Annotated in this window: 96 protein-coding genes, 6 tRNA genes, 1 other RNA gene and 1 riboswitch (1 of these 104 running past the window's edge); of the genes, 36 read left to right on the top strand and 67 right to left on the bottom strand. The window is 66.5% G+C overall.

Annotated features, from left to right (window positions below):
- Positions 1-332: 332 nt before the first annotated feature.
- Positions 333-887: a hypothetical protein gene (locus AC1DF4_RS14005; RefSeq protein ID WP_476913446.1), complete on the top strand. Its 555-nt coding sequence runs from the start codon at positions 333-335 to the stop codon at positions 885-887.
- Between the two features lie 434 nt (positions 888-1,321).
- On the opposite strand, the gene nrdF is transcribed toward AC1DF4_RS14005, so the two are convergent.
- The 7 genes from nrdF to AC1DF4_RS13970 all read right to left on the bottom strand — a co-directional run bounded on the left by nrdF (position 1,322) and on the right by AC1DF4_RS13970 (position 9,407).
- Complete coding sequence (gene nrdF, locus AC1DF4_RS14000; RefSeq protein ID WP_224046702.1) at positions 1,322-2,296, bottom strand: class 1b ribonucleoside-diphosphate reductase subunit beta; 975 nt, start codon at positions 2,294-2,296, stop codon at positions 1,322-1,324.
- Between the two features lie 91 nt (positions 2,297-2,387).
- The gene (nrdE, locus tag AC1DF4_RS13995; protein WP_476913454.1) at positions 2,388-4,508 is read right to left on the bottom strand and encodes a class 1b ribonucleoside-diphosphate reductase subunit alpha; all 2,121 of its coding nucleotides are present in this window, start codon (positions 4,506-4,508) and stop codon (positions 2,388-2,390) included.
- 68 nt (positions 4,509-4,576) lie between these two features.
- On the bottom strand, positions 4,577-5,083 hold the full coding sequence (nrdI, locus tag AC1DF4_RS13990; RefSeq protein WP_476913445.1) for a class Ib ribonucleoside-diphosphate reductase assembly flavoprotein NrdI: 507 nt from the start codon (positions 5,081-5,083) through the stop codon (positions 4,577-4,579).
- Positions 5,084-5,126: 43 nt separating this feature from the next.
- Positions 5,127-5,372: a glutaredoxin-like protein NrdH gene (gene nrdH, locus AC1DF4_RS13985; RefSeq protein WP_056429759.1), complete on the bottom strand. Its 246-nt coding sequence runs from the start codon at positions 5,370-5,372 to the stop codon at positions 5,127-5,129.
- A gap of 536 nt (positions 5,373-5,908) precedes the next feature.
- Positions 5,909-7,264, bottom strand: a complete 1,356-nt coding sequence (locus tag AC1DF4_RS13980; protein ID WP_476913453.1) for a class I SAM-dependent methyltransferase — start codon at positions 7,262-7,264, stop codon at positions 5,909-5,911.
- Between the two features lie 2 nt (positions 7,265-7,266).
- The gene (locus AC1DF4_RS13975; protein ID WP_476913444.1) at positions 7,267-7,998 is read right to left on the bottom strand and encodes a DUF1365 domain-containing protein; all 732 of its coding nucleotides are present in this window, start codon (positions 7,996-7,998) and stop codon (positions 7,267-7,269) included.
- Positions 7,995-9,407: an NAD(P)/FAD-dependent oxidoreductase gene (locus AC1DF4_RS13970; protein ID WP_476913443.1), complete on the bottom strand. Its 1,413-nt coding sequence runs from the start codon at positions 9,405-9,407 to the stop codon at positions 7,995-7,997. Before AC1DF4_RS13970 ends, AC1DF4_RS13975 begins: the two co-directional genes overlap by 4 nt.
- Positions 9,408-9,579: 172 nt before the next feature.
- On the opposite strand from AC1DF4_RS13970, the gene AC1DF4_RS13965 reads away from it, so the two are divergent.
- A complete protein-coding gene (locus tag AC1DF4_RS13965) occupies positions 9,580-10,512 on the top strand; it encodes a LysR family transcriptional regulator (RefSeq protein WP_476913442.1) in 933 nt (310 codons plus the stop codon).
- 23 nt (positions 10,513-10,535) lie between these two features.
- Here AC1DF4_RS13965 and AC1DF4_RS13960 read toward each other — a convergent pair whose 3' ends face one another.
- Positions 10,536-11,942 (bottom strand): aldehyde dehydrogenase family protein, encoded by a 1,407-nt coding sequence (locus AC1DF4_RS13960; protein ID WP_476913441.1) that lies wholly within the window; start codon positions 11,940-11,942, stop codon positions 10,536-10,538.
- Positions 11,943-12,041: 99 nt separating this feature from the next.
- Between AC1DF4_RS13960 and AC1DF4_RS13955 the strand changes: the two genes are divergently transcribed.
- Both AC1DF4_RS13955 and AC1DF4_RS13950 read left to right on the top strand, forming a co-directional pair.
- Positions 12,042-12,548, top strand: coding sequence for a DUF2004 domain-containing protein (locus tag AC1DF4_RS13955; RefSeq protein ID WP_476913440.1), 507 nt, complete (start codon positions 12,042-12,044; stop codon positions 12,546-12,548).
- 141 nt (positions 12,549-12,689) lie between these two features.
- Entirely contained in the window at positions 12,690-13,355 is a 666-nt protein-coding gene (locus AC1DF4_RS13950) for a DUF4386 family protein (protein ID WP_476913439.1), read from the top strand.
- A 104-nt stretch (positions 13,356-13,459) separates the two neighbouring features.
- On the opposite strand, the gene metE is transcribed toward AC1DF4_RS13950, so the two are convergent.
- The gene (gene metE, locus AC1DF4_RS13945) at positions 13,460-15,790 is read right to left on the bottom strand and encodes a 5-methyltetrahydropteroyltriglutamate--homocysteine S-methyltransferase (RefSeq protein WP_476913438.1); all 2,331 of its coding nucleotides are present in this window, start codon (positions 15,788-15,790) and stop codon (positions 13,460-13,462) included.
- A 27-nt stretch (positions 15,791-15,817) separates the two neighbouring features.
- Entirely contained in the window at positions 15,818-16,813 is a 996-nt protein-coding gene (locus AC1DF4_RS13940; protein ID WP_476913437.1) for a methylenetetrahydrofolate reductase, read from the bottom strand.
- A 423-nt stretch (positions 16,814-17,236) separates the two neighbouring features.
- On the opposite strand from AC1DF4_RS13940, the gene AC1DF4_RS13935 reads away from it, so the two are divergent.
- The gene (locus tag AC1DF4_RS13935; protein ID WP_476913436.1) at positions 17,237-17,434 is read left to right on the top strand and encodes a hypothetical protein; all 198 of its coding nucleotides are present in this window, start codon (positions 17,237-17,239) and stop codon (positions 17,432-17,434) included.
- A gap of 49 nt (positions 17,435-17,483) precedes the next feature.
- Here the strand turns inward: AC1DF4_RS13935 and AC1DF4_RS13930 are convergent, their stop codons facing one another.
- The 4 genes from AC1DF4_RS13930 to AC1DF4_RS13915 all read right to left on the bottom strand — a co-directional run bounded on the left by AC1DF4_RS13930 (position 17,484) and on the right by AC1DF4_RS13915 (position 21,570).
- Complete coding sequence (locus AC1DF4_RS13930; protein ID WP_476913435.1) at positions 17,484-18,737, bottom strand: ROK family transcriptional regulator; 1,254 nt, start codon at positions 18,735-18,737, stop codon at positions 17,484-17,486.
- A gap of 83 nt (positions 18,738-18,820) precedes the next feature.
- On the bottom strand, positions 18,821-19,993 hold the full coding sequence (locus tag AC1DF4_RS13925) for a class I SAM-dependent methyltransferase (protein WP_476913434.1): 1,173 nt from the start codon (positions 19,991-19,993) through the stop codon (positions 18,821-18,823).
- Between the two features lie 56 nt (positions 19,994-20,049).
- Complete coding sequence (locus AC1DF4_RS13920; protein ID WP_476913433.1) at positions 20,050-21,210, bottom strand: NAD(P)-binding domain-containing protein; 1,161 nt, start codon at positions 21,208-21,210, stop codon at positions 20,050-20,052.
- A gap of 6 nt (positions 21,211-21,216) precedes the next feature.
- Positions 21,217-21,570, bottom strand: coding sequence for a zinc ribbon domain-containing protein YjdM (locus AC1DF4_RS13915; RefSeq protein ID WP_476913432.1), 354 nt, complete (start codon positions 21,568-21,570; stop codon positions 21,217-21,219).
- 87 nt (positions 21,571-21,657) lie between these two features.
- Between AC1DF4_RS13915 and AC1DF4_RS13910 the strand changes: the two genes are divergently transcribed.
- Positions 21,658-22,167, top strand: coding sequence for a DoxX family protein (locus AC1DF4_RS13910; protein WP_476913431.1), 510 nt, complete (start codon positions 21,658-21,660; stop codon positions 22,165-22,167).
- 60 nt (positions 22,168-22,227) lie between these two features.
- Here AC1DF4_RS13910 and AC1DF4_RS13905 read toward each other — a convergent pair.
- The 13 genes from AC1DF4_RS13905 to AC1DF4_RS13845 all read right to left on the bottom strand — a co-directional run bounded on the left by AC1DF4_RS13905 (position 22,228) and on the right by AC1DF4_RS13845 (position 35,926).
- Positions 22,228-22,300: transfer RNA gene (locus AC1DF4_RS13905), tRNA-Ala, on the bottom strand.
- 257 nt (positions 22,301-22,557) lie between these two features.
- Positions 22,558-22,630: transfer RNA gene (locus tag AC1DF4_RS13900), tRNA-Ala, on the bottom strand.
- A 140-nt stretch (positions 22,631-22,770) separates the two neighbouring features.
- On the bottom strand, positions 22,771-23,172 hold the full coding sequence (gene rsfS / locus AC1DF4_RS13895; protein WP_476913430.1) for a ribosome silencing factor: 402 nt from the start codon (positions 23,170-23,172) through the stop codon (positions 22,771-22,773).
- Positions 23,173-23,258: 86 nt separating this feature from the next.
- The gene (locus tag AC1DF4_RS13890) at positions 23,259-24,578 is read right to left on the bottom strand and encodes a hypothetical protein (RefSeq protein ID WP_476913429.1); all 1,320 of its coding nucleotides are present in this window, start codon (positions 24,576-24,578) and stop codon (positions 23,259-23,261) included.
- Positions 24,579-24,585: 7 nt separating this feature from the next.
- A complete protein-coding gene (nadD, locus tag AC1DF4_RS13885) occupies positions 24,586-25,230 on the bottom strand; it encodes a nicotinate-nucleotide adenylyltransferase (RefSeq protein WP_476913452.1) in 645 nt (214 codons plus the stop codon).
- Between the two features lie 55 nt (positions 25,231-25,285).
- Positions 25,286-25,525: a hypothetical protein gene (locus AC1DF4_RS13880; protein ID WP_476913428.1), complete on the bottom strand. Its 240-nt coding sequence runs from the start codon at positions 25,523-25,525 to the stop codon at positions 25,286-25,288.
- Between the two features lie 80 nt (positions 25,526-25,605).
- Positions 25,606-27,009, bottom strand: a complete 1,404-nt coding sequence (locus AC1DF4_RS13875; RefSeq protein ID WP_476913427.1) for a glutamate-5-semialdehyde dehydrogenase — start codon at positions 27,007-27,009, stop codon at positions 25,606-25,608.
- A gap of 26 nt (positions 27,010-27,035) precedes the next feature.
- On the bottom strand, positions 27,036-28,220 hold the full coding sequence (gene proB, locus AC1DF4_RS13870) for a glutamate 5-kinase (protein ID WP_476913426.1): 1,185 nt from the start codon (positions 28,218-28,220) through the stop codon (positions 27,036-27,038).
- Positions 28,210-29,799 (bottom strand): GTPase ObgE, encoded by a 1,590-nt coding sequence (gene obgE, locus AC1DF4_RS13865; RefSeq protein WP_476913425.1) that lies wholly within the window; start codon positions 29,797-29,799, stop codon positions 28,210-28,212. Before obgE ends, proB begins: the two co-directional genes overlap by 11 nt.
- Before the next feature lie 117 nt (positions 29,800-29,916).
- Complete coding sequence (gene rpmA, locus AC1DF4_RS13860) at positions 29,917-30,180, bottom strand: 50S ribosomal protein L27 (RefSeq protein ID WP_009372867.1); 264 nt, start codon at positions 30,178-30,180, stop codon at positions 29,917-29,919.
- A gap of 61 nt (positions 30,181-30,241) precedes the next feature.
- On the bottom strand, positions 30,242-30,550 hold the full coding sequence (gene rplU, locus AC1DF4_RS13855; RefSeq protein WP_024368343.1) for a 50S ribosomal protein L21: 309 nt from the start codon (positions 30,548-30,550) through the stop codon (positions 30,242-30,244).
- Between the two features lie 353 nt (positions 30,551-30,903).
- Positions 30,904-32,502, bottom strand: a complete 1,599-nt coding sequence (locus AC1DF4_RS13850) for a bifunctional hydroxymethylpyrimidine kinase/phosphomethylpyrimidine kinase (protein ID WP_476913424.1) — start codon at positions 32,500-32,502, stop codon at positions 30,904-30,906.
- Positions 32,485-32,582, bottom strand: a riboswitch (TPP riboswitch). (Overlaps the previous gene by 18 nt.)
- 104 nt (positions 32,583-32,686) lie before the next feature.
- Entirely contained in the window at positions 32,687-35,926 is a 3,240-nt protein-coding gene (locus AC1DF4_RS13845) for an Rne/Rng family ribonuclease (RefSeq protein ID WP_476913423.1), read from the bottom strand.
- A gap of 472 nt (positions 35,927-36,398) precedes the next feature.
- Here AC1DF4_RS13845 and AC1DF4_RS13840 point away from each other — a divergent pair, with 472 nt between their 5' ends.
- Entirely contained in the window at positions 36,399-37,070 is a 672-nt protein-coding gene (locus AC1DF4_RS13840) for a vitamin K epoxide reductase family protein (protein WP_476913422.1), read from the top strand.
- 108 nt (positions 37,071-37,178) lie between these two features.
- Here AC1DF4_RS13840 and ndk read toward each other — a convergent pair whose 3' ends face one another.
- The 4 genes from ndk to ileS are packed head-to-tail and all read right to left on the bottom strand — an operon-like array spanning position 37,179 to position 42,840.
- Positions 37,179-37,598: a nucleoside-diphosphate kinase gene (gene ndk / locus AC1DF4_RS13835; RefSeq protein ID WP_476913421.1), complete on the bottom strand. Its 420-nt coding sequence runs from the start codon at positions 37,596-37,598 to the stop codon at positions 37,179-37,181.
- 40 nt (positions 37,599-37,638) lie between these two features.
- Entirely contained in the window at positions 37,639-38,082 is a 444-nt protein-coding gene (locus AC1DF4_RS13830; RefSeq protein ID WP_476913420.1) for a DUF4233 domain-containing protein, read from the bottom strand.
- A gap of 3 nt (positions 38,083-38,085) precedes the next feature.
- Entirely contained in the window at positions 38,086-39,444 is a 1,359-nt protein-coding gene (locus tag AC1DF4_RS13825; protein WP_476913419.1) for a bifunctional folylpolyglutamate synthase/dihydrofolate synthase, read from the bottom strand.
- Positions 39,445-39,447: 3 nt separating this feature from the next.
- Positions 39,448-42,840, bottom strand: a complete 3,393-nt coding sequence (gene ileS, locus AC1DF4_RS13820; protein WP_476913418.1) for an isoleucine--tRNA ligase — start codon at positions 42,838-42,840, stop codon at positions 39,448-39,450.
- Positions 42,841-43,146: 306 nt separating this feature from the next.
- On the opposite strand from ileS, the gene AC1DF4_RS13815 reads away from it, so the two are divergent.
- The gene (locus AC1DF4_RS13815; RefSeq protein ID WP_476913417.1) at positions 43,147-44,199 is read left to right on the top strand and encodes an endonuclease/exonuclease/phosphatase family protein; all 1,053 of its coding nucleotides are present in this window, start codon (positions 43,147-43,149) and stop codon (positions 44,197-44,199) included.
- 7 nt (positions 44,200-44,206) lie between these two features.
- Here AC1DF4_RS13815 and AC1DF4_RS13810 read toward each other — a convergent pair whose 3' ends face one another.
- Positions 44,207-44,983: an SDR family oxidoreductase gene (locus AC1DF4_RS13810; protein ID WP_476913416.1), complete on the bottom strand. Its 777-nt coding sequence runs from the start codon at positions 44,981-44,983 to the stop codon at positions 44,207-44,209.
- Positions 44,984-45,000: 17 nt separating this feature from the next.
- Entirely contained in the window at positions 45,001-45,360 is a 360-nt protein-coding gene (locus AC1DF4_RS13805; protein ID WP_476913415.1) for a DUF488 domain-containing protein, read from the bottom strand.
- A gap of 71 nt (positions 45,361-45,431) precedes the next feature.
- On the opposite strand from AC1DF4_RS13805, the gene valS reads away from it, so the two are divergent.
- Positions 45,432-48,038: a valine--tRNA ligase gene (gene valS, locus AC1DF4_RS13800; protein ID WP_476913414.1), complete on the top strand. Its 2,607-nt coding sequence runs from the start codon at positions 45,432-45,434 to the stop codon at positions 48,036-48,038.
- 342 nt (positions 48,039-48,380) lie between these two features.
- Here the strand turns inward: valS and AC1DF4_RS13795 are convergent, their stop codons facing one another.
- The 6 genes from AC1DF4_RS13795 to AC1DF4_RS13770 form a co-directional block, all read right to left on the bottom strand.
- Complete coding sequence (locus AC1DF4_RS13795) at positions 48,381-49,013, bottom strand: mycothiol-dependent nitroreductase Rv2466c family protein (protein WP_476913413.1); 633 nt, start codon at positions 49,011-49,013, stop codon at positions 48,381-48,383.
- Positions 49,014-49,116: 103 nt separating this feature from the next.
- On the bottom strand, positions 49,117-50,397 hold the full coding sequence (clpX, locus tag AC1DF4_RS13790; RefSeq protein WP_346927403.1) for an ATP-dependent Clp protease ATP-binding subunit ClpX: 1,281 nt from the start codon (positions 50,395-50,397) through the stop codon (positions 49,117-49,119).
- A 149-nt stretch (positions 50,398-50,546) separates the two neighbouring features.
- The gene (locus tag AC1DF4_RS13785; protein WP_056430069.1) at positions 50,547-51,206 is read right to left on the bottom strand and encodes an ATP-dependent Clp protease proteolytic subunit; all 660 of its coding nucleotides are present in this window, start codon (positions 51,204-51,206) and stop codon (positions 50,547-50,549) included.
- A 38-nt stretch (positions 51,207-51,244) separates the two neighbouring features.
- The gene (locus tag AC1DF4_RS13780) at positions 51,245-51,874 is read right to left on the bottom strand and encodes an ATP-dependent Clp protease proteolytic subunit (RefSeq protein ID WP_476913412.1); all 630 of its coding nucleotides are present in this window, start codon (positions 51,872-51,874) and stop codon (positions 51,245-51,247) included.
- Between the two features lie 246 nt (positions 51,875-52,120).
- Positions 52,121-53,515 (bottom strand): trigger factor, encoded by a 1,395-nt coding sequence (gene tig / locus AC1DF4_RS13775; protein WP_476913411.1) that lies wholly within the window; start codon positions 53,513-53,515, stop codon positions 52,121-52,123.
- Between the two features lie 67 nt (positions 53,516-53,582).
- Positions 53,583-53,657 (bottom strand) — tRNA-Pro (locus AC1DF4_RS13770).
- Positions 53,658-53,790: 133 nt separating this feature from the next.
- On the opposite strand from AC1DF4_RS13770, the gene AC1DF4_RS13765 reads away from it, so the two are divergent.
- Positions 53,791-53,861: transfer RNA gene (locus AC1DF4_RS13765), tRNA-Gly, on the top strand.
- Positions 53,862-53,911: 50 nt separating this feature from the next.
- Here the strand turns inward: AC1DF4_RS13765 and AC1DF4_RS13760 are convergent.
- From AC1DF4_RS13760 to AC1DF4_RS13750, 3 genes are all read right to left on the bottom strand, one after another.
- Positions 53,912-54,838: an Fpg/Nei family DNA glycosylase gene (locus tag AC1DF4_RS13760; protein WP_476913410.1), complete on the bottom strand. Its 927-nt coding sequence runs from the start codon at positions 54,836-54,838 to the stop codon at positions 53,912-53,914.
- On the bottom strand, positions 54,838-55,329 hold the full coding sequence (locus AC1DF4_RS13755; RefSeq protein WP_476913409.1) for a ribose-5-phosphate isomerase: 492 nt from the start codon (positions 55,327-55,329) through the stop codon (positions 54,838-54,840). Before AC1DF4_RS13755 ends, AC1DF4_RS13760 begins: the two co-directional genes overlap by 1 nt.
- 120 nt (positions 55,330-55,449) lie before the next feature.
- On the bottom strand, positions 55,450-56,451 hold the full coding sequence (locus AC1DF4_RS13750) for a hypothetical protein (protein WP_476913408.1): 1,002 nt from the start codon (positions 56,449-56,451) through the stop codon (positions 55,450-55,452).
- Positions 56,452-56,596: 145 nt separating this feature from the next.
- Here AC1DF4_RS13750 and pepN point away from each other — a divergent pair, with 145 nt between their 5' ends.
- Positions 56,597-59,152, top strand: a complete 2,556-nt coding sequence (gene pepN / locus AC1DF4_RS13745) for an aminopeptidase N (protein ID WP_476913451.1) — start codon at positions 56,597-56,599, stop codon at positions 59,150-59,152.
- A gap of 74 nt (positions 59,153-59,226) precedes the next feature.
- Complete coding sequence (locus tag AC1DF4_RS13740) at positions 59,227-59,712, top strand: OsmC family protein (RefSeq protein ID WP_476913407.1); 486 nt, start codon at positions 59,227-59,229, stop codon at positions 59,710-59,712.
- 19 nt (positions 59,713-59,731) lie between these two features.
- Here AC1DF4_RS13740 and AC1DF4_RS13735 read toward each other — a convergent pair whose 3' ends face one another.
- The gene (locus AC1DF4_RS13735; RefSeq protein ID WP_476913406.1) at positions 59,732-60,757 is read right to left on the bottom strand and encodes an NAD-dependent epimerase/dehydratase family protein; all 1,026 of its coding nucleotides are present in this window, start codon (positions 60,755-60,757) and stop codon (positions 59,732-59,734) included.
- A gap of 136 nt (positions 60,758-60,893) precedes the next feature.
- On the opposite strand from AC1DF4_RS13735, the gene AC1DF4_RS13730 reads away from it, so the two are divergent.
- Together AC1DF4_RS13730 and AC1DF4_RS13725 are read left to right on the top strand one after the other, a co-directional pair.
- A complete protein-coding gene (locus tag AC1DF4_RS13730; protein ID WP_476913405.1) occupies positions 60,894-61,559 on the top strand; it encodes a mechanosensitive ion channel family protein in 666 nt (221 codons plus the stop codon).
- A 4-nt stretch (positions 61,560-61,563) separates the two neighbouring features.
- Positions 61,564-62,022, top strand: coding sequence for a globin (locus AC1DF4_RS13725; protein ID WP_476913404.1), 459 nt, complete (start codon positions 61,564-61,566; stop codon positions 62,020-62,022).
- Positions 62,023-62,140: 118 nt separating this feature from the next.
- On the opposite strand, the gene AC1DF4_RS13720 is transcribed toward AC1DF4_RS13725, so the two are convergent.
- Entirely contained in the window at positions 62,141-62,812 is a 672-nt protein-coding gene (locus tag AC1DF4_RS13720; protein WP_476913403.1) for a DUF8185 domain-containing protein, read from the bottom strand.
- 63 nt (positions 62,813-62,875) lie between these two features.
- On the opposite strand from AC1DF4_RS13720, the gene AC1DF4_RS13715 reads away from it, so the two are divergent.
- Positions 62,876-63,856 (top strand): acyl-CoA thioesterase, encoded by a 981-nt coding sequence (locus tag AC1DF4_RS13715; RefSeq protein WP_476913402.1) that lies wholly within the window; start codon positions 62,876-62,878, stop codon positions 63,854-63,856.
- A gap of 95 nt (positions 63,857-63,951) precedes the next feature.
- On the opposite strand, the gene ettA is transcribed toward AC1DF4_RS13715, so the two are convergent.
- On the bottom strand, positions 63,952-65,634 hold the full coding sequence (gene ettA, locus AC1DF4_RS13710) for an energy-dependent translational throttle protein EttA (RefSeq protein WP_476913401.1): 1,683 nt from the start codon (positions 65,632-65,634) through the stop codon (positions 63,952-63,954).
- A gap of 114 nt (positions 65,635-65,748) precedes the next feature.
- The gene (ssb, locus tag AC1DF4_RS13705) at positions 65,749-66,321 is read right to left on the bottom strand and encodes a single-stranded DNA-binding protein (protein ID WP_476913400.1); all 573 of its coding nucleotides are present in this window, start codon (positions 66,319-66,321) and stop codon (positions 65,749-65,751) included.
- Positions 66,322-66,498: 177 nt separating this feature from the next.
- On the opposite strand from ssb, the gene AC1DF4_RS13700 reads away from it, so the two are divergent.
- Positions 66,499-66,574, top strand: a tRNA-Arg gene (locus AC1DF4_RS13700).
- 82 nt (positions 66,575-66,656) lie between these two features.
- Here the strand turns inward: AC1DF4_RS13700 and AC1DF4_RS13695 are convergent.
- Positions 66,657-67,673, bottom strand: coding sequence for a magnesium and cobalt transport protein CorA (locus tag AC1DF4_RS13695; RefSeq protein WP_476913399.1), 1,017 nt, complete (start codon positions 67,671-67,673; stop codon positions 66,657-66,659).
- A 247-nt stretch (positions 67,674-67,920) separates the two neighbouring features.
- Here AC1DF4_RS13695 and AC1DF4_RS13690 point away from each other — a divergent pair, with 247 nt between their 5' ends.
- On the top strand, positions 67,921-68,415 hold the full coding sequence (locus tag AC1DF4_RS13690) for a LapA family protein (protein WP_476913398.1): 495 nt from the start codon (positions 67,921-67,923) through the stop codon (positions 68,413-68,415).
- Between the two features lie 25 nt (positions 68,416-68,440).
- Complete coding sequence (locus AC1DF4_RS13685; protein WP_476913397.1) at positions 68,441-69,070, top strand: GNAT family N-acetyltransferase; 630 nt, start codon at positions 68,441-68,443, stop codon at positions 69,068-69,070.
- Here AC1DF4_RS13685 and map read toward each other — a convergent pair.
- On the bottom strand, positions 69,067-69,834 hold the full coding sequence (gene map / locus AC1DF4_RS13680; RefSeq protein ID WP_476913396.1) for a type I methionyl aminopeptidase: 768 nt from the start codon (positions 69,832-69,834) through the stop codon (positions 69,067-69,069). The genes AC1DF4_RS13685 and map overlap by 4 nt on opposite strands.
- A gap of 44 nt (positions 69,835-69,878) precedes the next feature.
- On the opposite strand from map, the gene AC1DF4_RS13675 reads away from it, so the two are divergent.
- Positions 69,879-70,559 (top strand): DNA alkylation repair protein, encoded by a 681-nt coding sequence (locus tag AC1DF4_RS13675; RefSeq protein WP_476913395.1) that lies wholly within the window; start codon positions 69,879-69,881, stop codon positions 70,557-70,559.
- A gap of 11 nt (positions 70,560-70,570) precedes the next feature.
- Here the strand turns inward: AC1DF4_RS13675 and mptB are convergent, their stop codons facing one another.
- Positions 70,571-72,127: a polyprenol phosphomannose-dependent alpha 1,6 mannosyltransferase MptB gene (gene mptB / locus AC1DF4_RS13670; RefSeq protein WP_476913394.1), complete on the bottom strand. Its 1,557-nt coding sequence runs from the start codon at positions 72,125-72,127 to the stop codon at positions 70,571-70,573.
- 158 nt (positions 72,128-72,285) lie between these two features.
- Between mptB and orn the strand changes: the two genes are divergently transcribed.
- The 4 genes from orn (at position 72,286) to def (ending at position 75,059) form a co-directional block, all read left to right on the top strand.
- Positions 72,286-72,939: an oligoribonuclease gene (orn, locus tag AC1DF4_RS13665; RefSeq protein ID WP_476913393.1), complete on the top strand. Its 654-nt coding sequence runs from the start codon at positions 72,286-72,288 to the stop codon at positions 72,937-72,939.
- A gap of 158 nt (positions 72,940-73,097) precedes the next feature.
- Positions 73,098-73,170: transfer RNA gene (locus AC1DF4_RS13660), tRNA-His, on the top strand.
- A 117-nt stretch (positions 73,171-73,287) separates the two neighbouring features.
- The gene (locus AC1DF4_RS13655) at positions 73,288-74,442 is read left to right on the top strand and encodes an acyl-CoA dehydrogenase family protein (protein ID WP_476913392.1); all 1,155 of its coding nucleotides are present in this window, start codon (positions 73,288-73,290) and stop codon (positions 74,440-74,442) included.
- Positions 74,443-74,486: 44 nt separating this feature from the next.
- Complete coding sequence (gene def, locus AC1DF4_RS13650; RefSeq protein ID WP_441406640.1) at positions 74,487-75,059, top strand: peptide deformylase; 573 nt, start codon at positions 74,487-74,489, stop codon at positions 75,057-75,059.
- Between the two features lie 163 nt (positions 75,060-75,222).
- Here def and AC1DF4_RS13645 read toward each other — a convergent pair whose 3' ends face one another.
- Positions 75,223-75,933 carry an alpha/beta fold hydrolase gene (locus AC1DF4_RS13645; RefSeq protein ID WP_476913391.1) on the bottom strand — a complete coding sequence of 237 codons (711 nt, stop codon included), beginning with the start codon at positions 75,931-75,933 and terminating at the stop codon, positions 75,223-75,225.
- Between the two features lie 58 nt (positions 75,934-75,991).
- Positions 75,992-76,888 carry a polyphosphate kinase 2 gene (gene ppk2, locus AC1DF4_RS13640; RefSeq protein WP_476913390.1) on the bottom strand — a complete coding sequence of 299 codons (897 nt, stop codon included), beginning with the start codon at positions 76,886-76,888 and terminating at the stop codon, positions 75,992-75,994.
- 154 nt (positions 76,889-77,042) lie between these two features.
- On the opposite strand from ppk2, the gene AC1DF4_RS13635 reads away from it, so the two are divergent.
- Positions 77,043-78,023, top strand: coding sequence for a 1-phosphofructokinase family hexose kinase (locus tag AC1DF4_RS13635; RefSeq protein ID WP_476913389.1), 981 nt, complete (start codon positions 77,043-77,045; stop codon positions 78,021-78,023).
- A 47-nt stretch (positions 78,024-78,070) separates the two neighbouring features.
- Here AC1DF4_RS13635 and AC1DF4_RS13630 read toward each other — a convergent pair whose 3' ends face one another.
- From AC1DF4_RS13630 to AC1DF4_RS13590, 9 genes are all read right to left on the bottom strand, one after another.
- Positions 78,071-78,529 (bottom strand): DUF1579 family protein, encoded by a 459-nt coding sequence (locus tag AC1DF4_RS13630; RefSeq protein ID WP_476913388.1) that lies wholly within the window; start codon positions 78,527-78,529, stop codon positions 78,071-78,073.
- Complete coding sequence (locus AC1DF4_RS13625) at positions 78,526-79,344, bottom strand: HNH endonuclease family protein (protein ID WP_476913387.1); 819 nt, start codon at positions 79,342-79,344, stop codon at positions 78,526-78,528. Before AC1DF4_RS13625 ends, AC1DF4_RS13630 begins: the two co-directional genes overlap by 4 nt.
- Before the next feature lie 99 nt (positions 79,345-79,443).
- A complete protein-coding gene (locus tag AC1DF4_RS13620) occupies positions 79,444-79,653 on the bottom strand; it encodes a hypothetical protein (protein ID WP_476913386.1) in 210 nt (69 codons plus the stop codon).
- A 79-nt stretch (positions 79,654-79,732) separates the two neighbouring features.
- Positions 79,733-81,229 carry a glyceraldehyde-3-phosphate dehydrogenase gene (locus AC1DF4_RS13615; protein WP_441406646.1) on the bottom strand — a complete coding sequence of 499 codons (1,497 nt, stop codon included), beginning with the start codon at positions 81,227-81,229 and terminating at the stop codon, positions 79,733-79,735.
- 317 nt (positions 81,230-81,546) lie between these two features.
- On the bottom strand, positions 81,547-83,157 hold the full coding sequence (locus AC1DF4_RS13610; protein WP_476913385.1) for a GMC family oxidoreductase: 1,611 nt from the start codon (positions 83,155-83,157) through the stop codon (positions 81,547-81,549).
- 211 nt (positions 83,158-83,368) lie between these two features.
- Positions 83,369-84,490 carry a tyrosine-type recombinase/integrase gene (locus AC1DF4_RS13605; protein ID WP_476913384.1) on the bottom strand — a complete coding sequence of 374 codons (1,122 nt, stop codon included), beginning with the start codon at positions 84,488-84,490 and terminating at the stop codon, positions 83,369-83,371.
- Positions 84,490-84,726 carry a DUF3263 domain-containing protein gene (locus tag AC1DF4_RS13600; RefSeq protein WP_476913383.1) on the bottom strand — a complete coding sequence of 79 codons (237 nt, stop codon included), beginning with the start codon at positions 84,724-84,726 and terminating at the stop codon, positions 84,490-84,492. Before AC1DF4_RS13600 ends, AC1DF4_RS13605 begins: the two co-directional genes overlap by 1 nt.
- Positions 84,719-85,123: an ImmA/IrrE family metallo-endopeptidase gene (locus AC1DF4_RS13595; protein WP_476913382.1), complete on the bottom strand. Its 405-nt coding sequence runs from the start codon at positions 85,121-85,123 to the stop codon at positions 84,719-84,721. The genes AC1DF4_RS13600 and AC1DF4_RS13595 overlap by 8 nt, the downstream gene beginning before the upstream one ends.
- A gap of 33 nt (positions 85,124-85,156) precedes the next feature.
- The gene (locus tag AC1DF4_RS13590; RefSeq protein WP_476913381.1) at positions 85,157-85,522 is read right to left on the bottom strand and encodes a hypothetical protein; all 366 of its coding nucleotides are present in this window, start codon (positions 85,520-85,522) and stop codon (positions 85,157-85,159) included.
- Between the two features lie 39 nt (positions 85,523-85,561).
- Between AC1DF4_RS13590 and AC1DF4_RS13585 the strand changes: the two genes are divergently transcribed.
- On the top strand, positions 85,562-85,885 hold the full coding sequence (locus AC1DF4_RS13585; protein WP_476913380.1) for a hypothetical protein: 324 nt from the start codon (positions 85,562-85,564) through the stop codon (positions 85,883-85,885).
- Positions 85,886-85,893: 8 nt separating this feature from the next.
- Here the strand turns inward: AC1DF4_RS13585 and AC1DF4_RS13580 are convergent, their stop codons facing one another.
- Positions 85,894-86,520, bottom strand: coding sequence for a hypothetical protein (locus AC1DF4_RS13580; protein WP_476913379.1), 627 nt, complete (start codon positions 86,518-86,520; stop codon positions 85,894-85,896).
- A gap of 466 nt (positions 86,521-86,986) precedes the next feature.
- Here AC1DF4_RS13580 and AC1DF4_RS13575 point away from each other — a divergent pair, with 466 nt between their 5' ends.
- Complete coding sequence (locus AC1DF4_RS13575; protein WP_476913378.1) at positions 86,987-87,664, top strand: hypothetical protein; 678 nt, start codon at positions 86,987-86,989, stop codon at positions 87,662-87,664.
- 749 nt (positions 87,665-88,413) lie between these two features.
- Complete coding sequence (locus AC1DF4_RS13570; protein WP_476913377.1) at positions 88,414-88,935, top strand: hypothetical protein; 522 nt, start codon at positions 88,414-88,416, stop codon at positions 88,933-88,935.
- Here AC1DF4_RS13570 and AC1DF4_RS13565 read toward each other — a convergent pair.
- Positions 88,932-89,768 (bottom strand): hypothetical protein, encoded by an 837-nt coding sequence (locus AC1DF4_RS13565; protein WP_476913376.1) that lies wholly within the window; start codon positions 89,766-89,768, stop codon positions 88,932-88,934. The genes AC1DF4_RS13570 and AC1DF4_RS13565 overlap by 4 nt on opposite strands.
- A gap of 154 nt (positions 89,769-89,922) precedes the next feature.
- Between AC1DF4_RS13565 and AC1DF4_RS13560 the strand changes: the two genes are divergently transcribed.
- From AC1DF4_RS13560 to AC1DF4_RS13545, 4 genes are all read left to right on the top strand, one after another.
- Positions 89,923-90,675: a hypothetical protein gene (locus AC1DF4_RS13560; protein WP_476913375.1), complete on the top strand. Its 753-nt coding sequence runs from the start codon at positions 89,923-89,925 to the stop codon at positions 90,673-90,675.
- 555 nt (positions 90,676-91,230) lie between these two features.
- Complete coding sequence (locus AC1DF4_RS13555; RefSeq protein ID WP_476913374.1) at positions 91,231-92,235, top strand: AbiTii domain-containing protein; 1,005 nt, start codon at positions 91,231-91,233, stop codon at positions 92,233-92,235.
- Positions 92,236-92,249: 14 nt separating this feature from the next.
- A complete protein-coding gene (gene terL / locus AC1DF4_RS13550; protein ID WP_476913373.1) occupies positions 92,250-93,746 on the top strand; it encodes a phage terminase large subunit in 1,497 nt (498 codons plus the stop codon).
- Between the two features lie 9 nt (positions 93,747-93,755).
- The gene (locus AC1DF4_RS13545; RefSeq protein ID WP_476913372.1) at positions 93,756-94,361 is read left to right on the top strand and encodes a hypothetical protein; all 606 of its coding nucleotides are present in this window, start codon (positions 93,756-93,758) and stop codon (positions 94,359-94,361) included.
- Between the two features lie 144 nt (positions 94,362-94,505).
- Here AC1DF4_RS13545 and rnpB read toward each other — a convergent pair.
- Positions 94,506-94,899, bottom strand: an RNA gene (gene rnpB / locus AC1DF4_RS13540) — RNase P RNA component class A.
- Between the two features lie 72 nt (positions 94,900-94,971).
- On the opposite strand from rnpB, the gene AC1DF4_RS13535 reads away from it, so the two are divergent.
- Together AC1DF4_RS13535 and AC1DF4_RS13530 are read left to right on the top strand one after the other, a co-directional pair.
- The gene (locus AC1DF4_RS13535) at positions 94,972-95,865 is read left to right on the top strand and encodes an alpha/beta hydrolase (RefSeq protein WP_476913371.1); all 894 of its coding nucleotides are present in this window, start codon (positions 94,972-94,974) and stop codon (positions 95,863-95,865) included.
- Positions 95,866-95,899: 34 nt separating this feature from the next.
- Positions 95,900-96,664 (top strand): YaaA family protein, encoded by a 765-nt coding sequence (locus AC1DF4_RS13530; RefSeq protein WP_476913370.1) that lies wholly within the window; start codon positions 95,900-95,902, stop codon positions 96,662-96,664.
- 45 nt (positions 96,665-96,709) lie between these two features.
- Here the strand turns inward: AC1DF4_RS13530 and AC1DF4_RS13525 are convergent, their stop codons facing one another.
- Together AC1DF4_RS13525 and AC1DF4_RS13520 are read right to left on the bottom strand one after the other, a co-directional pair.
- Positions 96,710-97,468 (bottom strand): zinc ribbon domain-containing protein, encoded by a 759-nt coding sequence (locus AC1DF4_RS13525; protein ID WP_476913369.1) that lies wholly within the window; start codon positions 97,466-97,468, stop codon positions 96,710-96,712.
- A 123-nt stretch (positions 97,469-97,591) separates the two neighbouring features.
- Positions 97,592-98,509 (bottom strand): Nif3-like dinuclear metal center hexameric protein, encoded by a 918-nt coding sequence (locus AC1DF4_RS13520; RefSeq protein WP_476913368.1) that lies wholly within the window; start codon positions 98,507-98,509, stop codon positions 97,592-97,594.
- A gap of 79 nt (positions 98,510-98,588) precedes the next feature.
- On the opposite strand from AC1DF4_RS13520, the gene msrA reads away from it, so the two are divergent.
- The 3 genes from msrA (at position 98,589) to epsC (ending at position 100,738) form a co-directional block, all read left to right on the top strand.
- Positions 98,589-99,113: a peptide-methionine (S)-S-oxide reductase MsrA gene (gene msrA, locus AC1DF4_RS13515; protein ID WP_476913367.1), complete on the top strand. Its 525-nt coding sequence runs from the start codon at positions 98,589-98,591 to the stop codon at positions 99,111-99,113.
- Between the two features lie 67 nt (positions 99,114-99,180).
- On the top strand, positions 99,181-100,116 hold the full coding sequence (cysK, locus tag AC1DF4_RS13510) for a cysteine synthase A (RefSeq protein WP_476913366.1): 936 nt from the start codon (positions 99,181-99,183) through the stop codon (positions 100,114-100,116).
- 37 nt (positions 100,117-100,153) lie between these two features.
- Positions 100,154-100,738, top strand: a complete 585-nt coding sequence (gene epsC / locus AC1DF4_RS13505) for a serine O-acetyltransferase EpsC (RefSeq protein WP_441406654.1) — start codon at positions 100,154-100,156, stop codon at positions 100,736-100,738.
- 30 nt (positions 100,739-100,768) lie between these two features.
- On the opposite strand, the gene AC1DF4_RS13500 is transcribed toward epsC, so the two are convergent.
- Together AC1DF4_RS13500 and gndA are read right to left on the bottom strand one after the other, a co-directional pair.
- Positions 100,769-101,602 (bottom strand): oxidoreductase, encoded by an 834-nt coding sequence (locus AC1DF4_RS13500; protein WP_476913365.1) that lies wholly within the window; start codon positions 101,600-101,602, stop codon positions 100,769-100,771.
- Between the two features lie 118 nt (positions 101,603-101,720).
- A protein-coding gene (gndA, locus tag AC1DF4_RS13495; RefSeq protein ID WP_476913364.1) for an NADP-dependent phosphogluconate dehydrogenase crosses the window boundary here: on the bottom strand, positions 101,721-102,959 show its 3' portion. The gene runs 198 nt beyond the window's last position; the window shows 1,239 of its 1,437 coding nt (coding positions 199-1,437); the start codon falls outside the window, past its right edge; the stop codon is at positions 101,721-101,723.

Below are 102,959 nucleotides of genomic sequence, written 5' to 3'. Positions count from 1 at the left end.
CCGCTATTGACCTCATCGACTCACCCTCGGCAAGATGCAACCGCCGAATAAGCGCCCAATCCTCCACTGTGATCACCCACCCAATCGTTTGGAACAGGTGGCTCAGTTTTCAACCGTCACAATGGCTCAGTTTTCGACCGTCACCGACAGAAATTGCTCAGTCAGTAGATCGGATCTCCGGCAGGATAGTGCCGTAATCGTGCTCCGCGCTCCTGCTTGTGCGAAGGGTGCTGCAAATCAGCACCATTTTCCGATTAGGTCGCAGCCGGATCTCACGCCGAGCGGTTAGAATTCTGAACGACACTGCGCAACAGCGATGAGGGGAACGACCTTTGCCCAGCACCACGACCGACCTCGACGAGGAGACCCCTTTTCAAAAGGACATTGAAAGGTGGGCCCAGGCGTCCGTGCCGGTGTTGCAGGAAGTGGCCAACACGTACGGGAACTACATCACGTATTCGGAGCTCGCCACGCGGGCGTTTGAAGCAACGGGGACCAGCACACGGATGCTGGTCCAGAACCTGAGTTCAAGGTTGCTGAACCGAGTCATCCACATCTGCCTGGAGCAGAATTTGCCCGCGCTGTCGTCCCTGGTGGTTAGCGCAACAGACGGGACGGTCGGCAGCGGATTCGACGCAGTCCTCCGCGCCGCGGGTAAAGACATGCCTCAGACCGAACTCGAACGTGAGCGCGCCGCGGCGGCCGAGCGTCTCGAGTGCTACAAGCGGTTCGGCGCTGACGTGCCGGCTGATGCCGAGCCTCAGCTGACACGTAAATACGAGGCCCGGGTGAACCCGCCGAAGAAGCAAGCGGCGGAGCCGAAGCCGGTATGCCCCGTGCACGGGATTCAGTTGCCCGCCACAGGTATCTGTGACGACTGCGCCTAAGACGCCTCCCCGAGGCCTATAGCCCAGTAGCGGGATCAGCAGGGCGCTGTCGATCCGTACGTGGTGCTCAGGGGCAGCTGGGGACTTTATGGAAGGGTCCCTGAGGGAGGCCTCGAGCAACCTGTGAGGTCGGGGTTCCAGGGGACTTCTGGATCCAAGTTCGCGACGATCACATCCCAGCCTTCCGGACGACATCGCCCGTCGTCGGCATTGAACCACTCGTCTAGCATGCCCGCTGCGTGCACTCCGCAAAGCGCAACTCCCTGCGGTCGTCATCAAGTCATGGGCTGCTGAGTGCTCACAAAGCGGGCCCTGCACGGTTTGCCGTGCAGGGCCCGCTTTAGTGGTAGCTATTCGGAAGACTTCTAACTAGGCGATGCGTTTCTTCCAAATAGGGTTCCATTCTTCCAATTAGGTCGACATCTCACAAGAGACTAGAAGTCCCAGTCGTCATCCTCAGTGTTGACAGCCTTGCCAATCACATACGACGAACCCGACCCGGAGAAGAAGTCGTGGTTCTCGTCCGCGTTCGGCGACAGGGCCGACAGGATGGCCGGGTTCACGTCGGTGACGGAGGCCGGGAACATGGCCTCGTAGCCCAGGTTCATCAGCGCCTTGTTGGCGTTGTAGTGCAGGAACTTCTTGACGTCCTCGGCCAGGCCGACGGAGTCGTAGAGGTCGTGCGTGTACTGGACTTCGTTCTCGTACAGCTCGAAGAGCAGTTCGAAGGTGTAGTCCTTGATCTCCTGCTTGCGCTCCTCGGACAGGCCCTCCAGGCCCTTCTGGAACTTGTAACCGATGTAGTAGCCGTGCACGGCCTCATCGCGGATGATCAGGCGGATCAGGTCGGCCGTGTTCGTCAGCTTGGCCCGTGAGGACCAGTACATCGGCAGGTAGAAGCCGGAGTAGAACAGGAAGCTCTCCAGCAGAGTGGAGGCCACCTTGCGCTTCAGGGGATCGTCGCCCTGGTAGTAGTCCATGACGATCTGGGCCTTCTTCTGCAGGTTCACGTTCTCGGTGGACCAGCGGAATGCCTCGTCGATCTCCTTGGTGGAGGCCAGCGTGGAGAAGATGGAGGAGTAGCTCTTCGCGTGCACGGACTCCATGAAGGCGATGTTCGTGTAGACAGCCTCTTCATGCGGCGTCAGCGCGTCCGGGATCAGCGAGACGGCGCCGACGGTGCCCTGAATGGTGTCCAGCAGGGTCAGCCCGGTGAACACGCGCATGGTGAGCTGCTGCTCGTCCGGGGTCAGCGTCGCCCACGACTGCACGTCGTTGGACAGCGGGATCTTCTCCGGCAGCCAGAAGTTGTTGACCAGGCGGTTCCAGACGTCCACGTCCTTGTCGTCCTGGATGCGGTTCCAGTTAATGGCTTCAACGTGGCTAAGCAGCTTGACCTTCTCGGTCATGTCATCCCCTAAAAAGTTGGGTCGGTTCTCTAGTTAAAGCGTACGACGGCGGGCGGGCGCCCGCCGTCGTACTGTCACGATTTGGTTGAAGCTACAGCATGCAGCTGACGCAGCCGTCCACCTCTGTGCCCTCCAGCGCGAGCTGGCGGAGACGGATGTAGTAGATGGTCTTGATGCCCTTCTTCCATGCGTAGATCTGCGCCTTGTTGATGTCGCGAGTGGTGGCGGTGTCCTTGAAGAACAGCGTCAGGGACAGGCCCTGGTCCACGTGCTGCGTGGCGGCTGCGTAGGTGTCGATGACCTTCTCGTAGCCGATCTCGTACGCGTCCTGGTAGTACTCCAGGTTGTCGTTCGTCAGGTACGGCGCCGGGTAGTACACGCGGCCCAGCTTGCCTTCCTTGCGGATCTCGATCTTGGACGCCACCGGGTGGATCGAGGAGGTGGAGTTGTTGATGTAGCTGATCGAGCCCGTCGGCGGGACGGCCTGCAGGTTCTGGTTGTAGATGCCGTGCTCCATGACGGAGGCCTTCAGCTCGCGCCAGTCATCCTGCGTCGGGATGTGGATGTTCTTGAACAGCTCAGCGACCTTGGCGGTCTGCGGGACCCATTCCTGGTTCGTGTACTTGTCGAAGAACTCGCCCGAGGCGTACTTGGACTTCTCGAAGCCGCCGAACGTCTGGCCGGTCTGGATGGCCAGCCGGTTGGAGGCGCGGACCGCGTGGAACACCACCGAGTAGAAGTAGATGTTGGTGAAGTCCAGGCCCTCTTCGGAACCGTAGTGGACCCGTTCCCGGGCGAGGTAGCCGTGCAGGTTCATCTGGCCGAGGCCAATCGCGTGGCTCTGGTCGTTGCCGCGGGCGATCGAGGGCACCGAGGTGATGTTGGACATGTCCGAGACCGCCGAGAGCGACCGGATGGCCGTCTCGATGGTCAGGCCGAAGTCCGGCGAGTCCATGGTCTTGGCAATGTTCAGCGAGCCCAGGTTGCAGGAGATGTCCTTGCCGGTCTGGTCGTAGGACAGGTCATCGTGGTACGTCGTGGGCTGGGAGACCTGGAGGATCTCGGAGCACAGGTTGGACATGATGATCTTGCCGTCGATCGGGTTTTCCCGGTTCACGGTGTCCTCGAACATGATGTACGGGTAGCCGGATTCGAACTGGATCTCGGCGAGGGTCTGGAAGAACTCGCGCGCCTTGATCTTGGTCTTCTTGATCCGGGAATCGTCCACCATCTCGTAGTACTTCTCGGTGACCGAGACGTCGGAGAACGGCATGCCGTAGACCTTTTCGACGTCGTACGGCGAGAACAGGTACATGTCCTCGTCCTTCTTGGCCAGCTCGAACGTGATGTCCGGGATGACGACGCCGAGCGAGAGGGTCTTGATGCGGATCTTCTCGTCCGCGTTCTCGCGCTTGGTGTCCAGGAAGCGGTAGATGTCCGGGTGGTGCGCGTGCAGGTACACCGCGCCGGCACCCTGGCGGGCACCGAGCTGGTTGGCGTAGGAGAAGCTGTCCTCGAGGAGTTTCATCACGGGGATGACGCCGGAGGACTGGTTCTCGATCTGCTTGATCGGCGCGCCGACCTCGCGGATGTTGGTGAGGGCGAAGGCCACGCCGCCGCCGCGCTTGGACAGCTGGAGGGCGGAGTTGATGGAGCGGCCGATCGACTCCATGTTGTCTTCGATGCGCAGCAGGAAGCAGGAGACCAGCTCGCCGCGCTGGCGCTTGCCGGCGTTCAGGAACGTGGGGGTGGCCGGCTGGAAACGGCCTTCGATGATCTCGTCCACCATCTGCAGGGCGAGCTGCTCGTCGCCGCGGGCCAGGTGCAGGGCCACCATGCAGACGCGGTCCTCGTAGCGCTCCAGGAAGCGCTTTCCGTCGAACGTCTTCAGCGTGTAGGACGTGTAGAACTTGAACGCGCCCAGGAAGGTCTCGAAGCGGAACTTCTTCTTGTACGCGCGGTTGTAGAGCTCGCGGATGAAGTTCATCGTGTACTGGTCGAGGGTTTCGCGCTCGTAGTACTCGTTCTTGACGAGGTAGTCGAGCTTTTCCTCGAGGTCGTGGAAGAACACGGTGTTGTTGTTCACGTGCTGCAGGAAGTACTGGTGCGCCGCCTCGCGGTCCGCCTCGAACTGGATCTCCCCGTTCGGGCCGTAGAGGTTCAGCATGGCGTTGAGCTCGTGGTAGCCCAGGCCCTGGTAGGCGGCCGGCATGGCCGGCTTCTCACCGGGGACGGTGTGCTTCTCGACGGCGGTGCTGCTGGCCGCGTGGGAAACCCCGGTCACTTCAGTGTCTTCGACAGTCGTGTCCAAAATTCTTCCAATCCTTGTTGTACTCGGCTGACGTCTTCCGGCGTCCCCATGAGTTCGAATCGATATAGGTGGGGTACCCGGCATTTGGCGGCGATGATGTCGCCGGCCATGCAGTAGTTGTCCCCGAAGTTCGTGTTGCCCGCCCCGATCACTCCCCGGAGCTGTTGCCGGTTGCGTGGATCATTCAGGAAGCGGATGACCTGCTTTGGAACGGATCCCTCTCCCCCGGTGCCTCCGTAGGTGGGAAGCACCAGCACGTAGGGCTCGGTGGCCACGAGCGCGGGTTCCCTCGAATGGAGGGGAATCCGGGCGGCGTCGATGCCCAGCTTCCTGATGAAGCGTGCGGTGTTCTCCGAGGTGGAGGAGAAGTAGATGAGGTGGCTGCCGGTGGTCCGGGCTGCGTCCGCGTTCCGAGCTTCTTCCGCCGCTGGCGCTAAGTCTGCTGCCGGCGTCGTACCGGCGGTTGCCAGTGCCATGGGAGTCACTCACCTCATCTGACGTGTCTTCGTTCGAAGCGTTTCAGGCCACCGCGACGGCGGAAGCCTGGGCCAGTTCTTCGATCTTGTCGGGGCGGAAACCGGACCAGTGGTCCTGGTCCGTGACAACGACCGGGGCCTGCATGTAGCCGAGGGCCTTCAGGCGCTCGAGGGCATCCGCATCCTGCGAGATGTCGACGCTCTGGTAGGTGATGCCCTTCTTGTCCAGCGCGCGGTATGTCGCGTTGCACTGAACACAGGCCGGCTTCGTGTAAACCGTAACGGTCATGGTCCCTGTCCCCTTTGTGTTGAAGTCTTTGGTACTGCGAAATGTGTGCTGCGTAGGAGCTGATGCTGTTGAGCTGAGTCTCTGCTGCGTCTTTGGTCCCAGTAGTCCGGGCGGGCCGGTCCGGGACAGGAATCCTTATCCGTTACTGGCCGCACCTGGCGGGCCCTGCTGCTCCTGAACTGCTGCTCTTACTACTGCTCTGGAACTGTATGTCGATACTACATGTAGTGCAAGAGCCCGATGTGGACCCCAAGATGATGTATTACAAGTATGTCATTTAATGCACCACCAGTCCACAGGCAGGGTGCCTCAAAATGTCCGTGTTTCCGCCATTTTGCCGGACGAAATCCACAGGCTGTGGAGTACCTTTGCACAATTAACTGCCCAGCGTGTCGCGCCGGAGACGGCGTGTCGCGGTGCGGCGCACAGTGGCCCGCGGTGCTGTTAAACACCACAGGTAGTGTCCGGCAACACGAAGAAGGCGGGCACCCCCGGGGGTGCCCGCCTTTTCGGCGTGAGGAGTCTTACAGCGAAGCTCAGCCGGCCGCCTCGCCCGCCGTCCGGCGGTCCAGTACGATCTGCTGCACGTCGAGGTAGCCGGTCTCGAAGCCCGCGCGGGAGTAGCAGAGGTAGAACAGCCACATGCGCTGGAAGATCTCGTCGAAGCCCAGTCCCTGGACGTCGGCGGAGCGGGCCATGAAGCGTTCCTCCCAGAGCCGCAGCGTCTGGGCGTAGTGCTCGCCCATGGCGAGGCGTTCGCGGACACGGAGACCGGTCTGCTTCTCTGTGATGTCCTCGATGGCCCGCACGGAGGGGATGACGCCGCCCGGGAAGATGTACTTGTGCACCCAGGTGTAGCTGGAGCGGGTGGCCAGCAGCCGGTCGTGCGCGATGGTGATGGCCTGGATGGCGACCTTACCGCCGGGGGCCAGAACCCGTTCGATCGTCTGGAAGTAGGTGGCCCAGTACTCGAAGCCCACGGCCTCGATCATCTCGACGGACACGACGGCGTCGTACTCGCCTTCCACCGCGCGGTAGTCCTTGAGCTCGATGGTGACGGCGTCGGTGTAGCCGGCGTCGGCGACGCGTTTGCGGGCCAGTTCCTGCTGCTCGCTGGAGAGGGTGACGGAGTAGACGGTGGCGCCGCGCTGGGCGGCCCGAAGAGCTAGTTCGCCCCAGCCGGTGCCGATTTCCAGCACCCGGGTCCCCTGTCCGACGCCGGCCTTGTCCAGCAGCCGGTCGATCTTGGCCTGCTGCGCGGCGGCGAAGCCGTCCCACCTCACGCTCTTCAGCGCCTCCCCCGATTCCGGGAACAGCGCACTGGAGTACGTCATGGTCTGGTCCAGGAACGTGGCGAAGAGCTCATTGGACAGGTCGTAGTGCCGGGAGATGTTGGAGCGGGTGTTCTGTTCGGTGTTGCGTTCCTTCCGCGGCTGGCGGGGCAGGTAGAGCGCGCGCAGCTTCTGCAGCGGTTCGGGCACCAGGGTCCCGACGCGGGCGGCGAAGACCTCCATCACGGCGGTCAGGTTGTCGGCGTCCCAGTCGCCGGCCATGTAGGACTCACCCAGGCCGATCAGCCCGCCGTCGCCGAGCCGGGCCGCGAACGCCTCGGGGCGGTTCATGGTCATGACCGGGTATGTGTGCCCGGGCGCGGCGGCCTTGCCGAGGACGGTGCCGTCGGGGTACCGGACTTCGAGCGGAAGCCGGCGGACGGCAGCCTTAAAGATGGCTTCGGCGACGCGGCCGGCCACTGCGGTTTTCAGGCCGGCCGGGACCGTGGCGATGCTGGGCCAGATGGCGGCGTCGACGACGGCGGGCGGCTGCGGGACGGTGTAGGGGGCTGCGGCCTCGTTCGTCCGGCGCGCCGCGCCCGATCCGGTCGCTTCGGTCATTGTCACTGAACTGCCTCCTGTGAGGGGTGGTGTGGTCGTTTGATGATGGGCAGCCGACGTGCCCAAAGCTTAATTCCCTGCCAGCGGATCTGAGCTGAGACGCGCAGGGGTGCCAGCGGGACCGCGAGCGCCGCGGCGAGGATGTTCCGCACAGTGGCGTCGTGCCGTTCGCCGTCCATGCTGGCGACGAAGGGCCGCTGCCCCTCCCGCTCGAGGACGATCGAGACGGCGAGCCGTTCGCCGGGTTCCGGGAGTTTCATCCGGTACTCGCCCTCGACATCGTTGAACGGCGAGACGTAAAACGCCTTGGGCACGCTGGCGCGGCCGGCGTCGTCCGTTTCGAGGAGGTAGCAGTGACGTTCGCCGTACGTGTTGTGGACCTCGGCGAGGACGCAGCGGAGCTCCCCGGCGGCGTCGTGGCACCAGAACAGGCTCAGCGGGTTGAAAACGTGGCCGAACACCCGGGCGCTGGCCAGCATGGTGATCCTGCCGCCGTCGAGGGTTATCCCCCGGGTGGCCAGGAACGCCTCGACGTTGCCGCGCAGGGTTCCGTCCGGGTCGCCCAGGTGGTCCGCGACGCTGAAGCCGGCGAGCGGCCGGAGCAGGCGGGGCACCGCGGGCAGCCGGTCGACGTCGACGTACCAGCTGTAGCTGCGGTACGTGAACGCGTTCTTCAGCGGGGTGCGCCGCACGTGCGCGATGGACGTGCGGTAGATGGCGGCCGTGGCGCTCATGAGCCCTCCGCGGGGACGGTCTGCAGGTCGGGGTCGACGGCGACGGCGCGGTACTCCTCGTTAAGGTCGACGGCGGGGCCGTTCCAGGAACGTCCGAGCCGCTCCGCGGCCTTGACGCCGGAGAGCGCGCCGTCCTCGTGGAAACCCCAGCCGTGGTAGGCGCCGGCGAAGGCCAGCCGGCCGTCGCCGAGTGCGAGGATCTGCTGCTGGGCCTTCAGGGATTCCGGGGTGTACTGCGGGTGTTCGTAGACCATGCGCTCGATCACCGTGTTGTCCGCGATCAGCTCGGACTCGCCCAGGCTGACGATGTAGCGCCCCATGTCCGCGGGGGCCAGCCGCTGCAGCCGGGTCATGTCGTAGCTGACCAGGACCTTGTCCGGCCGGGCGTCGCAGGCGGGCAGGCGGTAGTTCCAGGACGCCTTGGCGTTGTCGCTGGACGGCAGGACGGCGGCGTCGCGGTGGAAGACGGTGTGATTGACCGAGTACGGCATCCCCCCGAGCGCGTCCCGCTCGGCGGCCGAGGCGTCGGTGAGCATGCCCAGTGCCTGGGCCGGGTGGGTGGCGATCACGACGGCGTCGAAGTCTTCCGTGCTGGGGCCGCCGTTCCCTTCCCTGACCGTCAGCTCGACGCCGTGCGCGTGGCGGCGCACTCCGGTGACCGGGCTGGAGAGGCGGACGTCCGGCAGCGTGGCGGCGAGCTTGTCCACATACGTGCGCGAGCCGCCGGTGACGGTGCGCCACTGCGGCGAGCCCGAGACGCCGAGCAGGCCGTGGTGGCCCAGGAAGGTGAAGAGGTAGCGCGCCGGGTAGGCCAGCGCCGTGGTGGGGTCGCAGGACCAGACCGCGCTCACCACCGGGGTCATGAAGTGCGAGATGAAGTAGCTGCTGAACTTCTCCCGGGCCAGGAACTCCCCCAGGGTCAGCTCCGGTTCCCCGGACTGGTTGTTCCCGGCGGGCGCCGCTTCGGCGAGCAGCGCGCGGGCTCTTTTGTAGAAGCGCATCACCTCGAGCAGCATCAGCAGGTAGCGGCCGCGCAGCACGGTGGAAGGGCGGGGCAGGATGCCGCGGCCCTTGGCCCGGGCGCCGGCGTACTCCAGGCCGCAGCCGTCGCAGCGGACGGACATGCTCATCTCCGAGTCCTGGGTTTCGATACCCAGCTCGGCGAAGAGCTTCAGCAGCGTGGGGTAGGTCCGCTCGTTGTGGACGATGAAGCCGGTGTCGATCCCCAGCACCGGGCCGCCGTCCTGCGGCACGTCGTGGGTGTGGGCGTGGCCGCCCAGCCGGGAATCGGCTTCGAAGAGGGTGACGGTGTCCTGCCGGTTCAGGACGTACGCGGCGGTCAGTCCCGCCACGCCGCTGCCAATCACGGCTACTCGCCGGCCCTGGGGAATCCCTGCTGCATCTGACACTTCTGCTCCTGTTGGCTTCGCCTGAATCGTCCTGATGAATCGTCTTATGGGCAATTCGTCGCCGCGGGGCCGACGGATGAGTGCGACTTTCCAACATTCTGTTTTCCACCAATGTGCCAGAATGAAGCGGGATTGCGGTCCCGCCTCACCGGAACCTGCGAAGGGCAGCACTTTGATCAATCCCGTCCACCTGCGGACCCTTGTCGAAGTGACCCGCCTGGGATCCTTCGCGGCGGCCGCCACCCGGCTCGGCTACACGGCGTCGGCGGTATCCCAGCAGATGTCGGCGCTGGAACGCGACACCGGCGTCGAGCTGTTCCAGCGCTCGGCGCGCAGCATCCATCCCACCGAAGCAGCCCTCGTCATGACCCGGCACGCGGCCAAGGTGCTCACGGACATCGAGGCGCTCATGGCGGCGGCCTCCCGCACCGGGGATCCCGCCCGGCAGGAACTCCGGCTGGGCATCTTCCCCAGCCTGGCCACATATGTACTGCCGCGGCTCCTGGAAAACCCGGCCTGGAAGAAACTGGGAATCGACCTGCGGGTGTCCGTGGCGGAGCCCGCCCAGACCATCCAGGGCCTGCGCGCCGGCGGCGAGCTCGACGTCGCCCTGGTGTACCAGGTGGGGCAGTCCGGCCTCGCGTGGCCGCACACCGTGAATCGGCAGTGGATCGGCGACGACGACTTCCGGGTGGTGCTGCCCGCGGCCTGGGGCATCGGCACGGAGTCCAAGGTCGCGGCGGACCACCTGTCCGACATGCCGTGGATTGTGCACCATCCCGGCACGTCCGACGCCACCGTGATTGAGCGGCTCTTCGCCAGCTGCAACCTGCACCCGCGGGTGGTCGCGTACAGCGATGACTTCCATGCGAGCCTCGAGATGGCCGCGGCCGGGCTGGGCGCGGCCCTGGTTCCGGAGCTGGCCCTGCTGCACCGCCCGGCCGGGGTGGTGGTGCTGGACGTTCCGGAGATCCGGCTGGCCCGCAACGTCTTTGCCCTGCTGATCAACGAAAAGCAGACCGCGCAGGTCCAGCTGTTCGTCGAACTGCTGGCCGACACGTTCAACTCCTCCACCCTGAAGCAGGCCATCCCCCGCAAAGGCTGAGCCAGCGGTGGATCAGCCCCGGCTCAGCGCCGGCGGAGCAGCTGGCGGAGTCCCGTTCCCATCCCGGCGAGGGCGCTGATGATCCGGTGTTTGGCCGGGCTGTAGGGCGGGTAGATCAGCGCGAGGGTGTCCGGGCGCTGCGGCTTGGCCAGGGTGGACCGCTCATGCGAGAACGTCCGCAGCGAGTGTTCCCCGTGGTATGCGCCCATGCCGCTGCCGCCGACCCCGCCGAACGGCAGGCCCGGGACCATCAGGTGCGCGGCCGGGACGTCGAAGCACAGCGCCCCCGAGGAGGTGCGTTCGGCGAAGGCCCGGCGCGTGCCGGCGTCGTTGCTGAACACGTACAGCGCCAGGGGCTTGGCGCCGTCGTTGATCATCCGGATGGCCTCGTCCCGTCCGGCGACCGGGACCAGCGGAAGCAGCGGCCCGAAGATCTCCTCCCCCATGACCGTGTCTCCGGGGGCGGGCCGGAGCAGGGTCGGGGCGAAGTGGCGGCTGGCGGGGTCCCGTTCGCCGCCGTGGACCACGGTGCTGCCGTCGGCGAGGGCCGCGATCCGCGCGAAGTGGCGGTCGTCGACGATCCGGCCGTAGGAAGTGCTGCGGGAGGAGTCCGGGCCAAAGAGCTCACCGATCGCCTTGACCAGCTCGCGCTCCAACGGCACCAGCACGTCCTCGGTGGCCAGGATGTAGTCGGGCGCCACGCAGGTCTGCCCGGCGTTCATGAACCGGCCCCACGCGAGCCGTTTGGCCGCCCTGGCCAGGTCCGTCGTGGAGTCCACGTACGCCGGGGACTTTCCGCCGAGTTCCAGGGTGACCGGCGTCAGGTGCTCCGCCGCCGCGCGCAGCACCACCTTGGCCGCGGTTTCGCCTCCGGTGAAGAAGATGTGGTCGAAGCGCTGAGCCAGCAGGGCCGTGGTTTCCGGGATGCCGCCCTGGACCACCTCCGCCGCGCCGCCGAGGTACTCCGGAATCCAGCGAGCCAGGGCCGCCGAGGTGGCCGGAGCATGTTCGCTCGGTTTCAGCACCACGGTGTTGCCGGCGGCCAGGGCACCGGCCAGCGGGGCGAGCAGCAGCTGCAGCGGGTAGTTCCAGGGGCCGATCACCAGCACCACGCCCAGCGGGGTCAGTTCCGTCCAGGCCTTGGCCGGCTGGACGGCGAGCGGCACCGCGACCGGGCGTGGCCGCAGCCAGGCCTCGAGGTTCTTTTCCAGGTGCGCGGCTTCGGCGCTGACGAAGCCGAATTCCGTCAGCAGGGACTCGGTGGCGTGCTTGCCCAGGTCGGTGCCCAATGCTTCGGCGAACTCCGCGCTGCGCTCGGCCAGCATCCGGCGCAAGCTGCGAAGTTGCTCCAGCCGCCAGGCCAGCGGGCGGGTCCTTCCGGAGTCGTAGAGCTCACGGGCGCGGACGACAGCGGGGGCAACGGTTTGCATCCGCCCAATGTACCGGCACCGGGTGCCCGGCCGGGTGCAGTGCCGGATAAAACCTTGGGAATGCTGGAACGGGCCGGATTTGAGGACTATGTTGAAGATATGAACAAGGTAGCGAGCAAGCACTTCGGAGAGGTCGAGCTCAACCACGGACGGGACCACAACCTCACCGCCAAGCATGAACTGGCGGGCCAGATCGTGGAGCTCGACCTGAATGTCAATGCGCATGACCATTTCGACGAAGCGGCCATGCACAAAGTTGACTACCGGTTGCGTTTCCTGCCCGAGCTCGTGGACCAGGTCCGCGAAATGATCGCCGAGGAGCTGGAGCAGGACGGCACCAGCCCGCAGGAGTACCGGCACTTCCACTGCAACGCGATCAAGGACGAGCACCTGAGGAAGGTGTTCGGCGTCGAGGACAAGAACCAGCTCACCGACGCGGTCTTCCTCAAGGCGCTGAAGCTGGGCCATGTGGGCATCTTCCCCGGCCAGCCGGAACGCTATTTCGTCATGGACTTCACGCTCGGCCAGCACTTCACCGACGAGGTCCTGGTGGCCTCCGCGGACGAGGACGGCGTCGTCGACGACGAAATCCTCTGGGAATCCTGACTCCGGCTTATTTCTCGGCGCCGAACAAGGGCGGCCACCATGGACGAAATCCAAACAGGAGACAGCGGTACCACGCGTTCGGTGCCCCTTGAGGGATCCGGATCGCGGACGGTGGACCGAGGGGCTTTGCGTAGTGCGGCGATGCTGATCTTTGGCGGCGTCGTGATTTCACTGGTGGCCGGCTTGTTTCATGCCGATGCGGCCAGTGCAAACGACCATGTTGCCTCCTTCACCGAGTATGCCCAAAGCGACATCTGGATCGGGGTGCACCTCTGCCAGTTCGTAGGCATGGCCCTGTTCGCCGGCGGAATGATTGCCCTGCTGGGCGCCCTGAATTTGCCGCAGGGTGCACTGGCCCTGACAGCCCGTTTCGGCGCCCTCGCGGCGGCTGTTTCCATTGCCCTCTACGGCGTGCTCCAGGCCGTGGACGGCGTCGCCCTGAAGCACGCGGTGAATGCCTGGGCGTCCGCTGCAGAGCCGGAGAAGGCAATGCGCTTTGTCAGCGCGGAAGGAATCCGCTGGCTGGAGTGGGGAATGCGCAGCTACCACAGCTTCCTGTTCGGAAGCGCCCTGATTATTTCCGGCGTGGTCATCCTGGCCACACGCCGGGTCTCCCGCACAATCGGCATCCTTATGGGGCTATCCGGCGTGTCCTATTTGGCGCAGGGATGGATCATCGGAGCCGAAGGATTCGCAGCCGCGAACGCGGTGCCTACGCTGTCCGGGATAATCCTCACCGTCGTCTGGACCGTTTGGCTGCTTATCAGCGCCTGGCGGTTGAAAGATCGGGCAGGCGCGAAGGTCTGAGGTTATGTCCTCCGCCGCCTCAGTGGTTGAGCCTGTCGAAACCGGGTTTCGACAGGCTCAACCACTGAGGGGATTTCCGCTCCCCCACCTGCCGGTTGTTGCTACTACTTGGCGGCTTCCAGGAGTTCCGCGCGGACCGTCTTGGTGGCGTGGACCAGGTTGCGCAGGGACTCTTCGGTCTCCACGTAGCCGCGGGTCTTCAGGCCGCAGTCCGGGTTGACCCAGAGCTGGCGGGACGGGACGTGCTTGACGGCGGTGCTGAGCAGTTCGGTGACTTCCTGCTCGCCCGGGACGCGCGGCGAGTGGATGTCGTAAACGCCCGGGCCCACGCCGCGGCCGAAGCCGTGGGACTCGAGGTCGTGCACCACCTCCATGCGGGAGCGGGCGGCCTCGATCGAGGTGACGTCGGCGTCGAGGCCGTCGATCGCGTCGATGATGGCGCCGAACTCGGAGTAGCACAGGTGCGTGTGGACCTGGGTGGCGTCCCCGGCGCCGGCGGTGGCGAGGCGGAAGGACTTCACGGACCAGTCCAGGTACGCGGCCTGGTCGGCCTTGCGCAGCGGCAGGAGTTCACGCAGGGCGGGCTCGTCCACCTGGATGACCTGGATGCCGGCGGCCTCGAGGTCCGCGATTTCGTCCCGGAGGGCCAGAGCCACCTGGTTGGCGGTCTCGCCGAGGGGCTGGTCGTCGCGGACGAAGGACCACGCGAGGATGGTGACCGGGCCGGTGAGCATGCCCTTCATCGGCTTGTTGGTCAGGGACTGCGCGTAGCGGGCCCATTCCACCGTGATCGGGGCGCTGCGGGTGACGTCGCCCCACAGGATGGACGGGCGGGTGCAGCGGGAGCCATAGGACTGGACCCAGCCGTGCACGGTGACGTCGAAGCCTTCGAGGTTCTCGGCGAAGTACTGGACCATGTCGTTGCGCTCGGGCTCGCCGTGGACCAGGACGTCGAAGCCGAGTTCTTCCTGCAGCTCCACGACGCGCTTGATCTCATCCTTCATGAGCTGCTCGTACTGCTCCGTGCTCAGTTCGCCCTTGTTGGCGCGGGCCCGGGCGGTGCGGATTTCACCGGTCTGCGGGAAGGAACCGATGGTGGTGGTGGGCAGCGGCGGCAGGCGCAGGGCCTCGGTCTGCGCGGCCTCGCGGACGCCGTAGGCCGAGCGGCTGAAGTCGGCGTCGGTCAGGGCCGCGGTGCGGTTCCGGACCTCGGCGCGGCGGACGCCTTCGGCTGCGGCGCGGTCGGCGATGATTCGGGTGGCCTCATCAATAGCCGGCTGGACTGCGGTCGGGTCGGTCAGCAGGCCGGCGAGGGTGACAACCTCGGTGGCCTTCTGGTCGGCGAAGGCCAGCCAGCTGCGAAGCTGCGCGGAGAGCTGGACTTCCTCGTCGACGTCGTGCGGGACGTGCTGGGTGGAGGTGGAGGTACTGACGGCCAGCTTGGCGACGGACTTCTTCAGCTCGGCGATCTTCTTCGCGGAGGCGGCGAGGTCGTTGCGCCAGATGTTGTGGCCGTCCACGACGCCGGCGACCAGGGTCTTGTTGCCTAGGGCGGCGAGGGCCGCGGCGGAGGGAACGTCGCCCTTGAAGACGTCCAGGTGCAGGGCGTCGATGCCGGTGGCGGCGAGGGTGCCGAGCTGGCCGTTGAGCGCGCCGTACGGGGTGGAAACGAACAGCTGCGGACGCTTGGCTGCGCCGGCAAAGACTTCGTAGGAGCGGGCGACGGCGGCCTGGATTTCCCCGGCCGGGGTGTCCTGGTCCACCACGAGGGCGGGCTCGTCGAGCTGGACCCAGCCGGCGCCGGCCGCGGCCAGCTTCTCCAGCAGGGCGGTGTAGACGGGCAGGATGTCCTCGAGGCGGGACAGCGGGCTGAAGCCGGCCGGGGCGTCGTCGGAGGCCTTGCTCAGCAGGAGGAACGTGACCGGGCCGACGATGTACGGGCGGGTCTCAACACCGTTGGCGAGGGCGTATTCGAATTCCTCGACGATGCGGCCTGAGGTCAGCGAGAAGCTGGTTTCCGGGCCGATTTCCGGGACCAGGTAGTGGTAGTTGGTGTCGAACCACTTGGTCATTTCCAGCGGCTGCTGGTCCTTGTTGCCGCGGGCCAGGGTGAAGTAGCCGTCGATGTCGAGCTGGCCGTCGGCGTCCAGGAGGTTGCCGAAGCGTGCGGGCACGGCGCCGAGGTGGGCGGCGGCGTCGAGCACCTGGTCGTAGTAGGAGAAGGTGCCAGGGACTGCGGCGGCTTCGGTGAGGCCGAGGCCCTGGAGGCGCTTGGCGGTGCCGAGCTGGATTTCCTTGGCGGCGGCGTCCAGGGCGGCGGCGTCGATCTTGCCGGCCCAGTAGGCCTCGACGGCCGTCTTCAGTTCGCGGCGGCGGCCGATGCGCGGGTAGCCCAGGATGGAGGCTGCGGGGAAGGGCGTGTTCTTTTCAGTCATGGGAAGTCCTAAGTTTTGGTGGGGTGGTTAGCTGGCGAGCTGGCGGCTGCCGCCGCGCCGTGCCGTGTGTGCCGCGTTGTGCCGGTTGCCGCTGTTCCGGTTGCCTCTTCGAGGACGGGCCAGGGCGAGTTTGTCCAGCACGTCCAGGGCGGCCGTGTGCTCGTTGAAGGTGTAGAGGTGCAGTCCGGGTGCTCCGGCGGCCAGGGCCGCATTGGCGAGGTCCACGGTGGCGCTGACCCCGATCCGGGTGCGTTCGGCGTCGGAATCGGCGGCGGCGAGCCGTTCGATGAGTTCCGGTGCCGGTTCGACGCCGGTCAGCTCGCCGAGGCGGGTGAGCCGGCGGATGCTGGTGAGCGGCATAACGCCCGGAATGATCGGGATGGTGACGCCGGCCCGGCGGGCCCGGGTCAGCAGGTCCGCGTACTGCTCGGTGTGGAAGAAGACCTGGGTGATGGCGAAGTCGGCGCCGGAGCGCTGTTTGGCCAGCAGCACCTCGACGTCGTGCGCCTCACTCGGGGATTCCGGGTGCCGGGTGGGGTACGCGGCGACGCCGACGGCCACCTTGCCGGCGCACAGCAGCGCGGAGCGGCGCTGTTCGACGCGGCGGATGAGCTCGATCAGGTCCTGGGCGTAGCGCAGCGATCCCTCGGGAGGCACGCCGCCGTCCTTGGGCTGGTCGCCGCGCAGGGCCAGGATGCCGCGCACGCCGACGTCGAGCAGTTCGCCGATGATCTCCGCGAGCTCCTCCGGGGAGTTCCCCACGCAGGTCAGGTGCGCCAGCGGCCGCAGGGTGGTTTCCTGGACGAGGCGGTTGATGAGCTCGACGGCGGTGTCCCGGTTGGAGCCGCTGGCGCCGTAGGTCACGGAAACGTAGTCCGGGTCCGTGCTTTCCAGTTCGCCAATCGTGGTCCAGAGCGACTCCGCGGCCGCGGCCGACCGGGGCGGGAACAGTTCATAGGACAGGGCAACAGGGGCCGTGCCGGCAAGATTTGGGTGGGTGTCAATAAGGCTGGGTGGAGACATTTGCGTCCTTGGCTGTGAACACTTACGGATTCGCCCGGTAACGGGACCCGTCGGTGAGTTGAGTTTGGGGAACACGGAGGAAACTCCAGCAGGACGCAGCCGCGACTGTTACGCCTGATACGAAGTTGTCCGTGAGCAAATGTCAGGCCCACATGGGGGCACCCACACCCTCCTGGGCTGCCGTGGGGCTGGCCTTGAGCGGAGGATCGCTGACACGTTACTGAGGTAACTTGGTTAGAACTCTACGGGCCCTCCGGGAAGCCGTTCAAGTCGACTCCCGAATTAAGACGCACTTTTACGGCACATTTCATTCCCGGGCAGAATATTCTTCGCTCCGAATGCCGCCGGGGGCCGTCTGTGCGTGGTCCGGCGCTGCCGCCGCAGGCACTCCCCAAGGTGCCCGCGCAGGACTATCCTTTTGCCATGATCCAGCTTCCAGCAAGTTACCAGGAGTATCTCGCCGGCAAGAGCGAGAGTTTCATCAACACGGTGCGGCCCATCCTGATGCAGTCCGCGGCGGATAAACGCCACGGCGTCCGGATTCTGGTGCTTCCGCACGGCCACCAGGCGCACCTGGATGACACCATCCCGTTCGGCACCGTCGTTGAGGATATCGACTGAGTCGTTGCGGAAACCCTGTCGGCGGGACCCGCGGGTCTACCCTGCGGCTCTAGCCCTCCAGCAGGAGGCGCTGGGAGCGGGGCGCGAGCGTGTGTTCCAGCACGAGGCAGGCGGCTCCGATCGCGCCGACATCCTCGCCGACGCCGGTGCCCACCACCTCGATCTCATGGATCTTCCGGGTGGCGCTGCCTTCCCGGACCAGCTCCGGGATCCGTTCCAGGTAGCGCTGCGAGAGGCCGGTCCAGAACGGTCCGCCAAATACCACCCGGTCCACGTCCAGGGCGTTGGCGACGGTCGAGACGGCGCGGGCCACCAGCACGGCGGAGTGGTCGATGATGTCCTGGGCCTTCTGGTCTCCGGCACCGGCGGCGGCACACAGTGCGGCGAAGCTCTCCTGGAGGGCGGGGCCGGTCACGGCGTCCACCGGACCGTCCAGCACCCCGGCTTCGACGGCCTGGGCCACCAGCACCTGGGGAATGCAGGAGGACTTGATGCAGCCGCCCATTCCGCAGTCGCAGGGTGCCCCGCCGGGATCAACGATGATGTGCCCGATCTCTCCGGCATTCCCGGAGGTGCCGCGCACCACCTCATCGTTGAGTACGATTCCGCAGCCGATTCCGGTGCCCATGTACATAAAGACAAAGCTTCCGGCGCCGCTCGGGCCGCCCGCCCAGGTCTCCGCCACGGCGGCGCTGGTCACGTCCTTGTCCACGATGGTGGTCAGCCCCGTGGCCGCGGCCAGGGCATCGCGGAGCGGGACGCGGTCCCAGCCAAGGAGGAGCGGCGGGTCCACGACCGTTCCCTCCTCCAGGTCGATCGGCCCGGGAGAGGCGATCCCCAGGCCGGCGATCCGGGCAGGGTCGACGCCGGACGCCGAGATGAGCTGTTTGATTTCGGCGGCGATGGTGTCGATGACGGCCCCGGGGTCGGTGCCGGCCGGCGTCTTGATCAGGGAATGCTTGACCACGGCTCCGACGAGATCCAGCACGACGAACGTTGTCACGGCCGGATCCAGGTGGACTCCGACGGCGTACATTCCGGCGGAATTGAGCCGGAGCATGGTCCGCGGCTTACCCGGCCCGGTGCCTTCCTTGCCCGCCTCGTAGATCAGGTCCTGGTCCAGCAGCCGGCGGGAGATGTTGGAGATCGTCTGCGGGGACAGCCCGACGATCTGGGCCAGTTCGACCCGGCTCAGGCCGGCCGGGGAACGCCTGATGGCGTCGAGGATCACCGTGAGGTTGAAGTCGCCCATTCGGGGCAAGTTGGTTCCGCGCCTCGGCGAGGGCTGGCGGATCTCAGTCACTGATAACCCCTAAACGTCTTTGGCCACGCACTGCTTATGTCAGAATCGTACGTTACGCAGGTGTGACCGCCCACACGCCCGCTTCACACATCGGTGGATTTCCGGGTGCTTGCAGTCACCGTGAATTTCGGGTTCCTGCCCACCTCGCGGGTGGGGCCGATCAGCCGCTGCAGCGCGGGCTGGTAGTGGAGGTGGCTGTTGAACACCGTCCATAGCTCCCCGCCCGGTGCAAGGACCCGTCCTGCCGCTTCAATCAGCTTGATGCCGGCCCCCGCATGAACCGCCGCGCCGACGTGGAAGGGCGGGTTGAGCAGGATCAAATCGGCACTGGCGTCCGGCAGCGTGCCCATGGCGTCGTCTTGGAGCACCGTGACCTGATCCGCGAGGCCGTTGGCTGCCGCCGTCGCGCCGGCGGAGTCGACGGCGGCCGCGGACTGGTCCGTGGCCGTGACCCGGGAGCCGGGGTTGGCGCGGGCGTACATGGCGGCGAGGATCCCGGTGCCGCAGCCCAGGTCGACGGCGTGGCCCGCCGCCGGGATCTGGGGCAGGAACTCCAGGAGGAACCTGGTGCCGATATCCAGCCCGGTGCCGGCAAAAACCGCGCCGCGGGCGCACACGGTCAGTCCCAATTCGCTGTTGACGTCTTTGACCGGGAACGGCGGCGTGCCGGGAACGGGCCGCGGGTTGCGGGCCAGCAGGATCCGGGATTTTTGCCGGGCAAGCTGGGGCTGGACTTCGCCGAAGCAGCGCTCCAGCACCGCGTTCATGCCCAGACTCATGTGCTTCACCCGGCCGCCTGCCAGCAGAACGACGTCGGGGGCGGCGTGGCGGGCGACGGCGTCGGCGATTTCCTCCAGCTCCGCCAAGGACTTGGGCAGCTGGAGGAGTACCACATTCGCCCCGGCCAGCAGCCCGGCCCCGAGGGGGTGCTGTTCGAAGCCGCCGGTAACGCCCGCCGTCCCTGCGTTGTGGCGAAGGGCCCGTTCCCCGGTGATGAGGTCCTGGTGCGCTCGGACGGGGCCGTTCCAGCTGCCGGCGGCGTCGTCGAGAGCCAGGGCACCGAGCGTCAGGGCACCGTAGCGGTCCCCCACGATGGCAAGCCTGCTGCCGGGGTGCAGGGATCCGGCCGCGAGCATGTCCGCGGCGGTGTCCAGGAGAAGCTTGTCCGTGGCGTCCCAGGCCTGCAGGTTGGCCGCCTCCACATCCGGGAACCTGCGCAGCCGGGAGAAGAGGGAGTCAAGATTGTTGTCCGCCACGCGCGAGCTGCCGCCTTCTTGTGAGTCAGGGTGGGTTGGCTGTTCAGGGCCGGTGTTCAGGCCCGGAGGTTGAGGTCCCCTGCAAACTTATCCTGCTCCCCCAATAAACGCAGGATGCCCGCCACCGCGGCCCGGCCGGCCCGGTTGGCGCCGATCGTGGACGAGGACGGTCCGTAGCCCACCAGGTGGACCCGCGGCTCGGCGGCCACTTGCGTGCCGTCCATGGCGATCCCGCCGCCAGGGCCGCGCAGGTGCAGCGGTGCGAGGTGTTCAAGTTCCGCCCGGAAGCCGGTGGCCCAGAGGATCACATCGGCGGCCAGGAAGCTCCCGTCCGCCATCCGCACGCCCCCGGGTTCGATGCCGGTGAACATGGGGTGGCGCTCCAGCACGCCCCGGGCGGCGGCCGCGCGCAGTGCAGGGGTCCAGATCAGCCCCGTCACCGCGACGACGCTTTGCGGCGGAAGGCCCTGCCGCACGCGCTCCTCGACGAGGGCGACGGCGTCGTGCCCGGCCTGCCGGTCGAAGGCGGCGTCCCGCCAGACCGGTTCCCGGCGGGTGAACCAGCTGGTGGTGGTGACCCTGGAGATCTCGTCCAGCAGGCCGACGGCGGAGATGCCGCCGCCAACCACAATGACGTGCCGGCCGCTGAACTCCTCCGCGGAGACGTAGTCCGCAACGTGCAGCTGCCGTCCGCGGAAGGACGTCTGGCCCGGGTAGATCGGCCAGAACGGCCGGGTCCAGGTGCCGGTGGCGTTGATGATGGCCCGGGACGACCAGCCGCCCCGGGACGTGCTGATCCGCAGCCGCCCGCCGGCGTCGTTGTCCTCCCGGGAGACGGACCGGACCTTGACCGGGCGCTCGATGGCCAGCGCCAGTTGGTCTTCGTAGCCGCGGAAGTAGCGGGCCAGGAAGCTTGAACTTGCTTCCTCCGGGTCGACGGCGGGCTGCGGGATGCCGGGCAGGTCGCTGATGCCGTTCACGGTGGCCATGAGGAGGCTCTTCCAGCGGTGGCGCCAGGCTCCGCCGGGGCCGTCCTCGGCGTCGAGGACGATGTAGCTCCGGACGGGCCCGCCGTCCGGGTCCGGGCCTTCCGGCCCTGTCCCCGCCGGGATAAAGCCCCGGCGCTGGAGGTGGTAGGCCGTGGAGAGCCCTGCCTGGCCGGCGCCGATCACCACGACGTCGGCGGTCCGGACGCGGCCGTCAATCCCTGCGGACATGCCCGGTCAGATCTTCTTGACCACACTGGATTTCAGCTGCATGGGGCCGACGCCGTCGACCTTGCAGTCGATGTCGTGGTCGCCGACGCCGTTCACGAGCCGGATGCCGCGGACCTTGGTGCCGACCTTGATAACGGTGGAACTGCCCTTGATCTTGAGGTCTTTGACGACCGTGACTGTGTCCCCATCGGCGAGGATGTTGCCGACGGCGTCCTTGATCGGTTTCGGTTCCTGGTCCCCGGACTCCGGCTCCGAGGCCGGCGACCACTCATGCGCGCACTCGGGGCAGACCAGGAGCGCCCCCATTTCGTAGGTGTATTCGCTGGAGCATTCGGGGCACGGGGGCAGGGTCTCATCCACGTCCCCAATGTTAGTCGAGCGGCCGGGGCGGAGAGCCGTCGAAGCCGGATTGCTAAGCTGCTGTCACCCCAGCGAAGGCGGCGCCGCATGGCCGACAGTCCAGTTCCATCCGATGGTCCAGCCCAGTCCCAGGGTCCCGTGCAGCCACAAGGTCCTGCCCGGTCCCAGGACGGTTACCGGCTGCGCTCCGGCTGGCGGACTGCCGGCCGGCTGCTGTTGGGCGCGTTCCTCGTCTTTACCGGGGTCAGCCACTTGGGCTGGAGCCGGGAGGCCTTTTACGCGCAGGTGCCTCCCTGGCTGCCGCTGGACAGGGACTTCATCGTGGTGGCGTCCGGACTGGTGGAGATTGCCCTTGGTCTGGCTCTGCTGCTGCTCAGTCGGAGGCGGGTGGCGCTCGGCTGGATTGTGGCGGCGTTTTTCGTGGCGGTCTTCCCGGGCAACATCTCGCAGTTCGCCACGGGCACCGATTCGTTCGGACTTAATTCGGACCAGAGCCGCGGAATCCGGCTGCTGTTCCAGCCGCTCCTGGTGGTGTGGGCGTTGTGGTCCACGGGCGCCTGGCGGGCGTGGCGGCAGTCCCGGAGAGCCCGTCGCTGATCCGGGTCACCGACTCCACAAAACAAAGGAGGCCCTGCTCAGTGAGCAGGACCTCTTCGGTGGAGCTGAGGGGACTCGAACCCCTGACCCCCTGCATGCCATGCAGGTGCGCTACCAGCTGCGCCACAGCCCCGAAATCGCTGGGGAATCTTTCCTGCGAAGGACCGTCTTCCCTGAAGCAACCTGTTTATCTTAAACTACATTTCCGGTTCGCGCGAATCGGCACACGATCGGGCGGAAAAGTCCCGCGGGGCCTCCCTTTTTCCGGGCCCCGGGCACCGCCTTCGCCGTCCGGGGGGGCCCTTGGACACGATTCCGGCCCCAAATCCTCCCCACCAAAACCGCACAAAAAAATCCGCCGGAATCTTTCGATTCCGGCGGATTATCCGGTGGAGCTGAGGGGACTCGAACCCCTGACCCCCTGCATGCCATGCAGGTGCGCTACCAGCTGCGCCACAGCCCCGAATTTTCGTTGCTCCGACTCCGTCAGCTTGCGCTTTCGGCTCCGGTTCTTTGTCCGGATCTCTCCGAAGCAACTCAAATATCTTAGAACAGCCTTTCGGAAAATTCCAAATCGGGCATATTCCGGTTTCCTCCCGGCCGCTACTCCGAGTCGGAAGCTGCTGCTGCCTTCGCGGATGCGTCGTCCCCGAGCTGGAGGTCCACGACGGGGCAGTCCTTCCAGAGACGCTCGAGGGCGTAGAACACGCGGTCTTCCTCGTGCTGGACGTGGATGACGATGTCGCCGTAGTCCAGCAGGACCCAGCGGCCGCCGGAGCGTCCTTCGCGGCGGATCGGCTTGAGCTCGGACTTGGAAAGTTCGTCCTCAATGCCGTCCACGATGGCGTTGACCTGGCGCTCGGACGGTGCCGAGGCAATCAGGAAGATGTCGGCCAGGGCCAGCCGCTCGCTGACGTCCATGGCGACGATGTCCTCGGCGAGTTTTTCCGCGGCGGCTCGGGCTGCGTGGCGGGCTGTGGCGATGGATGAATCTGTTGCAGTCACGGGACTCCTTGTTGGGTGAAAAGCTTGTGTTGTTGAAATACGTGGAATGGCCGCCTGACAGGACAGCAGGGCCAAATGGAAGGCAACTAGCCGGAGAGGCCAGTGACAATCAGGGTGATCCCGGCGATCAGCGCAATCACCCCAAGGGCCAGCACCACCAGCTGCACGAGCCGGAGGCGGCGTGCCCTGCCGAGGCCGGCGGTGGCCGCGTCCAGGGGATCGAGACCATAGGCCGAGTTCGCCGCGACGGGCGTCCTGCCCGCGAAGTCCTCTTCGGACTGGGCTGCGGCGGGGTTCCCCGCGGCCGGCCGGGACGTCACGTGAGGCGCGGAGGCGGCCCTGGCGGCGGCTTCGGCGCGGGCGAGCACACCGCCGCGGCCCGTTGCGGACGCGCCGCCCCGCTGGCGGGACGACGCCGGACGGCGGTTGCCGGACTTCCGGGCCGGTTCAACCCGGGGGCCCGGGTTGGTGGCCACCGGAACGTGGGACGTGGCAGGGCGCTTCATGACGGGCCGCTCCACGCCGGGGACCTGGACGAACTCCAGGGGTGTGACCATGGCCAAGTTGTTGGCCGTGGTGGGATCATTCCGCACCGGCTCCGGCGTGCTGTTCTGCTCGGCCAGCTTCTGCTTGGCCGCAGCCCGGCGGTTCAGCACGGCGGCCCGCTCGGCCAGGGCGATCTGTTCCGCCAGTACGGCAGGATCGACGGCGTCGGGGTCGGTGGCGTTGATGTGTTCCATCTTGGCCAGCTGGTTTTGGGCCTGCTGGGCCAGAAGTTCCCGCGCGGCCAGGGCCTGTTCAACAGTCATTCCCTCGGGACCCTGCCCGCCCGGGGCCTTGGCACCGCCAGACTTCGGACCGCCGTCGGCCTTCTGGCCGGGGGCCCTGTCAGCGGGAGCGGACTCCACGCCGGGCTGGGGAACAACGGGCGTGGCCCGGGTGCGCGGAGAGGCGGGGACTATCAGGTTGGCGGAGGTCGATGGGGATGTTTCCGCCGCCAGTTGCAGCAGCCGGAGCTGGCGCCGGGTGGGCGGTCCCCCGCCGGCGAGGTTGCCCTCTTTTTCGGCCAGTTCCTTGATGGTGCGCAAGGTGGCGCGGTCCCGGGCGCGGACCTGCGAGGAGCGTTCGGAGCCGGCGGTGCTGCGGACCGAGTCCACGGGGCCAGGAATCCGGCGACGTCCGGTGATTTCCGCTTCGGTAGGCTCGCCGGGGTCAACGTCGCCGGCAGGCCGCTGGGTGCCGGCGGCAGGATTCTTCGAGGCGGCATTTTCCGGGGCCGGATCATTTGAGGCAGGGGGAACCGCACCGGGACCTGGCGTACCGGCCTCCTGGTTGGCTTCCAGGCGTTCATCTCTGGCCTGTCGCAGTTCGCGACGGCTGCGGATTGGTGGCTGTTCCTGACTCATTGCAAACTCATTCGGTGCTGGCGGGTTGGGCTATCTCGGTGCTTCGGTCATAGCGTGCGGCGCCATTGCCGGCGGAGGTGTCCCCGGTCTCCGGGTCACCGCCGTACAGTCCGTATTTGGCGATGTACTGGACAACGCCGTCGGGGACGAGGTACCAGACGGGGTTCCCTGCCGCCACCCTGGTGCGGCAGTCGGTCGAGGAGATCGCCATGGCGGGAACCTCCAGGAGACTGACGTCCTTGCGGCCCATCCCGTCGAGGACGTGGCCGGGCCGGGTGACTCCGACGAAGTGCGCGAGGGACCACAGCTCGTCGATGTCCTTCCAGGAGAGGATCTGGGCCAGGGCGTCGGCTCCGGTGATGAAGAACAGGTCCGCCTCGGGGCGCAGGGTATGCAGGTCCCGGAGGGTATCGATGGTGTACGTCGGCCCGGGCCGGTCCACGTCCACCCTGCTGACGGTGAAGCGCGGGTTCGAAGCCGTGGCGATGACGGTCATGAGGTACCGGTGCTCGGCCTCGCTGACCTTTTTGCTCATCTTCTGCCACGGCTGGCCCGTAGGCACGAAGACCACTTCGTCCAAGTCAAACTTGGCCGCGACCTCGCTGGCCGCGACAAGGTGGCCGTGGTGGATGGGATCAAACGTGCCACCCATCACACCCAGACGCAGGCGGCGCTTGGCGCCGCGCTGCTTCATGGTGGCGGAAATATTAGTGCCCTTGGCCGTGATCGTGCTTGTTCGGGTGCTGGCGGTGCGGATCCGCATGCTCCTCAACGACTTCGTGACGCTTGCCCAGGTTGGAGTAGGACAGCGTGATGAAAAGCATGATCATCAGGACCGCGAACATCACGCCGCCGATGACGAACGGCGGTGCAATAAGCGGCGCGAGTTCCTCGTGGCCTGATCCGCCGGCGGCTGCGACGATGGTGGCGATCTGCTGCGACAGCATGTTCTCCCCTAGTAAGTTCAAGAATTGACGACGGCGGGTATCCCCACCGTTCCGGACTTCTGTTCCATATTACAGCGTTGCTAGGCCCTGATCTGGCCCTCGCCCTGGACGATCCACTTCGTGGTGGTCAGTTCCGTCAGACCCATGGGGCCGCGGGCGTGCAGCTTCTGGGTGGAAATGCCCACTTCGGCGCCCAGTCCCAGCTCGCCGCCGTCGGTGAAGCGGGTGGAAGCGTTCACGATCACGGCGGCCGAATCGACCTCGGCGATGAACCGCTCGGCGTTTCCGAGGTCATTGGTCAGGATGGCCTCGGTATGCCCGGTGGACCACCTGCGGATGTGCTTGACGGCGTCGTCCAGGCTGTCCACCATGGCCACGGCGAGGTCCAGGTCCATGTATTCGGTGGCCCAGTCCTCATCGGTGGCGGGGACCGACTTCACCGACCCCGGCAGCGCGGCCCGGACCCGCTCGTCGGTGTGAAGCGTGACGCCGGCGGCGCGCAAAGCAGCGGCGACGGCGGGCAGCACGGTCGACTTCGAGTGGACCAGCAGGGTTTCCACAGTGTTGCAGACACTGGGCCGCTGGGTCTTGGCGTTCAGGAGGATCTCCACGGCCATCTCCTCGTCCGCGGACGCGTCCAGGAAGATGTGGACGTTGCCTTCCCCGGTCTCGATCACGGGAACCCTGGCGTTTTTCACGACGGACTGGATCAGTTCCCGGCCGCCGCGGGGAATCAGGACGTCGACCCGTCCGCGGGCACGCATCAGGGCGTTGGCGCCGTCGCGGCCGTACTGGTCCACGCTCTGCACAGCGTCGGCGGGGAGGCCCACCGAATCGAGGGCGTCGCGGAGCACGGTGACGAGGGCGGCGTTCGTGGCGGCAGCGGCAGTTCCGCCGCGCAGGATGACGGCGTTGCCGCTCTTCAGGCCCAGCCCGGCGATGTCCACGGTGACGTTGGGGCGCGCCTCGTAGATGGCGGCAACAACGCCCATAGGCACGTTGATCTGGCGGAGCCGGAGCCCGTTGGGCAGGGTCTGGCCGCGGACCACGTTGCCGACCGGGTCCGGCAGGTTGGCGAGGTTTTCCAGGGCTGCCGCGAGGCCGTCGATGCGGGCGCCTGTGAGGGTGAGGCGGTCCAGCATGGCCGCGGACGTGCCGTTGGCCTTTCCGGCGACGACGTCCTTGGCGTTTGCGGCGAGGATCCCGGCCTTGCGCTCCAACAGCGCGGCTGCGATGGCACGCAGCCCGCGGTCCTTCCAGGCCCGGTTGGCGCGGGCCATCCTGCGCGCGGCGTGGCGCGAGCGGTCGGCGACGGCGTGGACGGCAGCCTCGACGTCGGTCGCTTCGCTGGTGCCTGCAGCGTCCGGAGACGTCTCCGGACCGGCCGCGACAATGCCGTCCGCCGGTCCATCCGCCGGGAGCAGACCTTCGGCGAACAGCTTTTCGGCGAGCACGGCGGAGCGGGGGGTCAGGGCCTCAGTCATACTTCCAGTTTAGGCGGACAGGAGGCTTAGACCAGCACCAGATCGTCAACATGAACAACTACCCGGTCATATCCGCGGCCGAGCGCCTCGCCGAGTTCCTTGGTGGAGCGGCCCAGCATCTGCGGGAGTTCGGCCGCGCCGTAGTTGACCAGGCCGCGGGCGATGACCGTGCCGTCGGGTGAGACCATCTCGACGGCGTCGCCGGCTTCGAAGTGTCCGTGCACGGCAGAGATGCCGGCCGGGAGCAGCGAGGTGCGGCGGTCACGCACGGCCTTGACGGCGCCGTCGTCGAGCACCAGCGTGCCCTCCACGGAGGCGAGGTGCGCCAGCCAGAGCAGGCGGACCGGCTTGCGGGAGCCGTTGACGGAGAACCAGGTCCCCACGTCTTTGCCCGCCAGCGCGGCGGCGGCGTTCGCGGTGGAGGTGACCAGCGCAGGGATGCCGGAGCCTGCGGCGATGGTGGCCGCCTCGACCTTGGTGACCATTCCCCCGGTGCCTGTTCCTGCCTTGCCGGTGCGTCCGATGGTCACGCCGTCGAGGTCCTGCGGGCCGGTCACATGGGAGATCCGCTTTGCGCCGTGCGCGGGAGGCCCGTCGTAGAGGGAGTCGACGTCGGAGAGCAGCACAAGTGCGTCGGCGCGGACCAGGTGGGCCACGAGGGCCGCGAGCCGGTCGTTGTCGCCGAAGCGGATCTCGTGCGTGGCGACGGTGTCGTTCTCGTTCACAACTGGCACGACACCGAGGTTGAGCAGCCGGTCGAGAGCGCGCAGGGCGTTGGTGTGCTGGCTGCGGCGCATGAAGTCTTCGGCGGTGAGGAGGACTTGGCTGACGGTGACGCCGTGGGCCCCGAAGGCGTGCGTGTAGCGGGCCATCAAGAGGCCCTGGCCCACGCTCGCGGCGGCCTGCTGGGTGGCGAGGTCACGGGGACGCTTCGCGAGCCCGAGCGGGGCGAGCCCGGCGGCGATCGCGCCGGAGGACACCAGGATAATCTCCGTGCCGGCGTTGCGCTGGTGCGCGAGGGCGTCGGCGAGGTCGGTGAGGGCCTCTTCCGAGATGCCGCCCTTGATGGAGGTCAGCGAGGACGACCCGACCTTGACCACGATCCGGCGCGCCCCGGACAGCACGGACCGGTCGGGGGCGGGGGTGTCCGCTGCCGGGCGGCGGTCCGGGGTAACCGCCGCACCGCGCTCAGTGACGGCTTTACTCGTCATCTGTTGCGCCCAGTCCACTCTCCTTGAGCGGCTTCGCGACCCTGCGGCTGCTGACGGATTCGGTCCAGATGCCGGCCTTGCGTTCGGCTTCGAGCTCGGCGCGGGCGGCAGCCTTGGCCTCGCGGCGTTCGATCTGGTCCTCGCGCTTCTGCCCGCGGGTGGGGCGGTCACCGATGTCGGCGAAGCGCACGTCGGTGCCGCGCGGTGCGGCCAGCAGTTCGGCGCCGGCCATCATGGTGGGCTCCCAGTCGAAGACGACGCCGTCGTCCTCGCCGATGACCACCATGTCGCCCGGCTTGGCGCCCTGCTTGAAGAGTTCGTTCTCGACGCCGAGCTTGGCCAGGCGGTCGGCGAGGTAGCCGATGGCTTCCTCATTGGTGAAGTCGGTCTGCTTGACCCACCGCACGGGCTTGTCGCCCAGGACGCGGAACAGCGGCTCCAGGTTCTTCTCTTCACGGCGGATCTTGAAGCCGGATTCGTTGACGGCCCGGGGCTTGAGGACCGGGGCCTGCACCTTGGGCGGGGCGGCGGCGACGGCGTCGCGGGCGGCCTGCACGATTTCGGCCATGGCGAAGCCAAGCTGGCGGAGGCCTTCGTGGCTGGTCGCGGAGATTTCGAAGACCTTGTAGCCGCGGGATTCCAGTTCCGGGCGGACGAATTCGGCCATGTCCTTGCCGTCCGGCAGGTCCACCTTGTTCAGGGCGACCAGGCGGGGGCGGTGGTTCAGCGGGATCACTTCACCGTCGTTGCCGGCATAGCTCATGTCCACGGCGTACTTCTCCAGCTCGGCCTCGATGATGGCGAGGTCGGAGAGGGGGTCGCGGTCCGATTCGAGCGTGCCGCAGTCAAGGACATGCACCAGGGCGGCGCAACGCTCGACGTGGCGCAGGAAGTGGTGGCCGAGGCCCTTGCCTTCGCTGGCACCTTCAATGAGGCCTGGGACGTCGGCGATGGTGAAGCGCACGTCGCCGGCCTGGACCACACCGAGGTTCGGGATCAGGGTGGTGAACGGGTAGTCCGCGATCTTGGGCCGCGCGGCGGACATCGCCGCAATCAGGCTGGACTTGCCGGCGGACGGGAAGCCGACCAGGGCGATGTCGGCGATGGACTTCAGTTCCAGGACGACGTCGCTGGACTCGCCTTCAATCCCGAGCAGCGCAAAGCCGGGAGCGCGGCGCTTCTGCGAGGAGAGCGAGGCGTTGCCGAGGCCGCCGATGCCGCCGGCGGCCGCAATGTATTCTGCGCCTTCGGTCACGAGGTCCGCGAGGACGTCGCCGGACTTGGACTTGACCACGGTGCCAATGGGGACCGGGAGGATCAGGGTTTCGCCGTGTTTGCCGGCGCGCCAGTCACCCATGCCGGGGCCGCCGTTGGTGGCGTGGCGGTGCGGGGCGTGGTGGTAGTCCAGCAGGGTGGTGGTCTGGGGGTCGACGCGCAGGATGACGTCGCCGCCGTTGCCGCCGTTGCCGCCGTCGGGACCGCCGAGCGGCTTGAACTTCTCGCGGTGGACGGAGACACAACCGTGGCCGCCGGTACCGCCGGATACGTGCAGTACTACCCGGTCTACAAAGCTGGCCACGTGGATCTCCTCAGTGCTGTTCCCTCAGGCGCCAAAGACGCCCAGGATGATTGTAATGCGGTTAAAACACCGGTGGAGCGGACCTAATGGCCCGCTCCACCGATTCAAGACTTGTTGTTACTCTGCAGCTGCAGCAGCCACAATGTTCACAACGCGACGACCGCGGCGGGTGCCGAACTCGACAGCGCCGGGGGTCAGAGCGAACAGGGTGTCGTCGCCGCCACGGCCAACGCCGGCGCCCGGGTGGAAGTGGGTGCCACGCTGGCGGACGATGATCTCGCCTGCGGAAACTACCTGGCCGCCGAAGCGCTTGACGCCGAGGTACTGGGCGTTCGAGTCACGACCGTTGCGAGTGGAGCTCGCGCCTTTTTTATGTGCCATTTGGAAATGCCTGCCTTAAAATTCTGGGGAATCTGCTGAAAACCTGAACAGTAACGATTAGTTACTTGATACCGGTGATCTTGACCTTGGTCAATTCCTGACGGTGACCCTGGCGCTTCTTGTAACCGGTCTTGTTCTTGAACTTCTGGATGACGATCTTGGGACCGCGAAGGTCCTCAAGGATCTCAGCCGTAACCTTTACCTTGGCCAGGTCCGAAGCTGCAGACGTGACCTTGTCACCGTCTACCAGGAGCAGTGCGGGCAACTCAAAGGTGCTGCCGGCTCCACCGGGGACGCGGTTCAGGGTAACGAAGTCTCCAACGGAAACCTTCTCTTGGCGGCCGCCTGCGCGGACAATCGCGTACACCACTGGGGAACTCACTTCTCTCGACGTTTATTACTAGATTTGCGTGCGGAACCTGGGTCCAACGAATTTGGTCCGGCTCACGCTGTGCCTCTACGCCGGTGGAGTTCCCAAGGGAATCCATGAGCTATCCCGTGGACAAACGCATCCGAAATCGGATGGAGCGTCCTCAAGGTCATAACCCAAGTGTTGGCGTAAGCACCGAAGATCTAGACTACGCTAATTTTGCCTTCGGCCGCAAATGAGGCTGGTTCCGAAGGGAGGTTCGTGATAGGCGCCACTCTGTATGGACAGAGCCCGCCGCAACGACTTCCGGAACCGTGCCCACCTATCGTACAGGCCCACACCGGCGCCCGCTGTCAGGCGTGCAGCCGCGGCGCGTCGAAGAAGTCGACCTCGTAGCGGGCGGACTGCCGGAAGGCCAGCGTCATGGCGTCCCGTTCGCCCTTCGAAGCCGCCCGCGCCGCAGCGTCGGTGTAGGCAACGGCCTGCCGGGTGGCGGCGACGAACTCCTCGTCGGCGTAGGTGCGCAACCAGACGGCGTAGGGATGGGACTCCGGGGCGCCGGCGGTCAGGAACTGCCGATACAGCGTCTCCCCCACCTCGGCGTAGAGCCAGAAGCACGGGAGCACGGCGGCCACCAGCACCCCGTAACTGCCGGAGACCGAGGCGGCCAGCAGATGGTCGACATACGACTTGGTGACCGGACCGAGCGTCACCTCAGCTGTGCGGGTGCTGAGCCAGGTCCGGTGCAGCTCCGACTCGACCTCGAGGCAGTTCTGCGCTGAGCGGGCCCAGAACAGTTGCTCGGCCTCAGTGGGTGCGATCGCGGCGGCACGGGCCAGCACGCGGGAATATCCGTTGAGGTACAGGGCATCCTGGGCGAGGTAGTAGGCGAACTCCTTCTCCGGCAGCGATCCGTCGGCGAGTGCCCGGATGAAGTCTAGGCCGTAGATCGCCTCCAGGTCGGCGGTGGCCACTTCCCGGAGCGCGACGGCGAACTCGCCTTCTGTGGGTTCCCGGGCTGCGGTTCCACGGTTCCGGGCAGCGCTGTGGTCCTGGGTGTGCTGCTGGACGTGGTGGAAGTGGTGGACCGGGCCGTTGCCGGTGCCGACGTCGAGCGCCGACGAGGCGCGCAGTGCCTCCCGCAGCCACGGCTTGACCTCGCGGAGCGCGGCCTCCCAGTCCCCCGTTCCGGCCTGCACTGTATTTCTCGCCTGCACTGTGGCGATCGCCGAGGACAACGAACACCCCGTGCCGTGGCTGTTGCGCGTATGCACGCGCTCCCCCGGAACCACGACGACGTCCTGGGCCAGGAGCCCGCCGGTGTTGACCAGCGCGTCGGGGCACCCGTTGCCGCCGTCGAGGTGGCCGCCCTTCACCAGGACCGTGGTGCCGGTCTGGGCGGCGAGCCGTTTGCCCTGTCCCAGCGCCCCGGCCCAGTCCTCGGCGGCTTCCTCCCGGAGCAGGACGGCGAGCTCGGCGAGGTTGGGCGTGATCAGGTCCGCGTACGGCAACAGCGCGTGCAGGGCTGCCTCGGCGGACTCCTGCAGCAGCCGGTCGCCGCTCGTCGCCACCATGACCGGGTCCAGGACCACGACGGCGGGGCGGGACTTCTCCAGCCAGCTGCGGACGGCGTCAATCACGGAGGCGTCCCCCAGCATGCCGATCTTGACGGCGTCAATGGTGATGTCCTGGCTGATGGCCTCCAGCTGGGCGGTCAAGAAGGCCGCCGGCGGGACGTGGACTGCGCTGACGCCGCGGGTGTTCTGGGCGGTCAGGGCGGTGATGGCTGCCATGCCGTAGCCGCCGTGCGCGGCAATGCTCTTGAGGTCGGCCTGGATCCCGGCGCCGCCGGAGGGATCGGAGCCGGCGATCGCCAGCACCCGCGGGATCCTGGGCGCCGAAGGGGCAGGGACAGGCGGAAGAAACGATGAGGCGGTGGTCAAGAGAGACATCCCTTCGCCGGTGCTAGCCGGACAGGTTCAACGGGTCTGGATCTCAGCCGGCTCGATGCGCGGCACCCCGTGTCAGGGCTCCAGCCTAGCCGCATACCTTAACGAAGACGCGGGCACGGCCCGAACTGCGCGTATTGCTACGCCGTCCGGACCGCGCCCGCGGCCTTGCTGAATTTTTCCGGTGTCAGAGCTCCGAGGCCGGAACGCCGACGCCGAGGATGATCGGCTCGCTGGCGGCCGGCTTCGCCGCGGGCGCCGTTGTTGCCGGGACCTTGGCCTCGTGCACCGAAACGGCGGCGGACTGCCGGGATTCCTGGCGCTGCTCGACCGAGGTCTCGTTCGCTGCACCCTGGGCGCGGCTGGCGCTCCGGTTGCGGCGGCCGCGGCGGGCACGCGAGGTGCCGGTTTCGGCTTCGGCCTCGGTCTGGGAACCCGGCGCCTGGGCGCGTCCCGGGCCTGTTCCGCCGGCGCGGACCGGAGCGGCCGCTGCCGTCCGGGCCGCCGGCGCCTTCGCTGCCGGCTCCTGTGCCGCAGGAGCCTTGGCTTCTTCGGTTTCGCCCAGGTTGGCGAAGGCCTCGGTCAGGAGGTCCAGGGTCAGCGCAGGCGCACTGGCCTCGTCGGCGTGCTCCACGAACGGCAGGGCGACCTGCTCGCCGCCGAACGTCAGCACAGCGCCCGGACGTCCGGCAGCTTCCTCCGTCGCGACCAGCTCGACAGCCGCCTCGACGGCTGCTTCCACAGCTGCCTCGCGGGTCCCGGCGTCGGCGGGTGCCTCGCCGTCATGCAGGTGGGCGGCGTGCGCCGCTGCTGCGATGTTGGCCAGCGCGGCGCGGGTTGCCTCGGCCTTGGCGTGGCGCTCGGCGTCGGTGGGCTCGGCGTGCACGGCTGCCGGGGCGGACTGGACGTCCGTTCCCTGGCCGCCCCGGCCGCGGCGGCGGCTCTTGCGTTCGGTCCGCGCGGCCGGCTGCTGCTGCTCGGTCCGCGGGACGTGGTGCTCGGCGGCGACCACGTTGGCGCGGCGGTGCTCGACCGGCTCGTCGTGGGTGACGATGCCGCGGCCGGCGCAGGTTTCGCACTGTTCGCCGAAGACTTCGAGCAGCCCGGTGCCCATCCGCTTGCGCGTCATCTGCACGAGGCCCAGCGAGGTCACCTCAGCCACCTGGTGCTTGGTCCGGTCCCGGCCCAGGCACTCCACCATGCGGCGCAGGACGAGGTCGCGGTTGGATTCGAGCACCATGTCGATGAAGTCGATGACGATGATGCCGCCGATGTCACGGAGCCGGAGCTGCCGGACGACTTCCTCGGCTGCTTCGAGGTTGTTCTTGGTGACGGTTTCCTCAAGGTTGCCGCCGCTGCCGGTGAACTTGCCGGTGTTGACGTCCACCACGGTCATGGCTTCGGTGCGGTCGATCACGAGGGATCCGCCGGAGGGCAGGAAGACCTTGCGGTCCAGGGCCTTGTGGATCTGCTCGTCGATGCGCCAGGCGGAGAAGATGTCCGTGTCCTTGGTCCACTTCTCCAGCCGGCCCACCAGGTCCGGCGCCACGTAGGTGACGTACGCCTCGATGGTGTCCCAGGCTTCTTCGCCGGAGACGATCAGCTTGGAGAAGTCCTCGTTGAAAACGTCACGGACCACCTTGATGGTCAGGTCGGGTTCGCCGTAGAGGAGTTCGGGGGCGAGGATCTTGGTCGAGGTCGACTGGCCTTCGATGCCTTCCCACTGGGCGCGGAGGCGGTTGATGTCGTGCGTGAGCTCTTCCTCGGACGCACCTTCGGCGGCGGTGCGGACGATGACACCCGCGTCTTCGGGCAGGCGGTCCTTGAGGATCCGCTTGAGGCGGTTGCGTTCGACGTCGGGCAGCTTGCGGGAGATGCCGGTCATGGAACCGCCGGGCACGTACACGAGGTAGCGGCCGGGCAGCGAGATCTGGCTCGTGAGACGGGCGCCCTTGTGGCCCACCGGGTCCTTGGTGACCTGGACCAGCACGGAGTCGCCGGACTTGAGCGCGTTCTCGATCCGGCGCTGCTTGCCCTCGAGGTTGACGGACTCCCAGTTGACTTCACCCGCGTAGAGCACGGCATTGCGGCCGCGTCCGATGTCGACGAAGGCCGCTTCCATCGACGGCAGCACGTTCTGGACCTTGCCCAGGTAGACGTTGCCGATCAGGGAATCCTGCTGGGTCTTGGACACGAAGTGCTCGGCCAGGACGCCGTCCTCGAGGACGCCGATCTGGATTCTGTCGTCGCGCTGGCGGACGATCATCTGGCGGTCCACGGATTCGCGACGGGCCAGGAACTCGGCCTCGGTGATGACGGTGCGGCGGCGTCCGGTGTCGCGGGATTCGCGGCGGCGCTGCTTCTTCGCCTCAAGCCGGGTGGAGCCCTTGAGTGACGTGACGCGGTTGTTGACCGGGGCCTCGGTGGCGGCACGGGGCGCACGGACCCGGGTCACCGTGTTGGGCGGATCGTCGTCTCCCCCGCCGGTCAGTTCGAGGTCCTGGTCGCCACGGCGGCGCCGGCGCCGGCGCCGGGAGGTCACGCCGTCTTCGAGCGTCCCCTCGGAGCCCTCTTCTGTTTCTTCCGAGGTGCCCTCGCCGTCGGTCTCGGACTCGCCGCCGGTGCGGCTGCTGCGTCCCCGGCGCCCGCGGCTGCGGCGGCGACGTCGGCTTCCGGCATCTTCGCCCTCGCCTTCCTCGCCCTCTTCTTCTTCTTCAGCTTCTGCGACGGCCGCCGCTGAGGCCGGAGCCGGACGCACGACGGCGGTCAGGTCAGGTGCCTGGAAAATCATCGAGGTGACCGCGCCCGGCTCCAGGAAGAGCGAGGAGGCTGCGGCCGGGGTGTCTTCGGCAGGTGCTTCGGCAGGTGCTTCGGCTGCTGCTGTGGCGGCCGCGGCCTCCTCGGTCGCAGCGGCGGCTTCGACGGGCGCGGCAGCTGAGGCTTCCGGCGTTTCCGTGGTTGCTTCCTCTGCCGTGATCCTGGCGGCCGGGGCTTCAGCGACGGGTGCGGCGGCCTTGGCGCGGCTGGCGCGGCGGCGGACAGGCTTTTCGACCGGTACTTCGGCAGCCTCTGCTGCCGGCGCCTCTGCCGGCGCCTCTGCCGTGGCGGCCGCGGGCTCTGCTGCGGCTTCAGCGGCGAAGGCCGGCAGGGGTTCGGCCGGTTCGGCCACTTTGCGTGCGCGGGAGCGGCGTGCAGGCGCCTTGGCCTTGGCTTCGGTCTCAGGAGCGGGAGCCTCTTCGGCCACGGCGGGAACTGCTGTGGGCTCTGCTGCTTCCGCGGCCTCGGGGGCTTCCTTCTTGGGCAGCGCCTTGCGGCGGGTCCGGACCGGCCGCTTCGGCGGGGTGGCTACAGCTTCTTCAATTGATTCTGGTGCTTCATTGGCAACGGCAGAGTCTTCGTTTCCCGTTACAACCTGGTCATTATCCATATGTGGCGACACTCCTGCCCCTGGCGTGCCGCCACATCCGGCACCCGTTGGGGCAATTATTTGTCAACACCCGCAGGCATTGACAGAAGTCAATTGGATACCCTCAGGTTCGCACCGGCAGTGGGGTGCGGCAGCCCTGGAGGGCCGGCGGAATTGTTCTGAAACCCGTTGATCTACACGCCACAACCAGGTGCCGTCCAATGGCATTGCGGGACAGCCGGGATCAGAGGATCCGTAGCTCCCTGCTCATCATTGGCGGTCTTGGGAACAAAGTCGCCGGACCGGGACCCGGATGTGGATCGGGTTCCAGCCACGATCATTGTCTCACAGGAGCCGTCAAAGCAGGCGTAAGCAGGCATCCGGACCGCGGCCTGGACCGAATCACTTTGGACGGCACGAGTCTTCCCGGACTTCCCCCAGTCTCCGGCGATAGAATCGGACCAGTTGCACCGACCCGAAGGACTTTGATTCCATGCCCATCATCTCCAGTGCCACCAGCGAGGCGGCCGAGCGGCAGCAAGGCTCCAGCACGTCTGTTGCGGAACGGCCGTTGCCCCTGATGACCCGCGACCGCCCGTTCGCGTGGCTCCTGCTGATCACCGGCGTCGTCGGCTGGCTTGCCTCCGGAATCCTGGTGCTGGAGAAACTGGAGGTCCTCAAGGACCCCGGCCACGTGACCGTGTGCGATGTGAACCCATGGATCTCCTGCGGCCAGGTCATGCAGACGCCGCAGAGTTCGGTGTTCGGCTTCCCCAACATGTTCATCGGCATCGTGGCCTTTGCCGTCATCATCACCACCGCGATGGGCATGCTGGCCGGCGCCAGGTTTGCCCGCTGGTACTGGCTGGGCCTGCAGGCCGGCGTGACCCTGGGCTTCGCGTTCGTGGTGTGGCTCTGGTCGCAGGCGCTGTATTCCATCCACATCCTCTGCCCGTTCTGCATGGTTGTGTGGGCAGTGATGATTCCGCTGTTCGTCTGGGTCACCGTCCGCAATGTCTCCAACGGCGTGATCCGCCTGCCCGAGGGGCCGACCAGGATCCTGGGCGACTCCGGCTGGATCATCACGGCCCTGCTCTACGTCGCCGTGATCGCCACCATCTTCTTCGCCTTCATCCAGGTCTTCATCGGGACCTCCGGCTACTAAGCGGATGAACCCCGGTTAACCGCCGTGAGGTGACAGATAGGGCCAATGTTCGCGATGAACATTGGCCCTATCTGTCACCTCGGCGAGGCGGTCGGTCGGTTCCGGAGCTTAGTCCTGGAACCAGATCTTGATCTCGCGCTCCGCGGACTCGACGGAGTCCGAGCCGTGGACCAGGTTCTGCTGCACCTTCAGACCCCAGTCGCGGCCGAAGTCGCCGCGGATGGTGCCGGGAGCCGCCGTCGTCGGGTCCGTGGTGCCCGCGAGCGAGCGGAAGCCCTCGATCACGCGGTGGCCCTCGAAGATCGCGGCGACAACGGGTCCGCTGAGCATGAACTCGACCAGCGGCTCGTAGAACGGCTTGCCCACGTGCTCCTCGTAGTGCTGTTCCAGCAGTTCGCGGCTCGCGTCGACCTTCTTGAGCTCGGACAGGGTGTAGCCCTTGGCTTCGATGCGGGCGATGATGCTGCCGGTCAGGTTGCGGGTGACGCCGTCGGGCTTGATCAGGACGAGGGTGCGCTCAATGCTCACAGCTGCTCCAATGTGTTGGGGGCGGGATTCGGAAACAAGTCTAGTTGCTTTGCCCTTCGGGGTGGGCCGCGTCCCAGGCGGCCTGCTCACGTTCGCGCTGCGCGGACTCGCGGTCAATCCGGATGCCGGTACGGATCCCGTACCACCAGGCCACCGCGAAGAGTCCGCCGACCACGAACATCGCCGGTTCCAGGATGCCGGTCAGGATCAGCACGATCTGCAGGATCCAGCCCAGCGCCACTCCCCACGGCTTGGAGAGGACCGCGCAGGTGAAGACATACACGAGGCACAGCCCGATCCCCACCGAGAAGATCAGGACCGGCGGGAACTCGTCCCGCCGCAGCCCGAAGACGGTGAGGGTGCCGAAGAGCACCACAAAGGCCTCCAGCAGCAGCACGGTGGAGGCAAACATGACCTTGGTGGAGCGGCGTTTCTTAGGCATGCCCGGGCGCCATTCGCGCTGGGCCTTGGTGAGTTTTGCCATGGTCTACGCGTCCGCCTTTCCGAGCAAGATCCGGGCGTCCGCGACGAGCGTGATGGACCCGGTGACGAGGACGCCGCCGGCGAGGTCGTCGTTGGATTCGGCACGTTCCACCGCCCATTCGAGGGCGTCGTCGAGCTTCTCGGCGACGTGGATGTTGTCCTCGCCGAAGCCCAGCTCCTCGGCGAGTTCCGCGAGGTCCTCGGCCGGCACAGCGCGGGGCGAGTTGGACTGCGTGAAGCAGTACTCGGCAGCCAGGCCGCCCAGGGATTCCTTGAGCTGGCGGAGGATCTCCTCGGCGTCCTTTTCCCGCAGCACGCCCACCACCACCACGAGCTTCGTGAAGCTGAAGGCCTCGTGGATGGCCTCGGCGGAGACCCGGATGCCTTCGGGGTTGTGCGCGGCGTCGACGATGATGGTCGGCGCGGTGCGCAGCACCTCGAGGCGGCCGGGTGAGGTGACCGAGGCGAAGGCCTCCTGGACAACCTCGGCGTCGAGCGCCTTTTCAGCGCCGAAGAAGGCTTCCAGCGCGGCGATCGCGACGGCGGCGTTCTCCGCCTGGTGGGCGCCGTGCAGCGGGACCAGCAGGTCCTCGTAGCGGCCCGCGATGCCCTGGATGGTGACCATCTGCCCGCCAACGGCGACGGTGCGGGATTCGACGCCGAACTCGACGCCTTCGAAGCGGAACGGGACGTTGGTTTCCTTGGCCTTTTCCAGCAGCACCTGGGCCGCGTCACGGGGCTGCGCGGCGCTGACCAGGAAGCCGCCGGGCTTGATGATGCCGGCCTTTTCGTACGCGATCTCCTCCGTGGTGTCGCCCAGGAGGTCCGTGTGGTCCAGCGAGATCGGCGTGACCACGAAGACCTGGCCGTCGCCGACATTGGTCGCGTCGGTGATGCCGCCCAGGCCCACCTCGATGACGGCGACGTTGACCGGCTGGTCCGCGAAGACCGCGAAGCCGAGGATGGTGAGGCACTCGAAGTAGGTCAGCCGGGGCTGGCCCTCGGCTTCGAGTTCGCCGTCCACAATGGCCAGGTACGGGCGGATCTCGTCCCAGATCCGGACGAAGGTCTCATCCGGCACGGGGGCGCCGTCGATGCTGATCCGTTCGGTGACCTTGGACAGGTGCGGGCTCGTGTACCGCCCGGTGCTCAGCCCGTGGGCGCGCAGCCCGGCCTCGATCATCCGGGCGGTGGAGGTCTTCCCGTTGGTGCCGGTGACGTGGATGATCGGGAACGCCTTGTTCGGCTCCCCCAGGATGTCCATCGCCCGGTGCAGCGGGGCAAGCCGGGGCTCCATCTTGTTTTCCGGCGCCCGGCCCAGCAGTTCGGCGTAGACGCTCTCTACGGAAAATTCGTCGGTCATGGTTCAGGCCCCTATCTTTTCCACGGTGATCTGCAGTTCAGTACCGTCTCCGTTGGAGGACAAGCCAAGCTCCATCGTGAGGGTTTCGGTGACCACAAGGTTTTCGTGGGCCTTTACCGCGTCGACAATATCCATCGTGGCGGTGACGTTTGTCCGGATCCGGTCGCTCACGTTCAACCCGGCGTCCTTGCGGGCCTGCTGGATGGCGCGGACCATGTCGCGGGCGATGCCCTCGGCTTCGAGTTCAGGCGTGACCTCGGTGTTGAGCACCACGAAGCCGCCGCCCGGAAGGACGGCCGCCGCGCGGGATCCCTCGCCTTCGGCGGCTTCGGCCACGACGGTTTCCAGGGTGTATTCCTGCGGCTCGAGGGCGAGCCCGCCCGCGGTAACCACGCCGTCTTCGTCGACGCTCCAGTCGCCGGACTTGGAGCCCTTGATGGCCTGCTGGACGTTCTTGCCCAGGCGCGGACCGGCGGCCCGGGCGTTGACCACGAGCTTCTGTTCGATGCCGAACTCCTCCGGGGAGGCGCTCTCGGCGTCGAGCAGCCGGACGGAGCGCAGGTTCAGTTCATCGGCGACGACGGTGGCGAAGCCTCCCAGCGCGTCCGCGCCGGGTGCCACGACGGTGAGTTCCTGCAGGGGCAGGCGCACGCGCAGGTTGGCGGCCTTGCGCAGCGAGGAACCGGTGGAGCAGATCTGCTGGATCCGGTCCATGGCCTCGACGAGTCCCGGGTTGGCCGGGAACAGGTCCGCGTCCGGCCAGTCGGCCAGGTGCACGGACCGCCCGCCGGTGAGGCCGCGCCAGATCTCCTCGGAGACCAGCGGCAGCAGCGATGCGGCCACGCGGGTGACGGTCTCCAGCGCGGTGTAGAGCGCGTCGAAGGCGTCCACGTTCTCGTCGAAGAAGCGCTGGCGGCTGCGGCGGACGTACCAGTTGGTGAGCATGTCCAGGTAGCCGCGCAGTTCGTCGCAGGCGCCGGAGATGTCGTAGCTGTCCAGCTGGGCGGTCATGTTCCGGACCAGGTCGCCGGTGTTGGCCATCAGGTACTGGTCAAGCGTGTCGGCGTAGCCGTCGTAGCGGAGCTTCGCGTCGTACCCCGCACCACCTGCAGCGGCGTTCGTGTAGAGCGTGAAGAAGCTGTAGACGTTCCACAGCGGCAGGATGACCTGGCGGACGCCGTCGCGGATGCCCTGTTCGGTGACCACCAGATTGCCGCCGCGCAGGATGGGGCTGGACATCAGGAACCAGCGCATCGCGTCGGAGCCGTCGCGGTCCAGGACCTCGGAGACGTCGGGGTAGTTGCGCAGGCTCTTGGACATCTTCTGCCCGTCGGAGCCGAGGACGATGCCGTGGCTGATGACATTGCGGAAGGCGGGTCGGTCGAACAGCGCGGTGGAGAGGATGTGCAGCATGTAGAACCAGCCGCGGGTCTGGCCGATGTACTCGACGATGAAGTCCGCCGGGTTGTGCGTGTCGAACCATTCCTCGTTCTGGAACGGGTAGTGGACCTGGCCGTAGGGCATGGAGCCGGAGTCGAACCAGACGTCCAGGACGTCCTCGACGCGGCGCATCAGGGACTGGCCCTCCTCCGGGGTGCGGGGGTCGTCCGGGTTCGGGCGGGTCAGGTCGTCGATGAAGGGCCGGTGCAGGTCCACCTCGCCGGCCTTGTTCAGCGGCAGGCGGCCGAAGTCGGCCTCGATCTCGGCCAGGGAGCCGTAGACGTCGGTGCGCGGGTAGTCCGGGTCCGTGGACTGCCAGACCGGGATGGGGCTGCCCCAGTAGCGGTTGCGGCTGATGGACCAGTCGCGGGCGTTGGCGAGCCATTTGCCGAACTGGCCGTCCTTGACGTTGCCCGGGATCCAGTTGATCTCCTGGTTGAGCTCGGACATACGGTCCTTGAACTTCGTGACCTCCACGTACCAGGAGGACACCGCGCGGTAGATCAGCGGGTTGCGGCACCTCCAGCAGTGCGGGTAGCTGTGCTCGTAGCTGGCCTGGCGGACCAGGCGGCCTTGGGCGCGAAGCACCTGGGTGATGGGCTTGTTCGCCTCGAAGACCTGGAGTCCGGCGATCTCGGCGAGGTCGCCGTGGCCAAAGAGCGGCAGGAACTTGGCGCCCTCGTCCACCGAGAGGACCACGGGGATGCCGGCCTCTTCACAGACCTTCTGGTCGTCTTCACCGTAGGCGGGGGCCTGGTGCACGATGCCGGTGCCGTCGGTGGTGGTGACGTAGTCGGCGACGAGGAAGCGCCAGGCGTTCTCGGTGCCGAACTTCTCGGCGTCGGAGAAGTAGTCCCACAGGGGCTGGTAGCTCAGGCCGTCGAGTTCGGCGCCGGTGTGGCTGGAGGTGACTGCGGCTTCGGCCGCCGCGACGCCCTCGGCGCCGTCGCCGTAGCCGAGGTCCTTGGCGTAGGCGCCCAGCAGCTCCGCGGCCAGCAAGAAACTGCCGGCGACGGGAGCCTCGGCCGACGCGGCCTTGATGCCGTGCGGGCCGGCGGGCAGGACGACGTAGTTGATGGCTGGCCCGACGGCGAGCGCGAGGTTGGTGGGCAGCGTCCAGGGCGTCGTGGTCCAGGCGAGCGCCTGAACCCCGGCGAGCTGCCGGGAAAGCTCCGACTCCCCCGCCGTGATCGGGAAAGTGACCGTGACGGTCTGGTCCTGGCGGTTCTTGTAAACGTCGTCGTCCATGCGCAGTTCATGGTTGGACAGCGGCGTCTCGTCCTTCCAGCAGTACGGCAGCACCCGGTAGCCGTTGTAGGTCAGGCCCTTCTCGTGCAGCTGCTTGAAGGCCCAGAGCACGGACTCCATGTACTCGACGTTGAGCGTCTTGTAGTCGTTCTCGAAATCGACCCAGCGCGCCTGGCGGGTGACGTAGCTCTTCCACTCGTCGGCGTACTTCATGACCGACGCACGGCAGGCGTCGTTGAACTTGTCGATGCCCATGGCTTCGATCTGGGTCTTGTCCGTCATGCCGAGCTGCTTCATGGCTTCCAGCTCGGCGGGCAGCCCGTGCGTGTCCCAGCCGAAGCGGCGCTCCACCCGGCGGCCGCGCTGGGTCTGGTAGCGGCCCACGAGGTCCTTGGCGTAGCCGGTCAGCAGGTGGCCGTAGTGCGGCAGGCCGTTGGCGAAGGGCGGGCCGTCGTAGAAGACGAATTCGTTGGAGCCGGGCTTTCCGCCAGGAAGGTCAGATTCCCGCTGGTCGATGCTGGCCTGGAAGGTGCCGTCCTCATCCCAGTATTTGAGGATGCGTTCCTCGATCTCCGGGAACTTCACGGAGGCAGACACACCGGAGGTGTTGGACACGGCGTTGGAAGCTGTGTTGGACGCTGCGCTGGAAGCAGAGGTGGTGGAGCCGGCGCCGGAAGGTGCGGCGGAGGCCTTCGGGTAATAAGTCATCTCGACATCCTGGGTTGAGCTAGTGAACAAATGGGTTCATTCAGGATGCGAGGACGGCCCCTGCACTGTCTTTCGACAACACCGGCACCGCGGTACCACCTCACTTACCGGCACCCGTCCCGCTTCTTTGGGCAAAGAAGCTGCACCTGCACCGGCCGCTCATTAACTGCTGTGACGGGCTTACCCGTCCGGTTCTACCGGCCCTGGCGCGTGCTGACGTTGCACCGGGGCGTTCTTCCGGAAGCTCACCGGTGATGGCCGGGTCAAAGCTGCTAGAAGAAGTCTAACAACTGGAATCGGCCCGCAATGCCTACACTGAGTCCCATGATGTTCCGGGACCGGGGCCGCGCTGCCCAAGGGACGCCCGCGCGGCCTGCGGCTGCCGGCTGGCGGTTGATGGCGGGGCTGGCCGCAGCACCCGTCGTGGTGGTCTCCGTGTTCCGTGCCGTGCCGCGGGAATGGCCCACTACCGTTGTCCAGCTGGTGTCCTTCACCCCGTGGCTGGTGCTGCCCGCCAGCGTCTCCCTGCTGTTCGCCGTGCTGGGCCGCCGGCGGTGGATGGCGGGGGCCGCCGCGGGACTCGTGGCCGTGCAGCTTTTCTGGCTGGTCCCGCTGGACTACGGCCAGGCTGAGGCGGATGCCGAGGAAGGAACGGCCCAGGACACCCTGGAGCTCCGGGCGATGAGCCTCAACGCCAAACTCGGCAAAGCGGACGCGGCGGAAATCGTCCGGCTGGTCCGCGAGCACGGCATCACCCTGCTGACGATCCAGGAATACACCCAGGCCCTCGAAGACCGGCTTGGTGATGCCGGACTGGCCGGGCTGCTCCCGAACAGGATCAGCGCCCCCGCGGGCCGGGCCGCCGGGAACGCTGTCTACTCGGTCCACAAGCTGGAGCGCGCCGGGACAGTGCCCGACTCCCATTTTTCGATGCCGCTCATCCAGCTCACCGCCGAGTCCCAGGGGAAGCGGGCCGTCGTCGAGCTGACGAACGTCCACACGCGTGCTCCCGTAGGGGTGGGCTTGCCGAAGTGGCGCAGCGACCTCGCCGCGCTCGGCCAAGTGGTATCCCGGCCGGGAAATGTGGTGCTGGCCGGTGACTTCAACGCCAGCTACGACCATGCCGAATTCAGGCAGCTCCTGCAGGGTGAGGGCCGGAAGGTGGTGGACGTGGGGATGGCCCAGGGCTCACGCCTGATCCCCACCTGGCCCATGGACGGCCTGTTGCTTCCCGGCATCACGATCGACCACATCGTGACCAGCCCGTCGGTGCGCAGCGCAGGCTATGCGGTACACGGGGTGCCCGGAACGGACCACGCCGCCATCATGGTGACGCTGTCCGTCCCTGCCGACGGTTGACCGGCGTTTATGCCTTGCGGATCAGCTTGTAGTTGGCCGCCTGCGCCACCGGACGGATCACGATCTGGTCGAGGTTGACGTGGTGCGGTGCCACAACGGCGTACCGGACGACGTCGGCGACGTCCGCCGCGGTAAGGGGCTTCTCGACGCCGGCATAGACCTTCGCGGCAGCGTCCGGGTTGCCGCCGAGGCGGTTCAGCGCGAACTCCTCCGTCTGGACCAGCCCGGGAGCCACCTCGATCACGCGGAGGTTGTGCTCTGCCTCTTCGAGGCGCAGGGCGCCGGTGAGCGCGTGCTGGGCAAACTTCGCTGCGTTGTAGCCGCCGCCGCCCTCATAGGCGGAGAGTCCCGCCGTCGACGTCAGATTAAGGACGGTGCCTTCCCCGCAGGCGCGGAGCATCGGGAGGAAGGCCCTGGTGAGCTTCATGGTGCCCAGGACGTTGACCTCGAACATCCACTCCCAGTCCTCGGTCTTGGCATCGGCCACCTTGTCAGCGCCCCGGGCGCCGCCGGCGATGTTGATGAGCGTGTCGATGCCGCCGGCGCGCGTCACCTCGTCGAGGAGCCGGGCCACGTCGGCGTCGTCGGTCAGGTCTGCCGGAACCGCGACCGCGCCGGTTTCCGCGGCGAGCGCCTCCAGCCGGTCCGCACGCCGGGCCACAGCGTAGACGGTCCAGCCCTCGCCCCGGAGCGCGCGGACGGTGGCCGCGCCGATTCCGGTGCTGGCGCCCGTAACTACTGCTGATTTGGCTGCTGATGTCTTGATGTCGATTTCCTCAGTCATGGCACCACCCTAACGTTTTAGCGCTGCAGGAACTCCAGCAGCACCCGGGCATGGTTGGTCTGTGGGTCCCTCGCCCCGAACAGCAGTGTCACCTTCCCGTGCTCCGCGGCCAGGTCACGCAGCGTCTGCACGGCGGGGTTGCCGTCGAGTTCGGCTTCATAGGCGGTGCGGAAGTCGGCGAAGCGCTCCTGCATGTGCGCGAACTCCGTCCGCAGCGGCGGCGACGGCGCCACCTCCTTGAGCCACAAGTCCAGTTGCGCGCGCTCCTTGCTGACACCGCGCGGCCAGAGCCGGTCCACCAGCACCCGGCAGCCGTCGTCGTCGGCGGGTTCGTCATAGACGCGCTTGATCACGAAACGTCCGGCAGAATCTTCCATTTCCGCATGTTACTAAAGCCGGCCTGCACGCTACTGCAGGTCAACTCGCCGGGACGTGGAAGAATTGGCCCATGGCTGAAGACACTCAGGGTACAGACACGCCCACCACCGCCCCCATCAACGTTCCGGACAAGCCCGCCCTTGAGGGGCTGGAAGACGCCCTCACGCGGCGCTGGCTTGACGAAGGGACCTACAAGTTCAACCTGGACACCACCCGGGAGCAGGTCTACTCGATCGACACTCCCCCGCCCACGGCGTCGGGTTCGCTGCACGTCGGCCACATGTTCTCCTACACCCAGACTGACGTCCTGGCACGCTACCAGCGCATGACCGGGAAGAACGTCTTCTACCCCATGGGCTGGGACGACAACGGCCTGCCCACCGAACGCCGCGTGCAGAACTACTACGGCGTGCGCTGCGACCCCACCACCGCGTACGACGCCGGCTACCGACCGCCGGCGGAGCCTGCGAAGAACCAGCGCGACTTCGACGTCGTCTCGCGCCGGAACTTCATCGAACTCTGCGAGGAACTCGCCGTCGAGGACGAGAAAGTCTTCGAGAACCTCTTCCAGACGCTCGGCCTGTCCGTGGACTGGGACCTGACGTACCGCACCATCGATGACAAGTCCCGCGCCATCTCCCAGCGCGCCTTCCTGGCGAACCTTGCCGCCGGCGACGCCTACATGGCGGAGGCGCCCACCCTGTGGGATGTCACCTTCCGCACCGCCGTGGCTCAGGCCGAGCTCGAGGACCGTGAGGTCGCGGGCGCCTACTACCGCTACCCGTTCTTCACCGAAGACGGCGAGAAGATCTACATCGAGACCACCCGCCCGGAGCTGCTGGCCGCCTGCGCCGCGCTCGTGGCGAACCCCGACGACGAACGGTACCAGCCGCTGTTCGGCAAGAAGGTCACCTCCCCGCTGTTCGGCGTCGAGGTGGAGGTCAAGGCCCACCCGCTCGCCAAGGCGGACAAGGGCTCCGGCGTCGCCATGGTCTGCACGTTCGGTGACCTCACCGACGTCACCTGGTGGCGCGAGCTCCAGCTGCCCACCCGCGCGATCGTGGGCCGCGACGGCCGCATCATCGGCGAAACCCCGGAGTGGATCACCACCGCCGAAGGCCGCGCCGCCTTCGAGGCAATCGCCGGCAAGACCGTCTTCAGCGCCAAGGAAGCAGTGGTCGAACAGCTCGCCGCTGCCGGACTCCTCGACGGGGAGCCGAAGAAGATCATGCACCCGGTCAACTTCTTCGAAAAGGGCGACAAGCCCCTCGAGGTGGTTACCTCCCGCCAGTGGTACATCCGCAACGGCGGCCGGGACGCGGAACGCCGTGAGCGGCTCATTGCCCGCGGACACGAGATCGACTTCCACCCGGCGTTCATGCGCTCACGCTACGAGAACTGGATCTCCGGGCTGAACGGCGACTGGCTCGTCTCCCGCCAGCGCTTCTTCGGCGTGCCGGTGCCGGTCTGGTACCCGCTGGACGCCGACGGCAACCCTGACTTCGCGACCCCGATCGTCCCGTCCGACGCGCAGCTGCCGGTGGACCCCGCGGCCGACGCCGCCCCCGGGTACGAAGAGGCCCAGCGCGACGTGCCAGGCGGTTTCACCGGCGACGCCGATGTGCTGGACACCTGGGCCACGTCATCGCTGACCCCGCAGATCGTGGGCGGCTGGAGCACGGACGAGGCACTCTTCGCCAAGGTCTTCCCGTTCGACGTGCGCCCGCAGGCCCACGACATCATCCGGACCTGGCTGTTCTCCACCGCGGTCCGCGCCGACGCCCTGCAGGACGTCGCGCCGTGGAAGCACGCGGCCATCTCCGGCTGGATCCTTGACCCGGACCGCAAGAAGATGTCCAAGTCCAAGGGCAACGTGATCGTCCCGACCGACGTGCTCGAGGAGTACGGCTCGGACGCCGTCCGTTACTGGGCGGCCTCGGCCAAGCTCGGTGCGGACACGGCCTACGAGATCGCGCAGATGAAGATCGGCCGCCGCTTGGCCATCAAGCTCCTGAACGCCTCCAAGTTCGTCCTGAACCTGGGCGCCACCGAGGATTCTGTGGTGTCCGCGGACCTGTCCGTGCTGGGCAATCCCTTGGACCGGGCCGTGCTGGCGCAGCTCTCCGACGTAGTCGAGCAGGCCACGAAGGCGTTCGACAGTTACGACTACGCCCGGGCCCTGCAGATCACGGAGAGCTTCTTCTGGCACTTCACCGATGACTACGTGGAGCTCATCAAGGACCGTGCCTACGGCGCCGCGGGCGAGGCCGAGCAGGCCTCCGTCCTCGCAGCGCTGGCGACGAGCCTGGACACGCTGCTGCGCCTGTTCGCCCCGTTCCTGCCCTTCGCCACGGAGGAAGTCTGGAGCTGGTGGCGCGCCGGTTCGGTGCACCGTGCGGACTGGCCGGCCGCCGTCGCGGTCGACGGCGACACCACCCTCCTGGCCACCGTGGGCACCGCCCTGAGCGGTATCCGCAAGGCCAAGTCGGAGGCCAAGGTCAAGCAGCGCACCGAGGTCCTGTCCGCGACCATCACGGCCTCGGAATCCCTCACCACGCAGCTGAAAGCCGGCCTGGGCGACCTCAAGGCCGCCGCCAACGCGCGGGAGCTGACCCTGGTGGGCGGCGACGGCGAACTAGCTGTGAGCGACGTCGTCCTGGCACCGGCCGAGGTCTAGGAACCTGTTTTCAGGCAAAGGGGAAGCCCCATCAGCGTTTTGCCGTTGGTGGGGCTTCGACTTTTCGATTGTCACGTGACGTCTTAGACAATCTGGCGGGATCCTTGGATTTTCAGGTCTTCCTACCTCGTCACTGGTAGCCATCATCTGACTTTGCCGAAGGCTGCGTCGGATAAGTGTCACTGAATCTTTGGTTCCTGCGTCCCTCTTCTTTCGAAGTGGGTAAGTTCCATTGTTGTCCCGCCGTTGCCGATGCACAAGAGCCCCGAAAGAACTACATCACAGTAATTCTTCCGGGGCTCTTGGCGGGCCGGGCAGGTGCCCGGCGCGGTGTCTACGGGCCTAGTCGAAGACCGGGCTTTCGGTACGGCTCCGCTTGATTTCGAAGAAGTAAGGGAAGGATGCCAAGGCCACGGTGGCGTCCCAGATCCGTCCGGCTTCCTCGCCACGCGGGATGCGGGTCAGGACCGGGCCGAAGAAGGCCGTGCCGTTGAAAGCGACGACCGGCGTGCCGACGTCCTGGCCCACAAGCGAGATGCCCGCCTCGTGGCTGGTGCGGAGCTGGGCATCGAATTCGTCGCTCTGGCCGGCTGCCGCGAGCCCGGCCGGCAGTCCAGCCTCCGCCAGTGACTTGGCGATGACCTCGTCGATGTCCTTGTTGCCTTCGTTGTGGATCTTGGTGCCCATGGAGTCATAGAGCGGCTTGATGTACTGCGCACCGTGCTGTTCAGCGGCGGCAGTGATGACGCGGACGGGAGCCCACGCCTTCTTCATGAACTCCCGGTACTGCTCGGGCAGCTCGTCACGGCCCTCGTTGAGCACGGCGAGGCTCATCACATGCCACTCGGTCTTGATGTCGCGGGCTTCTTCCACTTCGCCGATCCAGCGGGAGGTCACCCAGGCAAAGGGGCACATCGGGTCGAACCAGAAGTCGGCTTTGTTGGTCTCGGCTGGGGTAGTCAGGGTTTCAGGCACAGGTGATCTCCTAAGGGAAGTCTGCTGGGGACAGGTGCGCCACTGGCTCGATGACCGGGCGCGTCAAATATAACAGCGGCCGGTGCGGACCATTTATTTGGGATCAGGCGGATTTGCGGCGTTTGACGTCGTGGGCGATCATCGTCGGCGCAGCCTTGTTGGAGACGACGTCTTCCGTGATGACCACCGTGGCGATGTCGTCGCGGCTGGGCAGGTCGAACATCACAGGAAGCAGGACTTCCTCCATGATGGCGCGGAGCCCGCGGGCGCCGGTGCCGCGCTCGAGTGCCTGGTCGGCGATCGTGTTCAGCGCCTCGTCATCGAAGACCAGCTCGACGCCGTCGAGCTGGAACATCTTCTGGTACTGCTTCACGAGGGCGTTCTTAGGGGTGGACAGGATCTGGATCAGCGCGGCCCGGTCGAGGTTGGACACCGTGGTGATGACCGGGAGGCGCCCGATGAACTCGGGGATGAGCCCGAACTTCAGCAGGTCCTCGGGCATGACTTCACCATAGGAGTCGGTGTTGTTCTTAACCTCGTTGAGCGGGGCGCCGAAGCCGATGCCCTTGCGTCCGGACCGCGAGCCGATGATCTCCTCGAGCCCGGCGAAGGCGCCGGCCACGATGAAGAGCACGTTGGTGGTGTCGATCTGGATGAATTCCTGGTGCGGGTGCTTGCGGCCGCCCTGCGGCGGAACGGAGGCGACCGTGCCTTCGAGGATCTTCAGCAGGGCCTGCTGCACACCCTCGCCCGAAACGTCACGGGTGATGGAGGGGTTTTCGCTCTTGCGCGAGATCTTGTCGATCTCGTCGATGTAGATGATGCCCTGTTCGGCCTTCTTGACGTCGTAGTCGGCGGCCTGGATGAGCTTGAGGAGGATGTTCTCGACGTCCTCCCCGACGTAGCCTGCTTCGGTCAGCGCGGTGGCGTCGGCGACGGCGAAGGGGACGTTGAGGCGGCGCGCCAGGGTCTGCGCGAGGTACGTCTTGCCGCAGCCGGTGGGGCCGATCAGCAGGATGTTGGACTTGGCGATCTCCACGTCGTCGTGGTGCACGCCTTCGGCGAGGCTGCCGCTCTTGGGGGCGTGGCCGGCCTGGATGCGCTTGTAGTGGTTGTAGACGGCGACGGCGAGCGAGCGTTTGGCGGGCTCCTGGCCGATCACGTATTCCTGCAGGAAGTCGAAGATCTCGCGGGGCTTGGGCAGCTCGAAACTTCCCAGGTCAGCAACTTCAGCGAGTTCTTCTTCAATGATCTCGTTGCAGAGTTCAATGCACTCGTCGCAGATGTAGACGCCGGGCCCGGCAATAAGCTTCCGAACCTGCTTCTGGCTCTTTCCGCAGAAAGAACACTTCAGCAGATCCGTGCTCTCGCCAATCCGAGCCATATGTGAACCCCTTTTAGTATCTTGCTGCCGCCTGTGACATGTTCCACTCTAGGTCACTTTAGGCCGGTTGGGTGGAAAGCCGACACCGGGGCGGCCACTTAAAGTGGGCCGCACCGGCGTCGGAAACTGCTTGTTACTTACTTGTTGCGCTACTTGGCAATGGCCTGGGGCTTGATCTTGCGGGAATCCAGCACCTGGTCGATCAGGCCGTACTGCATGGCCTCGGCCGCGGTAAGGATCTTGTCGCGCTCGATGTCGTTGTTGACCTGCTCCGGCGTCCGGCCGGAGTGCTTGGCCAGCGTGTCCTCGAGCCAGGAGCGCATCCGCATGACCTCGGCGGCCTGGATCTCCAGGTCCGAAGCCTGCCCGCCCTGGCCACCGGACAGCGAGGGCTGGTGGATGAGCACGCGGGCGTTCGGCAGGGCAAGACGCTTGCCGGGCGTGCCGGCCGCAAGCAGCACGGCTGCGGCGCTGGCGGCCTGGCCGAGGCAGACGGTCTGGATCTCCGGGCGGATGTACGTCATGGTGTCGTAGATCGCCGTCATGGCGGTGAAGGAGCCGCCCGGGGAGTTGATGTAGAGCGTGATGTCGCGGTCCGGGTCGGTGGATTCGAGCACCAGCAGCTGCGCCATCACGTCGTCGGCGGAGGCGTCGTCGACCTGGACACCCAGGAAGATGATGCGGTCCTCGAACAGCTTGGTGTACGGGTCCTGGCGCTTGAAGCCGTAAGGCGTGCGCTCTTCGAACTGCGGCAGCACGTAGCGGCTGCTCGGCAGGTTACCGGCAGTCGAACCGAAGTTGTAGTTCATGTTCATTGCTCCTGAATTCATTGCTGTCTACGTGCCGGTCAGTTCTCGGTGGCTGCGTCGGTGGGGCCGCTGCCGTTGGCGTTCGTTCCGCCGCCGCCGGCGACAGACCCGGCGTGCGCCGCGATCTTGTCGAAGAAGCCGTACTCGAGGGCGTCCTTGGCCGTGAACCACTTGTCGCGGTCGTTGTCCTTGAGGATGGTCTCGACCGACTGGCCGGTCTGGTCGGCCGTGAGCTCGGCCATGACCTTCTTCATGTGCAGGATGAGCTCGGCCTGGATCTTGATGTCCGAGGCCGTGCCGCCGATGCCGCCGGAGGGCTGGTGCATCAGGATGCGGGCGTTGGGGGTGGCGTAGCGCTTGCCCTTGGTGCCGGAGGAGAGCAGGAACTGTCCCATCGAGGCGGCAAGGCCGGTGGCGACGGTGACGACGTCGTTCGGGATGAACTGCATGGTGTCGTAGATGGCCATGCCGGCGGTGACGGAGCCGCCCGGTGAGTTGATGTAGAGGTAGATATCCTTCTCGGGGTTCTCGGCCGAGAGCAGCAGCAGCTGCGAGCAGATCGCGTTGGCGTTCTCGTCGCGGACCTCGGAGCCGAGCCAGATGATGCGCTCTTTCAGCAGGCGGTTGTAAATGTAGTTATCCTGGGCGGCCGGATCGACAGTAGCCATCCGGGGTGCCCCTGCTTGCTGTGACATATGTACTTACCTCTCGCTGGCGACGGTGACGCCACTGGACGACATCACTGAACTTTCCTACATGGACACTAACGGTTTTCCGGCCCGCTTTGTGCTCAGGCGCGGGGCTGTTCGCTGACGGCGCACGATTGCCCGGGAGGGTTCATCGTGGGCTTAAAACCCCGCACCCCCGGATCGTTGATCCGGGGGTGCGGGCGGGAACTGCGGGAACAGGAAGTGTTAGAACTTCACTGCTGCCGGGTCATCATTCTTGGCAGTGGCAGCTTCCTCGGAAGCGGCTTCTTCGACGTCGGCCTCGGGGGCCTCGACCGGTGCCTCTTCGCCGCCGGGGCGGACGAAGTCGCTGAGGTCAACCTTGTTGCCCTCGGAGTCGGTGACCTCGGCCTGGCCCAGGACGACGGCCAGTGCCTTGCGGCGGCGGACCTCGGAAACCATCATGGGGACCTGGCCGCTCTGATCGATGATCTGGGCGAACTGGTTCGGGTCCATGCCGTACTGGCTGGCGGTGGTGACGATGTAGTCGATCAGCTCGTTCTGGCTGACGTTGACTTCTTCCTTTTCCGCGATGGCGTCAAGGATGATCTCGTTCTGGAAGGCGCGCTCGGTGTTGGCCTTGACCTCGGCGCGGTGCTCCTCGGTGTCGTGCTCTCCTTCGCCGTGGGCGTTCTCGGCGTTGAAGTGCTGCTCGAGCTGCTCTTCGACGACGGATTCCGGGACGGGAACCTCCACGAGCTCAACGAGCTTGTCGAGGACCTTGTCGCGGGCTTCGACGCCCTGCTCGACGACCTTGGACTCTGCGGCCTGCTTGGCGAGGTCCTCGCGCAGCTCGGCCAGCGTGTCGAACTCGGAGGCCAGCTGGGCGAAGTCGTCGTCAGCCTCGGGAAGCTCGCGCTCCTTGACGGACTTGACCACAACCTTGACCTGTGCGGACTCGCCGGCGTGCTCGCCGCCCACGAGGGTGGTGTCGAAGATGGCGTCCTCGTCGGCGCTGAGGCCGGTGACGGCTTCGTCGAGGCCTTCGAGCATGGTGCCGGCGCCGACCTGGTAGGACAGGCCGGCAGCGGAATCAACCTCGGCGCCGTCGATGGAGGCGGTGATGTCGATCGTCAGGAAGTCCTTGTCGGCTGCCGGGCGGTCGATGGACTTCAGCGTGCCGAAGCGGCCGCGCAGTTCGTCCAGGGCCTTGTCGACGTCGGCGTCGGTCGACTCGGCGGCTGCGACCTCGACCTTGATGCCGGCGTAGTCGGGCAGTTCGATCTCGGGGCGGACGTCAACCTCGGCGTGGAACTTGAGTTCACCGTCAGTGGCGGAGGGGTCCGGAACCTCGGTGATTTCGACCTCGGGACGGCTCAGCGGGCGGATGCCGGTTTCCTGCACGGCAGCCTGGTACCAGCCGTTGAGGCCGTCGTTGATGGCCGTCTCCAGCACGTAGCCGCGGCCAACGCGCTGGTCGATGAGCTTGGAGGGGACCTTGCCCTTGCGGAAGCCGGGGACCTGGATCTGCGAAGCAACAGTCTTGTATGCCTCTGCGATGCTGGGCTTCAATTCCTCAAAGGGGACCTCAACATTGAGCTTGACCCGCGTGGGGGTGAGGTTCTCGACAGCGCTCTTCACAGTCTAAGTACTCCTGGTTTTAGGGGGTGGGGTTCTGCACCGCCAAAGCCTGGCGGTACTCGCAGAGTCGGGGTGACAGGATTTGAACCTGCGACTTCCTGCTCCCAAAGCAGGTGCTCTAGCCAAGCTGAGCTACACCCCGTAAGTGCACAGAACAGTCTACGGTCATATTGTGCCGGTTTGCACATTTGACAGCGGGGCCCTGAATTGGGTTTAGTTGTATCCGGCTTCAACAGCCGCCCGGAAGTTTTGCAGGAAAGTTCCTGCGAATTCCCGGGGACGTAGCTTAATGGTAAAGCCTCAGTCTTCCAAACTGATTACGCGGGTTCGATTCCCGTCGTCCCCTCCGAAATATGACGAAAAGCCCCTCCGCGGAGGGGCTTTTTTCGTGCCGGCTCACGGTGCCTGGCAGGCCGGGCACCAGTAGAGCTTCCGGGCGCCGAGATCCGTCAGGGCCACTGGCGTGCCGCAATCGCGGCAGTCCAGCCCCTGCCGCCGGTAGACGAAGTGGGACTGCTCCGGGGCGGGCAGAAGGCCCCGGGGTCCGCCGGCCACGGGCACGCCGCCGTCGGACGCGGTCCAGTAGCTTGGCGGTGTGGTGATGATCCGGCCCTCGCGGACGCCGTCGGACATCATGGCGACGGTGTCGTCCCAGAGCCGCCGGGCCGCCTCAGTGGAGAGTCCCTTCCCGGGCAGCCACGGGTCCAGGCCCTGCCGGAACAGCAGTTCGGCGCGGTAGACATTCCCGACGCCGGCCATCACCTTCTGGTCCATCAGCAGGGCAGCGAGCGGCGTGCGTTTGGCCAGGATCCCGGCGGTGAAGGAGTCCCGGTCGCCGGGAAGGTTCCGCAGCGGGTCCGGGCCGAGCCGCGCCAGCACGGCCCCGGCCTCCGCGTCAGTGATCGTTTCGCACGTGGTCGCGCCGCGGAGATCGGCCCAGCCGTGGGCCCCGGCGAGCCGGACGCGGACGGCCCCGACCGGCGCGGGCGGACCCGCGTACGCCTCGGCCGGCCCGCCGTCTTCGTAGACCTCCCGCTCCCCCACCCTGCGGGGCGCTCCGATGCTGGATGCGCCGCGGAAGCCGTCGTCGCCGCCGAAGTCCCAGGCGCCGTAAAGGCCGAGGTGGACGTGCAGGAACAGCCCGTGCTCGAACTCCAGGAAGAGGTGTTTACCGTGCGCCACGGAGCCGACGAGGGTGTGGCCGTCCAGCAGCGCCGCGCCCTGGGTGAACCGGCCCTGCGGACTGGAGACGGCGAGCCGCTCCCCCATAAAAACGTCCCCGAACTGGCGGGCCAGCCGGTGTACGGAATGCCCTTCCGGCACTAGTCGATGACCTCGCCGGTGCGTTCGTAGGTGGCGATCTTGCCGATCCGGCGGACATGGCGCTCGTCGTTGCTGAAGGGTTCGGCCAGGAACGCTTCGATGATTTCGGTGGCCTCGGCGACGCTGTGCTGGCGGCCGCCGACGGCGACCACGTTGGCGTCGTTGTGCTCACGCGCGAGCTTGGCAGTGGACAGGTTCCAGGCCAGCGCGGCGCGGGCGCCTTTGACCTTGTTGGCGGCGATCTGCTCGCCGTTGCCGGAGCCGCCCAGCACGATCCCGAGGGCGTTGGTGCCGGCTTCCTGGTCCGCCACCACCGCGAGGGCGGCGTTGATGCAGAAGGACGGGTAGTCATCCAGGGCGTCGTAGGCCTTGGGTCCGTGGTCGACCACGTCGTAGCCCTTGGCGGTGAGGTGGCTGACGAGGTGGGCGCTGAGTTCCATGCCGGCGTGGTCGGTGGCGATGTGCACGCGCGGGAAGTCGGAGGGGGTCACGGCGTATCCGTTCAGTCGGGCAGTCCGGTGCGGTCACGTGGGCTGCTGGTGCAGGGCGGGGGCTGTTCCCAGCCTACTAGGGCACGGCCCGGGAGGCTTGTTCGGCCGGCGTCCCGGGCTTCACACATCGGCGGCGCCGCCGGTCCGGCGCGCCCGGGCCGCCACCCGCGAGATCACCTGCGCAACGTTGTCCGCGGTCGTGGCGCTGCCGCCGCTGACGGTCAGGGTCCGCCCGTCCGAGCGGTCGACGACGACGGCGGGCCCGCTGCTGACCAGCAGGGCCGTCGCCGAGCCGTGGCTCCGGTAGCCCCAGCCGCCGTAGTCCGCAGCCCTGACCTCTTTCGGCGTCGCCGCCGCGATCGCAGCGGCCGGCACGTCCATGACCCGGACGAACCCCGCGGCGAAGACCCGCAGGCCGCTGCGGTCCACCCGGATGCGGGCGAACAGGCAGGCGGCGGCCAGCAGGGCCAGGGCGACCAGGAGGGCGCCCAGCCACGGCACGGCGATTGTGAGGAGTGCGGCGGGAAGCAGGGTGGCGATCCCCAGCATCACGAAGACCGAACTGCGGGCGTGGACCCACAGGCTCACGGAATCACGGGCCAGGTCGGGATCGAGTTCGCGGGCCAGGGCTTCCTCCATGGCACGGTCGTCGTCCGTGGACCAGCGCTCGTCGGCCTTGAAGACGAAGCCCATGACGACGCCCAGGCCCAGGGCCGCACCGCTGCCCATGGCGAGCACGGCGACGTCCACCTGCGCCCGGCCGGGGTCTTCCAGTCCGAGCTGACCAACCAGTACGGCGGCGAGGACCGTGGCGATGAAGAGGCTCACGAACAGTCCGGTCCCCATCATGATCCGGCGCATGATGGCCGGCCGGGAGAGCGGCACCGCCTGCACCAGCACGGCCCAGCCGATCAGCACGATCATGGCCGCACCGACCCCCACGACAGCCCCGAACGGCGCGAAGTCGACGGCGGCTCCCCCGGCCCAGCGGACCGCCAGCGGCTCGGGCAGATCGGGGCGGATCAGGAAAGCGCACACCATAAACCCGGCTGCAAGCATCAGGGGGAATCCCACGGCGAAGCGCAGCGCCCTCGCGTCGACGGAGTCTCGAAGCTTTCCCATATCCCCAACGCTACTCCCGGGGATACGGCGTCCGGTAACTTGGTGTGACCCAGGCAACTTGCCAAGCGCCGCAGAAGTGAAAGAATAATTTCACAGTATTGAGTTCCCACCCCTAAGCATCCTTGGAGGCCCCCCTTTGCCCGGAATGAACCTGACGCGCGCCGAAGCACGCGAGCGCGCCGACCTGATCGCCGTCGACTCTTACGAGGTCGAACTCGACCTGACCCGCGGGGAAAAAGTGTTCGGCAGCACCACCGCCGTGAAGTTCACGGCCACGCCGGGGTCCTCGACCTTCATCGACGCCGTCACCGACGCCGTGCAGAGCGTGACCCTGAACGGCCGCGAACTTGACCCGGCCGAGGTGTCCGACGGCGTCCGCATCCAGCTGCCGGACCTCGAAGCGGAGAACGAGCTGCTGGTCGTCGCCGAGGCCCCGTACATGAACACTGGCGAAGGGCTCCACCGCTTCGTGGACCCGGTGGACCAGGAGGTCTACCTCTACACGCAATTCGAGGTTCCGGATTCCCGGCGGATGTTCGCCGTGTTTGAACAGCCCGACCTCAAGGCCAGCTTCACGTTCACGGTCATTGCGCCCTCGCACTGGGATGTCATCTCCAACTCCCCCACCCCGGTGCGGGTCGAGACCAGCCCCGGCACCGACGGCGGCGCCCGCTCGGTCTGGGAATTCACTCCCACACCGCGGCTCTCGTCCTATGTCACGGCCCTGATCGCCGGGCCGTACCAGTCCGTCCGCAGCGAAGTGGTCTCCGCCGACGGGAAGGTCACCCCGCTGGGAGTCTTCGCCCGCAAGTCGCTCATGCAGTACCTGGACGCGGACAACATCTTCGAACTCACCCGCCAGGGCTTCGAGTTCTTCGAGGCCCAGTTCGGCTGCCCGTACCCGTTCGAGAAGTACGACCAGCTCTTCGTCCCCGAGTTCAACGCCGGGGCCATGGAAAACGCCGGGGCCGTGACCATCCTGGAGGGCTACGTCTTCCGCAGCAAGGTCACGGACGCCCAGGTGGAGCGCCGCGCCATCACCGTGCTGCACGAGCTCGCGCACATGTGGTTCGGGGACCTCGTGACGATGCGCTGGTGGAACGACCTCTGGCTCAACGAGTCCTTCGCCGAGTACATGTCCCACCTGGCCGCCGTGGAAAACACCGCGTTCGACCACGCCTGGACCACCTTCGCCTCGGTGGAGAAGTCCTGGGCCTACCGCCAGGACCAGCTCCCCACCACGCACCCGATCTTCGCCGAGATCAACGACCTGGAGGACGTCGAGGTGAACTTCGACGGCATCACGTACGCCAAGGGCGCCTCAGTGCTCCGCCAGCTCGTCGCCTGGGTGGGTCCTGAGGAGTTCATGTCCGGCGTCCGCGAGTACTTCCGCAAGCACGCCTGGCAGAACACCGAGCTCAGCGACCTGATGGCCGAACTCGAAAAGGCCAGCGGCCGCGACCTGGACGAGTGGGGCCGGCTCTGGCTGGAGACCGCCGGCGTCAACACGCTCAAGCCCGAGCTGTCCGTGGGATCGGACGGCAAAATCACCTCTTTCGCGATCCTGCAGTCCGCCACCGAGGGCCAGCCCACCCTCCGCCCGCACCGGCTCGCCGTCGGGTTCTACAACCTCAACGGCTCCGGGAAGCTGGAGCGCGTCCACCGCGAGGAGCTCGACGTCGACGGCGGGCGCACCGACGTGCCGGCCCTGGCCGGACTGGCGCAGCCGGACCTGATCCTGCTCAACGACGACGACCTCGCCTACGCCAAGGTCCGCCTCGACCCGGCGTCGCTGGCCACCGCCACGGCGCACCTGAAGGACTTCAGCCAGAGCCTTCCCCGCACCCTGGTGTGGGGCTCGGCCTGGGATGCGGCCCGCGACGGCGAAACCCCTGCCCGCGGCTACGTGGAACTGATCCTGGCCAACATCGCCGAGGAATCCGATTCCTCCGTGATCCTGGTCCAGCTGCGCCAGCTGGCCACCACACTGAATTTCTATGTGGCCCCGGAACACAAGGAAGCTACCGCGGTCGCCGCCGCCGACCGGCTCTGGGACCTCGCCTCGGGCGTCCCGGCCGGCTCCGACGCGCAGCTGCAGTTCGTCAAGTCCTACGCCCTGCTGGCACGCAGCGCGTCCCAGCTGGACACCGTGTCCGGCCTGCTGGAGGGCAGCCTGACGCTGGAGGGCCTGGCCGTGGACCAGGACCTGCGGTGGGAGCTGATCACCTCCCTCGTGGCCGGCGGCCGCGCCGGGCAGGAGAAGATCGACGCCGAGCTCGAGCACGACAACACCGCCACCGGGCAGAACGCCGCGGCCCTCGCGACGGCCGCGATTCCGACGCCTGAGGCCAAAGCCGCTGCCTGGGACTCGATCGTGGTCAAGGGCGATCTGTCCAACGCGCTCCAGGGCTCGGCCGTCACCGGCTTCACCCGGGTGCTGGACACGTCCCTGCTGGAGCCGTACGCCGAGAAGTACTTCGACGCCGTCCCGGGCATCGTCAAGGAACGCACCCACGCACTGGCCCAGCAGATCGTCGTCGGGCTCTACCCGGCGCAGCTGACCACGCAGGCGACCGTCGACCGGACCGATGAATTCCTTGCCACGCTGCCGGAGGACAGCGCGGCCCTGCGGCGGATGATGCTGGAGAACCGCGACGGGGTGGCCCGTGCCCTGCGCGCCCGCCAGGCCGACGCCGGGTAGGCATCTGCCTCCGGAACCTTGGAACCCCGGCGCCCCTGTGTGGCGCCGGGGTTCCTTCGTTCTAGGCTGGACCCATGAGCCTCGATGAGCACCGCTATGCGCTGACAGTCCGCTGGACCGGGAACCTTGGCGAGGGGACGGCGTCGTACCGCGGCTATTCCCGGGACCACGACATCGAGATCCCCGGGTTGCCAGTGCTGCACGGCTCGGCGGACCCGACCTTCCACGGCGACCGGACCCGCTACAACCCGGAACAGCTGCTGCTGGCGGCACTGTCCCAGTGCCACATGCTGTCCTTCCTGCACGTCGCCGTGAAGCATGGCGTCGTGGTGACGGCGTACGAGGACCGGGCCGAGGGACTGATGCGGACGAACCGGGACGGCAGCGGGCAGTTTGAATCGGTGACGCTCAAGCCCCGGGTGACCCTGGCGGCCCCGGCGGCGGAGGAACTCATGGAGGAACTGCACGCCGGGGCAAACACGGTCTGCTTCATCGCCCGGAGCGTCAACTTCCCGGTGCTGCACGAGCCCACGGCTGTGGTGGAGGGCCGGACGGACTGAACACGTTCCGCGGGCCCGGTCAGTCGAGCCGGGCTGAGACCTCTGCCCGGTACTCGGCCAGGATCCGGCGTTCCGTCTCCGGGCTCATCCCGGCCTTGCGTTCACGGCCGAGCCCGCGGCGGCGCTCATCCGACAGGGTGTCCCGCAGCGTGTCCATCCAGGGCCGCGTGCGCAGCCCGGCGGCACGGGCCGCGGCATTGCTGCGCGTCGCGAAGCCGTCGTGGCCGGGCGGCAGCCACAACGGCAGCGAGTCCGGACCGGCCCAGTAGTTCGCGCCGTGTGACGCCAGCCAGTCCTCCGGAGCGACGACGACGTCCGCTTCGCCCTCGGCGAGCTGCCGGGATTCCTCGAGGTAGGCGGCAAAGGGCACGGGCTCGCCGACGGCGTTCAGCGCCCCGGTGACTCCGCCTTCGGCCGCGGTGAGGATCCAGGCCGCGAGGTCGCGGACGTCGATGATCTGGGTGGCGTCCGTGGGGATGTCCGGGACCAGGACCGGATCGGCGTCACGGGCGAAGCGCGCCGGCCAGTACCCGTAGCGGTCCGAGGCGTCGCCCGGGCCGCCGATGAGCCCGGCCCGGCAGAGGTGGGCCTTGCCCCCGGCGAGCTCCGCGGTCCACTGCTCGATCGCGGATTTCGCTTCGCCATAGTTCCCGGCGCTAAGCTCCGTGCCGGGCGCGAGCGGCGCCAGAACGCCGGCGTCTTCGGCCGCCCCGGCCACGGAGTGGTCTGCGTAGACGGAGCAGCTGGAGACGAAGGTCCAGTGCCGGGCTGAGCCGGCCAGCGCCTCAAGGGCCTCCCGCGCCTGGCCGGGGTCCCGCGACACGTCGACGACGGCGTCCCACCCGCCGCCGGAAGCAGCGCCCCCGGAGGCGGCTGCGTAAGCGGCCGCGCCCTGCGAGCGATCCGCCCGCAGCCAGGTGGCGCCGTCGGGCGGGGCGGAAACGGTCCCGCGCGCCAGGCAGGTGACGTCGTGACCGGCGGCCACGGCCTGCCGGGCTATTTCTGCTGAAAGGAAGGCGGTGCCGCCGAGGACCAGGATGCGCATGGGGCCACGGTACGGCGCTAATGTTGAATGAGACCAGAGCGTTATGCGCCCGGCGAACGCCGGCCGCCCCTCAGGACGCACAGCCCGGCGCTACCGGCCGGCAACAGAAACACAGCTACAAGGAGTACCCCCGCCGATGTTCAGCATGACCACCGAACCCATCACCCCGCCGGACATGTCGGCCATGTCGGAGATCAACGTGGCGGGTGTCCTCATCAGCCTGGGGGTCGGCATCGCCCTGTGGCTGGCGGCGTCCTTCGTGATCTCCGTCATCACCAAGCGCATCGCCGCGGGATCCACTTTCTTCAAGAAACCGTACTTCCGCTGGGCTGCGCCCGCGCTCCGCGCGCTGGAGCACGAGCGCCGGGTCCAGCGGGCCCACACCATCGGAGCGCTGCTCCGGAGTGTCGTGGGGGTCCTCATCTCGGTCCTCACCAGCGTGTACGTGCTCAAGAACCTCAACGTGGACGTCGCGCCGATCCTGACCAGCGTCGGGATCCTCGGTATCGCCATCGGCTTCGGCGCCCAGCAGCTCATCCGCGACTTCCTGGCCGGCATCTTCATCACGATCGAAGACCAGTACGGCATCGGCGACATCATCGAAACCTCCGAGGTGGTGGGCACGGTGGAGGCCATGAACCTGCGGATCACCCGGGTCCGGGCGGAGGACGGCACCATCTGGTACCTGCGCAACGGCGAAATCCTGCGCGTGGGCAACCGCTCCCAGGGCACCTACATTCCGCCCGTAACACCGCCGGAGGGCGAGGCGGACAGTGCCCCCCAGCAGAAGGCCGGAGAATAGAGGCATGACGATTCCCAGCGGCGGCGAACCCCGCCAGCCCAAGCAGCTGCTGCAGAACGATCCGTTCAGCCAGCCCGGCTACACGGACAACTTCTACGACGCCGTGGGCGGCCACGAGACCTTCGTGAAGCTCATCGACGTGTTCTACGACGGCGTGGCGACTGATCCGCTGCTGCGGCCGATGTACCCGGAGGAGGACCTGGGCCCCGCGAAGCGGCGCTTCCTGATGTTTCTCGAGCAGTACTGGGGCGGCCCGACGACGTACGGCGAGGAGCGCGGTCATCCCCGGCTGAGGATGCGCCACATGCCGTTCCAGGTCACCCCCGAAGCAAAGGAGCGCTGGCTGCTCCACATGCGCGCAGCGGTGGATTCCCTGGACCTGCCGCCCCTGTACGAGGGGACGCTGTGGGACTACATGGAGCGTGCGGCGCTGTCCATGGTGAACAGCCCGTCCACGGCCTGACGGCCGACATGGAAAGACCCCGGAGGCACTTGGGGGAATGCCTCCGGGGTCTTTCTGCGTTCAGAATACCCGGCAGGGTATTGGACGGCAAGTTCCCTGCGGGACTCGCAGACCGTCGCTACAGCGCAAGGTCGAGTCCCGAGCCGGTACGGGCCAGGACGTGCCCGCGGTCACCGCTGAGGCGGAACCAGCGTCCGGCCCGGTAGAGCTGCTGTTCGCCGTCGGCCAGGAAGCCGAGGGTGAGGGCCGCGAAGGCGGCGCCCAGCGGGAGCCCCTCGGCTCCCGGCAGCTCCCTCCCCCAGACCGTGGCGCGGGCGTTGTTGACGATCAATGCGCCGGGTTTGTCCGGGATGATAGCGGCGATCTCTGTGATGCCGGCCTCGGCGGACTGGCGCAGCGCGGAATCCTGCAGCGTGCCGACGGCTTCCCATCCGCCTCGCGGGGCCCCGACGCCGGCCCAGGACTCGGTGACGGTTACCGGCGGCAGCGGCAACTCGACGTCGTTCTCCCCGGCACGTGCCAGCCGGTCCAGCACCGCCGAGATCGGAACCGTGACATCCGTGTCCGCCGGCCGGGCCAGGGCCATGGTCCGCAGCCCGAGGATCGTCGGCGTCGACTCCCCCAGCAGCCGCGGCCGCAACACGCAGACGTAGGCGGCAAGCACCGGGCCGGACGCCTGGAGGCGGATCGCGCCGTCGTCAATCGATTTGGCGCGGGTGGCGAAAGTGCGCAGATCGGCGAGGTCGCGGGGATCGTTGAACTGGAGGGGCTGGGTGAGGACGTCAGACACAATCTCGACTCTACCGGCTGTGCCTCTTTGGGACGGCGCCGGAGTGACGTCTAGAGTCGAACCATGACTGAAGCCGAAGCCGGATTGCAGGGGCCGCCGACACAGGACCCCACCTCCTCACTCCTCCAATTGCTGAACCTCGGGGAGCTCGAGGGTGCCCGGACGGACGAGGACATTTTTATGGGCCCCTCGCAGCAGCAGCCCCGGCACCGCGTGTTCGGCGGCCAGGTGCTGGCGCAGTCGCTGATCGCCGGGAGCCGGACCGTTCCCGAGGGGCGCGGCGTGCACTCCATGCACGGCTATTTCCTGCGTCCGGGGGACGCCAACAAACCCATCACCTTCGGCGTCCAGCGGCTCCGGGACGGCCGCTCGTTCTCGGCGCGGCGCGTGCACGCGTACCAGGAGGGCATGCCCATCCTGTCCATGATCGCGTCCTTCCAGGACGAGGACGAGGGGATCGAGCACCAGACCGAAATGCCGGCCGGCATTCCCGGGCCGGAGTCGCTGCCCAGCACGGCTGATCTCCTGGGCAAGTACGACCACCCGGTGGCCCGCCACTGGGCCTACGAGCGGCCTTTCGATATCCGGCACGTCGACCCGGCCCTGTACGTCTCGGCCAAGGGCGACAAGGAACCGCGGAACGCGGTCTGGATGAAGACGTTCGGGCCGATGCCGGATGATCCGGAGCTGCACCGCGCGGCCCTGGCCTACGCGAGCGATTACACCATCCTGGAGTCGATCCTCCGCAGGCACGGGATGAGCTGGATTACCCCGGGCATGTCGGTGGCCAGCCTGGACCACGCCATGTGGTGGCACCGTCCCCTGCGCGTGGACGAGTGGCTGCTCTACGTGCAGGAATCCCCCAGCGCCCAGGGAGCCCGCGGCCTGGCTACCGGCAAAATCTTCAGCCGGGACGGCGTCCACGTGGCCACGGTGGCGCAGGAAGGCATGATCCGGATTCCGACGGACCTCAAGAACAAAGTCAAGGGCGCTGTCCAGTCCAAAGTCCTGCAGCACCAGATGCGCAAAGCTGACCGCGGCTGATCCACGGCGCCCGGCCGGCCCAGGCCGGTGGCATGCGAAAGGCCGGCTCCCCGGGCGGGGAGCCGGCCTTCGTTTTGCGCTTCGTGCCTCGCGGACTAGTCGCGGGTGAGGCGGCGGTGGGTCACGCGGTGCGGCTTGGCCGCATCCGGGCCGAGGCGCTCGACCTTGTTCTCCTCGTAGGATTCGAAGTTGCCCTCGAACCAGTACCACTTGGAGGGGTTCTCCTCGTCGCCTTCGTAGGCGAGGATGTGGGTGGCCACCCGGTCCAGGAACCAGCGGTCGTGCGAGACCACGACGGCGCAGCCCGGGAATTCGAGCAGGGCGTTTTCGAGGCTGCTGAGCGTCTCGACGTCGAGGTCGTTAGTCGGCTCGTCGAGGAGCAGCAGGTTTCCGCCCTGCTTGAGGGTCAGCGCCAGGTTCAGGCGGTTGCGCTCACCACCGGAGAGAACACCGGCCTTCTTCTGCTGATCCGGGCCTTTGAAGCCGAAGGCGGCGACGTAGGCGCGGGACGGCATTTCGACGTGGCCGACCTGGATGTAGTCGAGACCGTCGGAGACGACCTCCCACAGGGTCTTGTTCGGGTCGATGCCGCCGCGGCTCTGGTCCGCGTAGGAGATCTTGACGGAGTCACCGATCTTCAGCTCGCCGCCGTCGAGGGGCTCGAGCCCGACGATGGTCTTGAACAGGGTGGTTTTGCCGACGCCGTTGGGGCCGATGACACCGACGATGCCGTTGCGCGGCAGGGTGAAGGACAGCCCGTCGATCAGGGTGCGGTCCTCGAAGCCCTTCTGCAGGTTCTTCGCTTCCAGGACGAGGCCGCCCAGGCGCGGTCCCGGCGGAATCTGGATCTCTTCGAAGTCCAGCTTGCGGGTGCGGTCGGCCTCGGCAGCCATCTCCTCGTAGCGGGCCAGCCGGGCCTTGGACTTGGTCTGGCGTCCCTTGGCGTTGGAGCGGACCCATTCGAGTTCCTCGGTGAGCCGCTTGGCCTGCTTGGCGTCCTTCTTGCCCTGGACTTCCAGGCGCGCGCGCTTCTTCTCGAGGTACGTGGAGTAGTTGCCCTCGTACGGGTACAGGTGGCCGCGGTCCACTTCGGCGATCCACTCGGCCACGTGGTCGAGGAAGTACCGGTCGTGGGTGACGGCGAGGACGGCGCCGGGGTAGGCGGAAAGGTGCTGTTCGAGCCAGAGCACGCTCTCGGCGTCGAGGTGGTTGGTGGGCTCGTCGAGGAGCAGCAGGTCCGGCTTCTGGAGCAGGAGCTTGCAGAGGGCGACGCGGCGGCGCTCACCACCGGAGAGGAGGGTGACGTCGGCTTCGGGCGGCGGGCAGCGGAGGGCGTCCATGGCCTGCTCAAGCTGGGAATCGAGGTCCCAGGCATCGGCCGCGTCGATCGCTTCCTGCAGCTGACCCATTTCCTCAAGGAGGACATCGTAGTCAGCGTCGGGGCTGGCCATCTCTTCGGAGATCTCGTTGAAGCGCTGGATCTTGCCGAAGATCTCGCCGACGCCCTCCTGGACGTTGCCAAGGACGGTCTTGTCCTCGTTAAGCGGCGGTTCCTGGAGCAGGATACCGACCGTGTAGCCGGGGCTGAGCCGGGCTTCACCGTTCGACGGCGTGTCCAGTCCCGCCATGATCTTGAGAATGGTGGACTTACCTGCACCATTCGGGCCGACGACGCCGATCTTGGCCCCCGGGAAGAAGGACATGCTCACGTCATCGAGGATGAGTTTTTCGCCAACGGCCTTGCGGGCCTTGGTCATTGTGTAGATAAATTCCGCCATGCCTACAAATCTAGTGGTTCGGCCGGGATAACTCACATTCATGCGGTCCTGATGCCCACCCGCCGGCGGACAGGATGCGGCCCCAGCCACCGCACCCCGGCTGCGGGTGCCCTTTCAGGCGGCCGCCCCTTTCAGTTCGCCCGTCTCCTGGTCAAGTTCTTCTGCCTCGCCGCTGACGTCATTGATGAAGACCGTGTGGGATCCGGACCCGTCCCCGGCGCTGTCGTCGCTGTGTCCTTCCTGCGACTCGTCATCCTCATGGCTTTCACGGCTGCTGTCCGGGAAGGCCGGGGTCGACCCGGACTGTCCGGCAGCATCCTGGGGGCCATTGGTGGCGGTGCGGATGAAGTTGGCGGATCCCCACATGAGATCGTGGCCGACGGACTCGGCGGCGATCTCGGCCACGTGGTAGATCCGGCCGTCATTTTCCCAGCTCCTCATCTTGAGCCGCCCCATGACGATGACCCGCTGGCCCTTCTTGATGCTGCAGCCGATGTTTCCCGCCAATTGCCGGTAGCCCTGGACGGTGAACCAGTTGGTGTTCCCGTCAACCCAGGCGTCCTTGGCGCGGTCGTAGCGCCGGTCGGTTGAGCCCAGCCGGAACGACGCCGTCGCCACTCCGCCGGGCGTCGTCGAACTCTTGGGCTCCGTGGCGACGAAGCCGCGGACCGTGATGTTGTCACTCATGCTCATGTCCTGTCTCGAAATGTCGTGCCCTAGCAGGCTCCTTCAGCTTCGCGCCGCGGACGGAACTGCGCGAGGGCCCGGGCGCGCCATGTGGAAAACCCTGACATCAGAGAGCCGCAGGGCACGGTAAGCTTTTTGAGGCGTCCCCCGGCAGCTGCCGGGCTGGTACGCCGGCACGCCCCAGTAGCTCAGGGGATAGAGCAGCGGCCTTCTAATCCGCCGGTCGGGGGTTCGATTCCCTCCTGGGGCACCAGAGTGCGGCTCTGGCCTGCCGGAACATTCCGCAGGTCAGGGCCGCGATCCCCCGGGCCCGGCGCCTGCAGTGGCTGCGGCCGCTAGATCCACTTGTTGCGCTTGAACGTCCAGTACAGCACCAGGCCCATACCGATCATCAGGCCAAGCGCCATCGGGTAGCCGAAAACCCAGTCGAGTTCAGGCATGCTGCGGAAATTCATCCCATAGATGGTGCCGATCAGCGTCGGCGCAAACAGGATGGCCGCCCACGAGGAGATCCGCTTGACCTGCTCGTTCTGGGCGAAGCTCGACTCCGTCAGCAGCCGCATTTCGTCGTTCTGCCGCTGCGCCACCAGCGCCGCATTGACGGCGAGCGCATTTTGCAGCAGGGCGCGGAAGGCGGCGATGCGTTCGCTCAGCCGCAGCACATGGTCCAGGACGTCCCGATAATGGTCCTGCAGCTCGGGAAGGGGCTGATGGTCCGGCGTTTCGGCCATCAGCGTCTGCAGGATGGTAATCAGCGGAGCAGTCGCCCGCTGGAACATGATGACTTGGCGGGAGAGCTCGTAGATCCGCCTGGACACGCCCGGGTCTGCGGCGAAGAGGTCGTCCTCGATTTCATCGACGTCGTTTTCCAGCCCGGCAACAACAGGCTCGTACTCATCCACGACCTGGTCCAGGATCGCGTAAAGCACGGCATCCGGACCGAGGGCAAGGAATGCAGGCTGGGACTCCATCCGGTGGCGGACCCGGGCCAAATCCGGCGATTCGGCGCGGCGCACTGTAACCACGAAGTCCGCCCCGCGGAAGACATGGATCTCGCCGAACTCAACCTTTTCCAGATGGTCCAGATACCGGGCGGGGCGCAGGACCAGGAAAAGCGTTTCGCCGTAGTGTTCCAGCTTGGCCCGCTGGTGCCCGGCGAGCGCATCGTCCACAGCCAGGTGGTTGAGATCGAATTCTTCGGCCACGGAACGCAGCTCTTCGGCATCGGGCCGGTAGAGCCCGATCCAGGCCATGCCCTGGCGCTGCCGCAGTACGAAGTACGTCTCGTCCAGGCTCTCCGGGTCCGCGGTCCGGTATCCGTCCACGTAGACGGCGTTGTCGACAATGCTCACGCCCGCGCCTCCTCCACAAGGCATTCCTTGGCTGCGACGCTATACCGTCGCCCGCCCGGTGCCAACAGCCCCGGCTTCTTGCAGGGCATCGCCGCCCTGCAGGTTCCTCCAGCGCGATCGGTGCGTCCCGTAGAGCGCGCCCGCACGTCATGCCGCCGTCAGCCATCAGCACGCTTAGTATTGAACTGACAGGCAGGCCGCCGGGGAAAGCCCCTGTGCCTGTCCGCAACCGAAAGGTACGGCCGCCATGACCCAGACACCCCACGGATTTGATCCCCACGATCCCACAAACGCTTTGAGCGCCCAGCACCCGGGGGCAGCTGACGCCCCCGCCGAGGAGGGCAACAGCACCCAGCCTTCCGGCACCACAGACCTGGTGTCGGGGGAGCCGGCTGCCGCCACGCCGGCGCGCCGCGCCGAGACTCCCCTGGAAGAGGCGCCCTCCCCCGCCCCTGAGACACGCCAGGTCACCCGCGCGGGCATGGTCTGGGCCGCGGTCGCCAGCGCGCTGGTGGTGCTGATCCTGCTCATCGCCTTCATCCTGCAGAACCAGGAATATGTCCAGGTGAAGTTCTTTGGCCTCCAAGGATCGGTCCCGCTCGGTATTGCGCTGTTCATCGCCGCGGTCGGGGGCGGGGTCCTCGTCGCCATCGCAGGAGCCGCCCGCATCATCCAGCTCCGGCTTGCGGCGCACCGCGCGCGCGTCAGCCGGCAGGCCGGCCAGGGCACACGCACGCGCTGACACACCCAGGCGCTAACCTCGTTCCATGGACGCAGAATCCTCGGGGAAAACTACGATTACCACCGCAGCTGCCGACTGGCCCGCCGTCGAGCGCCTCTTCGGCGTCCGGGGCGAGCCTTCGCGCTGCTGGTGCAGGTTCTTCGCCTTCACCGGACCGGAGTGGTCCGCATCGACCCCGGAGCAGCGGAAAGACCAGTTGCGGGACAAGTTCGACGGCGGCGCCCCGGCACCGGGGGTGCTGGCCTTCCGCGACGGGAATCCCGTGGGCTGGTGCGCGGTGGAGCCCCGCGGCTGCTATCCCAGGATCCTGCGCTCGAAAGTCCTGACGGCGGCGGGCCCGGAGATGGCGCGGGATCCCGGCGGGAACCAGGTGTGGTCCGTGAGCTGTTTCGTCGTCTCCCCCGGCCAGCGCCGGACCGGTGTGGCCCGGGCACTGCTCGCGGCCGCCGTCGGGCACGCCTTCGCCCACGGCGCAACGGTAGTGGAAGGTTATCCGGTCGATCCCGCACAACGGCCCAAGGCCGGCCCGGCCGACCTGTATCACGGCACCCTGGGCCTCTTCCTGGCGGCCGGATTCGGTGTGGTCAGCGACACGGTGCCGGGACGCGCCGTCGTCCGCCTGGCGGCGCCCCGACCAGCAGCCAGCAACCCCTAAGGCAGGGTCAGGATGACCGGCCCGTCCTTCGTGATGGCCACAGTGTGCTCGCTGTGGGCGGCCCGGCGGCCGTTGGACGAGCGGAGGGTCCATTCGTCGTCGTCGTGGAAGTAGTCGTCCTTGCGGCCCAGGATCAGCATCGGCTCGATCGCGATGACCAGGCCCTCGGTCAGCTTGATGCCGCGGCCTGGCCGGCCGTCGTTGGGAACGTCCGGCTCGGCGTGCATGGTCTTGCCTATCCCGTGGCCGCCGTGGTCCGCCAGCAGGCCGTAACCTGCACGGCGTGATGCCCCGCCGATTGCATAACCCAGGTCGCCCATCTTGTTGCCGATCCGGGCGGCCTCGATGCCGCGGGCCAGGGCAGCCTCGGTGGCGTCGACCAGGGCCTGGTCCACGGGGTCGGGCGTGCCCACGATGAAGCTGATCGCAGCGTCCCCGCACCAGCCCTCGAGGAACGCCCCGCAGTCCACGCTTAGCAGATCGCCGTCCTGGAGCCGGTAGCCGTTGGGGATGCCGTGCACCACGGCATCGTTGACGGACGTGCAGATCACTCCGGGGAACGGTACCGAAGCCCACCGCGGCTTGTAGCCGAGGAAGGCAGGCGTGGCCCCGGCGGCCGCAATTGTCGCGGCCGCCACCTCGTCCAGTTCCTTCAGGGAAACCCCGACGGCGGCGGCCTCGCGCACGCGTTCCAGCGTGTTGGCCACCACCCGGCCGGCTTCGCGCATCAGGGCAACTTCGGCTGGGGTCTTGATCATCGACATGCCTCCAACTCTAGGGCCAGCCGAAGCATGGCTAAAGTTGCCCCATGGCCAACCCTGAACTGATGTCTGCGATCCGATCACGGCTGCTACAGGCCGCCGATCCGGCCCGTGCGGCAGGGGCGCAGGCCTACTTGAAGTCCGAGATGCCCTCGCTGGGCGTCCGGGTTCCGGAGGTCCGGCGCATCGTCAAGGCCGCCGCCAGGGAACTGCCTCCGGGGTCCCTGCAGGAACTGCAGTCCACCGTGCTGGAACTGTGGCGGGGCGCAGCCTGCCGGGAGGAACGCTACGCGGCCATCGACCTCACGGGTCTGCGGCTGGCCGCCGGTGAGCTGGGCATGCTGCCGCTCTACGAGGAAATCATCCGCACCGGCGCCTGGTGGGATCTGGTGGACGGAGTCTCGCACCGCCTCTGCGGGCTGCTGCAAACCCACCGGGAGGACATGTCCCCCACACTCATCCGCTGGAGCACAGACGCGGACTTCTGGATCCGGCGTGCGGCCATCACGGCACAGCTGGGCGCAAAATCGGCGACGGATCCCGTCCTGCTCGCCGCGGTCATCGAACCCAACCTGGCTGACCCGGAGTTTTTTATCCGGAAGGCGATCGGCTGGGCCCTGCGGGACTACGCCGCCACGGACCCGGACTGGGTCCGGGACTTCGCGGCGCGTCACAGCGAAGCGCTTAGCGCGCTCTCCCGCCGGGAGGCCTTGCGAAAAATCAGCTGACCTGCGGAATCTCAGATCACCGGGCGGGTGGTGACCGGTTCCTCAGACTTGCTGAAGAGCAGCTTGGTCTTGGGGTCGAGGAAGATCAGGTACAGGGCGAAGAGCAGGGCAATGATCGCGGCGGCGTTGCGGGCCAGCGCCAGTGCCAGGCCGAGATCCGCGGTCTGCAGGTAGGGGAAGACCTCCAGCTGGTCCGAGATCGCGTACACCATAAAGAACGACACGATGAAGTACAGGGCCTTGACCTGCCAGTCGTCGCGGATGCCGGTGACGGCGAAAAGCGGGATGAGCCAGACGACATACCAGGACTGGATCATCGGGGCCAGGACGACGACGGCGGCGAACGCCAGCGTGAGCCGGCGGATCAGGCGGTCGTAATCGCCGCGGAAAATCTGCCAGGCGATGATGCCGAGCGCCAGCAGCTTTCCGGCGTCGTACACCCACTTGGCCAGCCCCCAGCCGTCGAGTCCGAAGGCGTTGAAGATGGACGCGACCACCAGGCCCAGCAGCCCGACCGGAGCGTACCAGATCCAAATGCTGCCCGGGGCCGACAGCCCGCTAATCCAGCCGAAACCGAAGCCGTTCACCATGCTCATGGCGTACAGCAGGGCCAGGCTGATGCCGGCGGTGAGCCCCCAGAACACGAACTTCCGCGGCCAGCTGGCGTCTTTTCCTGCCCAGAGCAGGCCGATGAAGGGCAGGAAAACGATCGTGATCGGCTTGACGGAGATGGACAGGGTTACCAGGACCAGGCCGAGGATCACACGCCGGGTGGCGCAGTAGTAAATTCCCGCCAGGGCCAGGCCGATCATAAGTGCGTCGTTGTGGACGCTGGCGATGAAGTTGGTGAGGAAGAGCGGGTTGGCTGCCGTCAGCCACAGGGCGCGGTGCGGGTTTACGCCGTGCAGTTCGGCGAGCTTCGGCACGTAGATGATGCACAGCACGATCCCCACCAGCGCGGCGAGCCGGAACAGCATGATGCTGGCTTCCGGGTGCACGTTGGTGGACCAGACCACGAACTGCTCGATCCAGAGGAACAGCTGGCCGTACGGGACGGGGGCCTCGGTCCACATCTTGTCGGCCCCGAGCTGGAAGTAATTCGACAGCGCGGAAATGCCGTTTTCGTACGGGTTGAAGCCCTCCACCATCAGCCGGCCCTGCCCGATATATGCGTAGACATCGCGGCTGAACAGCGGCACCGAGAACATCAGGGGCAGCCCCCACAGGACAACCGCCTGCAGGGTTGCCTTGCGGGCCTCGGCCCCCCAGACCCGCACGCGCTGGCCGAGCCTGAGCCAGGCGCGGACGAGCAGCATCCCGCCGACGGCCAGCAGCACAATGCACAGGCCGACGCCGAGGGCTTCGGTGCGCATCCAGATAAATAATGGAACGCGGCGGAGCTCCGAGGCCGGCGCGAGCCAGCCGACGCCGAGAGAACCGATCGCCATGAAGAGCGAGCCGACAAATCCCGCCAGAAGCGGTGAACGGGCATTGTCCACGTCAGCAACGGCTGCCGCCGGGGACGTGCCGGCAGCCGTTTTCCCCGCCGCAGGCACAGGCGCCGTCATCTCAGGATCGTCCAATCTGTCGTGGGGCTCTACTGCAGCCTCAGCCGGCCGTGAGAACCGGCCAGGGGCTGGCCGCGATGACGAAAAGTTTCGCCGGCCGCGTACCCGAAATCCTAGCATCGGACCGCCCGGCGGCGACGAAACGGTAGGCTGAGCGCGTGCCTATATCTAATGAACGCATCGTCTGGATCGACTGCGAAATGACCGGCCTGGATACCGAGAACGACGCCCTCATCGAGGTTGCCGCGCTGGTGACGGATTCGGAGCTCAATATCCTCGGTGACGGCGTCGACGTCGTCATCAAGCCCGATGACGACGCCCTGGCGCAGATGAACGACTTTGTCCGCGACATGCACACCCGCTCGGGGCTGCTCGAGGAGCTCCCCCACGGCAAGACGATGGCGGAGGCCCAGGCCATCGTTCTGGACTACATCAAGAAGTGGGTGCCGGATCCCAAGAAGGCCCCGCTGGGCGGCAATTCGGTGGGCACGGACCGGGTCTTCCTGGTCCGTGACATGCCGGAACTCGTGGAGCACCTGCACTACCGGGTCATCGATGTGAGCACCATCAAGGAGCTCTCGCGGCGCTGGTACGCGCGGGCCTATTTCCAGTCCCCCGCCAAGCTCGGCGGCCACCGGGCCCTCGGCGACATCCAGGATTCGATCGACGAACTGCGTTACTACCGCGAGGCCGTTTTCGTCCCGGCGCCCGGACCGGACAGCGCCACGGCCCAGCGGATCGCCAGACGGGTCATGGGCACGGCGGAGGAAGCGGCACCCGCCGAGGCTCCGTCCGGGACGTCGGCGAAGTAGCCCCCGGACTGATCTTCGGTTAGTAATCTGCGCCACGTTTGAGGAAAATTTTGCCGAAAACCTAAGAAAGTGGCAAAAGCAGCCCCGAAGAGCAGGTAAGCTATTTGTCGTTGCCTTTTCAGCCAGCCGGATCACCGGAGGGCATGGCGGGGCACATGGTGGGCGTAGCTCAGTTGGCAGAGCGCCTGGTTGTGGTCCAGGAGGTCGCGGGTTCAACCCCCGTCGCTCACCCTCATGAAGGACGGCAGTGATTGTCCGACCTTAGACGAAGGCCGTACCGGATATCCGGTGCGGCCTTTGTTGTCTGTGCAGTTGTCCGTGTCAGGAACGCGAACGGAAGGAAACGCAATGAAGCGCAAGCTTTTTGAAGAAGACCACGAGATGTTCCGTGAGATGGCTGCCGAGTTCGACACGCGTGCCGTGGCACCGCACTACGCCCAGTGGGACGAAGACCACATGATGTCCCGGGAGCTGTGGACGGCGGCCGGCGAGCAGGGCCTGCTGGGCCTGGCCGTCCCGGAGGAGTTCGGCGGCATGGGCATGGATGACTACCGCTTCCGCGCCGTGATCGACGAGGAATTCGCCAAGAGCAACCACCTGGCCGTGGGCCTGGCCTTCCATCTCCACGATGACCTGGTCCTCCCCCACCTGCTGGCCTACGGCTCCGACGAGCTCAAGAGCCGGTGGCTTCCCGGCATGGTCTCCGGCGAGAAGGTCACATCGATCGCCTGGACCGAGCCCGGCGCCGGTTCGGACCTCCGCGGCATCCGCACGAAGGCCGTCCGCGACGGCGACGACTGGCTGATCAGCGGTCAGAAGACCTTCATCGGCAACGGGATCTCCGGCGACGCCTCCCTGGTCCTGGCCCGCACCGACGGCGGCACCGGCCGCGGAAACCACGATTCCTTCTCCCTGTTTATGGTCAACAAGGGCGAGGGCTACAACACCGGCAAGCAGCTGGACAAGATGGGCCTCAAGGCTTCGGACACCGCGGAACTGTTCTTCGACAACGTCCGGGTTCCACACGCGGACCTCGTCGGTGAAGTGGGCAAGGGCCTGCAGTACGCTGCCGGGCAGCTCCCCCAGGGCCGGCTCGCTATCGCGGTGGCTAGCTCCGCCGTCGTCCGCGCCACCTACGAGGCGACGGTGCGCTACACGAGGGACCGCAACGCCTTCGGTGAGCGGATCATCGACTTCCAGAACAGCCGCTTCGAACTGGCCGACATCCTCACCGAGGTCGAGGTCACCGAAAGCTACGTGGACCAGGCGATCCTGGCCTTCAACGCCGGCGAGCTGGACGCCGCCTCCGCCGCCCGCGCGAAGCTGTGGGCGTCCGAGCGCGCCAAATCCGTCACCGACCGCTGCCTCCAGCTGCACGGCGGGTACGGCTACATCCTGGAATACCCTGTGGCGCAGGCCTACCTGGCCGCCCGGCTGCTGACGATCTTCGGCGGCACCAACGAAATCATGCGCGACGTCATCGGCCGCACCATCGCCGACTGACCCGCCTCCGAATACACAGCACCGCACCAGAGGAACTTTCTGACATGACCGTCCTGCCCATCACGATCTGGGGTGAGCCCGTACTCCACCGCCGGGCCGCCGAGGTTGAAGTCTTCGACGACGAACTCCGGACCCTGATCGCCGACATGTTCGAAACCAACGACGCCGCCAACGGCGTCGGTCTGGCCGCGCCGCAGGTGGGGGTGGGCAAACGGCTGTTCGTCTACAAGTTCGACAACGACGACGGTGCCCCGCCGTCCGGCGTCGTCGTCAACCCGGTGCTGACCCTGTCCAAGGTTTCCGGGGCACTGCCGGATCCGGATGAGGAAGAGGAGGGCTGCCTGTCCTTCCCGGGCGGGCAGTACCCCCTCAAGCGCGCGGAGTGGGCCCGGGTTCAGGGCTTCGATGGGAACGGCACTCCGGTCGAATTCGAGGCGACCGGCTGGTTCGCCCGGGTCATCCAGCACGAATACGACCACCTCGACGGCAAGCTCTACGTCAACCGGCTGATGGACCGCTATGCCCGCAAGGCCATGAAACTGGCGAAGAAGAGCGGCTGGGGCGTCCCGGGGCTGACCTGGATGCCAGGCGTCGATCCGGACCCCTTCGGGCACTGACGGCAACCAGGCGGAACAGGTGCGCGGATTTCCCCGCCTTTGACGCCGATGTGCAGGAAACCGCCGGGGTTTTGGCGGGGCGCGCCGACGTCGGGCCGCAAAGGTGGGGAGTTTCCGCGGAAATTCCCCACCCAAGTAACCGGGTCAGAAGCGCCCTGGCCGGCTAGCTCCCCGGCGTCCGGTCGACGGCGGCCAGGATTGCCGCGCCCAGTTCAGCGGGCTTGGTGAACTGCGGCCAGTGGCCGGTGGGAAGGTCCACGTAGTCGACGTCGCGCACGCGTCCAAGCTCCGCGACGTACGGGTGCCCGCCGGCGATCATTTCGGTGAGCATGGACGACGGGAACTCGCAGGCGATGACGGTCGCCGGGACGTCGTAGCGGCGCTCGTCGTTCAGCCGCTGCTGGTCCTGGGCCACTCCTTTGGGCTGCGGGATGGCACGGGCGCGGAACATGGCGCGCAAGTCGTCGTCGAGGTCTGTGAGGTCTTCGTCCTCGAACAGCTCCCACGGCGGAAGCGGGACCGCGTCGCCGTCGTCCGGCAGTTCGTCGTTGATGACGCCGCCGTCGCCGAGCGGACCGCTGTCAACGTAGATTGCACGCACCACCTGTCCCGGGCGGGCATCGACGGCGCCGTGAATGATGGCGCCCCCGCCCGAATGGCCCACCAGCACGACGGGGTCATCAAAGGTGTCGATTTCCGCCACGACCGCGTCGATGTGGGTGCGCAGGCCGATCCCGGCCCGCGGCGCATCGGCCGATTCCAGGCCTGGCAACGTCAGCGGGTGGACCTGATGTCCGGCCGCGACCAGCGGCGGAGTCACCTCCTCCCACGATGAGGCGTCCAACCAGAATCCGGGTACGAGGATGATGTCCATGCCGGTACCCTACCTGCCCGGGCGGACTAAATGGGACGGAACCGTGGAGAAATTCGGGCTACCCCTCGTCCGGCCGCCCGAGCTTCGCCGCGTGATCCGGAACGTACCGAAAGAGCTCCCGGGGCGGGCGCGTGTAGTTCACGGCCTTGGGCCGTTCGGGCAGCGTCACCGGTTCCGTGCGCACCTCGGTGTAGTCAATGCTGGAGAGCAGGTGGGCGATCATGTTGATCCGGGCCCGCCGTTTGTCCTCCGCCTCGACCACATACCAGGGCGATTCGGCCGTGTCCGTCTGCACAAACATGTCATCCTTGGCCCGCGAGTAGTCTTCCCAGCGGAGGATCGCGTCACGGTCCATCGGGGAGAGTTTCCATTGCCGCATCGGATCATTCAGGCGGGATTTGAACCGCCGTTCCTGCTCCGCGTGGCTGATCGAGAACCAGTATTTGAAGAGCAGGATGCCGTCCTGGATCAACAGCCGTTCGAAGACCGGGCATTGTGCCATAAAGCGCTTGTGTTCAGCGGGGGTGCAGAATCCCATCACATGCTCGACGCCGGCCCGGTTGTACCAGGAGCGGTCCATCAGGACGATCTCGCCCGCAGCGGGAAGATGCGCCACATAGCGCTGGAAGTACCATTCACCCCGCTGCCGGTCCGTCGGGGCAGGCAACGCCACGATCCTGGCTACGCGCGGATTCAGGTATTCGGTGACCCGCTTGATCGCGCTGCCTTTCCCGGCGGCGTCACGCCCTTCGAAGATCACCAGCACGCGTGCGCCCGTACTGCGGACCCACTCCTGCAGCGCGACGAGCTCGGCTTGGAGACGGTAGAGCTCGGCCTCGTAGAGACCGTGCGCCAGCCGCCCGGGGCGTTCCGGCGCGTGTCCCTTGGCACCCTTTCGGCCCGCCTGTGCCTTGCCGGCGCCGGCCTTGCCCGAACCGCCCTTTTGATGTGCCATGGTTCCCGTCCCGTTCCGTGCGGCGTGGCGGACTTTGCCTGTCCCTGCCGTGTCGCGGACTTGCCTGCCGCGCCCATTCTCGCCGAGCGGCCGACAGCCCACAAGGGGACGCCGTACCGGGACAGCGGGAACCCCGGGCTCCTATGCTGGGGCCATGGAAGCCTCTGGACGGACAGCGATGCAGCCTATTCTCACGCTCACCGTGAATCCTGCACTGGACGTGAGCACCGCGACGGAGCAGGTCATCAGCGGCCACAAGCTGCGCTGCGGCGCCAGCCGGCTCGACGCCGGCGGCGGTGGCATCAACGTGTCCCGAGTGGTGCAGCGGCTCGGCGGCCGGACCCTGGCGGTCTACGCCGCCGGCGGACCCACCGGAGAGGCGTACCGCCGGCTCATCGAAGCCGAACGCGTCCCCACGCTGGCAGTCCCCATCCAAGGGAGCACCCGCGAGGACTTCACGGTCGACGAGACGGCGACCGGCAAGCAGTTCCGCTTCGTGCTGCAAGGCCCCGAGCTGAGTGAGCCTGAGTGGCGTTTGTGCCTGGCCCTCGTAGCGGATTCGATTCCCGAGGGCGGGTACGTCGTGGCCAGCGGAAGCCTGCCGCCGGGGGTCCCCGAGGATTTCTATGCACAGGTGGCCCGGCTCGCGCGGCTGCATGATGCGCGCTGCATCGTGGATGCCTCCGGCCCTGCCCTGTCCGAGGCCCTCGCCGAGGGGGTCTTCCTGGTGAAGCCGAGCCGGCGGGAGCTGGGGCTGCACTTCGGATCGTCCCTTGAGAGCGGTGAAAGCCAGGTGGAGGCTGCCGCGGCACTGGTCGCGGACGGCTCCGCGGAGCATGTGGCCCTGACCCTGGGCGGGGAAGGTGCCGTGCTCGCCTCCACATCCGGGGTCCTGCGGCTGGCTGTGCCCCAGGTGAAAGTTCGGAGCACCGTCGGGGCGGGCGACAGTTTCCTGGCCGCCTTCGTGCTGCGCCTGGCTCAGGGGCGCAGCCTTGAGGAGTCGCTCCGGGCCGCCGTCGCTGCCGGAAGCGCCACAGTGACGACGGCCGCCACCGAACTTTGCCACCGCGAGGATGTGGAACGTCTGGAGGCCGAACTCGCCGGTGATTCCTCCGGCGGGAGCGCAGGTCCCTGAAGCCGGGACCGGCGCTTCTGGCGGGTGTGCGGCTAACGACCTGCCGCTTAGCGCGGAGTGCCGGTCAGCAGCTCGACGACCTGGTAGGGATCATGCCCGGGGACGACGTTGTGCATGGTGATCTTCGCCTCCGCCGGCGCGATGTGGATTTGCCAGCCCCAGTCGGGCCCCTCCGGTGCGGGGTACGATCCTGTCAGGCGGAGCACGCCGTCCGGTCCAACCTCCCCGGCCAGGTTCAGCCAGGTCTTGGCCGTGTGCCACGAATCCGCCCAGACCGCTTTGGCCGCAGCTGCCGTGCCGCCGAGCAGCAGCACGCCGTCCTGCGGCTTGCCGTCCTCCGCCCAGGTGTAGGAGATCGTGGCGAAGTCGTGGGCGGTCACGCCTGCCGTGGCACCCGCTGGAGATCTCCGGTAGTCGTCCGTCGGCATGATCCGTAAGTCGTTGGTGCCGTTCCAGCTGCCGAAATAGGGTGCAAGGAACTCGACGATTGTCATGGTTTCATTCATCGCTGCAGTCTAGCGGCCGGTTCCGGCACAATGGTTTGCTGTTGCGGGCAGGAGCTGAGGATCCGCTTCATGGCGTCCTTCTCCGCCGGGGTGACCCACAACCGGTAGGCAGCCTTCACCGAGACCTGCCGGGCGACGTAGTGGCAGCGGAAGGCCTTGTTCGGCGGCAGCCAGGTGGCGGCGTCGGACGCGCTTTTGTCCTGGTTGGCGGGGCCGTCGACGGCGATGAGGTTCAGCGGATCGTTCGCCAGGTGCTCGCGCTGCACAGGAGTCAGCTGCTGGGCCCCCTTTTGCCAGGCATCCCCCAGCGCCACGACGTGGTCGATCTGCACCGCTTTGCTGCTTTCGGCTCCCCTGCGAAACGTGAGCTGCCGGCCGGTGTAGGGTTCCCGGAAGGTTCCGCTGGCCACCCGGCAGCTGGATTCCTTGGTGAATTCGGCACCGGCAAGGTCCCTGCGGAGGATGTCGTTGCGCGTATCGCAGCCGTTGCGGTCCACGTCCAGCCACGCCTGCCCGAAGGCGCTGCGGTCGTAGTTGTCCCGGCCCGCCCGGCCCTTGACCGGGAGTGTGTCCAGCAGTGCCGCGGCGGGGCCCGGGGGGACTGGCCGCACAGAGGGAACTGCTTCCATCCAGCCGGCCGCCAGCACGGGCGCCTCGCTGGGTCCCTCGGCGGGCGGCCCGACGGCGGCAAACTGTCCGGCGGTGAAGAACCAGCCGAGCCCCGCGACGGCGGCGAGGGCAGCGGCAGCCAGCAGGGTCCACGCCTGGCGGGACCGCCGTCGCTCTTTCCGGTATTCCGCCCACGTGAGCGTCACACCGGCTCCGGGGCGGGCCGAAGTCTCTCCACACCCGAAGCCTAGGCCGGTCCCCCGGTGCCGTGGGGGTTGTCCACAGTGTGGAGGACGAGTGCCTTGTCAGTTCTCTTTCGTCACCCGCACGAGGTCTTCGTTGGCGAGGGCCATGAGCGATTCGAGCTGCTGGACCCGCGACTCGTCGACGTCACCGGCCGCATGCTTGGCACGGGCATCGTCGAGAAGCCGTTTGGCTTCCTTGGCGTTCTGCCGCGCGACGTCCAGGGCGTGTTCCAGGGTGGTTTCGTGCTCCACTGCCGAGTTCTGTTCCATTGCACTATTGTGGTGCCCTTTCCCGGCCGATTCCAGAGGATCGGCCGGGAAAGGCAGAACAGAATTCAGGGCCGGAGCGTCAGGCCGTGACCTCGACCGGCAGGCCGGCAGCTTCCAGGGTCGCTGCCGCGTCCTTGGCGGGGAACGACGGCGGGTTCACGCCGGCCATTTCCTCCATAACGCGGACCACCTGGCAGCTGTAGCCGAACTCGTTGTCGTACCAGACGTAGAGGATGACGTTCTTGTCATTGGAGATGGTGGCGAGACCGTCGACGATACCGGCGCGGCGTGAGCCGACGAAGTCGGTGGAGACCACCTCGGGCGAATCGATGTAGTCGATCTGCTTCCGGAGGTCCGAGTGCAGCGACATTTCCCGCAGGTAGTCGTTGACCTCGTCCTTGGTGGTGCCGTTTTCCAGGCTCAGGTTCAGGATGGCCAGGGACACGTCCGGGGTGGGGACGCGGATGGAGCTTCCCGACAGTTTGCCAAGGAGCTCCGGCAGGGCCTTGGCCACCGCGGTGGCGGCGCCCGTCTCGGTGATGACCATGTTCAGCGCGGCAGAGCGTCCGCGGCGGTCACCCTTGTGGAAGTTATCGATCAGGTTCTGGTCGTTGGTGAAGGAGTGGACCGTCTCCACGTGGCCGTGCACCACGCCGTAGCGGTCATTGATCGCCTTCAGGACGGGCGTGATGGCGTTGGTGGTGCAGGAGGCCGCCGAGACGATCTTGTCCGAGTCGGTGATCGCGGTGTGGTTGATGCCGTGCACGATGTTCTTCAGCTCGCCCTTGCCCGGAGCGGTGAGCAGCACGCGGGAAACGCCCTTGCTCTGGAGGTGCTGCGACAGGCCCTCGGCGTCGCGCCAGCGTCCCGTGTTGTCGACGACCAGGGCATCGTGGATGCCGTAGGCGGTGTAGTCAACCGTAGAGGGGTTGTCCGAGTAAATGACCTGGATCTGGACGCCGTTGGCGGTGATGGTGTCGTTCTCGAGGTCCACCTTGATGGTGCCTTCGAAGGAGCCGTGGACCGAGTCACGGCGCAGCAGGCTGGCGCGCTTGGCGAGGTCGTTGTCCGAACCGCGGCGGACCACGATGGCGCGCAGGCGAAGGCCGTGCCCGCCGCCGGCCTTTTCGATCAGGAGGCGGGCCAGGAGCCGGCCGATGCGGCCGAAGCCGTAGAGAACGACGTCGGTGCTGGTGCGGTCGTCGCCGCCGCGCTTGCCCACAACGTCGGCGAGTTCTTTGCGAAGGAACTCGTCCAGGGTGGCGCCGTTGCCTTCGACGCGGTACTTCTCGGTGAGGCGGGCAATGTCGATGGCTGCGGCGCCGAGCTCCAGCTTGGTCAGGGCGTCCAGCAGCGGGGCGGTCTCCTCGAGGCGCAGTTCTTCCTTGCTCATCCGGCGCGCGAAACGGTGTGCCTTGAGGATGTTCATGGTGGACTTGTTGATCAGGCTGCGGCCATGGATGGACGTGACCACGTTGTTCTCGCGGTACAGCCGGCCGATCACCGGAATCATGGCCTCGGCGAGCGCCTCCCGGCCCATCCACGTATCAAGACAAGAATCTGACGTCTGGCTCACAGAAATACCTTCCTAGAATCCACCACATACGACGTCGTATGCGGAAGTGGCGGCCGGAGGTTGTCCGGTACCTCGGCGCCGGGGATTCGGTCCACCCCGGGCGCCTGTTCGAGCAAAGAAAAACCACCGGCTGCGAACGCAGACCCGGCGGCAGAACTTCTACGTTCACCATCCATTCTACGGGCGGCCCGGCGGAGTCCGGCCCCGGGAGTGCGTGAAATGACTCACACCGGCCCGCCGGCCCGGAGACGCAGGTGCCCCGTGCGGGCTGTGCGACCCGGGATCCGGTCCCCGGCCCGGCCGGCAGTTCGGCTCCCCTAGCCGGCGTCCTCGAGGATCATGTCGAAGGCTTTTTCGGCGATCATGATGGTCGGCGCCTGCGTGTTGGCACTCACCAGCCGGGGCATGATTGAGGAGTCAACGACCCGCAATCCCTCGAGGCCATGGACCTTGAGCCGCGGCGAGACAACGGAGTCGTCCGTGGTTCCCATGGCGCAGGTGCCCACGGGGTGGTACGAGGTCCGGCCGTAGGAGCGCACGAATTTCACGTACTCGTCGCGGGTTTTCACCCGGCTGCCGTCGCCGATGTGTTCGGCCTTGGTGAGCGCCGTCATCGAGGGCTGCTCCATGATCTGGCGGCTCTGCTGCACCCCCGCGATGGCCATCTCCAGGTCGTAGTCGTCCGCGAGGTAGTTCGGATCGATAAGGGGCGCTGCGCCGGGGTCGGAAGATACGGGACGAACCGTTCCCCGGCTCCGGGGCCGCAGGAAGTACGAGTTCAGCGTGGCACCAAACCCGGGCTTCAAGGCAGTACCGCCCGTCCCCGCCCGGGCGGCCGGCAGGAAGTGGAACTGCAGGTCGGGGGTCTTCTCGTCCTGGTTGGCGTAGCTGAAGCCGCCGGCCTCGACGAGGGTTGAAGCGAAGGGTCCCGAACGGAAGGCGAGGTACTCGAGACCGGCCATGACCGTGGCTGGACGCACCTGGTTGAACCGGTCCAGGCTGTTGTAGTCCTTGAGTTCGTAGACGATGTCCACGTCGCAGTGATCGTGCAGATTCTTGCCGACGCCGGGCAGGGCATGGACGGTATCGATGCCGACGGCGGCGAGATCTTCCGGGTCGCCGATGCCGGACAGTTGCAGCAGCTTGGGTGAACCGAAGGCGCCGGCCGAGACAATCACCTCGAGGTTGGCGCTGTACGTCCGTGCGCTCCCGCCTTCGATCGCGTGGATCCCGACTGCCCGGCCGTTCCTGATGATCACCCTGGATACCGTCACATTGGCGCGGACGGTGAGGTTGGGCCGCTGGCGGGCGGGCTTGAGGTAGGCAACAGCCGCGCTGCACCGGCGGCCGTTCTTCGTGGTGGTCTGGTAGAAACCGACGCCGTACTGCTCGACGCCATTGAAATCGCTGTTGTAGGGCAGGCCGTACTCCTGGCCCGCCTTCACAAAGGCCGCCGAGAGCTTGTGGGGACGCAGGAGGTCGGAGACTCCAAGCGGGCCCTGGGTCCCGTGGTGGGGTGCCGAGAGCCGGCTGTTCGACTCCGAGCGCACAAAGTACCTTTTCACCTCGTCGGCGGACCAGCCCACGCAACCAAAATCCTTGACCCAGCTGTCGTAGTCCTCAGCCACACCACGGGTGAAGACCTGGGAGTTGATGGACCCGCCGCCGCCCAGCACTCTGCCTTGGGCCAGCGGGATACGACGGCCGTTGCTGTGCGGCTGCGGAATGCTCGCATAGTCCCACTGGTACGGCCCGTTCTTCAGCCTCGGGAAGCCTGCGGGGATGTGGATGAGGGGATGGCGGTCGGATCTGCCGGCCTCGAGCAGCAGGACGCGGACTGAGGGGTCTTCGCTGAGCCGGCCCGCCAGAACACTGCCGCCGCTCCCGCCCCCGGCGATCACATAGTCGTATGCTGCGTCATCCGGCACTCTGACTCCTCAACCATCGCCGAAACGCCGCCCCCAAGCGCTGAGTGAAGTCTGTAGTTTCGCGGGGATGATGTCAAGCATCTGGATTTACCTGCAACGCGGCAGGTGGGCGGCACGCGGCAGGGTAGACAGGGCTTCTTGGGGGTGTGAATGGATGGGTTGACCGATACGCCGGGTTCTGGCTGATTCGGCGCCAATGCTGGGATGCGGGCTAGGTCAGGGGCAAATCAGGGGTATCGAGCCTGACCAGACCATCGGTGAGGGCCGCTGCCTTGGTGTCATCGTCGGGCCACAGGTGGGCGTACGTCTTCAGCGTCTCGGTGGCGTCCTTGTGGCCCAGTCGGTGGGCCACGGCCACCGGTGACATGCCCCCCGCGATGAGCTGTGAGGCGTGATAATGCCGGAGCTCGTGCCACCCTGTCCCAGCGCCGGGAACGATGTCGCGGATGTGCCGCCATGCCTCCCCCGCCGTGTGCCTGGTGATCGCCCGGCCGGCCGAGTGGAAGACGATGCCCCCGACGCCTTCAGGCTCCTCCCTCAAGTTCTTGAGAACCTGCATGGAATGGTCACCTATGTGGATCCGCCGGCGGCTGGCCTTCGTCTTCGGCGGCCCCCATGAGGGATCGCTTGAGTTGTTCCCGATAAGCTGCCGGTCGATGCTGATCATGGAGTTGTCGAAGTCGACCCGGTCCCAGGTCAGCCCGCGCAGCTCGGAGGAGCGCAGCCCGGTCGCCGCGCAGAACACGACCATCGGGCGGTACGGACGCCAGATCTCCGAGGCTAGACGCTGCACCACTTCGGTGCGGAGCGGCACGACAGCTTCCGGCTCGATCTTCGGGAGCCGTATAGATATGCACGGAGTCTTCTGCACCTTCCCATCCAGCACCGCAGCCTTGAACATGGCCGCCAAGTAGCCGTAGGTCACCTTGACCGTGGACGGCGCCAAAGACTCCGCCCACTCCCCCACCGCCGCCTGCACGTCTTCACGGCGCACCGAGTCCAAGGCCATCTTCCCGAGACTGGGGATGATGTAGAGCTTCATCTTCGCCTCGACCTGCTCCCGGGACGATGCCCGGTGGTGGAGCTGATCCCTCTTCCACTGCTCCGCGTAGTCAGCGAGCAGCACCTTCGTCCGCGTCCGCACATATGGGCCCTGGTTCATGGCTGACACCTGTTCGGCGAGGAACGCCTTGGCCGCTTCTTTCGTGGCGAAGCTCTGCCGCTGCTTCGATTCCCCGGGCGGCGTCCACTCGGCCCGCCACCGCAGACCCTTCCCATATAAAGGAGTGCGCGTCTTGTCCTTCCGGATCCACCTGTCTTCAACGCGGGCCACTACAGCAGCCTTCCCGCGAGGGCTGGCCGGCGGCGCTGGATCCGCTGCACTTTGAGGCGGGCAACGGTGTGCGGGTCCCAGGCATGAGCATCGGGCAAGTCGAGGATCCGACTTACTTCCTGCCAGAACCGCACCCCGGAGAGGTCGAACTCCTCCCGGGCCCGACGTTCCCGGGCGGCCGGGTATCTGAACGGCGCCACTGCGAGGCGCAGGATTCGCTGGTCTACCTCAGTCATGGCGGCTCCCATCTATTTGTTTGCGGAGGTGGATGAGCTCCTCCAGAGTGAGGGACTGCTCAAAGTGGCGGACGTCGTCGGGCATGACGGCGAGCCGGTGGGCGATGCTGAGGAGGTCGTCCGTGATGCGTGCCGCTTCAACGAACGCGGCCGGTCGGATGAGGTGCCGGGCGGCCCACATGCGGGCTTGGCGCTCCTGCCGAGGCGTGCACCCGACATGTCCATAGTATGCGTGGCCGAGTTCGTGCCAAACGGTGGAGCGGCGCTGGATGTAGCCCAGGTCGGGCCGGTACGTGATGCGGTGGCGATCAGGGTCGTAGCTTCCCCACCAACCGCGGGGAGGGTAGCCGGGCACAATCTGCACGCCCATCTCTTCCGCCTTCAGCTCGAACCCCATAGGGCAAGAACTTACGACGAGGGTCCGACAGGATCAGGGCGAAGCCTTCGCCGCGGCCGCGAGGTGCTGCAACTCCCGCGACATGCTGATAAGTACGGTCTGTGATGATTCGGGCAGGTCACGGGCGCCGGCCAGCACGAGAGCTGACTCGTCGGGGCCGCCCATGTTCAGGCCAAGGTCCTTCGCGCAGGCGCCGATGACTTCGCCGACGGTGACATTGAGTCCGCGGGCGAGACCGCGGAGGGTGTCGGGGTCCGGGAAGAGCTTGATCGGTGCAGTGGAGATCTGCTGCAGCCTGGACTGGGTGGGGATGCCGCCGCAGTCGCGGGAGAGTTCGAGGTTGTTGCGTTCGCCGCGGAGGTTCTTGATGAGTGCGCGGAGAGACTGTCCTTCTGCCATTGGGTTGCCTTTCATTGGGTGCGGCTACTTCGTGAGAAGTTGGCCGCCAAGTTTTTCGTGTGCTTTTTCGGCCTTGAACTGGTCATCTTCGATCAACCAGTTCTTGCCCTGGACGGCGAGCTAATGGCCGAGGCTCTGACTGATGAAGGGTTCGGGTCCGTGGTGGAAGCCAAAGCCGAGGCGCTGGAGGAAGCGGCGACCGACTTTGAGGACAACATCGGCGTTGGCGAGTTTGACGAGCTGGCCCGGCGCGACGGCAGGCGGTGGACCCATATCGACGAAGCGTGGGAGTACCAAGGCCCGTACATGGACTGGCTCCGTGCCCGTGCCGCCGCTATCGACCCGGAAGGGGCCAAAGGATGAGCAGGACCTCATTCCTCCTGGCGGCCAACCCAGCGGCCCGCAAAGAAGCGCGGCTTCACAAAAGGAACCACGCCCTTGTCCTCGTAGCGCACCGAGTTCTTCGGGCCGGACTTCGACACCATCGGGTCGGTGGCCAGGGCTTGCCACGTGGCCTCGCCCCTGGAACGCACCAGCGGGACGGCCTCGTGCTTGAAGACCTTGCGATGGGGCTGCCCGTAGACGTCGTGCCACTCAAGGATGACGTCCGGACGCCTCACATCAACCTGGGGCCCCGGGAAACCGTACTGGAACCGGTCAGGGTCAATCGTGCTATTGATGAGCACATACTCGTCCTTCTGGATCGGCCCGCTGAAATCCTCGGTCAACCCCATCAGCTTGTGCGGATCTGCGGCCAGCGAAGCACTGAGCCCGAAACCGGGGGCGTTTCCGATATTCGTGACCTTCAAAGAGGTGACTCGGCGGTCGTCCACCTCATGCCATTCGGCCGAGAAGTCAGGCTGACTCGTGAGCAGTTGCCGCCGCTGGAACCAGCGGGTCCGCGATGCAACCCAGATGGATATGGCCACTGCGGCCGCAGACAGGATAAGGGGACCCCAATCCTTTATCCACTTCACCAGTTCATCGAAGTCGCCCATAGCAAATCCATCCGTCCCCATAGTTGTCCTGCAGTACGAAGAGCCGCCCGCCTGATGACGGCCACCGGCCGCCACGTGTGTCCCACAGGCGCTCAAATCACGGTTGAGTCTACCCATGGAACACTGCCCCTTCGGGCCAGTGATGCGGCCGCACCGCGAAGAGTCTCGACCCCAACGAAGCAAGCCGAGAGATGGAAGCCCCCGATGCCGACAAGCACCTCCACATCGCCCACCGCGCCATCGCCATGCGAGGCGGAGCGTCGCAACCTCCAAGCCCTCCACGCGATGGAAGTCGACTGGGGGGCCGGCGTATTCAACTACGCCAAGATCAGGGGAATCCTCACCGGCCGCGACAAGGACGAGTGCCGAACCCGTAACGACTGATTACCGACAATCAACCTAGTCCGCTCACCGGTAGGCGACCGAGTGCCGGATACTTCGGACGACGGATGGGAGGATGGTCGGCGTGAATACAACGACATGCACCTTGGATGATCTGGTAGCCAATGCACCCCTCGTGATGAAATGCATCGCCCCGGAAGAGTCGCCAATGGCCACCGACTGGGCCTCGGCGATTGGCACCGTCGGCGCTACCATAGTCGCGATCCTGATTGGTGCCGTATCTGTTTGGCTTACCGTCCGCGAGCATAACGCACGCAAGCTTCAGGAAGGTAAGGCTAAGGATCTTCAGATTAGAAACCAAGCTGAGCGCGTTGCGGCGTGGCTCGAAGTCGAAAAAGTTGAGATTGTGGAGGGCGCCATCTCGGAAACTACGTGCAAGGTGGTTGTCCAGAACGCTTCTGATCAGCCCATATGGGAAGTCGGCGTGTTTCACTGGTCGCTCGGGAGTGCGAAATTCTCGCAGATCCCGGTGCTTCCTCCCGGCGGTCGAAAGACCATCCCAAGTCAGCCCAAGACCGAAGGGCTAACGATTGAGGAAGCGGTCGACATCCGATTTCGCGACAACGCGGGCAGGTCATGGTATCGACCAGCCAGAGTCCCTGGAATGCTGAAACTCGAAAGCGATTCGACGTTTGAGAGTCTGGACACAGCGCAGCCTCCGAAGTTGCCACTCTGGGCGCGTGTCTGGGGCTGGCTGCGGCAGACACTCGGCATCAAGCCGAAGGTGTTCTATCAGGAATGACCCAACGATCCTGGGGCTCTGGCGGCACCGGCATAACCCGCCGACCAACACGCCTTACACGGCGGGCCGGCGGGTCTGCGTCTACCGGAGAAGCCAGTGGAGAACCACGGCGGCAATCGTGCGGACCAGTACGATGACGGGACCCCAGATACTGATCCGGTGGGCGCAGTGCTGACATTCAGGGCAGAGGTGCTTCTTATGGGGCATAAGGTTGAACTCCTAAATCGGAGCCACGGCGCCATGAAACGTCCCAGGTGTATGTGTGTGCAATTGCGTGAACGCAAACAGATGCATAACATGAGAACGTCACATGATTCATGTGACTGCAATGAACGGCCGACAGCTCATCTAATCTTCGCAGGATGTAGAGCTGTTGGCTGTTCGACTTTAACGCGCCGGTTGGCCCGCTGTTCCAGTGTACCGACGGGAAACGACGTTCTCATCCCGCGTCGTGCACTACGCCCGCACGGAGCAATCTCGAATATGCGGGGACCGAATAATTTGGTGCATCCCCAGCTTCCTATTCCTGCACATTCCTTCTCATTTATCAGCAAAACTCGCGGAAACTAGTGGAAATAGAAGGAAATCTGACGCATTAGCGGAATATCGCTAGAGGCTTAATGTCTGACGGCGATCGAAAGGATATTCAATGCAAACCGATACCAAATGCGGGGCGAAGCTCCGGGGTAAGCAGGCGGGCAAGACGTGCGCGAACTCCCCCACCGATGGCGCTACGCGATGCTGGCGCCATGGGTGGGTCCAGCCCCCAGGCGAAGGCGGCGGCTGCCCGCCGCGTGGCGGAGCAGGAGGCTCGGGACACCATGACCCGCGCCGTCCGCACCCTCGGCCTTCCCATCGACATCGACCCGGGCAAGGCCCTGCTGGATGAGATCCACTGGACGGCCGGCCACGTTGCCTGGCTCCGCGAAAAGGTGCAGGAACTCGAAGCCAACGACCTCGTGTGGGGTCGGACGCAGACGGACAATGGCATCGGCCCGCAGGGGCCCGTGGACACCGTCACCGAGAAAGCCGACCCCAACGTCTGGTACCAGCTCTACCTCAAGGAACGCGAGCACCTCGCCAAGGTCTGTGCCCTGGCACTGAAGGCAGGTATCGAGGAGCGGAAGGTCAAGCTCGCCGAATCACAGGGCCTTCTCGTCGCCGACGTGATCCGCCGGATCCTTGGAGCGCTCGGCCTCACCCCCGAACAGCAGCAGCTGGTGCCCGAGATCGTTCCGCGTGAACTCCGTGCGCTTGCCGCTGGAGTCTAGGCTCCCGTCCCATCGTCAACTGTCGCGCCCGTCACGGCAGGGGCAGACTCTGCGGGCGCCCCCTCCACCGGAACGGCGCCAGACCATATCTCCTCGTAGTGCTTGAGAATCATGCGTGACGACGACTCTTCAAGTGGCGTGGCCACACCGAAGCGCCGTGTGATGGAGTTCAGACTCGATCCCAGCATCAGAGCGCTCCCCTCTGATGGCATGACAATGCGGTCGTGCAAGACTTTCTGCTCGACCATCCGGAGCTCGAGGTGTGGGGCCGAGCTCAATACGACGGCGAAAGCCGGCGCCTTCCTCTTCGAATTGTTATTGCTTGTGAGGATCCTTCTGACCGATGGAAACGTTGCCAATGTCAGCAGCTGGTCTTGCTCCAGGTAAGGATCAACCACCATGCACGCGTCGAAGCTCCCGATCCTGGCCATCAACTGGGCATAGGCGAACGGATTGTCAGGGTCGATAATTACTTCCAGCGTGGACCCAACGTCTGACGCAGGCAGCGGCGAGTTTGCTTCGCGGAGAACTGCCTTGCCGAGCTTCGTGATGTCGACGTGGCTACCATCTGTCACCATCCACTTCAGCCGGACGAGGTAGCTGAGCAAGGGTTCCACCTCACGCCTGCCACTACCCCAGAGGGCAAAAGTGGCCGCACTCTGGAGGGAAGCGTAAGTGGCGGCTAGAGTGGTGGCGCCGCCGGAAACTGTGACTTTCTGGTCCCAGCCGTCTGCATACGCAACGAATTCACCCTCGGTGAGCGGGTGGTTCTGTCTGTTGACCGCCTCCACGTAGGCCAGCATGCGGTGCGCGGATTCCCCAATAATTTCCATGGCCGAATCATATCCGCGGCGGCATGCCATAGGCCGACAAGCAACTTGGAGTTGCTAGAATAGTGAGTGACAAGCGTTAGTCTCGGAGGGGGAATAAGTGGCGGTTGAGCAGGCTATGTGCACGGGCGGGGATCACCCAACCAATGCGCAAGGGGTGACACTCTGCCACCGCTGCGCCACCGAACTCGAGGCGGACCTGCGTGAGGCCCCGTTCGTATGGCAGGACATCCAGACCACCGGGGCCCGACTCGACGTCGGCGGCGCATCAGTCGGTTCATCCGGGCACAAAGCACCACGCCCGGCAGCCAACCTGGACGCCCTCGACAAAGCCCAGACGTTGCGGATCGTGCTCGGCGGCTGGGCGAACCACCTCCCCCAGCTTCATCCGGAGAATGACCCGGTCAAGACTGCGCTCTGGCTCATCACCCAGATGCCCGAGATCCGGAAACAGCCATGGGCTGGCGATCTCAAGCAGGAACTCCGCGACGCGCTCAACACCTGCCGCTGGGCCAGCGACCGCGCCGCGGACCGCATCAGCCTGGGACAATGCAGCACGGAATGCCCCGGCATCATGACAGCGATCGTTGGCGGCCGTGTTGCGAAGTGCCGGCTTTGCGGGGCGGTGGATGACGTCCGGGCCCGGCAGCAGTGGATCATTGCGGAGGCGTGGCATGTGGCTACGTTCCTGCCGAGCATCGTGCGGGCACTGTCCGGGGCGGGCCACGCGAAGGTGGACATCGGCAAAGCGGACGTCTGGGTGCACCGCGGGAAGCTCGAGCCTGTGGCTTGTGACCTGGCGACAAAAAGGGCGCTTTACACCGCAGCTGACGTGCTGGCCACGTACCTGGCAACCCCCACGGGACGCAAAGAACAGGCGACACAAAAACAAGTTGTGCTAGCTTCTTGACCAAGTGTCGCTTGTAAGGGTATTTTGTTCATGATGCATCTTCTGTCGAAAGACGAACAGGTGCCGAGCAGAGCCCGTCACTCCCCCAATGGTGGCGGGTTTTGTCATGCGGTGAGGGTCAACACCGAAACACGTACACGGTGAAGGCCGGCCGGGCGTAACCTTTCTGGCGCCTGCAATGGACGGTCCTGCCCAAACCCGCAGACCACAACTGAATAGCCCACCGCCCCCGCCGAGACCCGGGGATGGCGGGAGGGCTGAACGGTAGACGCGCACTGACCGCCCGCAGGTTCGATTCCTGCGCAGCCCGCTGACGGTGACCGCCCCCGGCCAACAACCGCACACGCGGGGAGAGCCAGTAACCGTCCACTTCATGCCGCCAGACGGAACAGGCGAATACGCTGGCTGCCTGCCTAAGCGTGTAACGACAACAAAGCAACCCTCAGATGGACGAGGGAAGACACATGGACCAGAGCGTCAAGGAGGAGTCGATAGACCGAGCTGAGCGAGTACCATTCGAAGGTTGAAGAATCATCGAGGGGAAACGAGTTATTCATGGCATCCGACCGGGTTGCATCTGCGGCGCTTCTGTCCGACCAGCTCTTGGAAGACATCGAAATGTCCAGGCTCACCCTGGCAGACCAAATCCGCCGTGCCAGCAGACTCGCCCGCCTCCTCGATGACGATGAAGCCCTCTCATGGCTCGGCCATGAGATCGACGGTTTTCGAACAGTCACCGGGGGCCTGAACGCCTCGCAGGTGAAAGCGGCCAAGCGTTCGCGCCGCCACGCCCCATCAAAGGACGCTGGCAAAGAGACTTTCTGGACCGACTCGGTGGATATGATCCAGGCCGATGTCGAGTCCGCAAGGCTTCAACTGGGAGCCGCGGCAGATGCTCCAGTGAGTGTTTCGTCAGCGAATCCATCTCAGTTCGTCACTGCCCCTTCTGGAAACAGTAGGGAGCGGACGTCGCTTAGGCAGTTCATCTCAACTCGCAGCGACCTGCTCGGTAGGATCCTCGGCGCCGTCCACGGGTACGTGAGTGAAAAGAACGTTGAACTCCGATTCGGTGCGGCCATGGAATCGGCCTTCGCTGTCCTGCGGAAAGAAGTAGATGGCAAAATTTCCTCGCTCGTGCCGACTGCGAGTGTTAAGTTCGCCAGCGCCTTTGAAAACGCCTCCTCGAGCAATTCAGAGGACTGGGCCAACGCCGCGGGAGCCTGCCGACGGCTAATCAAGGCCGTGGCCGACGAACTTCGCCCAGCTGGGGAACCCGTTGGCAACATCAAGATGACGGACGACAAGTACATCAATCGGCTTATCGATTGGATAAACCGGCAACATGAGCTGAGTGCAACTCCGAAAGACGTCATCCGCCGCGACTTGGAATTCCTGGGCAATCGGCTTGACGCGTTTGCCGATGCTGGCCATAAAGGAGCCCATGCTGAAGTGACGCGTTACGAGGCGTCCCGCTACATTACCGGAACTTACCTTCTCATCGGAGACATTCTCCGCCTCAGCGAGTCCGCAGCCAATAGCGCCGAGGCATCCCCCGAGTAACGACTGGAGGCGCCGTGACTGTGAACATGTGGGAAGCAGCTGCCCGCATGTTCGAGCCGCGGGAATCGAAGTGGGAGACACCGGGCGCGATGGCACGGGACACGAACCCGAAGACCATCCAGACTCCGGCACTGGACCTGATCGACGCCGCCCTGGTGGAAGCGTTCAACACCCCCGATTCGCGGCTCATCATCTGCATGGCCCCGCAGGAAGGCAAGTCGGTCCGAGTGGCCAACGACTTCCCCATCTGGTGCCTCACCCAAAACCCGGACCTCCGCATCGTCACCGCCTCGTACGCGCAGAACCTCGCGAACCGCAACGGCCGGGCCATCCGCAACCGGATCCAGACCACACAGTCACTGGATCTCACCATTGCCCAGGACAACGGCGCCGTGCACGAGTGGACACTCGCCGGGCACCAAGGCGGCGTGCTGTCCGTGGGTATCGGTGCAGGTGTGACCGGCCGCCCCGCGGACATGATGATCATCGACGACCCGATCAAGGACCGCAAAGAGGCGGACTCCGAAACGTACCGGGACAACGTGTGGGACTGGTGGACGGACGCGGCCTCGGCCCGCCTCGCCCCCGGCGCCCCAGTCATCGTGATCCTCACCCGCTGGCATCAGGACGACCTCGCCGGCCGCCTCACCGAACGGGACAAGGAAGCGGGCTGGAAGGTCCTGAACATCCCCGCCCAAGCCGATCACCGGCCGGAAAAGGGCGAGACTGACCCGCTCGGCCGCAAGCCCGGCGAGTTCATGGTCTCCGCCCGCGGCCGCACGCTCAAGCAGTGGCTCATGCGCAAAGCCACCGCCGGTGCCCGGACATGGGCGAGCCTCTACCAGGGCCGCCCCTCCCCCGAGACTGGCGGCGTGTTCCCCGCCGAGTGGGCCCGCTACTCCAAGCCCATGTGGACGGTCGCGGACGACGGAACCCGCCGCGTGGCCGGCATCGGCCGCGACGACCACGAGCTGGTGCAGTCCTGGGACCTGGCGTTCAAGGACACCAAGTCCAGTGACTATGTCGTCGGGCAGGTCTGGCTGCGGGTCGGTAACAGCGTGTACCTGCTCGATCAGGTCCGGGCCCGGCTGAACTTCACAGCTACGTGCCAGGCGATCCTTGACATGTCCGCAAAGTGGCCGCAAGCCGTGGCCAAGTTTGTGGAGGACAAGGCCAACGGCCCGGCGGTCATGAATGCACTGTCGCAACGGGTATTCGGGCTCATCCCCATCGAGCCCGAAGGCAGCAAGTACGCCCGCGCTTCAGCCATCTCGCCCCTGGCCGAGTCACGGAATATCGTCCTCCCGGAGGCCGAGCTCCTACCCAACGTCGAAGAGCTCATCGAGGAAGCGAAGAACTTCCCCAACAGCGCCCACGACGACACCATCGACGCACTGTCACAGGCCGTCAACCGGCTGCTGCTCCTGCCCATTCTGAACCAGGGCAAAGTCATCGAACCTGACGTCTACGACGTCTACAACGAACAGGGCTGGTCAATCAGCCCGGTCTAGGAGGCCAGAGTGGGCATGTTCCGCCAGCTGTTCGGCCTCCAGGAGGCCGCCACCACGTCCGAGCTCAAGGTTTACGAGGGCCAGGTTGCAACCCTGCAGTACCGGCTCGAAGAATCCCTGGCTAAGCTGCAGCTCTCCCGCGAAAGCGAGGGCTGGCAGCGGCTGTCCGATCAGTACGCGCAGGAGTTCACCCGGGACGGCCTCACCCGGGCCGCGGAGATGGGCCGGATCTTCGGAATCGCCAACCCCATCATCAAGCGCGGCCGGGAAATCCGGCACGCCTACGTGTGGGGGCAAGGCGTCACGGTTAGCGCCCGCGACCAGGAGAACATCAAGTCGTGGGAGTACGGCAAGTACCCGAAGATCATGGCCACTCTCCCCCTGGCCGACGGCGCCACGGTCGATGTCTATGCGCTGGCTTCCCGCTGGAACCCGTCCCACATCCTTGTCGCGTGGCGGGACGACGAGTACCGCCCACACTGGGCATGGGTCCCAGCCGGCAACGTCCGCCGCGTCACCGACTCCGAATGGGACATCGAGGAGTACCGGCGCTGCCCCGAACACCTCCGGGCGATGAGGTGGGGCGCACGACTGCCGGGCTTCCTGCCCGAGTAGTGGTAATAGCGAGGGGCAAATGAGGGGCAAATGGCCCCGCCAGAACCAATCAAATCCACTCAAATAGGCCCTAGTAGTGGCGGGCTAGAAGCCCTAGAAATGGCCGAAAATCCCCGGATATCCGGGCGAAAGGGGCTAGGTGAATGGATGGGTTGACCGATACGCCGGGTTCTGTGTTCCCGCGCCGTTACCGGCGTGGGAGTAGCGGCCATCCATCTACGAACGCCGTTGCCGACGCCCTCCAGCAGCCTACCCGGACACTCGGGCGGGCAGCCCTCAAACGTGTCCTGTCTGGCCTTGCTCCGGGTGGGGTTTACCTAGCCTTCCCGGTCACCCGGGAAGCTGGTGGTCTCTTACACCACCGTTTCACCCTTACCTGCCCTGCAGCCCGTGCAAGCACGCGCGGCATGCAGGCGGTCTGTTCTCTGTGGCACTGGCCTGCGGGTTACCCCGAGTGGGCGTTACCCACCACCCTGCCCTGCGGAGCCCGGACGTTCCTCGAGCCACTTGCGTGACGCGCGGCCGCCTGGTCAACCCATCCGCTGTCCATTCTACGGTCAGCGGGGACGCGTCCGGCGACACGTCCGGCGGCCAGGCCTATGATCGGGGAATGGACCAGTCCGACCTGACCCGGCGCCGGCTGCTTGAGCTGGCCGGAATCGGCCTTGGCGCCTCCGCGCTGGCGGCCTGCACTGCAGACACCGCGCCCGATATCACGTCCCCCGCAGCGCCCGCCGGCCCGACGACGACCGCGACGCCGGCCCCCGCCGCGCCTCTGACGGTCCGGACCAGCAGCGGCTCGTTCGTCTCCGCCTACCGCCCGGGGGTCACCAGCCACTGGGCCGTGGCCGCACCGGACATGCCGCCCGGCGGCGCACAGCCGCAACTGCCAGTGGCAGTGTTCCTGCATGGGCTCGGCGGCAGCCACAAAGTCCTGCTGGACGGATTGGCAGCCCACGAGGCCCTCCAACGGCACCTTGATGCCGGCGGGACGCCGTTTGGTGTGGCGGCTGTGGACGGCGGGAACACCTGGTGGCATGCCCGCGCGGACGGCAGCGACACCCAGTCGATGCTGGTGAAGGAATTCGTTCCTTATCTGGGCGGCCAGGGATTCGACCTCGGCCGGATCGGGCTCTTCGGCCTCTCCATGGGCGGCTTCGGCTCCCTGCTGCTCGCCTCCCAGGGCCGGCTGCCCGGGCTCCGGGCCGTCGCGGCCATGAGTCCGGCGGTGTGGGACAACTACGACTCGCGCATCGAGGGTGCCTTCGACGGGCCGGCCGACTTCGCGGCCAACGACGTGTTCGCGCTCCGGCCCCGGCTCGCGGCGCTGCCCAAGAGGATCGATTGCGGCACCGGGGACGACCTTGCCGCCACCGTCCGTGCGTACCGCGCAGAGCTCCCGGGCGACGTCGAAGGCGGCTTCCGGCCCGGCGGCCACGACGACGGCTACTGGCGCTCCATCCTCCCCGACGTGTTGTCCTTCCTCGGCAGCAACCTCGCCTGAACCCGCGCCGGAATTGGACCGCTAAGATTGTGCGGTGCTGATTCTGCTGCCGCCCTCCGAAGGCAAGACCCCCGCCACGGCCGGCGACGCCGTCGACTGGGCGTCCCTGAGTTTCCCCGGACTGAACGCCTACCGGGCCAAGGTGCTGGAGGGGCTCGGAACGGTCAGCGCCCACGAGGACGCCCTGGCGCTCCTGGGTGTCGGCGCCTCGCTGCAGGCCGACGTCGAACGCAACACGCGGCTGCACGCCGAGCCGGCGGCGCCCGCCCATCAGGTTTACTCCGGGGTGCTGTACGACGCGCTGGGCTATGACTCACTGACGACGGCGCAGAAGCGCAAGGCCGATGAATCCGTGCTGGTCATCTCCGCGCTCTGGGGTGCCATCCGCTTCGGCGACAGCGTCCCTGCCTACCGGCTGTCAATGGCCACCGCGCTGCCCGGCGTCGGGCGGCTGGCGTCCTTCTGGAAGCCGCAGCTCACTGAGGCCCTCGCGGCCGCCACGGCAGGCGAACTCCTGGTGGACTGCCGCTCCAGCACCTACGCTGCCGCATGGACTCCCCCGCCGCCGCAGACCGTTGCGGTGAACGTGTTCACCGAGGTCGACGGCGTGCGGAAGGTGGTCAGCCACTTCGCCAAGCACACCCGGGGCGAACTCGCCCGGCACTTGCTGACCCGCCGGGGCAAGGCGCCGCAGACTCCCGCCCAGCTGCGGAACGCGGCGGCCGAAAAGTGGACCACGGAACTGGTGGAGGGCACGGCCCGGAAGCCGCACACCCTGAACATCATCCTGCCCAACTAGCCCGCGACAGGGGCCGTTTCGGGCCCCCAAAACGTTCCCTGACCGCTAGACAGTCGGGAGGTTGGGCCCGCTCCACTCGGCGGAGCGGACCAGGATGCAGCCGGAATCCGGGCAGAACACGATGTCGTCCTCGGCGGCGGCCTTGATTTCGGCCAGGTCGCCGGGGCTGAGCTGCATGCCCGAGCCCTCGGATGTTCCGTGGAAGAGGCGGGCCGCGCCGACACCGCGCTTGGCCAGGGTCTTCTCGTAGACCGCCAGCAGCCCGGCATCCAGGCCGTCGGCGAATTCGGCACGCTGGCCGCGCACGACTGTGGCTTCGGCGCCGATCTCCGCGAGCTTCTCGTCCAGCTCGGCACGGATGGAGCCGAAGGAGCCCTGGATGTCGTCCACGATCTGCTGCTGCGTGGCCTGGCGCAGGCGCAGGGCATCCAGCCGCTCAAGGACTTCGAGCTCAACGTCTTCGAGGTCGGAGCGGCGTTTGTTCAGGGACACAAGGTCGCGCTGCAGGGCAACGAGGTCCTTGGACAGGCCGGTGCCGCTGTTGAGCTTCGCTTCGTCCCGTTCAATCCGGGAGGCCACCTGCTCCACGTCCGCCTCGGCACGCTTGAGCTCGAGTTCGGCGTCGTGGACGGCCACTTTCGCGGCACCGAGTTCGCCGTTGGCCACGCTGAGGGCAGCTTCCAGATCGGTGATCCGGGAGTCACTTTCAAGGCTTCGGCGGCGGTTGAACAGGGATTTGAGCTTCGCATCAAGTCCCTGCAATTCGAGCAACTTCAACTGTTCCGCCGGTGCTGCCTTGGCCACTATTTACCTCCGCTTGTTCCCTTCCGGCCGGAGCCGGGCACCGAGTAGGCGCTCCCTAGACTCTAGCGCCTAGCGTGCTCCCCGGCCTCGCTACGCTCACCCGGGGCCCCTCGCACGCCAGTCTTAGCCCGGAGTCAGAATGAAGTCCCACGGATCGCTGTTGGTGGTGCTGACCCGGATCTCGACGTCGTGGCCCTGGTCGCTCAGCACGTTGCCCAGCGCCTCGGCGGCAGCCGGCAGCCACAGCCACTCGCTGGCGAAGTGGGAAACGTCGATCAGGTACGGCCGGTCGTTGACTGCCGCCTCACGCGCTTCCGACGCCGGGTGGTGCCGGAGATCCGCGGTCAGGAAGACGTCGGCGTTGCTGGCCCGGACCTCGCCGAGGAGCGAATCCCCGGCGCCGCCGCAGACTGCCACGCGGCGGACCAGCCCGTCCCGGTCCCCCGACACGCGCACTCCGCCGGCGACAGCGGGCAGGATGCCGAAGACGCGGGCGGCGAAGTCGCCCAGGGTCAGGACGTCCTCGAGGTCCCCGACCCGCCCGATACCTTCTTCCGGCAGGCCGTTCGCCGCAGGGCTCAGCGGGGCGACGTTCTGCAGTCCCAGCGCGTCGGCCAGGACATCCGAAACGCCGCCGACAGCGGAATCACCGTTGGTGTGCACTGTCAGCAGGCCGGTCCCTGATTCGATCAGGCGGTGCACGGCCCGGCCTTTGGCGGTGGTGGCCGCGACCGAGGTGACGCCCTTCAGCAGCAGGGGATGGTGGGTGATGAGCAATTCGGCGCCAAACTCGATGGCTTCCTCGATCACTTCAAGGGTTGGATCGACGGCGAAGAGGATCCTGCTCACCCCGGCGGAGGGGTGGCCTGCCACGAGGCCCACCTCGTCCCAGTCCTCGGCGAGGGATTCCGGCCAGAGCTCCTCGACGGCCAGCAGGATCATGCCCAGGGTGGGGGCCCCGGGCGTTTCCGCTGATCCGTTGCCGGCAGCGTCGCTTCCTTCGGAAGGGCTGGCTGAAACATCGGTGTTTACAGGTTCCATACCCACATTTTTACCCTATTGAACGGCTGGCCCCGCAGACCCCGGGAATCAACGGGGCCCTTCGACCATTGAACAGTGCATGAGAACTTTTGTCCTCGGCGGAGGCTGCTTCTGGTGCCTCGACGCCGTCTACCAGAAAACCAAGGGTGTCAGCGCGGTCGTTTCGGGCTACACCGGAGGCCACGACCGCAACCCCGACTATTACGCCGTCTGCTCCGGAACTACCGGCCATGCGGAAGTCGTTGCCGTGACGTTTGATGAGGAGATCATCCCGGCGGAGGTTGTCCTGGACATGTTCTTCGCCCTCCATGACCCCACCACGCTCAACCGCCAGGGTTACGACGTCGGTACGCAGTACCGTTCCTCGATGTTCTATGAGACCACCGAGGAAAAGATCCTCTTTGAGGAGGCGATCGGCCGGAACCAGTCGCTGTGGGCGCATCCGATCGTCACGGAAGTCAGCCGGCTGCCCGTGTTCCACCGGGCCGAGGAAATCCACCAGGACTACTACGCCAAGTTCCCGGAGCAGGGCTACTGTCAGGTGATCATCAATCCGAAGCTGGCCAAGGCCAGGAAATATTACTCTGCATGGCTTAATGCTTAGCTAGGGCCTGCGGGCCCTCGTTAGGCTGACCTCAGTATTCCCCTCCCACAGACAGGCGCAGACACCCATGGCACGGATCTATGACGATGTTACCCAGCTGATTGGCGGCACCCCGCTGGTTCGGCTCAACCGGCTGACCGAAGGACTCGACGCCACTGTGGCCGTCAAGCTGGAGTTCTACAACCCGGCAAACAGCGTCAAGGACCGGATCGGCGTCGCGATCGTCGACGCCGCGGAGAAGGCCGGGGCCCTGAAGCCCGGCGGCACCATCGTTGAAGGCACTTCCGGCAACACGGGCATTGCCCTGGCCATGGTCGGCGCCGCCCGCGGCTACCGGGTCATCCTGACCATGCCGGAAACCATGTCCACCGAACGCCGCGTCATGCTCCGCGCCTACGGTGCCGAGATTGTGCTTACTCCCGGCTCCGAGGGCATGCGTGGCGCCGTTGAGAAGGCCCAGGAGATCGTCGCCAACACGGAGAACTCCATCTGGGCCCAGCAGTTCGCCAACGAGGCCAACCCCGAGGTCCACCGCCAGACCACGGCCGAGGAAATCTGGTCCGACACCGACGGCAGGGTGGACATCTTCGTCGCCGGCATCGGCACCGGCGGAACCATCACCGGCGTCGGACAGGTGCTGAAGGAGCGCAAGCCCGACGTGCAGATCATCGCCGTCGAGCCGAAGGACTCCGCCATCCTCAACGGCGGCGCCCCGGGCCCGCACAAGATCCAGGGCATCGGCGCCAACTTCATCCCGGAAATCCTGGACACCAACGTCTACGACGAGGTCCTCGACGCCACCCTCGAGGACTCCGTCCGCGTGGCCCGGGAGCTCGGTGTCAAGGAAGGCATCCTCGGCGGCATCTCCTCCGGCGCGATCGTCTGGGCGGCCCTGGAACTGGCCAAGCGCCCGGAGAACGCCGGTAAGCTTATTGTTGCTGTGGTCTGCGACTTCGGTGAGCGTTACATCTCCACCGTGTTGTACGACGACATCCGCGGCTGAGCCCGGCCCCGTCCCAAGATTTCGTAGAAAGGTCTTTGTGAGCTTCTTCGCAAGACTGAAGGAAGACCTCGACGCCGCCCGGTCACACGACCCGGCGGCTCGAGGTTCTTTTGAGAACTTCTTTGCCTACTCCGGCCTGCACGCGATCTGGTTCCACCGCGTGACGCACCGGATGTGGCAGAACCCGGCGCTGCGCTTCCCGGCACGGCTGATTTCGCAGCTGGCCCGGTTCCTGACCGGGATCGAGATTCACCCCGGCGCAACGATCGGCCGCCGCTTCTTCATCGACCACGGCATGGGGGTGGTCATCGGCGAAACCGCCGAGATCGGCGAGGACGTCATGATCTACCACGGTGTGACCCTCGGCGGCCGCTCCCTGGCCAAGGTCAAGCGCCACCCCACCATTGAGGACCGCGTCGTGATCGGCGCCGGAGCCAAGATCCTGGGCCCCATCACCATCGGCCGGGACAGCGCCGTGGGCGCCAACGCCGTGGTGGTCAAGGATGCCCCGGCCGAATCGATCCTCACGGGCGTGCCGGCCACGTGGCGGCACCGGGACGCACAGCGCGAAACCAAGCCCGCCGTCGACCCGGCCGAATACCTGATCGAATACCGGATCTGACCGGAGCTTCCTTGCCGGAAACTGGAGAGGCTACGCGGGAAAACGTTTGTAGATTCTCCAGATGACGACGTCGAATGCCCGGTCCGGCAGCAGCCGCCGCAGCAGCAGGACGGCCCGCGCGCCCTTGCCCACCGGATAGCGGGTCTTGGGCCTCGGCGACGTCGCGGCGTGGACGATCGCATCGGCGATGACGTCCGGCGGCGTGGACATCGAGGATCCCACGGTGGAAGCCAGCGCCGCCGCGACCACCTTCGCCTGGTCCATGTAGGGCCCGTGGCCGGACGTGGCCAGCAGGCTGTCGCCGGAGATGGCGCCCCACTCCGATTCTGTTCCCGACGGCTCGATGATGCACACGTCAATGCCGTGGGGTTTGAGTTCGATCCGCAGCGAATCACTGAGGCCCTCGACCGCGAACTTCGTGGCGTGGTACCAGGCACCCAGCGGCTCGTACATCTTTCCGCCGATCGAGGACACGTTGATGATCCTCCCCCGCCCCGCCGCCCGCATCCCGGGGAGCACCAGCTGGGTCATGCGCGCGAGCCCGAAGAGGTTAACGTCGAACTGCCGCCGCCCCTCGGCCAGCTCCACCTCCTCCAGCGATCCATAGGAACCGTAGCCGGCATTGTTCACCAGGACGTCGACCCGGCCGTGGTCGGCAATCACCTGCCCGACGGCGGCGGCCATGGACTCCTCGTCCGTGACGTCCAGCGCCAGGACCGTCACCCCGTGGGCCTTGAGGGGCTCCATCTTCTCGACGCGCCGCGCCCCGGCATAGACGGTGAAACCGCGGCCCGCGAGCTTCCATGCGGTCTCAAAACCGATTCCGGTGGAGGCACCGGTGACAAATGCTACGGGCTGGGTCATCTGCTGCACTCCTGGGTCGGCGACGTGGACGGCTGTGTGGACGGGTTTCCTGGGGAAACGCGAACGGCCGGTGCTCCCAGAGTAACGGGAGCACCGGCCGTCGGTGTCGGTCGAGGGACTAGTGGGTGTCCACTGCCTCGATTTCGGACTTGTCCTCGCCCCAGAGGGTGTGGAAAGTTCCTTCGGCGTCGACGCGGCCGTAGGTGTGCGCGCCGAAGAGGTCGCGCTGGCCCTGGATCACGGCGGCGGGGAGGCGCTTGCGGCGCAGGCCGTCGTAGTAGGCCAGGGACGAGGAGAACACCGGCACCGGGATGCCGAGCTGCACGGCGGTCGAGACCACGCGGCGCCAGGCCGGAAGGACGTCGGCGATGGCCTTGGTGAACGCCGGGGCGAAGAGCAGGTTGGCCGGCTTCTCCTCCGCGGCGTAGGCCTTGGTGATTTCCTTGAGCAGCTCGGCGCGGATGATGCAGCCGCCGCGCCACAGGGAGGCGATCTCGTCCAGCTTCAGGTCCCAGCCGTATTCCTTGGCCGCTGAGGTGAGCATGTCCAGTCCCTGGGCGTAGGAGACCAGCTTGGAGGCGTAGAGCGCCTGACGGACGTCTTCGACGAAGCTCTCGGGGACCTCGACGGCGGCCTCGCCGCCGGCCAGCAGTTCCTGGGCCAGCACACGCTGCTCTGCCTGCGAGGACAGGGCGCGGGCGAAGACGGATTCGGCGATGCCCGACGTCGGGGAGCCCAGCTCGAGCGCGGAGATGACCGTCCAGCGGCCGGTGCCCTTCTGGCCGGCGGCGTCCACGACGACGTCGACGAACGGCTTGCCGGTCTTGGCGTCCACGTGGCCGAGGACCTCGGCGGAGATTTCGATGAGGAAGGAGGCGAGCTCGCCCTTGTTCCACTCTTCGAAGATCTTTGCCTGTTCCGCCGGTTCGATGCCCGCGCCGGAGCGCAGCAGGTCGAAGGCTTCACCGATGACCTGCATGTCGGCGTATTCGATGCCATTGTGGACCATCTTGACGAAGTGGCCGGCGCCGTCGGTGCCGATCCAGGCGCAGCAGGGCTTGCCGTCGACGTGCGCGGCGATTTTCTCCAGCAGCGGGCCGAGGGCGTCGTAGGACTCCTTGGAGCCGCCGGGCATGATCGAGGGGCCGTTGAGGGCGCCTTCCTCACCGCCGGAGACGCCGATGCCAACGAAGTGCAGGTCCTTCTTGGCGAGCGCGGCTTCGCGGCGGCGGGTGTCCTCATAGTGGGAGTTGCCGGCGTCGATGATGATGTCGCCCGGTTCCAGGAGCGGCTCGAGCTGCTCGATCACGGAGTCGACCGGCTTGCCGGCCTTGACCATGATGAGCACGCGGCGCGG

The organism is Arthrobacter sp. 05N429, assembly GCF_056397045.1.
Note: the sequence above shows the minus strand (reverse complement) of the source record. Positions and strands in the feature narration are given on the sequence as shown.

Bases quoted from the DNA above. Each gene is read 5' to 3' on its own strand.
- nrdF (WP_224046702.1), bottom strand. From the start codon at position 2,296: ATGACCGAGAAGGTCAAGCTGCTTAGCCACGTTGAAGCCATTAACTGG.
- nrdE (WP_476913454.1), bottom strand. From the start codon at position 4,508: ATGCCGGCCGCCTACCAGGGCCTGGGCTACCACGAGCTCAACGCCATG.
- nrdI (WP_476913445.1), bottom strand. From the start codon at position 5,083: ATGGCACTGGCAACCGCCGGTACGACGCCGGCAGCAGACTTAGCGCCA.
- nrdH (WP_056429759.1), bottom strand. From the start codon at position 5,372: ATGACCGTTACGGTTTACACGAAGCCGGCCTGTGTTCAGTGCAACGCG.
- AC1DF4_RS13980 (WP_476913453.1), bottom strand. From the start codon at position 7,264: ATGACCGAAGCGACCGGATCGGGCGCGGCGCGCCGGACGAACGAGGCC.
- AC1DF4_RS13975 (WP_476913444.1), bottom strand. From the start codon at position 7,998: ATGAGCGCCACGGCCGCCATCTACCGCACGTCCATCGCGCACGTGCGG.
- AC1DF4_RS13960 (WP_476913441.1), bottom strand. From the start codon at position 11,942: ATGCAAACCGTTGCCCCCGCTGTCGTCCGCGCCCGTGAGCTCTACGAC.
- AC1DF4_RS13955 (WP_476913440.1), top strand. From the start codon at position 12,042: ATGAACAAGGTAGCGAGCAAGCACTTCGGAGAGGTCGAGCTCAACCAC.
- AC1DF4_RS13950 (WP_476913439.1), top strand. From the start codon at position 12,690: ATGCTGATCTTTGGCGGCGTCGTGATTTCACTGGTGGCCGGCTTGTTT.
- metE (WP_476913438.1), bottom strand. From the start codon at position 15,790: ATGACTGAAAAGAACACGCCCTTCCCCGCAGCCTCCATCCTGGGCTAC.
- AC1DF4_RS13940 (WP_476913437.1), bottom strand. From the start codon at position 16,813: ATGTCTCCACCCAGCCTTATTGACACCCACCCAAATCTTGCCGGCACG.
- AC1DF4_RS13935 (WP_476913436.1), top strand. From the start codon at position 17,237: ATGATCCAGCTTCCAGCAAGTTACCAGGAGTATCTCGCCGGCAAGAGC.
- AC1DF4_RS13920 (WP_476913433.1), bottom strand. From the start codon at position 21,210: ATGTCCGCAGGGATTGACGGCCGCGTCCGGACCGCCGACGTCGTGGTG.
- AC1DF4_RS13910 (WP_476913431.1), top strand. From the start codon at position 21,658: ATGGCCGACAGTCCAGTTCCATCCGATGGTCCAGCCCAGTCCCAGGGT.
- AC1DF4_RS13890 (WP_476913429.1), bottom strand. From the start codon at position 24,578: ATGAGTCAGGAACAGCCACCAATCCGCAGCCGTCGCGAACTGCGACAG.
- nadD (WP_476913452.1), bottom strand. From the start codon at position 25,230: ATGGGTGGCACGTTTGATCCCATCCACCACGGCCACCTTGTCGCGGCC.
- AC1DF4_RS13880 (WP_476913428.1), bottom strand. From the start codon at position 25,525: ATGCTGTCGCAGCAGATCGCCACCATCGTCGCAGCCGCCGGCGGATCA.
- AC1DF4_RS13875 (WP_476913427.1), bottom strand. From the start codon at position 27,009: ATGACTGAGGCCCTGACCCCCCGCTCCGCCGTGCTCGCCGAAAAGCTG.
- proB (WP_476913426.1), bottom strand. From the start codon at position 28,220: ATGACGAGTAAAGCCGTCACTGAGCGCGGTGCGGCGGTTACCCCGGAC.
- rpmA (WP_009372867.1), bottom strand. From the start codon at position 30,180: ATGGCACATAAAAAAGGCGCGAGCTCCACTCGCAACGGTCGTGACTCG.
- AC1DF4_RS13850 (WP_476913424.1), bottom strand. From the start codon at position 32,502: ATGTCTCTCTTGACCACCGCCTCATCGTTTCTTCCGCCTGTCCCTGCC.
- AC1DF4_RS13845 (WP_476913423.1), bottom strand. From the start codon at position 35,926: ATGGATAATGACCAGGTTGTAACGGGAAACGAAGACTCTGCCGTTGCC.
- AC1DF4_RS13840 (WP_476913422.1), top strand. From the start codon at position 36,399: ATGCCCATCATCTCCAGTGCCACCAGCGAGGCGGCCGAGCGGCAGCAA.
- AC1DF4_RS13830 (WP_476913420.1), bottom strand. From the start codon at position 38,082: ATGGCAAAACTCACCAAGGCCCAGCGCGAATGGCGCCCGGGCATGCCT.
- AC1DF4_RS13825 (WP_476913419.1), bottom strand. From the start codon at position 39,444: ATGACCGACGAATTTTCCGTAGAGAGCGTCTACGCCGAACTGCTGGGC.
- ileS (WP_476913418.1), bottom strand. From the start codon at position 42,840: ATGACTTATTACCCGAAGGCCTCCGCCGCACCTTCCGGCGCCGGCTCC.
- AC1DF4_RS13815 (WP_476913417.1), top strand. From the start codon at position 43,147: ATGCCTACACTGAGTCCCATGATGTTCCGGGACCGGGGCCGCGCTGCC.
- AC1DF4_RS13810 (WP_476913416.1), bottom strand. From the start codon at position 44,983: ATGACTGAGGAAATCGACATCAAGACATCAGCAGCCAAATCAGCAGTA.
- AC1DF4_RS13805 (WP_476913415.1), bottom strand. From the start codon at position 45,360: ATGGAAGATTCTGCCGGACGTTTCGTGATCAAGCGCGTCTATGACGAA.
- valS (WP_476913414.1), top strand. From the start codon at position 45,432: ATGGCTGAAGACACTCAGGGTACAGACACGCCCACCACCGCCCCCATC.
- clpX (WP_346927403.1), bottom strand. From the start codon at position 50,397: ATGGCTCGGATTGGCGAGAGCACGGATCTGCTGAAGTGTTCTTTCTGC.
- AC1DF4_RS13785 (WP_056430069.1), bottom strand. From the start codon at position 51,206: ATGAACTACAACTTCGGTTCGACTGCCGGTAACCTGCCGAGCAGCCGC.
- AC1DF4_RS13780 (WP_476913412.1), bottom strand. From the start codon at position 51,874: ATGGCTACTGTCGATCCGGCCGCCCAGGATAACTACATTTACAACCGC.
- AC1DF4_RS13750 (WP_476913408.1), bottom strand. From the start codon at position 56,451: ATGGGAAAGCTTCGAGACTCCGTCGACGCGAGGGCGCTGCGCTTCGCC.
- pepN (WP_476913451.1), top strand. From the start codon at position 56,597: ATGAACCTGACGCGCGCCGAAGCACGCGAGCGCGCCGACCTGATCGCC.
- AC1DF4_RS13740 (WP_476913407.1), top strand. From the start codon at position 59,227: ATGAGCCTCGATGAGCACCGCTATGCGCTGACAGTCCGCTGGACCGGG.
- AC1DF4_RS13735 (WP_476913406.1), bottom strand. From the start codon at position 60,757: ATGCGCATCCTGGTCCTCGGCGGCACCGCCTTCCTTTCAGCAGAAATA.
- AC1DF4_RS13730 (WP_476913405.1), top strand. From the start codon at position 60,894: ATGTTCAGCATGACCACCGAACCCATCACCCCGCCGGACATGTCGGCC.
- AC1DF4_RS13725 (WP_476913404.1), top strand. From the start codon at position 61,564: ATGACGATTCCCAGCGGCGGCGAACCCCGCCAGCCCAAGCAGCTGCTG.
- AC1DF4_RS13715 (WP_476913402.1), top strand. From the start codon at position 62,876: ATGACTGAAGCCGAAGCCGGATTGCAGGGGCCGCCGACACAGGACCCC.
- ettA (WP_476913401.1), bottom strand. From the start codon at position 65,634: ATGGCGGAATTTATCTACACAATGACCAAGGCCCGCAAGGCCGTTGGC.
- ssb (WP_476913400.1), bottom strand. From the start codon at position 66,321: ATGAGTGACAACATCACGGTCCGCGGCTTCGTCGCCACGGAGCCCAAG.
- AC1DF4_RS13690 (WP_476913398.1), top strand. From the start codon at position 67,921: ATGACCCAGACACCCCACGGATTTGATCCCCACGATCCCACAAACGCT.
- AC1DF4_RS13685 (WP_476913397.1), top strand. From the start codon at position 68,441: ATGGACGCAGAATCCTCGGGGAAAACTACGATTACCACCGCAGCTGCC.
- map (WP_476913396.1), bottom strand. From the start codon at position 69,834: ATGTCGATGATCAAGACCCCAGCCGAAGTTGCCCTGATGCGCGAAGCC.
- AC1DF4_RS13675 (WP_476913395.1), top strand. From the start codon at position 69,879: ATGGCCAACCCTGAACTGATGTCTGCGATCCGATCACGGCTGCTACAG.
- mptB (WP_476913394.1), bottom strand. From the start codon at position 72,127: ATGACGGCGCCTGTGCCTGCGGCGGGGAAAACGGCTGCCGGCACGTCC.
- AC1DF4_RS13655 (WP_476913392.1), top strand. From the start codon at position 73,288: ATGAAGCGCAAGCTTTTTGAAGAAGACCACGAGATGTTCCGTGAGATG.
- def (WP_441406640.1), top strand. From the start codon at position 74,487: ATGACCGTCCTGCCCATCACGATCTGGGGTGAGCCCGTACTCCACCGC.
- AC1DF4_RS13645 (WP_476913391.1), bottom strand. From the start codon at position 75,933: ATGGACATCATCCTCGTACCCGGATTCTGGTTGGACGCCTCATCGTGG.
- ppk2 (WP_476913390.1), bottom strand. From the start codon at position 76,888: ATGGCACATCAAAAGGGCGGTTCGGGCAAGGCCGGCGCCGGCAAGGCA.
- AC1DF4_RS13635 (WP_476913389.1), top strand. From the start codon at position 77,043: ATGGAAGCCTCTGGACGGACAGCGATGCAGCCTATTCTCACGCTCACC.
- AC1DF4_RS13630 (WP_476913388.1), bottom strand. From the start codon at position 78,529: ATGAATGAAACCATGACAATCGTCGAGTTCCTTGCACCCTATTTCGGC.
- AC1DF4_RS13620 (WP_476913386.1), bottom strand. From the start codon at position 79,653: ATGGAACAGAACTCGGCAGTGGAGCACGAAACCACCCTGGAACACGCC.
- AC1DF4_RS13600 (WP_476913383.1), bottom strand. From the start codon at position 84,726: ATGACTGAGGTAGACCAGCGAATCCTGCGCCTCGCAGTGGCGCCGTTC.
- AC1DF4_RS13595 (WP_476913382.1), bottom strand. From the start codon at position 85,123: ATGGGGTTCGAGCTGAAGGCGGAAGAGATGGGCGTGCAGATTGTGCCC.
- AC1DF4_RS13590 (WP_476913381.1), bottom strand. From the start codon at position 85,522: ATGGCAGAAGGACAGTCTCTCCGCGCACTCATCAAGAACCTCCGCGGC.
- AC1DF4_RS13580 (WP_476913379.1), bottom strand. From the start codon at position 86,520: ATGGGCGACTTCGATGAACTGGTGAAGTGGATAAAGGATTGGGGTCCC.
- AC1DF4_RS13570 (WP_476913377.1), top strand. From the start codon at position 88,414: ATGGGTGGGTCCAGCCCCCAGGCGAAGGCGGCGGCTGCCCGCCGCGTG.
- AC1DF4_RS13565 (WP_476913376.1), bottom strand. From the start codon at position 89,768: ATGGAAATTATTGGGGAATCCGCGCACCGCATGCTGGCCTACGTGGAG.
- AC1DF4_RS13555 (WP_476913374.1), top strand. From the start codon at position 91,231: ATGGCATCCGACCGGGTTGCATCTGCGGCGCTTCTGTCCGACCAGCTC.
- AC1DF4_RS13535 (WP_476913371.1), top strand. From the start codon at position 94,972: ATGGACCAGTCCGACCTGACCCGGCGCCGGCTGCTTGAGCTGGCCGGA.
- AC1DF4_RS13520 (WP_476913368.1), bottom strand. From the start codon at position 98,509: ATGGAACCTGTAAACACCGATGTTTCAGCCAGCCCTTCCGAAGGAAGC.
- msrA (WP_476913367.1), top strand. From the start codon at position 98,589: ATGAGAACTTTTGTCCTCGGCGGAGGCTGCTTCTGGTGCCTCGACGCC.
- cysK (WP_476913366.1), top strand. From the start codon at position 99,181: ATGGCACGGATCTATGACGATGTTACCCAGCTGATTGGCGGCACCCCG.
- AC1DF4_RS13500 (WP_476913365.1), bottom strand. From the start codon at position 101,602: ATGACCCAGCCCGTAGCATTTGTCACCGGTGCCTCCACCGGAATCGGT.